This is a genomic window from Rhizobium sp. 10N427 (genome assembly GCF_056394605.1).
Map to the genome: position 1 here is coordinate 1 of NZ_JBFTID010000018.1, position 98,843 is coordinate 98,843.

Consider the following 98,843-nt stretch of genomic DNA (forward strand, 5'->3'; position numbering starts at 1 on the left):
GTTTCGCGACCGGCGTTTCGCGACCGGCTCGTCGCAGCCGGCAAGCCGAAGATCGTCGCCCTCGTCGCAACCATGCGAAAGCTCCTCACCATCCTCAACGCTATCATCCGGGACGCAAAACCATGGCAAAACGCTTGACGCCGAAGACAGTCGCTCTCCCCGCGGGGGAGAAGGGAATGGAGAGGTTGCGGCTTGCCCCTTCTCCCCTCGGGGAGAAGGTGGCTCGAAGAGCCGGATGAGGGGGGCCGCAGACGCTAAGCGCTATCCCCTCACCTACCTTTTATCGCGGGAAATCCAGTCCCATTTCGCGGAACCGCTCGGGATCGTCGCCCCAGTTCTCGCGGACCTTCACGAACAGGAAAAGATGAACATTCTGCTCGAGGATTTCCGAGAGCTCGCGGCGGGAGGCCGACGAGATCGCCTTGATCGTTTCGCCGCCCTTGCCGAGAGCGATCTTCTTCTGGCTGTCGCGCTCGACATAGATGACCTGCTCGATGCGCACCGAGCCGTCCTTGCGCTCTTCCCACTTCTCTGTCTCGACGTGAGACGAATAGGGAAGCTCTTGGTGCAGGCGCAGGAAGAGCTTCTCGCGGGTGATTTCGGCCGCCAGCTGGCGCATCGGCAGATCGGAGATCTGGTCTTCCGGATAATACCAGGGGCCCTCAGGCAGCGTCTCGGCGAGATAGTTCATCACGTCGTCGCAACCCGAACCGTTCTCGGCCGAGATCATGAAGGTCTGGTCGAACTGGACCGTCTGGTTTGCCGTTGCCGCGAGCGCCAGAAGCAGTTCGCGGTTGACGCGGTCGATCTTGTTCAGAACCAGGATCTTCCGCTGCGGGACTTCTTTCAGCCCTTCCAGAATAGCCTCGGCATCGCCGCGCAATCCGCGCTCGCTGTCGATCAGCAGCATGATGACGTCGGCATCCTTGGCCCCGCCCCAGGCGGAGGTGACCATGGCGCGGTCCAGCCTGCGGCGCGGCTTGAAGATACCGGGCGTGTCCATGAAGACGATCTGGGCGTTGTTGTGGATCGCGATGCCGCGGACAACGGCACGCGTTGTCTGCACCTTATGGCTGACGATCGATACTTTGGCGCCGACGAGGCGGTTCACCAGCGTCGACTTGCCGGCATTCGTCGGCCCGATCAGGGCAACAAAGCCGGAATGGGTCGGGCCATGCGTTTCTGCGGCGCCGTCGGGCGCGATGTCATTTTCTTCGGTCATTGTTCCGTCAATTCCCGGCAGAGGGTTTCTGCCAAATACCTTCACGTTCCAGCATCTTCGTCGCAGCCACCTGTTCGGCTGCGCGCTTGGAACGGTCCACGCCCGTTTCAGGAGCCACACCGGCCACTTCAACGGTCACTGTAAAGCGCGGATCATGATCCGGGCCGCTGCGTTCTTCAACACGATATAGGGGCGTCACGCCAAATTTCGCGTGCGCCCATTCCTGCAATTCGGTTTTCGCGTCGCGCCGGGCACCGTCGGCCCTGACCGCACGCTTCTCCCAATACTTCAGAATGAAGCCGCGGGCGATCTCCAGCCCGCCATCGAGATAGAGCGCGGCGATCAGGCTTTCCACCACGTCGGCGCGCACATTCATCATTCGCTTGCCGGTCAGCTTCTTCACATCCGAACCGGTGCGGATGAAAAGATGCAGATCGAGCTCGTCAGCAACGGAAGCGCAGGTATCGGCGCTGACCAGCTGGTTCAGCCGCACCGAGAGCTCGCCTTCCGCAGCATTGCCGAACGTCTTGAAAAGCAGCTCGGCGATGCAGAGGCCGAGCACTCTGTCGCCGAGGAATTCGAGACGTTCGTAATTGCCGCCCTTTTGCGTCCGGGCGCTGGCATGTGTCAAGGCACGGTCCAGGCGCCCCTTCTCGGCGAACTCATGACCGATCAAGCTTTCAAGCTTGGAACGGTCGGCCGCCGAGAGCGTCTGAGCCTTCGTCATTCAACAACCTTGAAGAGGCGGTCCCAACGCATGTTGGACGGCCATTTCCAGATTTCGCGGAACGAGGTGTCGTTGCCGAGCGAGAAGAAGATGACGCTGGCGCGGCCGACGAGATTTTCGGCCGGAACGAAACCGACGTCGAAACGGCTGTCGAGCGAGTTGTCACGGTTGTCGCCCATCATGAAGTAGTGGCCTTCGGGGACGACGAATTCCTGGGTGTTGTCACCGCGCGAAACCGGCGACTGGTCGAGCGTGTCATAGGTCTTGCCGTCATCAAGCGTTTCGCGGAACACCGGAACGTCCTGGCCCGGATCCTGCGCGTAGTCGGAATTGAAGGTGCCGTCGGCAACCTTCGGAACCGGCTTGCCATTGATGAAGAGCACGCCGTTGGTCACCTGGATCTTGTCACCAGGCAGGCCGACGAGACGCTTGATGTAATCGACTTCCGGATTCGGCGGGAAGCGGAAGACGACGATATCACCGCGCTTCGGCTCGCTTTCGAAGATGCGGCCGGAAAACAGGTTCGGCGAGAAGGGCAGCGAGTATTTCGAATAGCCGTAAGCGAACTTGTTGACGAAGATGTAGTCACCGACCAGGAGCGTCGGCATCATGGAGCCCGACGGGATGGTGAAAGGCTGGAAGAAGACGGTGCGGATCACCATCGCCAGCAGCAATGCCTGGATGATGACCTTGATGTTTTCCCACAGAGCGTTCGGCTTGGTATCGGCTTTTTCGGACACGCAGTCTTATTCCTCAAAGGCGCCGAAGCGGCGCAATTCTATAGTTGCTTCTCTCTAGCGGCTTCGGCCGGTGGCGGCAATGGCGCGAACATTAAAAGCGACGACAGGCCGCGGCTCAGATGCCTTCCGGCAATGCCTCGATGATCACGAATGCCTGAGCAAGCGGATAATCATCGGTTATTGTCAAATGAATGACCGGGCGGTGCGCTGCCGGCATCATTGCCTGCAGGATTTCGGCAGCACCGCCCGTAAGCCTCATCGTCGGCTTGCCGCTCGGCAGATTGACGACGCCCATATCCTTCCAGAAGACACCCTGGGCGATGCCCGTTCCAAGAGCCTTCGAGCAGGCTTCCTTGGCGGCAAAGCGTTTGGCGTAGGATTCGGCCCGGTTTGCCCGGCGGTCTGAACGGGCCCGCTCGACATCGGTAAAGCAGCGATTTGTGAAACGCTCGCCGAAACGCTCGATCGATTTCTCGACGCGCCTGATATCGATGAGATCGCTGCCAATGCCGATGATCATGAAAGGTCCTTCTGCGGGCGAGACGTCATACCGTCGGCACGTCATGCTCGGCGATGGCGAGACGAAGCTTGGCGCGATCCATCAACCGCGTGCGGCGGCGCGACTGAAAGCCACTGACGGTGTAGTATGTCAGCATATAAAGCACAACGGATGTGACGGCGGCGGGCGGGATGGCGCCGATCAGCATCGGCTCCAGCACCGGGCGCCAAAGCTCGGTGAAATGCAGCTGGTGGAACATCTCGTGGAGATCGATCTGCTGGCCGGCCAGCGTATCCTTGCGCGCCAGCAGCAGATGCCCGATTTCCCAAGTGATGCCCCAGATGAAGGGATAGGTCAGCGGATTGCCGAAGGCGGCGCATCCGAGTGCGGCAGCCACCATGCTTCCCGACAGGAAGTAGGTGATGACGAAGGCCATGATGAAATGCACGCCGATAAACGGCGTCCAGGACACGAAGACACCGGCAGCCACGCCTGCCGCGACGGCATGCGGCGAGGCCGTCAATCTGAGGACGCGCATCTTCAAGTAACGCATTGGGCGCAGAAAGCCTTTGCGGGGCCAAAAGGCCTCGCGCATTCTTTCTCGGAATCCTGCGGGTTTTCTACGGCGGAACAACATGGCGGCTATTTAGTGCAGGGCACCTCACCATGACAAGAGCGGCGAATAATCACGGTTACCGCCAGCCGCGCCGTCCAGTTTCTTCGCACAGGGCGCACATCACACAGGGCGCCCCATCACAGTTTCGGAAGTATTATTCGCAGATTAACGGGCGCGGAACAGACCGCGGTCAACCTGACGCTGACGATACTCAAGATCAATACGGTCATGCGAACCGTTCAGGTAGGCCATTTCACGTTCCTGGGCGCTCGGAGCGCGAAGGGCGCGGGCGATTTTCTTGATAGGACCAAACATAGCGTTGTCTCTTTCTTTCGTTCATTCTCTGATGACACGGAAGATAGGTGCTGCAGCGCACAATTACCAACGCTCTAATACGAGTGCAGCCATGCGCCCTGCGCATACATGGCCTTATCGTCGTGCAATTTTGGTCACAAAACGATCATAAAATGTGCAGACGCCTCAGTCGTAGAGGCGCCGCACGGTGGCGATGCAGTCCAGTTCCTTGAGCTGCGCGAGCATCTGGTTCAGCTGGCGGAGGTCCCAGACTTCAATATCCAGCGTCATTTCGGTGAAATCGGCGGCAACACGCACCGTGTTCAGGATACGGATATTGACGTCGAGACCGCCAACCGTCTGCGCCACTTTTGCAAGGGTGCCCGGCTCGTTCAGCGCATTGACCAGAATGCGGGCCATGAAGCGCGACTTGTTGGCCTCGTCGAGATCCCAGCGAACATCGATCCAGCGATCCGGCTGGTCGTCAAAATGCTGCAGGGCGGAGGACTGGATCGGATAGATGGTGATCCCCTTCCCTTTCTCCATGATGCCGACGATGCGATCACCGGGCACGGCACCTGTCGGCGCGAACTGCACGGCGATGTTGCTGGAGATGCCGCGGATCGGAACCGCGTCGACACCGGGCTCGCCTGCGAGAAGGCCCGCTTCGGCGCCTTCCTTGTTCTTGCCCGGAACCTTGAAGATCATGCCCGAGGCGCTGCGGACGTTAAACCAGCCCTCGTCGCCGCTCGGCTTGACGGTGACGCGCTCGTCCTGATGATCGGGATAGACGGCGCGCAGCACGTCGAGCGACGACATCTCGCCGCGGCCGACGGCGGCGATCGCATCCTCGACATCCTTCTGGCCGAGGCGGTGCAGTGCAGGCTTCATCGCATCGCGCGAGAAGATCTTGCCGGCGCGGTCGAAGGTGCGCTCGAGAATACGGTGGCCGAGGCCGGCATATTGCTTGCGGATCGCCATGCGGGTGGCACGGCGGATGGCAGCACGCGCCTTGCCGGTGACGACGATCTCTTCCCACGCGGCCGGCGGCACCTGGACACCGGAGCGGATGATCTCGACTTCGTCACCATTCGCCAGCCTCGTCACCAGCGGCATGATGCGGCCGTTGATCTTGGCGCCGACGGTGGTGTCGCCGATATTGGTATGGACGGCATAGGCAAAGTCGATCGGGGTGGCGCCGCGCGGCAGGGCGATCAGCTTGCCCTTGGGCGTGAAACAGAAGACCTGGTCCTGGAACAGTTCGAGCTTGGTGTGCTCAAGGAATTCTTCCGGGCTGTCGCCTTCGGCCAGCGCCTCGATGGTGTGGCGCAGCCAGGAATAGGCATTGGACTCACGCGACAGGATATCGCCGTCAGGCGTCGTCGCGCCGTCCTTGTAGAGGGTGTGGGCGGCGATACCGTATTCGGCGATCTCGTGCATGCGCTTGGTGCGGATCTGCAGCTCGATACGCTGCGAGGACGGGCCGACGATGGTGGTGTGCAGCGAACGGTAGTCGTTCTGCTTCGGCGTCGAGATATAATCCTTGAAGCGGCCGGGCACGACGCGCCAGCGGGTGTGGACGATGCCGAGCGCCCGGTAGCAGGCGGGGATTTCATCGACGAGGATTCGGAAACCGTAGACATCCGACAGCTGCTCGAAGGACAGCGATTTCGACTGCATCTTGCGGAAGACCGAATAGGGCTTCTTCTGGCGGCCCTTGACGTAAACGCTCGCCATGCCGTTCGCTACGAGCAGATCGCGCAGTTCCGTCTCGATCTTCTTGACGAGGCCTTCATTGCGCTGGGAGAGCTCCTCCAGGCGCTTGGTGACGGTCTCATAGGCTTCCGGGTTGATGTGACGGAAGGAGAGCTCCTCGAGCTCGTCGCGCATATCCTGCATACCCATGCGGCCGGCGAGCGGCGCATAGATATCCATGGTCTCTTCGGAAATACGCGCACGCTTGTCGGCGGCCATATGGTCGAGCGTGCGCATATTGTGCAGACGGTCGGCCAGCTTGACGAGCAGCACACGCACGTCGTCGGAAATGGCAAGCAGCAGCTTGCGTAGATTCTCGGCCTGCTTCGCCTTCTTGGTGACGAGGTCGAGCTTCTTGATCTTGGTGAGACCCTCGACGAGGCGGCCGATGTCTTCGCCGAACAGCTCGTCGATCTCGGCGCGCGTCGCGGTCGTGTCCTCGATCGTGTCATGCAGCAGGGCGACCGCAATCGTCGACTCGTCGAGATGCATGTCGGTCAGAATGGCGGCGACTTCGAGCGGATGGGAGATGTAGGGATCGCCGCTGGCGCGCTTCTGCTGGCCATGCTTCTGCATGGCGTAGACATAGGCTTTGTTCAGCAGAGCTTCATTGGCGTCGGGCTTGTATTTCTGCACCCGCTCCACGAGCTCGTACTGACGCATCATCCCGAAAATACTCCGACAAAAATAAAAGCGCGCCAATCAACGATTGGCGCACGGATCATCAATATTATGCCGTAGCAATAAAGGCGCAAGATTGACGATTGGTAATCGTCAAATCATTTGGCGCACCGGACAGRCAGCGACTTAGTAGTCGTCGCTCTTTTCCGGCGGCACGAGGCCTTCGATACCGGCCAGAAGCTCTTCTTCCGACATCTGGTCGAACGTGATGGTTTCCGGCTGATCGTCCTGATCTTCGCCATCGGCAGCCGATACGCCGCCGGCAGCAATCAGGCTGGCCGGATCGGGCTCGGGCTCGTCGACTTCGACATGCTTCTGCAGCGAATGGATCAGGTCTTCCTTCAGGTCATCGGGAGACAGGGTCTCGTCTGCGATTTCGCGCAGAGCTACAACCGGGTTCTTGTCGTTGTCGCGATCGATGGTGATCGAGGCACCCTGGGAAATCAGCCGGGCGCGGTGGCTGGCAAGCAGAACCAGCTCGAAGCGGTTCTCTACTTTGTCGATGCAATCTTCAACTGTGACACGGGCCATTGCCTGTCCTTTGCGGTCGTGATCTCGGGATTGGTACGCCCGATACAATTAAAACCCGGCGAATTCAAGTTTTTCGTGCGTAGGCCTGCGGTTTACGGCCTATCCTGTTAAAATCGCACGGAGAATATGACATTTCCACCAATAGTTGCTTGGAATATGCCGAATCGTGCCCTAAATCTCCTGTATATGAATAATTCATAAATTACGGATTATTCCTCTCGCCAGTTAAGCCATTGTTTTTATGTGTTTTTGACGAGAGACTATTTGGATTACTCTAATTGGATTGGCAGGCGATGTTCGACCCACGGGAAAAAATTGCGCTCTTTATCGATGGCGCCAACCTTTATGCGGCATCCAAGAGCCTCGGCTTCGATATTGACTACCGCAAGCTGCTGAAAGCATTCCAGAAACGCGGCTACCTGCTGCGTGCCTACTATTATACGGCGTTGATCGAAGACCAGGAATATTCCTCGATCCGCCCGCTGATCGACTGGCTCGATTACAACGGCTACAAGGTTGTAACCAAGCCTGCGAAGGAATTCACCGACTCCATGGGCCGCCGCAAGATCAAGGGCAACATGGATATCGAACTCGCGATAGACGCGATGGAACAGTCCGAGACCGTCGATCACCTCGTGATCTTCTCCGGCGACGGCGATTTCACGACGCTGGTCGAAGCGCTGCAGCGCCGCGGCCGCAAGGTTTCGATCATCTCGACGATGGCAACCCAGCCGCCGATGATCGCCGACGATCTGCGCCGCCAGGCCGATCACTTCATCGATCTCCTGTCGCTCAAGGCGGAAATCGGCCGCGATCCTTCCGAGCGGCCGCAGAGGCAGGTCGAGGCTCCCGCAGCTGCCGAGAGCGACGAATAAGACCGGCTGGCCGGTTCACCCGCGTGATCCGACTGCATCCTTCTTCCATGATGAGTTTGTTCCATCGGACCGTGATCTTCGATTACGGTCCGATTGTCTTTTAGCGCGCAGGCAATGCCCGAAGGCGCTGAGGATTAGCGATTGTCCTTGAGCAACCGGCTCTTCTGCCGGTTCCAATCGCGTTCCTTCTCCGTCTCGCGCTTATCGTGCAGCTTCTTGCCCTTGGCGAGGGCGAGCTCCATCTTGGCGCGCCCCTGTTCGTTGAAGTAGATCTTCAATGGCACGAGCGTCATGCCTTCGCGGTTGATGCCGGAGCGCAAGCGATTGATTTCACGCGCAGACAGCAGCAGCTTGCGGCGGCGGCGCGGCTCGTGATTGAAGCGGTTGGCCTGCAGATATTCCGGCAAATACGAATTGATCAGCCAGATTTCGCCGCCTTCATCCGATGCGTAGGATTCAGCGATATTGGCCTTGCCGTCGCGCAGCGCCTTGACCTCGGTGCCCATCAGCATGAGCCCGGCCTCATAGGTATCGATGATCTCGTAGTTGAAGCGTGCCTTGCGGTTTTCGGCAACGACCTTCTTGACGATGCGCTGGCTGCCTTTGGGGGCCATGACGAAATTCCAACTGCTTGGGGCGCACGACGGCGCGCCCTCATTTCCTGCCACTTATGTAGGGGAACCACCCGTGCTTGTGAAGACGGGCGAGCCCGCCCTCACCTTTGGTTCAGTTCAACAGGCCGGCGTGACGGAGCGCTGCGTCCATGGCGGCTTCCGTGCCGGCTTCCAGCGAGGCGACCAGCGGCGAGCGAACGTTGCGGCTCATGCGGCCAAGCTTGGCCAGACCGTATTTCGCGCCACAGACGCCCGGCTCCATGAACACTGCCTTGTGCAGCGGCATCAGCCGGTCCTGATATTCCAACGCCTTGACGTAATCGCCAGCCAGCGTTGCCGCCTGGAACTCCGCACAGAGGCGCGGCGCCACATTGGCAACGACCGAAATACAGCCGACGCCACCGTGGGCGTTGAAGCCCAGCGCCGTTGCGTCTTCGCCCGAAAGCTGGCGGAAATCCTTGCCGCAGGTGATGCGCTGGTCGGAGACGCGCTCGATCTTGCCCGTCGCATCCTTGACGCCGACGATGTTGGAATGCGCCTTGGCGAGCGCACCCATCGTCTCCGGCGACATGTCGATCACCGAACGGCCGGGGATGTTGTAGATATAGATCGGCAGCTTGACCGCTTCGGCGATCGCCGAAAAATGCGCGATCAGGCCCTTCTGGGTCGGCTTGTTGTAATAGGGTGTAACGACGAGAACGGCATCCGCGCCTGCCTTTTCGGCATGCTGGGCAAGCTCGATCGCTTCGCGCGTGTTGTTCGATCCGGCACCGGCCATCACAGGGACGCGCTTGGCGGCCGCCTCGATGCAGAGTTCCACCACCCGTTTGTGCTCGGCATGCGACAGCGTCGGCGATTCGCCGGTCGTACCGACAGGAACGAGGCCGCTGCTTCCTTCCTTGATCTGCCAATCGACATGGGCGGCGAAAGCCGCTTCATCGACATTGCCAGAATCCGTGAAGGGGGTGACGAGGGCGGGAATGGATCCCTTGAACATGCAGAACTCCCTAAGGCCGAAATCCACGCTTCGGCCGCATTCTTTGGATAAGAGTTGCGCACCATAGAGCGGTGAAAACGCCGCGACAAGCATGCTGAGATCGGTTTAGGGCAAATTCCGATATCAAATGTGAACGAAGTTTACCGGTTCCGGTAAGCTTTCATTAAGATGCCGTTTGCGAGACTTGGGGCCACGTTTTCGTTGCGAGTATCCCGGATGAGAAGAGCTGTCCTGACCCTGACCGCCCTCGGCCTGTCGGCCGCCGCGTGGAGCAGCGTCGCGTCGCCATTGCCGCAGACAGATGTTCCGGTCCCCGACGTCAAGCCGATCGGCTATGTGCCGCAGACATCCATGCCGGAATCGATCATGACCGGCGCCATTCCGCGTACGGTCGCGCCGGTGAACGGCGATCTGAAGAGCGGGCTCGACGCGCTATCGGCCAAGGATCCGCAGCAGGCGATCTCCATTCGCGACGGCATGGCGAAGGGAACGCTCGACCGCCATATCCTGACCTGGGCGATCGCCATGTCCGGACAGAAGGGTATCCCATCCTACGAGATCGCCGGCGCCTCGCAGGAGCTGAAAGGCTGGCCCGGTCTCTCGCGGCTGCGCGCCAATTCCGAACGCGCGCTTTACGACGAAAACCCTGACCCGGCCGCTGTGTTTGCCGCTTTCGGCGATACCGCGCCGGAGACCAACGAAGGCGCCATCATCCTATCGCGCGCATTGGTTTCGGCCGGAAAGCAGGCGCAGGCAGCCAAATATATCCGCAAAGTCTGGCGCGGCCAGGGCCTGGACAAGGCAACTGAAGACAAGATCCTGGCCGAGTTTTCGGGCCTGATCACGCCTGCCGACCACAAGGCACGCATGGACTATCTCATGTATCGCGGCCGCACGGCGCAGGCCAAGCGCTTCGGCGACATGGGACAGGCGCAGTCGCTCTACAAGGCCTGGGCCGCCGTCGCCGCCAAGGCGCCGAACGCCGCGGCGCTGCTCAACGGCGTCGACAAGACATGGGGCACAGACCCCGGATATCTCTTTGCCCGCATCGAATATCTGCGCAAACAGGAGAAATATGCCGAGGCCGCCAAGCTTCTGGCGCAGATGCCATCGAAGCGCGACGAGCTGGTGAATGCCGGCGAGTGGTGGAACGAGCAGCGGATCATCAGCCGCGGGCTGGTCGATCAGGGCCAGTTTGCCGCCGCCTATCGCATCGTCTCCAACAGTGTGGCGACCAGCCCGACCGATATTGTCGAGGCGGAATTCCATGCCGGATGGTATGCGCTGCGCGGCCTTCAGGACCCCAATGCGGCCGAACAGCATTTCCGCAAGATCCTGCAGATCTCCAGCGGGCCGCTCTCCGTGTCACGCGCCTGGTATTGGCTCGGACGCTCGGCGGAAGCCGGTGGTCCCGGTCAATCGAAGGAGTTCTACACCAAGGCCGCGAGCCTTCCGAGCACCTTCTACGGGCAGCTCGCCAGCGAACGGCTGGGCCGCAAGACGCTGAATGTTTCCTATCCGTCGCCGACAAGCCAGGACCGGCAGAACCTGCAATCGCGCGAAGCGGTGCAGGCGATAGCGCGCCTTGAAGCAGCCGGACATGGCTGGCGGGCGGCGGCGCTCTATCTGGCGCTTGCCGACCAGATCCAGAGCCCTGGCGAGCTGGCGATTCTCACCGCGCAAGCCGAACGCTCCGGCGACCACCATCTGTCACTGCAGATCGGCAAGATCGCCTATTCGCGCGGCATCGATGTCGCGGCGCTTGCCTTCCCCGTCGGCGTAATTCCCGCAAGCGCCAACATCTCCGGCTCCGGCAAGGCACTCGCCTATGCCATCGCCCGGCAGGAAAGCGCATTCAACCCGGCCGCGGTCTCCGCCGCCAATGCCCGCGGTCTGCTTCAGCTTCTGCCCGGGACCGCCAAGGCCGTCGCCAAGCGGCACAACATCGCCTATTCCGCCGACAAGCTGACCGGCGACGCAGGCTATAACGCGACACTCGGCGCTCATTATCTCGGTGAACAGATCGACGCCTTCGGCGGCTCCTATATCCTGACCTTCATCGCCTATAATGCCGGCCCGAAACGCGTGCCCGAATGGATCGCCCGCTACGGCGACCCGCGCGGCAAGAATATCGACGAGATCGTCGACTGGATCGAGCGCATCCCCTTCCCCGAAACCCGCAACTACGTGCAGCGGGTTTTGGAGAACTATGAAGTCTACAAAGCCCGGCTCGGACAGACGCCCGATATCGTGCGCGACATGATCGGCGGTCGCTCCTCCTGAGAGCGCTTGCGCAATGATGCGCCGGCGCTAACCTCCCTCTCGACAGGGAGATGGCGATGTCGACGAATTTCGGAACTGGCTTTGTGGCACCGACGATCACCACGGCAGACGGCCTGCGCCTGCATGCGCGGGACTATGGCAGCGCGCATATAGGCACCTTTCCCGTCATCTGCCTGCCCGGCCTGACGCGCAATTCGCGCGACTTTCACCAGCTGGCACTTGTGCTCTCGACCAACCCACAATCACCCCGCCGCGTCATCGCCCTCGACTATCGCGGCCGCGGGCTCTCCGACTGGGATCACAACAAGGCCAATTACAACATCGCCGTCGAGGCACAGGATGTGCTTGCCCTCTGCGAGACACTCGACATCCACCGCGCCATCTTCATCGGCACCTCCCGCGGCGGTCTGATCCTGCATCTGATTGCCGCAATGAGGCCGGAACTGCTGGCAGGCGTGGTGCTGAACGATGTCGGACCGGTGCTTGAGCAGGCAGGCTTGCGGCATATCCAGGACTATCTCGGCAAGGCACGGCAGCCAGATAGCTGGGACGACGCGGCGAGAATGCTGCGGGAGCTGCATGGCAGCCACTTTGCGGCACTCTCGGTACCAGACTGGCAGGAGATGGCGCAGGCAATCTATCGCCAGACTGAAGATGGAATCGTGAGCGACTTCGATCCCGCTATCGCGGAAGCGATGACGGCCGCCGATCTCAGTAATCCATTGCCGGATCTTTGGACGCAGTTTGCGGCGATGACGGCTGCGCCGCTCTTGATCGTGCGCGGCGAGAATTCAAAGCTTTTGTCCGAGGAGACAGTTTTGGAGATGCTGAGGCGCCATCCTGACAGTGTGCGCTTGACCGCCCGGCAGCAGGGGCACGCGCCGCTGCTGCATATCGATTCTATGCCATCGCAGTTGGAGCGGTTTATCGAGGTTTGCACTTAGGCGACCATAGTCCACAGGCTAAGCGCTTAGATCTTGAACGCCACAAAAGCAAAAAGCCCGGCTCGATAGCCGGGCTTTCCTGATTAGACCGAAGTCAGATCAGATTAGAATGCGCGCTGCAGGCGGAAGAAGCCGTTTACGCCGTCCGTGCTGTTGCCAGCGCCGTCGTCAGCATTGCCGTAGTTGATTGCCAGCTTCGTGGAGAGGTTCTCTACGATCTGGTAGTCGAACGTTACGCCAGCGAGCCAGGTGTGGCCGTCGTCGTAGTTGCCGTCTGCGTCCAGTTCGGTGTTGCCGATGTACTGAACGCCAGGGGTGATCGTGAACTTGTCAGTAGCCTTGACAGCGTACTGAGCAGCAACCGACCATTCACCAGCCGTGAAGTAAGCGCTCTGGCCGCTGGAGTAGATACCAGCGATACCGAAGGTACCCGGACCGATGTCAGCACCGAGCTTTACGCGAACAGCGCCTTCTTCAGCGTCGATGTCGTAGCCGCCGATGACCTGGTACGTGAAGGCACCAGCCGTGCCACCAACGCCAACGTCGATACCGACGTCGTTACCATTGGTTTCCCAATCGAAGCCCTGGCCGCCGAGTTCTTCAACAGCGATACCAGCGTAGAAGTCGCCAGACTCATACTGGTAACGGATGGTGTTGAAGTTCGTCGTGCCGGAGTTCAGCGTGTCGAACTCGCCCGAGAAGTCATCATCCCACCAGTTAACGAACTTACCGACGCGGAGGCCAGCGATGTCGATGTAAGCGGTGTCGAGAACGGTCGAGTCCTGCGAGGACTGGTTCAGAGCGTCGCCAGCCGGGCGGTAGTTAGCCTGGTAGACTATAACGCCGGTGAGCGGGCCGTATTCAGTGTCGCTCTTGGCAGTGAACTGAACCTGACCGCGGGTGCGGACGTTCCAGTCTTCAGTCGCGCCGAGCGGCGTACCGCCAGTTTCGTACGCATCGCCGAAGCCGAAGTTTACGTCAAAACGAACGTAGCCTTCGATCTTGAGGCAGGTTTCGGTGCCCGGGATGTAGAAGTAGCCAGTGCCGTATGCGTCGCAAACGCGAACGTATTCTACTGCTTCCGGTTCAGCTGCAACGATAGCGTCGGCAGCCTGTGCACCGGATACTACTGCGAGAGCAGCAGCGGAGCCGAGAAGAAGGCTCTTGATTGTCATTGGTGACCTCCAATTCAAAGTTTCGATCGGGTCTGGGATTTTTCGCCGTTAGAGCAGCGTTCCCTGCCCCATCCCCATGTTTCAAGAAGTCGGACGATCAACCGCCCTCGCTTCCGAGGTTGAAAATACAAGACGCCGTCCGTCACGCAATCACCAACTGCCTCCTTTGTGCTGTTTGCATCTGCCTTCACAGACCCCTGTTGCTCAAAGGACACAAAATCGACATACGCCCCGCCGGCTTCTTTATACTTCGTTAAGAAACGCCCGGTTTTGCAGGGGTTTAGCGGCATCACACATGTGGATGAACCGGCGTTATGTGCCGCAATGATACCGATTTTCCGCCGGATTCGGGGCTTTCGGCACATCTTGCTTGTCGTGCCGGAGGATTTGGTTTGCGCCGATGACCAGAGATGGAGGCTCGTGAATCACATCCAGCCTGCGGTGATTCCCATTTTTGATTCTGCGGGGAACTGAATTCGATTCCATTTGAACGGCAAAACGCCCGATGCGGATTCGCAGCCGGGCGTCACAAACGAAATGCTGAATGATCTTTTTTGGGAAGGATGGCGGAGAAGATGGGATTCGAACCCACGATACCCTCTCGGGTATACTCCCTTAGCAGGGGAGCGCCTTCGACCACTCGGCCACCTCTCCGGTTGGGAGCCTGATAGAGTCATTCGACTGGTGAATCAAGCGCTATTTCGGCTTTTCACAGTCGAGACCACAGGGCACCCGGTCTTTATGCCAGGAGCTGCTTCAGATCGGCAGCACCGTCGGCCAGAATGGCCTTGTCCGGATTGATTCCGCTCTCCAGCATCTTCTTGCCTGTCACATAGGCCTTGGCGTCGTTGATGGCGTCGACGGCGATGAACTGGCCCTTGCGGAAGTACCAGATGGAATGCGCGCCTTCGCGAGCGCCCGGGCGCAGCAGCGTTTCGTCGTAGCCGAGGTTGAAACCGGCGATCTGCAGCTTCACGTCATACTGATCCGACCAGAACCACGGCTTCGGATCATAGGCTGCGTTACCGCCGGCAATCACCGCAGCGGCGGCATCGGCCTGGTCGACGGCGTTCTGTACCGATTCGAGTCTGATCTTGCCGCCCTGCCACGGGAGCACGGCGCAATCGCCCGCTGCATATATGGAGGGGTCGGAGGTGCGGGCAAACTCGTCGACGATGATTCCATTGGCGACATCGAGGCCTGCTTCCTTAGCAAGCTGGTCATTCGGGACGACGCCGATGCCAACGATGGCGAAATCGATGTCGATCACCGACCCATCGGACAGCTCGGCGCCGACAACACGGCCGTCCCGGCCGATCAGATGCTTCAATCCGGTCTTTTCGCGGATCACCACATCGTGGGTTTCGTGGATGACACGAATGATGTCGGCGGTCTCCTTGGCAGCGACGCGCTGCAGGATTCGGTCGGCCATCTCGATGACGGTGACTTCAAGGCCGAGATGACGGGCGACAGCCGCCGCTTCGAGGCCGATATATCCGCCGCCTATAATAAGGACACGGCGGCCGGGGCGCATTTCGCCGGCAAGCAGGTCGGCATCGCGCTTGTCGCGGGCGACATAGACGCCTTCGAGATCGCCGCCGATGGCTGCCGGCAGCTTGCGCGGCGTCGAGCCGGTCGTCAGCGCCAGCGTTCCATATTCTATAGAGGAGCCGTCCTGCAGCAGCACCTGCTTGGTGTCGCGCTTGATCTGCTCGACCCAGGTGGAGAGGCGAATCTCGACATTATTGTCCGGGTACCACTGCTCCGGGCGAAACAGCAGGCGATCGAAGCTCATCTCGCCGAGCAGGTATTTCTTGGACAGCGGCGGACGCTGATAGGGCAGCACATCCTCGGCGCCGAGTATGGTGATCGGGCGCGTGTCCTTGAGGGCGCGGAGTTTCGCAGCCATGGCGAAGCCTGCCTGCCCTGCGCCTATGATTACCAGTCTGTCCGTCACTGTCCCGCTCCCTGCATTCGTTGTTGGGGCGAGAGGTAGTCCCCGCCCCTTGCGCCGTCAACCGGAAGCGAATCTCTTCAGTCGATCTCGATCCAGCGGCGCTCGTGAAACGACTGTGCCATGGCGTGAACAGACTTCTCTATCCTAAGACCGTCTTCGAATGTCACCAAGGACGACGGCTCGCCCGAAATGGCGCGGATCAGTTCGCGGCATTCGATGATCTTCAGATCGTTGAAGCCGAGGCCGTGGCCCGGTGCGGGAATGAAGCGGTCATAGGGCTGATGCGCCGGAGCCGCGAGAATCTTGCGGTAGCCCTGTTCCGTGCCGCGTCCCGTCGCCTGATAGAGGTCGAACTCGTTCATCCGCTCCTGATCGTAAGCGATCGAGCCCTTCGAGCCATAGATCTGCAGCGCGATACGGCCCTTGCGGCCCCAGGCGGCGCGGTTGGCCATCAGCACGGCGGAAATGCCACCACCGAGACGCATCAGCACATTGGCCGCATCGTGATTCTCGACAGCGCGGCGGCCGCCTTCCTTGACCGGACGATCGGCATAGGGCTTCACCATATCGGTAATGACGGCCTCGACATGGCCGAAGAGATACCAGAGCAGCGACAGCGGGTGGACGGCGAAATCGTCGAGCGCACCGTAGCCGGCCGAGAGCTCGCTCTTCCAGTAGAAGAAGACATCAGGATCGGCCATGAAGTCCTCGTCCATCTCGACGCGGATATGGTTGACGGTGCCGATAGCACCTTCCTCGATCAGCGTCTTGATATGCCGCATGATCGGGTTCTGGATATAATTGTAGCCGAGCACGGCGACCTTGCCCGATGCCTTGGCGACGTCGAGCATGCGGCTGGCATCCTTATAGGCAGGTGCCATCGGCTTTTCGCACCAGACATGCTTGCCCGCTTCAAGCGCTGCAATCGCCATTTCGGCGTGAAACTGATTGGGCGTCGTCACCGAGACGACGTCGACCTCAGGATCCGATATCAGCGTCCGCCAATCGGCGGTCGCCTTCTCGAAGCCGAATTCGGAGGCGCGCGAGCTGGCGAGATCGGGGTTGGCTTCGGCGAGATGCACGAGGCGCGGCCGCTCCACATCGCCGAAGACGGTCTTGACCGCATTCCAGGCCAGCGCGTGGCACTTGCCCATATAGCCGGTACCGATCAAACCTATGCCAAGTGGCCTCATTTTGCGTATCCTCCTCCGAAAGCGAGGCGATTTTTGGAATATTTAGATCATTTTGACAAGATGCTAATGTTGCGACATTTGCGGCATCATTGTTCATTTCATGTCTAAAATACTGAAAATTCAGCGAATTAAAAACAATTAGAAACGCCGGGAGAAATCATCTATGGTGCGAAATATGGAATATATGTTTCATTTCTTGGATTGCCTGCATGGATAACGACGCCAAAGCGCAGACGCGCGTACCCCGCGATTTCGAGAGTCTGCGCAGCACGATCATCGAGCGGAAGGTGAGCATGCCGAAGCGCCTGGCGCAGGTCGCCGCCTTCGCGCTCAGCAATCCAGATGAAATCGCCTTCGGCACGACGGCCAGCATCGCCGCGGCCTCCGAGGTTCAGCCATCGACGCTGGTGCGGCTTGCGCATCATCTCGGATACGAGGGCTTTTCGGATCTGCAGAGCATTTTCCGCGAGCGGCTGCGCGACCGGACGCTGAGCTATGAAGAGCGTCTGGTAACATTGGAGCAATCCGGCGGTGACGATGAGGACGCCAATCTGCTGTCGGGCTTCATCGGTGCGGCCAGCCAGTCGATCAACCGCATGGCTTCGACGGTGCAGAGCGAGACCTTCACCAAGGCGGTGGATATCCTGGCAAGCGCCGAGACGATCTACCTGATCGCCAAGCGCCGCTCCTATCCGCTCACGGCGCATATGACCTATGCCTTCTCGAAGCTCGGCATCCGCCACCAGATCGTTGCGTCGCCGAATGGCGTCGATCCTGAGATGGTGCAGTTTGCAACGCCGAGAGATGCAGCGATCGCGGCGAGCTTCTCGCCCTATGCGGCCGACAGCCTGTCACAGGCCGAAGCGCTTGCCGATCGTGGCGTGCCTGTCGTTGCCATCACCGATTCGGCCTTTTCACCACTGGCATCACGCGCAACCTGCTGGTTCGAGGTGGCGGAGGCGGATTTTGCCGGATTCCGGTCGCTGTCGGCGTCGATGGCGCTGACCATGGCATTGCCGGTGGCGATCGCCGAGCGCAGGCGCAAGACACAGAGCCAAAAGCCGTCGAAAAGCAAAATGGAATAAATATTCCGAATTGACAACAAGACGGAACCGTTGTTTCATTATTGCCAATTCGCGGACATTTCAGACCGCATAAAAATGAGCGGGAGGACAATATGGTAGAATCGAATCCGGGTGCGCAGCCCGAGGCATCTCTCGATGTGATCACCATCGGCCGTTCCTCCGTTGACCTTTATGGCCAGCAGATCGGCACGCGGCTTGAAGATATCGGCTCCTTTGCGAAATCCGTTGGCGGCTGCCCGGCGAATATCGCCATCGGCACGGCGCGGCTCGGGCTGAAGTCGGCGCTGATAACCCGCGTCGGCAACGAGCAGATGGGCCGCTTCATCATCGAGCAGTCGGCGCGTGAAGGCGTCGAGACCAAAGGCATCAAGACCGACAAGGAGCGGCTGACGGCGCTCGTTTTGCTCGCCGTCGAGGCCGAAGGCGTTTCGCCGATGATCTTCTACCGCTCCGACTGCGCCGACATGGCGCTGGAGGAAAGCGATGTCGATGAGGACTTCATCAAGTCGTCGCGCGCGGTTCTGGTTTCCGGCACGCATTTTTCCCGCCCGAACACCGAGGCAGCACAGCGCAAGGCGATCCGGATTGCCAAGGCGAGCGGCCGCAAGGTGATCTTCGACATCGACTACCGCCCGAATCTCTGGGGCCTCGCCGGCCATGCCGAGGGATTCGAGCGCTATGTGAAGTCAGACCGTGTCTCCTCGAAGATGAAGGAGACGCTGCCGGATTGCGATCTGATCATCGGTACCGAAGAGGAAATCCTGATCGCTTCGGGCGCTGATGACGTGCTCGGCGCGCTCAAGGAAATCCGCCGGATGTCGCCCGCCACCATCGTGCTCAAGCGCGGCGCCATGGGCTGCATCGTCTATGACGGCCCGATCAGCAACAATTTGGAAGACGGTATTGTCGGCGAAGGTTTCCCGATCGAGGTGTTCAACGTGCTTGGCGCCGGCGACGCCTTCATGTCCGGCTTCCTGCGCGGCTGGCTGAAAAATGAGCCGCTGAAGACCTGCGCCACCTGGGCCAATGCTTGCGGCGCCTTTGCGGTGTCCCGCCTGCTCTGCTCGCCGGAATATCCGACCTGGGCCGAGCTCGATTTCTTCCTGAAGAAGGGCAGCGAACACCGGGCGCTGCGCAAGGACGAGGCGATCAACCACATTCACTGGGCCTCCACCCGCAAGGGCGACATTCCGCTGCTGATGGCGCTGGCGATCGATCATCGCTCGCAGCTCACCAGCGTCTGCGACGAGCTCGGCGTCGATTACAAGAAGATCGTCGCCTTCAAGCGGCTGGCTGTCGAGGCCGCCGCCCGGGTTGCCAACAATCGCAGCGGCTATGGCATGCTGATCGACGAGCGCTTCGGCCGCGATGCCTTCTTTGACGCCGCGACCAAGAATTTCTCCTGGATCGGCCGTCCGGTCGAGCTGCCGGGTTCGAAACCGCTGCGCTTCGAATTCAGCCAGGACATCGGCTCGGAGCTCGTCGAATGGCCGCTGAACCATTGCATCAAGTGCCTGTGCTTCTATCACCCCGATGATCCGGCAGAGCTGAAGCTCGAGCAGCAGGAAAAGCTGCGGACGCTGTTCGAAGCCGCCCGCAAGGTGGGCCGCGAACTGCTGGTCGAGATCATCGCCAGCAAGAACGCACCGCTGACCGACGATACCGTTTCGACGGCGATGGAAGAGCTCTATGCGCTCGGCATCAAGCCGGACTGGTGGAAGCTGGAGCCGCAGGCATCGAGCGCCGCCTGGAAGAAGATCGATGCCGTCATTGCCAAAAATGATCCATGGTGCCGCGGTATCGTGCTGCTCGGGCTGGAGGCGCCGGCCGACGAATTGCTCAAGGGCTTCGAGGCGACACTCGCCGCCCCGTCGGTCAAGGGCTTTGCCGTCGGACGCACGATCTTTGCCGATGCGGCACGCGGCTGGCTGTCGGGCAAGATGAATGACGAGGATGCGATTTCCGACATGGCGGGCCGTTTCCGCCAGCTGACCGAGGCCTGGCTGAAGACGCGAGGGCTGAACTGAGAATTTGAGGATTAGACCCCTCCTGGCCCTCTCGATTCGATGAGGGCCAGGAGGGGAAAAGTTAGAGCAAGGTTCGGGAGGACCCGATGGGTAAGACAATCCGTTTGACGATGGCGCAGGCTGTTGCGCATTTCCTGAAGAAGCAGATGACCGTCGTCGACGGCAAGAAGGTGCCGATCTTCGGCGGTGTCTGGGCGATCTTCGGCCATGGCAACGTCGCCGGCATGGGCGAAGCGCTCTATCAGGTGCGCAGCGAACTGCCGACCTACCGCGCCCATAACGAGCAGGGCATGGCGCATGCGGCGATCGCCTATGCCAAGGCGAGCTTCCGCCAGCGCTTCATGGCCTGCACGACCTCGATCGGCCCCGGCGCACTCAATATGGTGACGGCCGCCGGTGTCGCGCATGTCAACCGTATCCCGGTTCTCTTCCTGCCCGGCGACGTCTTCGCCAATCGCGCGCCGGATCCGGTGCTGCAGCAGATCGAAGACTGGGGCGACGGCACGGTCTCGGCCAACGACGCCTTCCGCCCGGTTTCGCGCTATTTCGACCGCATCACCCGCCCCGAGCAGATCATCTCGGCGCTGAAGCGCGCCATGCAGGTGCTGACTGATCCGCTGGATTGCGGCCCGGTGACGCTGTCGCTCTGCCAGGATGTGCAGGCCGAAGCCTTCGACTATCCGGAAAGCCTGTTCGAAGAAAAGGTGTGGGCCGTCAGGCGTCCGCAACCTGATGCCGACGAGCTTGCCTCGGCCATCGCGCTGATCAAGGCATCGCAGAAGCCGGTGATCATCGCCGGCGGCGGAGTGCTTTATTCGCAGGCGACCAAAGAACTTGCCGCCTTTGCAGATGCGCACGGTGTTCCCGTCGTGCTGACACAGGCCGGCAAGTCGGCGATCGACGAGCGGCATCCGCTGGCACTCGGTTCGGTCGGCGTCACCGGAACCTCGGCCGCCAATGCGATTGCCGAGGATACCGATCTCATCATCGCCGTCGGCACCCGATGCCAGGACTTCACCACCGGCTCCTGGGCGCTCTTCAAGAATGACGGGCTGAAGATGCTCGGCCTCAATATCGCGGCCTACGACGCCTACAAGCATGATGGCCAGCCGCTGGTCGCCGATGCGCGTGAGGGCCTGAAGGCGCTGTCAAAGGGTCTTTCCGGCTGGAAGGCGCCGGCAGCACTTGCCGAGAAGGCGACGAAGGAAAAGAACGTCTGGATGGAGGCCGCCAGCAAGGCGATGGCGTCCACCAATGTGGCGCTCCCCTCCGACGCCCAGGTGATCGGCGCCGTGACGCGCTCGTTCGAGCTCGAAAAGGCGATCGGCCTTTGCGCCGCGGGCGGTCTTCCTGGCGAAATGCACAAGCTCTGGCCGGCAACGGCACCGGGCAGCTATCACATGGAATATGGCTTCTCCTGCATGGGCTACGAGATCGCCGGTGGCCTCGGCGCCAAGATGGCGCATCCCGAGAAGGACGTCGTCGTGATGATCGGCGACGGTTCCTACATGATGCTGAACTCGGAGCTGGCGACATCGGTGATGATGGGCGTCAAGCTCAACATCGTGCTGCTGGATAATCGCGGCTACGGCTGCATCAACCGGCTGCAGATGGCAACCGGCGGCGCCAACTTCAACAATCTGCTGAAGGACTCCTATCACGAGGTCATGCCGGAGATCGATTTCCGCGCGCATGCCGAAGCGATGGGGGCGATTGCCGTCAAGGTCGCGTCGATCGCCGAGCTGGAGAAGGCGATCGCCGATTCGAAGAAGAACGACCGCACCTCGGTCTTCGTCATCGATACCGATCCGCTGATCACCACGGAAGCCGGTGGCCATTGGTGGGATGTCGCCGTGCCTGAAGTCAGCCCGCGCGATCAGGTCAACAAGGCGCATGCGGCCTATGTGAAGGCACGTCAGGCGCAGCGGGCTGGTTGAAGATTTCGAGAACTTAGAGCGCGTAGCCCCCTCATCCGCCCTTCGGGCACCTTCTCCCCGAGGGGAGAAGGGAACAGAGGCAGCGCTGCAAATCCCCTTCTCCCCTCGGGGAGAAGGTGGCGGCAGCCGGATGAGGGGGCCACGGCCACCAATCTACGAGGAGAATACCAATGAAGGCCAAACTTGGCATGTCGCCCATCGCCTGGTGGAACGACGATCTTCCTGAACTCAGCGACGACGTATCGCTCGAAGAATGCCTGCGCCAGTCGCGCGGCGCGGGCTTTACCGGCATGGAACAGGGCCGCCGTTTCCCGAACAATCCTGATGAAATGCTGCCGATCCTGCGCGCCGCCGACGTGACGCTGTGCGGCGGCTGGTTCTCGGGCACCCTCGTCAACGAGGAGCTTGCCGCCAACAAGGACCGCATCGCGCCGATGATCGAGCTGTTCAAGGCGGTCAACGCGCCCTGTATCGTCTATGGCGAAGTCGGCCGTTCCATCCAGGGCGACCGCTCCAAGCCGCTTGCCACCAAGCCGCGCCTTTCCGATGACGAAATGAAGGCCTATGCGGGTCGCGTCACCGAATTCGGCGAATGGTGCGCCGATCAGGGCATGCCCCTCTCCTACCACCACCATATGGCGGCCGTGGTCGAGACCGAACCGGAACTCGACGCCTTCATGAAGCATTCGGGCGCCGGCATTCCGCTGCTGCTCGACGCCGGTCACCTCGCCTTTGCCGGCGGCGACGTGCTGCGCGCCATCGACAACCACCACGCCCGCATCAACCACGTCCACGTCAAGGATATCCGCAAGCCTGTCGTCGATGGCCTCGACCGCAGCAAGCAGTCCTTCCTCGACGCCGTGGCGCTCGGCGCCTTTACTGTTCCCGGTGACGGCTCGCTCGATTTCGCCGCGATCGTCCAGCGCTTTGCCGATTACGGCTATGAGGGCTGGTTCGTCGTCGAAGCCGAACAGGACCCGCGCAAGGCACCGCCGAAGAAGATGGCCGAGGTCGGCTATGCCGAACTGATGCGGGTGATGACGGCTGCGGGTTATACCGTGGAGACGGAAGGGTTCCCGAAGGGGGCTTGAACGTGAGAACCGTGGGGCGTGATACCCCCCTCTGCCCTGCCGGGCATCTCCCCCACAAGGGGGGAGATCGACTCGCAGGCAGGTTCTCGCCAGACAATGAGAGTAGAGCGAGCGGCCGCCCCTAGATGATCTCCCCCCTTGTGGGGGAGATGTCCGGCAGGACAGAGGGGGGTGGCCGCAGCCACGGACACATCGAGGAGGAAACACCATGCCGAATCTCAAGGTAAAACCCGCAGGCACCAGCGGCCGCGTCACCCATGTGACGCCGGAGAGCGCCGGCTGGACCCATGTCGGCTTCGACATGTACCGGCTGAAACCGGGCGAGACCGCATCGGGCGAAACGGGTGAGCGCGAGATCTGCCTCGTCTGGGTCAGCGGCAAGGGCAAGGCCTCGGCCGGCACCCGCGATTTCGGCACGCTCGGCGAGCGCATGAGCCCGTTCGACGGCGCACCGCATGCGCTCTATATCCCGATGGAATCGGCGTGGTCGGTGACCGCCGAGACCGATCTGGAACTTGCCGTCTGCTCCGCACCGGGCGGCGGCACCTACGAGGCGAAGGCGATCCCGCCGGGCACGCATCCACCGCTGACACGCGGCAAGGGCACCAATGTCCGCCACGTCAACAACATCATGCCCGAGGACGATGCCTCGGCGCATTCTCTGCTTGTCGTCGAGGTGATCACGCCGGGCGGCCACACCTCCTCCTACCCGCCGCACAAGCACGACCAGGACAATCTGCCGAACGAGAGTTTCCTGGAAGAGACCTATTATCATCGCCTCAACCCGCCGCAGGGCTTCGGCTTCCAGCGCGTCTATACCGACGACCGCTCGCTCGACGAGGCGATGGTGCTCGAAGACGGCGACGTGACGCTGGTGCCGAAGGGCTATCACCCCTGTGCCGCGACGCATGGCTACGATCTCTACTATCTCAATGTCATGGCCGGGCCGAAGCGGGTATGGAAGTTCTACAACGCGCCAGAGCATGAGTGGCTGCTGAAATAAGCTGCCGTTCGATCGCTAAATAATCTGACAGCGGGCGAGCCGTGCAAGTGGTTCACTGCCTCCATCGAAACAACACCGATGGAGCAACATCATGCACGGCTCGACCACCCTCATCTCCGGCCGCAACGGCCACCTGCTGCGGACAGCTCGTTCCCGGCTGGGCACCGCCCTCCTCTCCTTCTATCGCTGGACTGCGCGCAAGCTTCGCGAGCGGCGTAACCTGAATGCCGTGATGGAGCTTTCGGATGCGCAGCTGAAGGATATCGGGCTGTCGCGCTACCAGACCGAAAGCGACGTGCACGTTTATTCCCGCGATTGAACTATGCTAGGGTGCGCCCGCAATCCCCGGACGATATGATGCCGCAATTTTCGACAGCGCTGCTTTTGAAGACGGATACCGTCACCATCCGTGACGTGGTCTGCGATGGCGAATGCCGTCACAGGAGCGACGAGGAATGCGCCCACAAGACCAGCCTCGTCTATCCCTATCGTGGCGTCTTCATGCGCCATGTCGGGCGCAGCGACACGGTGGCAGAAGCCAACCAGATGCTGTTCTTCAATGCCGGGCAAGGTTACCAGATCAGCCATCCTGTCGATGGAGGCGATGCCTGCATCGACCTTTCCGTCGATGACGCGCTGCTGGCCGAACTGGCGCCCCGAGACCAGGTCCAGCCCGGCGATCTGTTCGGCTTTCGCCGGCAGCGCCGGCGGATCGACCCGCGGGCGCAGGCGCTCGTCGCCCTTCTGCGCCATGGCCTGCGTCAGGGCGCTGCCGAGACGCTGGAAGCGGAGACGCTTGCGCTTACCCTCGTTCGCCGTTCGCTTGGCGAACGCACGTCACATGGAGCAGGCGCCAGTATCGGCCGTCAGAAGCTTGTCGATCGGGCAAAGCTGGTGCTCTCCTCCGACCTCGCCCGGCGCTGGACGCTTGCGGAGATCGGCGCCGAAGTCGGCGTCTCGCCCGTCTATCTCACCCAGGTCTTCCAGCAGGTCGAGGCGACGCCGCTCTATCGCTATCAGCTGCGGCTGCGCCTTGCCCGGGCGCTCGATCTTCTCGGCAAGTACGACGATCTGACTGCGCTCGGCCTCGAGCTCGGCTTTTCGAGCCACAGCCACTTCACTGCCTCGTTCCGCCAGACCTATGGCCAGAGCCCGGCAGAATTCCAGCGCGCGGCGCGCATCCGGCTGCGATAAGTCGCTAAAGAATTCGACAGCGAGGCCGGTGTCTCCAGTGGTCTTATGATCCTGTCCCGAACGGGATACCCAACGGAGGATCAGAAGATGAAGAAAACCACATGCGCCGCCTGCGACTGCGAACTCGGCCATGACGCGATCAGCGTCAAGCTCGGCGGCACGACCGTCGAAGTCTGCTGCCAGGAATGTGCCGAGGCGCTGAAAGAAGCCGATACGGCAGCAACGGACAATAAGGACTAGAGGGTCACAACGACGCCCCAACCACTCCCTCATTCCTGTGCTCGTCACAGGAATCCAGCCGCCGCGCGTCTGCGCGGCGAAGAGAGTCTTGTCTGCCCGAGGACTTGGGCAGGCTGGATCCCTGTGACGAGCACAGGGATGAGGGAGACTATGGTTGGCATCGCGAATTACCGTTCCCGCTCGCCAGCCCGGTCCTCACGCCGGCAACAAACCCACACCGCCACCCCAACCGCCGCGCATTCCTCGCCAGCACCGCGAACGCCAGCAAGAACATGCAGGCCTCAGCGAAGACCGGCACCATCCATATCCCCATCTCGCCAAAGGCATGCGGCATCAGGAAGGTCAGCGGCAGGGTGAAGAGATAGGCGCGCGACAGGCCGAAGATCGCCGCCCGCCTGGCATCGCCGATCGCCTGGAAATAGCCTGATAGCACGATCATCTGGCCGAACAGGAAATAGGCTCCGACAGTCCAGGGCAGGATGCGCGAGACCTCGGCGATCACAACAGGGTCGGCGACGAAGATGTGGCCGAGGCGGGTTGCCGAGAGCTCGACGATGATCTCCACGCCGGTGCAATAGACGAGTGCGGCGACCATCGCGATCTTCAGGCTCTGGCCGACGCGATCACGCAGGCCGGCGCCGTAATTGTTGCCTGTGATCGTCTGCGAGGCGATGTTGAGGCCGAGCAGCGGCAGGTAGGCGACGGTCATGACGCGGGTGATGATGCCATAGGCACCGACGGTGGCGACATAATCGCCCTCGCCCCAGATCGACAGGTTGAAGATGACGGCCGCCGAGCACAGCGAGATGCCGATGAAGCCGAGGCTCATCGGTGCGCCCAGTGCCAGGATCGGCTTCCAGTCAGAGAGGGGAAAGCGGCTTGCCGGGCGCAGCGCCGCCGGATTGCGCCAGCGGTAGACGAGCACGGCGATGAGGCAGATCGCCTGGGCGAGAACCGAACCCAGCGCCGAACCGGCCACACCCCAATGCAGCACCGCCATGAAGAACCAGTTGGCGGCGATGTTCAGCGCCGAGGCGGCCAGCATGACCAGCGTCATAAAGCCGATCCGGCCTTCGCTGCGCAGCGCGTCGATATTGAGCGACAGGAAGAAGGCGATCGGTGCGGCGCCGACCATGATGCCCATAAAGGTACGGGCGTTGGCCGCGACCGCCATATCGCCCGCCGCGGCATTGCCGACGATGCGCCAGCCGATCGTCCAGTAGATCAGGTTGACGACGAGCACGACGGCGATCGCCAGCGCGTGGGCGGCCGCAAAGGTGTGGCGGGCGGCATCGCGATTGCCGCCGCCGAGCTCGCGGGCAAGGATGCTCGCCATGCCGTTCGAGACCAGAGACTGCAGCGCCACGACCATCATCAGGCCGGGAAAGATCAGCGTCACCGCCGAGAGCGCCCCGGCGCCGACATAGGCACCAAGGAAATAGGCGTCCACCACGGCGAAGAGACCGTTGATGGTGGTGATCAGGATGATCGGCGCGGCCGTTCGGGCGAAAACCCTGGGCAGGGGCGCGGTGAGAAAAGGATTGGTTGCGGATGCGGTGTTCATCACTCAGATCCCCAATCAGATGTCGAGAACGAGCTGCGGCAGACCATTCGAGGTCTTGCGCGGCGAGATGCCGTTGCCGTCCACCTGCGCATTGACGCGCTGGCGGAACGCCGAGAAGCCCTCGAAGGTCACGACATCGACGGGTTCGTCGAAATGGAGGGTGATCTTGTGCAGCCCGCCGTTCGTCTGCGCCAGCGCCAGGACCTTGCCGGTAAAGGGCTGGTTCAGGTAGCGGCCGCGCACCTGCGCGCCGACCGTGAGCAGCGAGATCGGTTCGGCATTCGGGCGGGTGGCGAGCGCTGACAGCGTGTTCCAGTCACGCGCGCCATATTGCTGGGCAATGAGTTCGAGCGCGGCACTATGGGAAATCGCGCTGCCGCGGGTTTCCATGGCCTGGCGCAGGCGCTTGGCCTGAGCCTTCAGCTCGTCGATGGATGGATAGGTCGTCGTCACAGGTTCAGCCTTTCGGAAGGCATGCCATTATCGACTGTGAATGGGAGCTCGCATTGCCGTCAGTCAGCATGCACCAAATGGCCGTGACTCATGTTTGCGAGGCTTCACCATGGACTTTCATCCGCGAGCGGCCGGTGCCTCGAACCGCAGCCTGTATGCGGCAGAGCGGCGAAACTGTCAAGAATGCCCCATAATGACCTGCCCGGCGGCGCCCGAAACGCCGGAAATACAGCGCTTTCCGCCGCCAGTCCCGCATAAGGCTCAAAATTTACCAATGCCTTTCACAACTTATCAGCATTCCCATATTACATTTCAACCAGACAACAAGCGGAGGCTGACATGGCCTTTCAGATGCACCTCAATGACGGCGATCAGGAGCAATCCTATCGTGACTTCCACCTGGATCGGCCCGGCAAGATCATCTTCGTCGGCCATCATCTCAGCACCGGCACACAGGTCCGTTGCCTGATCCGCACGATCAATCTTGGCGGCGCAGTGCTGGAAGTGAGCCCTTCGGTGGAGATGCCAAGCAACTTCTTCCTTGAGATCCTGGGCATCCACGACGAGATCGGCTCGACGGTCGTCAAGCGGGAAGGCGAGCTCGTGACGATCAGTTTCAACATGCTGATCAATGCCGAGTTCCTGCATCACGTGCTGCGGCTGAGTTTCGAAACCGGCCTCTGATCTTCCCACATGAAAACGGGCGGCCAAGGCCGCCCGCGATATCCTGCTTTTCGTTTCAGACGTTACGCCGCGAGGTGGCGCTCGATCTGATCGACCGGCAGATTGGTATAATCCTTCGCTACTTCGGCGGAGATCGCCGCCTGCGCATCGGCGCTGAGTACCGGGCGGAGCGTGCCGAGCGCCTTCGGCGGCGCGACGAGGACGATGCGGCGGGCATCCTTCTGATGCACGAGCTCATCCAGCTTGGCGGCCACCTGCTTCAGGAATTCCGCTTCGGCGCGGCCCTGCCAGTCGGTCTGTTCGATGGCGCTGGCGCTCTGGCCATCCGGCGCCGAGGTCCGGCCAGGCTTGTCGGTGCCGAGTTCACGCGTCGGCTCGTTCGGCTGCGTCAGGGTCTCCTGAACCTTCAGGTTCATGATCTGGGCGTCGCCGGCATTCTGCATGAACAGCGCTTTCGCACCGTCGCAGACCACCACCCAGGACTCCCAAGGCACTCTGATATCAGCCATTTTTCATATCCTCTTGATTGTTTACAGAAGCGCGGAGCACTTCATCGACCAAGGCAAAACGCCTGGGAATTGAAAGAGTTCGCGGCCCGGGCCGAGAAAACGATTCAGTCAGGCAATCCAATTTCTCAATTCAGCGTAGAGATGATCAAACGGGAGAGACGCCGATGAAAACAGCGCTGATTGCCTATGCCGGGTCTTTCGCCACGCTGCTGGTACTGGATGCGATCTGGCTCGGCCTCGTTGCCCGCACCTTCTACCGCGATCAGCTGGGCGACCTGATGCTGCCACAGCCGGCACTCGGCATCGCGGCATTGTTCTATGTGTTCTTTGCGGTCGCCGTCGTGGTGCTCGCGGTGCTTCCGGCGGTCAGCGCGGCCTCGCTGACCACAGCGCTTGCCTATGGTGCCATCCTGGGACTGGCGGCCTACGGCACCTATGACATTACCAATCTGTCGACGCTGAAGAACTGGCCTGTGACAATGACCCTGGTGGACATGGCCTGGGGCACATTCGTCACCGCGGCAACGGCTGCGGGCGGCTATGCGGCGGCGCGGGCTTTTGGCGCATAGGCTTCCCGCTGCGGCACAGGACTGTGTCACGTAAGCACAAAATTCACATTCACTAAAATTGTCTAAATCTCTTTGACGAATGCGCAAAACATTCATGTGAGGCTCTGCCAGAACGCGCCAGGATGACCTTGGCTCAGACGGAGGACTGCACGATGTCCATGGACCGGGCAACGCATCTCGCGACGGTGAAATCTGAGGTCTACGACCAGCGCTGGGAGCAATTCCAGGTCAGCCGGCCGGCGCGCATCATCGCGGTGCGCCCGTGTCTCACCGGTATGTCGCTTCGTAGTGCGGAGATCCTCGATATCTCGCGCGGCGGTGCCACCTTCCTCGTCGCGTCGACGGCCGGCCTTCCGAAACATTATTATCTGAACATTCTGGGGCTCGCCTACCGCATCGGCTGCGCAGAGGTGTACCGCAACAAGGAACGCATCGGCGTTCGCTTCATCAATGTGCTCGATCCGGAAGTACTGCGCCGCGTGGTGCGCGCCGACTTCATGGCCGGCAATGTCGAGGCGATCCAGGCTCGCCGCGCGGGCCGCATCACGGCGATGCAATAGGCCGGTTTCTGGAATAATCTTGCTTGCCTTGAAAAGAGCGGCGCCTATTGTTGGCGCCGCTTTCATTTTATCCGGGATTCAGCATTTCCATGTCCGCCTTTTCGCGCTTCACGCCGCTGGTCAGCTCCCTGCCCTCCACCGTTCCTTTCGTCGGCCCCGAAGCCATCGAGCGCCAGCGCGGCCTGAAGGTCGAGGCCCGTATCGGCGCCAATGAAAACGGCTTCGGCCCGGCGCCTTCCGTGCTCGCCGCAATGCGCGAGGCAGGCGGTGATATCTGGAAATACAACGATCCAGAGAATTTCGAGCTGCGCGAGGCGCTGGCCGCCCATCTCGGCGTCACATCAGCCAATATCGCCATCGGCGGCGGCATCGACGAGCTGCTCGGGCAGATCGTCCGGCTGGTGATCGAACCCGGCATGCCCGTCGTCACCTTGCTCGGCGGCTATCCGACCTTCAACTTCCATGTTGCCGGTTTTGGCGGGCGCCTCGTTACCGTTCCCTATGTCAACGACCGGGAAGATCTCGACGGCCTGCTCGACGCGGTGAAGCGCGAGAATGCGCCACTCGTCTATTTCGCCAATCCTGATAATCCGATGGGAAGCTGGTGGGACGCCGACAAGATCGTCGCCTTTGCCAGAGCGCTGCCCGAAACCTGCCTCATGGTTCTCGACGAGGCCTATAGCGAGACGGGACCGGCGAGTGCCCTGCCCTCGATCGAATCCCTGATCGACCTGCCGAACATCGTTCGCACCCGCACCTTCTCCAAGGCCTATGGTCTGGCCGGCGCCCGCGTCGGCTATGTGATCTCGACGCCGGGCACCGCCCAGGCTTTCGACAAGATCCGCAATCACTTCGGCATGAACCGGCTGGCGACCGCCGCAGCCCTCGCCGCCCTGAAGGACCAGGCCTATCTGGCCGAAGTGGTCGGCAAGATCCACGCAGCACGCGAACGCATCTCCGACATTGCGCGGGCAAACCAGCTTTCGCCGCTGCCTTCGGCCACCAATTTCGTGACTGTCGATGCCGGGCGTGACGGCACCTATGCGCGCGCCATCGTCGATGGACTGATGCAGCATGGCGTGTTCATCCGCATGCCGGGTGTCGCGCCGCTCAACCGCTGCATCCGCGTCAGTGTCGGACCGGAAGCCGATATGGCATTGCTTGAAAAATCCCTGCCGCAGGTTCTGCGCACGCTCTAAACGGAAAAAACCGCGCCGGCCTTGTGTCTGCCGGTCGCGGTTGCGTTCTCCTGGCGCAGGCCCGGTCAAGGTGCCCACCATTCCCCTCGTTTCGAGGTTGTTATTCTTGTCTGATTTTTCGTTGCAGCTTAGTGGATGGTCATCCACTCGCGAGCGGCGCGGAGCGCCTCGACCAGCTGCATCTTGCTCATCGAAGCAGCGACATCGGCGCGCAGGTCGACGGCCCGGTCGCTGCCCTTGATGGCGGCGATGTTCAGCCACTTGTGCGCGGCGACCAGATCGATTTCGCAGCCGCGGCCGGTTGCATACATCAGACCCATTTCGCAGAAGACATCGGCGTTTCTGTCGCCACCCATGGTGGCCATTTCAGCATTGTGCATTTCAAAGCGTGCCATCGGTTTTATCCCTGTTTAGCCTGTTGTCGACTTGCCCTGTTTTACCTTCCGGGCCGTGCCGTCTATCGCAGCTTTCGGTCCCTTCGGTGCGGCGGGTTTGCCCCGCTCGTTTGATGGCTCCACTATGCCGCGGGGCTTTCAAAAAACGCCTAAAATGCATGATTAATTTGAGACAAACAAAGTCCAAACGCTTGGTAAACTTGGGTTTTTGTTAAACATCGCGATGCCTGCAAATTAAGGAGTTTCGAGACAATTTTACGAAAGATTCAGATTTGAAAATCAACGCTTCGTTCACCACGAAACGAGCTGCCCAAACGGCAAATCGGAAAATCTGCAGCTCCAGCCCCCTTGAAAACCCGGCATTTCCCGGCTTTCCGATATTTACCTTTACGTTCGCGTCAGTTATTTTTCGCGCCGGTCTGGACATCAGGGAGGAAAAGATGATCCGCGCATTTATTATCGCAAGCGCGCTGGCGCTTTCGGCAGGGCTTGCCCATGCGGACGAGCCGATCGTCGGTAACTGGAAGACCGCTTCCGGCGATACCGCACAAATCGCCGCTTGCGGCGGCAGCTATTGCATAACGCTGAAGAGCGGCAAATTCTCGGGCAAGAAGATCGGCACGCTGGCGGGCACCGGCAGCACCTATGACGGCGAGATCACCGACCCCAAGGACGACAAGACCTATAGCGGCTCCGGCAGCGTGTCCGGCGATACGCTGCGGATGAAGGGCTGCGTGATGAAGGTGCTCTGCAAATCGCAGACCTGGACGCGGCTTTAGGGGACGTTGCTCAAAGACTTCCATCGCGCCTCGAGCCCCCTCACCCTACCCTCTCCCCCAGGGGWGAGGGGAAGTAGACGCTGCGGCTAGCACCCCTTCTCCCCAGCGGGGAGAAGGTGGCCCAAAGGGCCGGATGAGGGGGCCGCGAGCGCAACATCTCGCTCTTCCTGTACCTCATAGAATTGAGGCCACTTTGGCCACCCTTGTGCGCGGACAGAAGCTCGCCCCAAAACCCACCCATTTTCCTGAACGCTAAATGAACCGGCATCTCAGCACCCGTTCAGCCGCACCGTGTCAAAAGGAGGGCAACGATCAAGGGCGCATACGGGTTAGGGAACATGGACGTGCTCATTCTGGCAAGACGCTTCACCATCATCACACTCTCGGCAGCCGTCTTCGCGGTGGCGTTTTCGGCAGCGGTGGTTCGCGGTGGCGGCGGTGGCGCCCAATCGCATTTCGGGGCGAACTATACCTGCGCCGAAATCAGCAGCCCGTTCTGTTCCGGCGCTCCCAAATAATCTCATTTTCGCCTTCCGGGCGTCGCTTGCTTGTTAAAACCGGCGCTCTATAATGCGCCATGAGCACACGAATCTCTCCGCTAGCACCCCTCGACATCTCGTCTCCGCCCGCCTTTGAACCGCAAAGCTTCGACGATCCGGCCAAGGCCGTGGATGCGCTGACCGAGCTTTACGAGCGCAACACCGCCTTCCTGATCGACAGTTTTGCGACCCTTGCCAAGGGCGCGCCGATCACCGCGCGGCACCGGGCCTTCTATCCGCAGGTCAGCATCGAGACGACGAGCTTCGGCCATGTCGACAGCCGCCTCTCCTACGGCCACGTGACATCGCCTGGCGTCTACACGACGACGGTGACGCGGCCGAAGCTTTTCCGCCACTATCTCAAGGAACAGCTGGCGCTTCTGATGAAGAGCCACAATGTTCCGGTCATCGTCTCCGAATCCTCAACGCCGATCCCACTGCATTTCGCCTTTGGCGAAGGCGCCCATGTCGAGGCCTCCGCATCGGCCTTCATGGATATTCCGATGCGTGATCTCTTCGACACGCCGGATCTGAACACCACAGACGACGAGATCGCCAATGGCGAATATATCCCGCCGCCCGGCGAACCTTCCCCACTCGCCCCATTCACGGCGCAGCGTATCGATTACTCTCTGGCCCGTCTTTCCCACTACACGGCAACAGGCGCGCAGCACTTCCAGAATTTCGTTCTGTTCACGAACTACCAGTTCTACATCGACGAATTCTGCAACTGGGCGCGTGGCGTGATGGCCAATGGCGGCGGCGAAGAGGGCTACACCGCCTTCGTCGAGCCCGGCAACATCATCACCCATGCGGGTGCCAGCACGCCGGAAGGCGATGCGACGCCCGGCCGCCTGCCGCAGATGCCTGCCTATCACCTCAAGAAGAAGGGGCATGGCGGCATCACGATGATCAACATCGGCGTCGGCCCTTCCAACGCCAAGACGATCACCGACCACGTGGCCGTGCTTCGCCCGCATGCCTGGCTGATGCTCGGCCATTGCGCTGGTCTGCGCAACAGCCAGCGTCTCGGCGACTATGTACTGGCGCACGCCTATATGCGTGAGGATCACGTTCTCGACGACGACCTGCCGGTCTGGGTGCCGATCCCGGCGCTCGCCGAAGTGCAGGTAGCGCTGGAAGCGGCCGTTGCCGAAATCACCGGTTACGAGGGCTTCGAGCTGAAGCGTATCATGCGCACCGGCACCGTCGGCACGATCGACAACCGCAACTGGGAACTGCGCGATCAGGCAGGCCCGGTGAAGCGGCTGTCGCAAGCCCGCGCCATCGCGCTCGACATGGAATCGGCGACGATCGCCGCCAACGGCTTCCGCTTCCGCGTTCCCTACGGCACGCTGCTCTGCGTCTCCGACAAGCCGCTGCATGGCGAACTGAAGCTGCCGGGCATGGCGACGGCCTTCTACCGCACACAGGTCAACCAGCATCTGCAGATCGGCATCCGGGCCATCCAGAAGCTGGCGGCCATGCCGCCCGAAACGCTGCATTCGCGCAAGCTGCGCAGCTTCTTCGAGACGGCTTTCCAGTAAGCTCAATCGTCAATGCTCCGGTCCGCAGTCATCTGCGGGCCGGTTTTCTCGCGCGGGACCATGTCCATCGCGCCGATGATGGCGATGAACAGCAGCACCGCGATCACAAACCGCGGCAGAAGCTGCGGGTCTTCTCGCTCATAGAACTCGTCTGCCGTCATCTTCGGCTGACGTCTCGCCACCCAGCTGGCGATCGCGACCTCAAGAATTCCCATCGTCTCTGCTCCCTGATGTTATCGATGGAGCTTGTCGGCTGGCCGCTGCAGGTTTCGACATTGCGTCTCGAAGAAAGATTTTTTCTCCCGCTGTCGATTTGCGCTTAGTCTCGTCGTCCAGGAGCTGATGAGGCAGCCAGGAGGAAAGCCGCGATGCGATATCTGTGCCAGGTGTGGTTCGAGCCGTCGGTGCTCGAGCGGATGACGAATGAAGAAAAGCAGACGCTCGACCGAGATTCGGCGGCCTATGACCGCCACCTTGAAGCCAGCGGCCACATGATCCATGCCGAAGCCCTGCAGCAACCGGGCGCTGCGGTCACCGTCAAGGTCCGCAACAGCGAGATGTCGGTCACCGATGGCCCTTATGCCGAGACGAAGGAACAGCTCGGCGGCTTCATCCTCATAGAGGCAAAGGATCTGAACGACGCCATCCGGGTTGCCGCCGGCATTCCGCTTGCCAGATATGGCAGTATCGAAGTCCGCCCGATTCATGATTTCAAGAGCGGCCCTCGGGAGGCGACACCATGAAATTTCTCTGCCAGATCTGGTTCGATACCGAGAAGAGCAAGCTGGTGCCCCAGGAAGAATGGGATGTGCTGACGCAGAAGTGCATCCTCAGCGACAACCGATGGCGTGACAGCGGCCATCTGATCACGGCGCTGGCGCTGCACGATCCGGAAACCGCGGTTACGGTGCGGGTCCGCGATGGCGCTTTGTCTGCGACCGACGGGCCGTTTGCAGAAATCAAGGAGCATCTCGGCGGCTTCGTGCTGATCGAGGCGAAGGATATAAGGCAGGCCACCGAGATCGCCTCGGCCTTCCCGATCGCCGACTATGCCTCGATCGAGGTCCGGCCCGCCTATTCCATCCAGGACAGGGAGTGATCCGATGCGCTACGTCTGCCTGATCTACAATTCGGCCGATAGCGACGGGACGCTGACACAGGCCGAGACGGACGAATTGATCAAGGCGCATGTCAGTTTCGACGAGGAGCTTCGCAGCAAGGGCGTGATGATCCATGCCGACGCGCTGGAGATGCCTGACAAGGCGACGGTGCTGCGCGTGCGCGACGGCACGCTTCATGCGACCGACGGACCATATGTCGAGACCAAGGAGCATCTGGCCGGCCTCTACATTATCGAGGCATCCGACGACCACGCTGCCCGGCGGATTGCCGCGCGCATTCCTTCGGCCCGCTTCGGCGCAGTCGAACTGCGGCCGGTGCGGACGCTTGTGATACCGGAGTAGCGCTTGGAGAAGGTCATCGAGGAGATTTACCGGACACAGTCGCGCCGTGTTCTGGCAACGCTGATCCGCCTGCTTGGCGATTTCGACCGGGCGGAGGAAGCGCTGCACGACGCCTTTGCGGAGGCGGCCCGCAGCTGGCCGCGTGACGGCGTTCCCGGCAATCCCTCCGCCTGGCTGATCTCGACAGGTCGATTCCGGGCGATCGATCACATCCGCCGCCGCGCCCGTTTCGATGCGTCGGCGAAGGACATCGAAGACAGCCTCTACGGCGCGGCGGAAACCATGGAGGCTGGCGAGATGGACGCGATCGGCGACGACATGCTGAGGCTGATCTTCACCTGCTGTCATCCCGCCATCCCCGCCGACGCGCAGATGGCCATGGCGCTGCGGGAAATCTGCGGATTGACGACGGAGGCGATCGCCCATGCCTTCCTGGTTCCTGCGCCGACGGTGGCACAGCGCATCGTCAGGGCGAAGAACAGAATTCGCGCAGCGAAGATCCCCTATGAGGTGCCGGAGCGCGCTGCGCTGCCCGAACGGCTGGATCGCGTCCTGCATGTCATCTATCTGGTTTTCAACGAGGGCTATTCGGCCTCATCCGGTAGTGAGATCGTCCGCGCCGATCTGACCGGCGAGGCGATCAGGCTCGCCCGGCTGATGACGACGCTTCTGCCGCACCCCGATGTCGAGGGACTGCTGGCGCTGATGCTGCTGCAGAATTCCCGCCGGACAGCGCGGCGCGGCGCGGATGGCGGCCTTGTCCTGCTTGCGGATCAGGACCGGGGCCTCTGGGACCGGAAAGAGATCGCCGAAGGCCTCGCTCTGCTCGGCCGCGCCATGGCGCATCGGGAGATCGGGCTTTACACCGTGCAGGCGGCGATCGCCGCGGAACATGCCAAGGCCGGAACGCCCGAGGCAACCAACTGGCGGCGCATTGCCGCCTATTACGACCTCTTGATCGCGGCACAGCCCTCACCCGTTGCCAAGCTCAACCGTGCTGTGGCGATCGCCATGACCGAAGGCTATGCGCGCGGGATCGAAATCATCGACGGCATCCTGCAGGCGGGCGAACTCGAAACCTATCACCTGGCACATTCCGCCCGCGCCGATTTCCTGCGCCAACTCGGCCGCAGGGAAGAGGCAATCGGCGCCTACCGGCGCGCACTGTCGCTCTGCCAACAGGAGCCGGAAAAGCTGTTCCTCAGACAGCGGATATCAGAGCTTGCGGCGGCGGCCGAAGGGCAGTGAAATGGCTGTGCCTGTGAGAGCCGAGACGATGATCAGCAGATGCGCATTGACGCTCGCCTGCGCCAAAGCGGCAAGCGCTGCCTTTTCCCCGGAGGCACCGAAGGCTACAGCGCCGGCGGTGATGCCGGCTGGATAGGTGCCGACCCCGCCTGGTGCATGAACCGGAAGTACAGAGGACAACTCACCCCCCAGCGCGCCGCCGAAGCTTGCCGCTAGCGGCAGAACGCCCATGAGGCTGAGAGCCCAGGCGAGAACCAGCACCTTCACCAGCCAGTTCACGGCTGTCATCGCCCAGGCACGGGCAAAGGCGATGCCATTGACCGGAAGACCGTTTTCTATCTCGGCCAGAAAGCCCTGCGCCTTCTTCGGCGCCAGCTTGAAGCCCAGACGCAGCAGCGGCTTGCGAACGGCAAATGCGGCGACCGGCAGCAGCAGGAAGACAGCCCAAATGATCCACGCGATCAAGGCGTTGCCGGCCCCGCTTGCAAAACCGATTCCGGCTGCCGCAAGCAATGCATGAAGATCGAGAAGCCGCATGACGAGAAGCGCCGACGTGCCGCGGGCGAGCGGAATGCCGAATTCCGTGCGCATCAGCAGAGGGAAGCTGGTCTCGCCACTCCGGAACGGCAGCATGATATTCAAGAGATTGTGGATCTGCGTGACGCGGAACAGCGTGCGGAACTGGCCCGCGGTTTCGCGCGGGAAATAATCGAGAATGCGCCAGGTGCGCAGGAAGTAGGTGCTGGTCAGCAGAACCAGCGCGATCAGGATCGGCAGCACGCCGACGGCAGCCCATTGTGCCATGATCGAGGACCAGCCCCAGAACCATTCGATGAAAAGCGCATATGCTGCGACAATCACGACGGTCAGCAACGTCATGCGATTGCGTGCGAACCAGGATTGTCGGCTAGCGCCAGCCGGAGAGTTCATGTAGTAGGCATCCTGACTTTCGCGGCCGAAACAGCCGCCTGCTTGGCCATGACGGGCCTTTTAGGAGCAATAAGAGTTGCAGACAATGTCAGAGTCGCTCGTGAGCGCAAATGATGCCGGTGCACCGCTTGAGCTTTCGCTCGTGGTACCGGTTTTCAACGAAGAAGAAAGCGTCGGCCCGCTCGTCGAGCGCATCGTCGAAGCCATGGCCGGTTATGCGAGCCCGTGGGAACTGATCCTCGTTGACGACGGCAGCACGGATGCGACGCTGGTCAATGCGCGCCACTACGTCGGCCGCAACGGACTTGCTCTGCGCATCGTCGCACTGCAGCGCAATTTCGGCCAGACGGCTGCCATGCAGGCCGGCATCGACGCCGCGCAGGGCCGCCTGATCGCCACGATGGACGGCGACCTGCAGAACGATCCGAAGGATATCCCTTCGATGGTCTCCGAGCTCGAACGCCGCGAACTCGACCTTTTGGTCGGCTGGCGCAAGAACCGCCAGGATGGCCTTTTGCTGCGCAAGATCCCCTCCTGGTGTGCCAATTACCTCATCGGCCGCATCACCGGCGTCAAGCTTCACGATTACGGCTGCAGCCTGAAGATCTATCGCGCCTCGATCATCAAGCAGGTCAAGCTAATGGGCGAGATGCACCGTTTCATTCCGGCCTGGGTTGCCGGCGTCGTACCGAGCTCGCGCATCGGCGAAATGCCGGTCACCCATCACGCGCGTCAGCATGGCGTATCGAAATACGGCATTTCCCGCACGTTCCGGGTGATCCTCGACCTGCTCTCGGTGATGTTCTTCATGCGCTACAAGGCGCGGCCCGGCCACTTCTTCGGTTCGCTCGGCCTCGGCTTCGGCGCGATCGCAGCCCTGATCCTGTTTTATCTGTTCGTCGACAAATTCATCATGGGCCACGACATCGGCACCCGTCCGATGCTGATGGTCGGCGTCGTCTTCCTGCTGTCCTCGGTGCAGCTGATCACCACCGGCATCCTCGCCGAAATGATCGCCCGCACCTATTACCGCGACGACGCCTCGCCGAACTATATCGTCCGGCAGATCTTCGATGGAAACGAAGCTTGATCCATCAATGACCGCTTCAGGTCAGGCGAGGACAACAACGGTTCCCGCCTGGCTGTTTGCCCTGCTCGCTGCCTACTTCGCTGTTCACGTCGTCGTTCGCCTGATGTTGCCAGCTACGCTCGGCATCGACGAGGCCCAGCAGGTCTTCCGCCTGCAGTGGCTTGCAGCCGGCTATGGCGAACAGCCACCCTTCTACAATTGGCTCCAATACGCGGTTTTCTCCGTCGCCGGTGTCTCCGTGGCAACGCTGGCGATCGTCAAGAATGCAATGCTGTTCGGTGCCTATGTGTTCTTCGCGCTGACGGCGCGGATGTTGCTGCATGACCGGATGCTTGTCGTGGCCGCGACTCTGGGTCTGCTGACGATCCCGCAGGTCGCCTTCGAGATGCAACGCGATCTTACACACTCGGTCGCCCTGTTCTTCGCAAGCAGCATGTTCATCTACGGGTATGTCCTGACGCTGAAGCGCCCGAGCCTTGCCTCCTATGCGCTGACCGGCCTCGCAATCGGCATCGGAATGCTGTCCAAGTACAATTTCCCGCTCCTGCCGGCTGCCGCTTTTCTGGCAGCGCTGACCGGCGGCGGCATGCGGAAACGCATCTTCGACCGGCGGTTGCTGGTGACTGCTGCAATCGCGATCGCTCTGCCGTTGCCGCATGCGCTATGGCTGAAGGATCACCTGACGGCGGCATCCGAGGGAACTCTGGGCAAGCTGACGGAGAATGATGCCGCAAACTATCCGTTGCAGCTGCTGGCCGGGATGGGCTCCTTCGCGGAAGCTATTGCCGGATTTGTATTGGCCACCGCGCTGATCTTCGCAGTCACGTTCCGCAAAGCCCTGTTCAGCAGCCTTACTGCCTCGTCACGCGACATCGCGCTCGTCGAACGCATTCTCTTGTTTTCGGCAGTCGCCATTCTCGCTCTGATCGTCTTCGGCCACGCCACCAACATCAAGGGTCGCTGGCTCATTCCGATTCTCTTCGTTGCTCCGCTCTATCTGTGCATGAAGATCGAGGCGGCCGGCGTTGATTCATGGCCGGGTGTGCCGCGGCTTATGGCCATCATCGTCTTCGTGATGGCCGCTCTGCCGATCGCCATGGCCGGGCGGATCGTGACTGCGGGTCTCACTCACAATTACGAACGCGGCAACGTCCCCTATCGCGGCCTTGCCGAGATCCTCAAGGCTCAGGGATCGCCAGGACTGATCGTCGTCACCAAGGACTGGACAGGCGGCAATCTCCGGCTTCAGTTTCCGGATGTCCCCGTGATCTCGCCGCTCTACCCGCCAGGCGGCACGAAGATTGACGCCGCGGAAAACCAGCCAATGCTTCTCGTATGGAATATCGAAAGCAAGGATCAGCCGGTGATCCCGCTGAGCCTCAGGGAATGGCTCACATCGCAGAAGATCACGCCTGCCCCCCAGGCTGTCTCTGTCGACGTGCCATATCACTATGGGGCCGATGGCGACACCTATCGCTTCGGTTATGCCTGGGTGGACGGCTCGCGGAGCCGCTAGCTCCGCAACTCCTTCCACGCCGCATCAAGCGCGATCTTTGTGATCCTCGCCATCTCGTCCACCTCGGCGTGGCTGATCACCAGTGGCGGAGAGGCGAGCATGCGGTCGCCGGTGGCGCGGAGGATCAGGCCGTTAGCGAGCGCGTGGTTGCGCACGAGCGAGCCTATGGCGTCGGGCTTTTCGAAGCGGGTGCGGGTCTTCTTGTCGGCGGTCAGCTGCAGCGCGGCCATGAGGCCGACGCTTGCGGCTTCGCCGACAAGGTCGTGGTCGGCGAGTGCGTTCCAGGCCCTGGCGAAATAGGGGCCGATGTCGTCGCGGACGCGCTCGACCAGCTTTTCCTCTTCGATGATCCGCAGGTTTTCGAGCGCGGCAGCGGCGCAGACCGGATGGCCGGAATAGGTGAAGCCGTGGTTGAAATCGCCGACGTCGTTGATCAGCACGTCTGCGACGCGATCCGAAACCAGCACACCGCCGATCGGCAGATAGCCTGACGACAGGCCCTTGGCGATCGGGCAGAGATCGGGCTCGACGCCATAATATTGATGACCGAACCACTCGCCGAGGCGGCCGAAGCCGCAGATCACTTCATCGGTGACCAGCAGGATGTTGCGCGCCTTGCAGATGCGGGCGATCTCCGGCCAGTAGGTTTCCGGTGGCACGATGACGCCGGCAGCACCCTGGATCGGTTCGGCGACGAAGGCTGCGACATTCTCCTCGCCGAGTTCGTCGATCTTCGCTTCCAGCTCGCGCGCCACCTTGAGGCCGAATTCGGCCGGCGTAAGATCACCACCCTCGCCGTACCAGTAGGGCTGGCCGATATGGACGATGCCTGGGATCGGCAGGTCGCCCTGCTCGTGCATGTATTTCATGCCGCCGAGGCTGGCGCCGGCAACGGTCGAGCCGTGGTAGCCGTTCTTGCGGGCGATGACGATCTTCTTGGATGGCTGGCCGATGGCGCTCCAGTAGACGCGGGCCATGCGGAACCAGGTGTCGTTGGCCTCGGAGCCGGAGCCGGTGAAGAAGACATGGTTGAAGCGCGGCCCGGCATGGGCGGTGACCTTCTCGGCGAGCAGCGTCGTCGGTGTGCTCGTGGTGCCGAAGAAGGTGTTGTAATAGGGCAGCTCGTTCATCTGCCTAGCGGCGGCGTCGGTGATTTCCTTGCGGCCATAGCCGACATTGACGCACCAGAGACCGGCAAATCCGTCCAGATATTTCTTGCCGCTGCTATCCCAGATATGGACGCCTTCGCCGCGCTCGATGATGCGCGTGCCCTGAGCATTCAGCTTTTTCATATCCGAGAAGGGATGCAGATGATGGGCGGCGTCGAGGGCGGCGAGATTTGAGCGCTGGTAAGTATCGGACATGATTTGCGAAACACCTGCAGAGATTGAAAGGATCTTCCCAATGGGTTACGACCTTGGCCTGCTCAGAGGGGATTTTCAAGATCATGACGGCTGACAAGATGCACGGCAAAGCTGCGGCTGACGAGCCCTGGGTCGAAATCATGCTTGTCGGCATGAACGGCGACCTGCGCGGCAAGCGAATTCCGCTCGAGGCGCAGAAGAAAATCTGGACCGGCGACGTGCGCCTCCCCTCCTCGACGCAATCGCTTGATATCTGGGGCGACGACAACGACGACATTACCGGCCTGTCGCTGTCGATCGGCGATCCCGACGGAAACTGCATTCCCGACAAGCGCAGCCTGGCCCCGATGCCCTGGGCGCCGGAGGGTTCGATGCAGGTTCTGGCGACGATGCATGAATTCGACGGTACGCCGAGCTTCATGGATCCGCGCGCAATCCTGTCTTCGGTCCTGAAGCGTTACGACGAACGCGGCCTGACGCCCGTCGTGGCGACAGAGCTGGAATTCTACGTCGTCGAACAGGACTGGCTGGAGACCGGCTATCCCTCGCCGCCGAAGAAGCTCACCTATCGCGGCGAACCGAACGGGTTCCAGCTCTACGACATGAGTGCCACCGATGCGCTCGACGATTACCTCAAGACCGTGCGTAGCTATGCGAGCGCGCAGAATCTGCCTGCCGACGCGACGACGGCGGAATTTGGCCCCGGGCAATTCGAGATCAACCTGCTGCACCGGCCGGATGCGCTGGCAGCGGCCGACGACTGCATCTACCTGAAGCGCATTGCCGAACAGGCGGCGAGACGCCATGGGTTGAAATCGACCTGCATGGCCAAGCCCTATTCCGATCATGCCGGCTCAGGCCTGCACGTGCATGCCAGCATCATCGACAGGGACGGCCGCAACATCCTGGATGCCAAGAGCGGCGATCCGAAGCGTCTGAAGTCCGTCACGGCAGGCATGCTGAAGACGATGCGCGAGGCGCAGCTGGTCTTTGCGCCCTTTGCCAATTCCTACCGGCGTTTCCAGCCTGGCTCATTCGCGCCTGTCGATCTCACCTGGGGATACGGCCATCGCGGCACGGCGATCCGCATTCCGGATATGAACGGTCCGGCGGCGCGTGTCGAACACCGGGTCGCGGGGGCAGACGCCAATCCCTACCTGCTGCTCGCAGCCATTCTCGGCGGCATGCTGCTCGGCCTCGACGAGGAACTCGATCCCGGCGTAGAAACCACGCCGTCGCACGTGCCGGAGAATACCGAGCGCCTGACGCACGACTTCCTGACCGCGGTCGAAGCCTTCCGGGCGTCGCCCTTCATCAAGGACGTGTTTGGAGAGGGCTATCAGAAGCTCTATGGCGATACGAAATACAAGGAAGCGTTGATCTCGCTACGCACGGTATCGGATTTCGATTACCGGACCTACCTGCCGCGCATCTAAGCGGCAGGCTCGCGGCGTTCGGTCTCGTGCTTCTGCGCGGCCAGCCCCTGGCGGACGAGAACCTTTAGTTCGCCCGGATGCAGCCTCAGCCGGATATCGCGCGCCAGCGGCAGCAGTTCGCCGTCCATGACACAATTGGCCTTCGCCCGCATCTTCGGGAAATGCAGATTCACTTCGGCCGGGTGCATGACCATGATGTCGGCATTGTCGCGAACCTTGCCGCGCAGCATGTCGAAGGCGAGCTTGGCGACGCCAAGCGGCTTCAGCGGCTTGGCGGTATAGAAGCCCAGTTCGCCGCTGCGCAGATCGTCGGCATAAAGCAGCGCGTTCTCGCCGAAGGGATTGTTGGAGACCGACACCGCCGAGACACGGCGCCGTTCCCGGACGCCCAGCGCTTCGAACTCGACCTCGAATTCCGGCGGGTTCATCACTACGCCGAGGGCAGCACGGGTGCTGGCGCGCATCTTTCCAAGCCGGGAGCGGAAACTGTAGGAATTGCGGTAGCGCACCATACGGGCATGCAGCCCGGCTGAAAACTGGTGGATGAAGGGCCGGTCGTTGGCGCTGGCGATATCGACATTGTCGACCTCGCCATAGGCCAGCACGTCCAGCGCCTGCCAGATATCGAGCGGCACTTTCAGCGATCGGGCGAAAAGGTTCATGGTGCCGGCGGGGACGACACCTAGAGCGACGCCGTTCTTCCAGGCGATGGAGGCCGCCGCCGAGATCGTGCCGTCGCCGCCGCCGGCGACGATGCCATCGATATCATCGCGGCGTGCTGCCCGCTCCATGGCGGGAACGATTTCCTTGCCGGGAAAGACGATCGCCTCGAAATCGTGGCCGGCTTCACGGAACGTCGCCTCGGCCCTTTTCTCGTAGGCTTCCATATCTGTCGTCCGGAACGTCCCGCCATCCTTATTGAAAAACCCGACAAGCTTCATGCAGCGTTCCGTTCCCCGTGACACATCCCACCGATGTCACAGCTACAGATGGTCGCTAGCTCAATGATTTCAAGCGGCAAGGCTGCCGGGCTCACCACAGCCACACAGGAGATGAATGCTAATATAGCAATGGACGTATGCACATAGCAGGACGCTGCACTGCAAAAAACGCACTCGACGCTCTAGAGCCAATCAGGGATAGAATGCAGAATGGAGGCACGTACCTCCCTTCCCGCCATAGACAGGCCGACTTCCGCGCTGAACGCCCGGAATGAGAAGCCTTTGAGACATGCCCAGGAGCTCCCTTGAGCCAGATTGCCGTAAACGATTCTATTGATGCACCCGTTGCAGAAGCGCCGTCGCCGATGGCGGTCGCGCTGGTGCAGCTGGCGCTGGCATGCGGCGGCTTCGGCATCGGCACCGGCGAATTCGCGATCATGGGCCTGCTGCCGAATGTGGCGAGCACCTTCTCCGTTACCACGCCGCAGGCGGGTTACGTGATCAGCGCCTACGCACTCGGCGTCGTCATCGGTGCGCCGGTGATTGCGGTGCTTGCTGCCAAGATGGCGCGGCGCTCGCTGCTGCTTCTGCTGATGGGCATCTTTGCGATCGGCAATATTCTGAGCGCCATGGCTCCGACCTTCGAGAGCTTCACGCTGATGCGCTTCATCACCGGCCTGCCGCATGGCGCCTATTTCGGTGTCGCGGCGATCGTCGCCGCCTCGATGGTGCCGGTGCACAAGCGGGCCCGCGCCGTTGGCCGCGTCATGCTCGGCCTGACGATCGCTACGCTGCTCGGCACGCCGCTCGCCACCTTCTTCGGCCAGTCGCTGGACTGGCGCGTTGCCTTCACCACGGTCGGCGTCATCGGCGTCGTGACGGTAGCGTTGATCTGGTACCATGTGCCGCGTGACCAGGTGGCCGAAGGCGCCAGCTTCATGCGCGAACTCGGCGCCTTCAAGCGGCCACAGGTACTCCTGACGCTCGCTATCGCCGCTGTCGGCTACGGCGGCATGTTCGCGATGTTCAGCTATATCGCCGATACGACGATGAAGGTTGCGATGCTGCCCGCCAGCATGGTCGCCGTGATGATGGTGCTGTTCGGCATCGGCATGAATGTCGGCAATGTGCTGGGTTCCTGGCTCGCCGACAAATCGCTGATGGGCACGATCGGCGGCTCGCTGATCTTCAACATCGTGGTGCTCAGCTGTTTCTCGCTGACGGCTGCCAATCCGGTCATGCTCGCCGCCTGCGTGTTCCTGACAGGATGCGGCTTCGCGGCAGGCCCTGCCCTGCAGACGCGCCTGATGGACGTGGCAGCTGATGCGCAGACGCTGGCCGCAGCCTCCAACCATTCGGCATTCAACATCGCCAACGCGCTCGGCGCCTGGCTTGGCGGCCTCGTCATCGCCTGCGGCTACGGTTTTGCGGCGACAGGCTATGTCGGTGCCTTCCTGTCGTTCCTGGGGATCTTCGTCTTCGCCGCGTCGCTACGCCTGGAGCGCCGCAGCCGCAGCGCCTGAGGCTTAGCGCAATTCCATGCCATCGGGGCGGCAAAAAACATGTTCGTCGCCCCAGGCAGCCAAGGCCTTGATAACCGGCTTCAGCGTTTCGCCGAGCGGCGTCATCGCATATTCGACCCGCGGCGGCACCACCGGATAGACCTTTCGCGAGATCAGCCCGCAATCTTCGAGTTCCCTCAACTGCTTCGTCAGCATGCGCTGGGTGACGGCGGGCAGCTTGCGGCGCAGTTCGTTGAAGCGCAGCGTTCCATCCATGAGATGGAACAGGATCACGCCCTTCCACTTGCCATCGAGAAAGCTCAGCGTCGCCTCCACCGGACAGCCGGGGAAATTCTTCGTCAGCTTGGCACGGGGCAGCGACATTTGACGGTATCCTTTTGGGTACTACGTACAGAATTTGTGCATTCTTGCGCATCTTGAACATAAGACGCATTTAGCCTCTGTGCAACGAATACAGGAGTTTCCCATGCGCGCCGTCGCCTACAAGACGCCCCAGCCCATTGCCGCCGAAACCTCGCTCGTCGATGTCGAGCTGCCGGTGCCCGAAGCGAAGGGTCATGATCTGCTGGTCGAGATCAAGGCGATCTCCGTCAATCCCGTCGACGTCAAGATCCGCGCCAACGTCGCTCCGCCCCCGGGCGAACTCAAGGTCATCGGCTGGGATGCGGCCGGCGTGGTCAAGGCCGTCGGCCCCGATGTGACGCTATTCCAGCTGGGCGACGAGGTCTTCTATGCCGGCTCGATCACCCGCCCCGGCTCCAATGCCGAATTCCACCTCGTCGATGAGCGCATCGTCGGCCGCAAGCCGAAGACACTGGACTTTGCCGCCGCCGCCGCCCTGCCGCTGACCTCGATCACCGCCTATGAAGCGCTGTTTGACCGGTTGAAGGTGCAGGATCCGGTCCCGGGCGCGGCCCGCTCGCTGCTCGTCATCGGCGGCGCCGGTGGGGTCGGCTCGATCACCATCCAGATCCTGCGGGCACTGACCGATCTGACGGTTATCGCCACGGCTTCGCGGCTGGAGACGCAGGCCTGGGTCAAGGAACTCGGCGCCCATCACGTCATCGATCATTCCAAGCCGATCGCCGCGCAGGTCGCTGCGCTTGGTCTTGGCGCGCCGGGCTTCGTCTTCTCGACGACGAATACCGACCAGCATCTCGCCGACATCGCCGAGACAATCGCGCCGCAGGGCCGTTTTGCGCTTATCGACGATCCGAAAGTGCTCGACATCATGCCTTTCAAGCGCAAGGCGAATTCGGTACACTGGGAACTGATGTTCACCCGGCCGATCTTCGGCACGCCCGATATGATCGAGCAGCATCATCTCCTGAACAAGATTGCCGAACTCGTCGATGCCGGGAAAATCCGCACGACGCTGACCGAGACGGTGGGCACGATCAATGCGTCAAACCTGAAAAAGACGCATGCGATGATCGAGACGGCCAATACGAAAGGCAAGGTGGTCCTGGCCGGGTTCTGAGCCGGAACCGCGCCTCTCAATACCTCGTAAATCATGCCTTGAGGAATGCCGCGCTAAATGGTGCGGCATTCTGCCATTAACCGCATATCCCAGTTGACTTTTTTAGCGTTCGGGACCACCTACATCGCACGCGTACAGCAGCAATTGCCGGGCGCGGATATCAACGGAGCCATCATCACGATGCCAAGCGACAGTAGCAGTCGATTGCCTTTGCCGTACGCGGCCGTTTCGCGCTGACCTGGTAGCTCCGGGCTCGCCCGATCGGACGCTACGGCGGATCGACGGAAAGGCGAGCTAATGAACATCAATCGCTTCCCCCTGCGGGCCGGCAATGCCGCGCGCGCTTTCATGACCAACAACAAAGTTGCGACCATCGCCGAGCGCGTCGAGTCGTTGAATTCACTCGCCCCTGCCGAGGCAGCCCGCATCTTGTCGAAGATGCCGCAGGAATATGCCGTCAACATCCTCGACCGGCCGGAACTGCGCCACGCCGCCGCGATCCTTGGCGTCATGGATCGCGCCGATGCCGCACGCCTGCTGCACGGCATGTCGAACGACCGTGTCGCCGACGTCCTGCTTGAGCTCGACATCGATACCCGCACCCGGCTCTTCAACAGCCTCGAAGAGCCTGTTCGTGTCGCCATCCAGCATTTGATGGGTTATCCGCCCCGCACGGCGGGCAGCATCATGACGACCGAGTTCGTCAGCGTCCCCAGCAACTGGACCGTGGATCAGACGCTTGCGCATGTGCGCCATGTCGAGCGGTCGCGCGAGACTGTCTATGCAATCTATGTGCTGGACGAGAATTCCGGCGCGCTGATGCATGTCGTGACGCTCCGCCGCCTCATCACCGGCGAGCCTGATGCGTCGATCCTGACGGTCGCCCAAAAAGGCACGCCGGTTGCCGCCGATCCGCTGATGAAGCAGGAAGACGTCGCCCGGCTGATCCGCAAGCACGACCTGCTGGCGCTGCCCGTCGTCGACGATCACGGCCTGATCCTCGGTATCGTCACCGTCGATGACGTGATCGATACGATGATCGCCGACACCACCGATGGAGCCCAGCGTTTCGGCGGTATGGAGGCCCTCGGCAAGCCCTATATGAAGATCAGCTTCGGCGGCATGATCCGCAAGCGCGCTGGCTGGCTCTGTGCCCTCTTCCTCGGCGAAATGCTGACGGCAAGCGCCATGCAGCATTTCGAAGGCGAGCTTGAGAAGGCCGTGGTGCTGACGCTGTTCATTCCGCTGATCATGAGCTCGGGCGGCAACTCGGGCTCGCAGGCGACATCGCTGATCATCCGGGCGCTGGCCGTTGGCGAGTTGAAGCTTTCCGACTGGTGGCGGGTGCTGCTGCGCGAACTGCCGACCGGCATCGTGCTTGGCGCCATCCTCGGCCTCGTCGGCATGACCCGCGTGTTCTTTTGGCAGACAGCCGGGCTCTACGACTATGGTCCACACTGGATCCTCGTCGGGTTCACGGTCTTCTCGGCGCTGATCGGCATCGTCACCTTCGGCTCGATCTCGGGCTCGATGCTGCCGTTCATCCTGCAGCGCATGAAGCTCGATCCGGCCACGGCATCGGCCCCGTTCGTGGCAACGCTGGTCGATGTGACAGGCCTGGTGATCTACTTCTCGGTCGCCCTGCTGATCCTCACCGGGGCGCTTCTCTAGAGGCGATCGGCAGGCACAGCGGCGTGCCGTCAACCGGATGCGGCACGACCGCCGCATCCACTCCAAACACGGTCTTTATCAGCTCCGGCGTCAGCAAGGCGCCGGGGCTTCCGGCCGCGTGGATGCCGCCATCGGCAACGGCGATGATATGATCGGCATATTGCGCCGCGTGGTTCAGGTCATGGACGACCATGACGACGGTGCGGCCGCGATTGCGGTTCAGATCCCTGAGCAGTTCCAGCACTTCCAGCTGATGGGCGATGTCGAGATAGGTGGTCGGCTCATCGAGCAGCAGGATCGGTGTTTCCTGCGCCAGCGCCATGGCGATCCAGGCGCGCTGACGCTGGCCGCCGGAGAGACGGTCAAGCGGGCGCGAGGCGAGATCGACTAGACCGGTGGCGGCAAGCGCGTGATCGACGATCTCCTCGTCATGCGCGCTGGGGCGCGACAGCAGGCCTTTGTGCGGGTGGCGGCCGAAACGGCAGAGCTGGCGCACCGTCAGACCGTCGGGCGAAACCGGGCTCTGCGGCAGGAGCGCCAGCGCCTGGGCAATCGCCCTGCCCGGCATCGCCGCAATCTCCCTGCCATCGAGATAGACGATGCCCGCCTCCGGCGCGATAATCCGGCCGAGCGCTTTCAGGAGCGTGGATTTGCCGCTGCCGTTGGCGCCGATCAGCGCGGTGATCTTTCCATCCGGTATGGTGACATCGACATTCTCCAGCACTCGCAGCGCGGCATAGCCAAGCGTAAGCTTCTCTCCGGCAAGACGCGATTGGGCAGCACTACTCATGACGGCCGGTCTCCTTGATGAGTAGGAAAATCAGATAGGGTCCGCCGATCACCGCCGCGACGATGCCGGCCGGGATCTCGTTCGGCAGCGCCACGAGACGGCCGGCCAGATCGGCAGCAGATAGAGCCAGCGCGCCCATCAGTGCGCTCAATGGCACCAGATGCCGGGCGCGCGGACCGACAAGCAGCCGGGCGGCATGCGGCGCCAGTAGACCGAGAAATCCCATGCTGCCGACACTGGCGACGGCACCGGCGCAGAGCAGCACGGAAACGGCGATCAGGCCGCCCCGCAGCCGGGCCGGCGGCATGCCGAGGCTGACAAGCGTCTCATCGCCGAAGCCGCCGGCATCGAGACGTGCAGCAGCGAAGAGGACGAGCGGCAGGCAGGCGAGCAGCCAGAGGCCGAGCACCAGCACGTCGGTCATCGAACTGCCGTAGACGCTGCCGGCAAGCCAGACCATCGACTGATCGGCACGGGTCGGAAAGATCACCATCACATACTGGATCAGCGCCTGCGCCAGCATGCCGAGCGCCACGCCCACCAGCGCCAGCGCCGCGATACCGCCGCCGAAAGTGCGGCCGATCAGCAGCAGCAGTGCCGCACCGAGGATCGCGCCCGAAACGACGCCCGCGGGGATCGCCCAGATTGCCCAGGCGGGCGGCGCCATCATTCCTGCCAGGAAAGCGCCGAGACCGGCGCATTTGGTGATGCCGACGACATCGGGAGAGGCCAGCGGATTGCGTAGCGCGCCCTGCAGGAAAACACCGGCCAGACCGAAGGACGCCCCGGCGAGGATGGAGACGGCGACGCGCGGGGCGCGGTATTGCATAACGATGAAGGCATTCTTGCCGCCACCGATGCCATCGAGCACCTGGCCGATACTCAGGGTCACGGCGCCCACAGTCATGCCGAGAATGGCGAGGACAGCAATGAGGACGGCGATCACAATGCAGACCGTCAGCGCCCGCGTCTCTTTTCCAGCGAGTGTGCTCATCTGACCCTCTGGCGCCAGAGGATAAGCAGGAAGGCAGGCGCGCCGATCAGCGCCGTGACGATGCCGACGGGCATTTCCTGGGGATAGGCGGCAACGCGGCCGAGGAGATCGGCCGCATTCAGCAGCAACGGCCCGGCGATGGCGCTCAGCGCAATCAGTGTCAGCTGATCCCCGCCAACCAGCCGCCTGATGATATGCGGCACGAGCAGGCCGATGAAACCGATCGGCCCGCTGACGGCGACAGCGGAACCGGCCAGCACGACGATGAGAAAGGCCGCGAGTCCGCCGACGCGGCGCGCATTCTGCCCGAGCGACAGGCCGGTGGTCTCGTCCAGCGCCAGCACGCCGAAATGGCGGCCGGCCAGAAGTGCGGTTCCGCCGCCGATAAGCGTGAACGGCAAGATGATGAGAACCTTGTCCCATTGCGCCCCGTTGATCGATCCGGCCAGCCAATAGACAATATCCTGCGCCGCGTTGTTGGCGATCAGGATCGCCTGGACGAGCGCCGAGAGCACCAGCTGGATGGAGATACCTGCCAGCGCCAGCTTCATGTCGTTCATGGCACCGGAGACGGAGAGCGCCCACATGGCGAGGCCGACTGCTGCAGCACCCACGAATGCCGGCCATACCGTTCCGGCGCCACGCAATTCCGGCAGGGCGATCAGGCAGAGAACGATGACGAGCGAAGCCCCGGCATTGATGCCGAAGGTTTGCGGCGAGGCGAGCGGGTTGCGCGTCAGCGTCTGGATCAGCACACCTGCCACCGCCAGATTGGCGCCGATCATGACCGCCAGCAGCGCCCGCGGCAGGCGCACGTCCCAGACGAGCGCGCTATCGGGGGAGCCATCGGGCGACACGAGCAGCGACAGCGCATGCCGAACCGGCAGCTCCGAAACGCCAAAGGAGACGGCAGCGACGATGATCGCGGCGAGCGCCATCAGCAGCAGGCAGCCGAGGGCGACCGGCTGCAACCGCCCCTGCCCCGCCATCGCTACTGCCTTGCCTTCCACCAGCGGTTACCCGGCCTTGTAGACTTTGGCGAGGATTTCGCCAGCGATCATCTCGGCGGTCTTCAGGCCGCGGAAGCGCGAGAACTGGTTGCGGTCGACCTCGAAGATGTTGCCGCTTTTGACAGCCGAGATGTTGGTGAAGGCACTGTTGCTCTTCCACTGATCGAAGACCGTGCCGCCGGCATCAGTCGCAACCAGGAAGACGTCGGGATTGACGGCGATCAGACGCTCAAGGCTGGCGCCGCTCTCGACCGCATCCGTCGAGTCGATTGCCGGCGTCAGGCCCATGGCCTTGAATACCGAGCCTGTGAAGGATGCGGACGTATGGAGGCTCATGGAATCGGCATTGGCGACGGCGAGCAGGAAGCGGCGCTTCTCGCCAGCCGGGATCTTGGCAACGAGGGCTGCGATCACCGCATCATGATCGGCAACCGCCTTTTCACCCTTGTCCTTTTCGCCGAGCGCATCGGCGATGGTCACCACGCCTTCCTTGATCGTCTGGTAACTGCCCTCCCAGCTGTTCAGCACGATCGTCGGCGCAATGGCGCTCAGCTGCGCGTAGATTGCCGAATGACGGAGCTGGTCGGCGATGATCAGGTCTGGCGCGAGCGCGCTGACGAGCTCAAGGTTCGGCTCAAGACGCGTACCGACGGAGCTGTACTCGACCTTCTTGCCGAGCAGCTGCTCGATGCGCTTCGGCTGGTTGTCGTCGGTAATGCCGACAGGCACGACGCCCAGCGCATCCAGCGACTGGACGAAGGAGAATTCGAGCGCCACGATGCGCTGCGGCTTGCCGGTGATTTCGGTCGAACCCAGGAGATGCGTGATGGTGCGTGCGGCGTCATCGGCCAGCGCCGGAGCGGCGACAGTGGCTGCGGCTGCAGCGCCAAGGAGAAGGCCGAACTGGCGGCGTGAAATCGAATTCTGAAACAGGCTCATGTCAAACTCCCAGCTGAAAACAGCAGCGGGGCGTTGATCCCCGCTCTCAAATTTCCGCTACAGAATTGACGCCGACACTTCAAGTAAAGTTTACAAAAATAATCACCTTATTTTGCGTCCGGCAATTTCAGGGCTCCATGGGTCTTCATGCTGCGGATCGCGAAGTTCGAGCGGATGTCGCTGACATTCGGCAATGTCAGCAGCGTCTCGGTTAGCAGACGCTCGTAGGCGGCCAGATCTTCGACCACGACCTCGGCCAGGAAATCTGCCGTGCCCGATATCAGGAAGCAGGAGACGATTTCGGGAATGGCAAGGAGCGCCGCCTGCTGCGCCTCGGAATTCTCGCGGGTGTGGTGCGCCACCTTGAACTCGACGAAGACGGTGAGGCCGAGGCCGACTTCCTTGCGGTCGATATCGGCACGGTAACCGCGGATGACCCCTGCTTTTTCGAGGTTGCGGATGCGGCGAAGGCAGGGAGACGGCGAGAGGTTGACCTTCTCGGCAATCTCCACGTTGGTGGCCCGCGCATCCTCCTGAAGGCACTTCAGAATAGCGATATCGAATTTATCAAGATTTGGCATATCCGCTCATTTCCAGCGACCATGTTGGCATATCATTGCTGATACCATGATCTGGAAGCCATAGATAGCAAGGACATGCCCCGGCCTTCCGGCCTATCCTTTTCTCAACCGGAAATGATCCGGACGTGCGGAGGATAGCGCGATGACCAGCTTCACCATCACCAATGAAAAGTCTCCTTCCCTCATTCCCGGCTATATCGGCGGAACCGTCACGGTGCTCATCTGGGCGTCGTGGTTCCTGGCGACCCGCCATAGCGCCGCAACGCCGCTTGGCTCGCTCGATATCGGGCTGATCCGCTACGGCATTCCGGCGCTGGCGCTGGCGCCGGTGTGGCTGAGGACCGGGCTGTTGCCGAAGGGCGTGCCGCTGCATCTGCTGGCGCTGATGGTTGCCGGCGCCGGTGCCGCGTTTTTTCTGCTGACGACGCTAGCGATCCATTCGACGCCCGCCGCCTCATCCGGCATCCTGCTCGGCGGCTCGATGCCGCTGGCGACAGCCCTAATCGGCATCGTCATCTTCGGCGAACGGCCCGACCTGACCCGCAAGCTCGGCCTTGCCGCCATCGTCGGCGGTGTGCTGATCCTGCTGTTGCGCAGCCTGTCGGATGCCTCGCTGCCGTGGACGAGCTTCGTCCTGCTCCCGGCCGGCGCAGTGTTATGGGCGAGCTATACGCATGCCTTCCGCCGCAGCGGCCTGACCGCTCTGCAGGCAAGCGCCCTGATCGCCATCTGGTCGTTCCTCATCATCGGCGTGCTTGCGCTGATCTTCGGCACCTCGCTGTCAAAGGCGAGCACCGCCGATATCGGCCTGCAGGTGCTGAGCCAGGGCGTGCTTTCAGGCCTCGTCGCGATGCTTGCCTATGGCACGGCGGTCAAGACGCTCGGTGGCACGCAGGCTGCGGCTTTCACGGCGCTGACGCCCGTGCTGGCGACGATAGGCGGAAGCGTGTTTCTCGGAGAGCCGGTCGGCATTGCCGAAATTGCCGCCGCCGTCATGACGGGCATCGGCGTGGCGCTCTCGACCGGGATTGCCGCCAGACGGCATTGACCGAATCGAACAATGAAAGCCCGGCATTGCCGGGCTTTCCCGTTCAGGCCTGGATGACGATGACCTTGGCGCCGGGCAGCACGCGATCATAGAGATCGATGACATCGTGGTTCAGCATGCGGATGCAGCCGCTCGACATGGCGAGACCGATCGATTGCGGCTGGTTGGTGCCGTGAATGCGGAAATGGGTGTCGTTGCCACCGCGGTAGAGATACATGGCCCGCGCCCCGAGCGGATTGTTGGGGCCGCCCGGCATGCCGCCGGCGAGCTTGCGATAGCGCGCCTCGCGGCGCTGCATGTTTTCGGTCGGTGTCCAGGTCGGCCATTCGGCCTTGCGCCCGACATAGGCGTTGCCCGCCAGCGCCAGCCCTTCCCGGCCCACACCGACGCCATAGCGCATCGCCTGCCCATCACCCAGAATATAATAGAGACGGCGGGCCGGCGTATCGACGACGACCGTGCCCGCAGCCTGATCCGAGACATAAGCGACCTGCTGACGGCGCAGGTCGGGATCGAGCTTTTCGAGCGGCATTGCGGGAAGCGGAAATTTCTCTGCCGGAAGCGCTGCGTAATTGGCGCGATGATCAGGACCGCTGGAAGCGCATCCCGCCAGAAGAGCGGAGAGGCCCATTACGAAGCCACGGCGGGAGATCTGCATTCAGACGGTCCTTAACATCAGGTTGATGCCCTGAAGTTAAGGAAAACATGGTTAATACGCAGTTAAACAGATGCCGCGCGGCGCAACAAGTAAGGCCGAAAAGTGGCGATACCGGCAGTTTTCACGGGCATGTGATCAAGTCCCATGCGCCACCCTGAGGTGCAGCCTCACATATTCGGATAGACCGGCCCCTCACCGCCCTGCGGGGGAACCCAGTTGATGTTCTGGTTGGGATCCTTGATGTCGCAGGTCTTGCAGTGGACGCAGTTCTGGGCGTTGATGACATAGGTCTCCTGGCCGTCCTTCTCCACCCATTCGTAGACGCCGGCCGGACAGTAGCGGGTCGAGGGACCGGCATAGATGTCGTGCTCCGACGACTTCTGCAGCGCCATGTCCTTGACCTTCAGATGAACCGGCTGATCCTCCTCGTGATTGGTGTTCGACAGGAACACCGAGGAGAGGCGGTCGAAGGTGAGAATCCCGTCCGGCTTCGGATAGTCGATCTTCTTGTGCTGTGCTGCCGGCTCCAGCGACTGCGCGTCGGTCTTGCCGTGCTTGAGCGTGCCGAAGAAGGAGAAGCCGAACAGCGTGTTGGTCCACATGTCGAGACCCCCAAGGCCGATGCCGACAAGCGTTCCGAACTTCGACCAGAGCGGCTTGACGTTGCGGACCTTCTTCAGGTCCTTGCCGATATCGGTCTTGCGCCATTCATTCTCGATCTCGATGATCTCGTCATTGGCGCGTCCCGCCTCGATCGCCGCGGCGATCTTCTCGGCCGCCAGCATGCCAGACAGCACCGCATTGTGGCTGCCCTTGATGCGGGGCACGTTGACGAAACCGGCCGAGCAGCCGATCAGCGCCCCACCAGGGAAGGTCAGCTTCGGCACCGACTGGTAACCGCCCTCGGTGATGGCGCGGGCGCCGTAGGAGAGCCGCTTACCGCCCTCGAAGGTGGTGCGGATCGCTGGATGCGTCTTGAAGCGCTGGAATTCCTCGAAGGGATAGAGATAGGGGTTCTTGTAGTTCAGGTGCACGACGAAGCCGACGGCGACCATATTGTCTTCAAGATGGTAGAGGAACGAGCCGCCACCGGCAGCCATGCCGAGCGGCCAGCCGAAGGAGTGCTGCACCAGACCCTGCCTGTGGTTCTCCGGCTTGACCTGCCAAAGCTCCTTGATGCCGATGCCGAATTTCTGCGGTTCGCGGTCCTTCGACAGGTCGAACCTGGCGATCAGCTGCTTGGCGAGCGAGCCGCGCACGCCCTCGCCGATCAGCACATATTTGCCGAGCAGTTCCATGCCGCGGGTAAAGTTCGGGCCGGGCTCGCCGTTGCGCTCGACGCCCATGTCACCGGTGGCGACACCGATGACGGCGCCCTCGTCATTATAGAGCACTTCGGTTGCGGCAAAGCCCGGATAGATCTCGACGCCGAGCGCCTCCGCGTGGCCCGCCAGCCAGCGACAGACGTTACCGAGCGAGACGATATAATTGCCATGATTGTTCATCAGCGGCGGCATCAGCACGTTCGGCAGGCGGATCGAGCCGGCCGGGCCAAGCACCAGGAAGTGATCGGCATTGACCTCCGTCTTGAAGGGATGGTCGCTCTCGCTGCGCCAGTCCGGCAGCAGCCGGTCAATACCGATGGGGTCGACGACGGCGCCGGACAGGATATGGGCACCGACTTCAGCCCCCTTCTCCAGCACCACGACCGACAGTTCCGGATTGACCTGCTTCAGCCGGATCGCCGCAGACAGGCCCGCCGGTCCGCCACCGACAATCACCACGTCGAATTCCATGCTTTCGCGTTCCGGAAGCTCTGTCGTCTCGGTCATCTTCGTTCGGTCTCCGCTCGGCCGCCGCCGCGGCTCATTCCCCAATCTGGGCTAATCTCTTGTCAAAACCGGAAAGCATTGTCGAGCCGGTAAGCGACAGCCAATCTCCCAATTCGCACAATGATTTCCTTCATGCGCATAAACCTATTTAACGTTTACGTTCACGTCAATTATACGGCGTGATTTTCTCGTTGATCCGCTTTTCTTTCCGCCTGCCCGCGCCTTATACAAAGGCACACCATTGGAGGATATCATGGATCTCGGCATCAAGGGCAAACGCGCACTCGTTCTGGCATCGTCACGCGGATTGGGCCACGGCATCGCGGTGGCCTTGGCGCGCGAAGGCGCGAATGTCCTGCTCTGCGGACGCAGCGGCGAGCAGCTCGACGCCAATTGCAAGGCGATCAATGCCGAGGGCAAGGGCAAGGCCGACTGGATCTGGGCCGACCTCGGCGACGAGAATTTCGTGCAGACGGTGACGTCAGCCGTCAACGACAAGTTTGGCGGCCTCGATATCCTGGTCAACAACACCGGCGGACCGACACCCGGCACCACCGAGGACATGACGGCCGAAAAGCTGGAAACCTATTTCTTCTCGATGGTTCTGCGGGTCATCACGCTGACCAACGCGCTCCTTCCCGGCATGAAGCAGCAGGGCTGGGGCCGCATCCTGACGGTTGCCTCCTCTGGCGTGATCGAACCGATTGCCAACCTGGCACTGTCGAATACGCTGCGCCCTGCCCTTGCCGGCTGGAGCAAGACGCTCGCCTCCGAAATCGCAAGCCACGGCGTCACCACCAATCTGCTGCTTCCCGGCAGCATCCTGACCGGCCGCCTCGACGAACTGGATGGTGCGGCAGCAAGACGCACCGGCCGCGCGATGGACGAAATCCGCTCGGAAAAGGAAGCGCGCATTCCCGTCGGGCGCTATGGAAAGGTCGATGAGTTCGCGGCCACCGCAGCATTTTTGTGCAGCGAACCAGCAAGTTACATCACAGGGTCGCTGATCCGTTGCGATGGTGGAGCGGCACGGTCGGTATAGTCGACCGATGTAGCGATCCAGTATATATTAGAGCCGGACTAATATTACCGAATGTTCATTACGAAAATTTAAGCTGTTATAAACGCTTAGTGATCGTAAGCGGCGAATAGTGTCTTTTTTGCGCCGCAAAATAGGCGGCTCATTTAGAGCATAAATTTCGCCCCATTCTGTTCAAAACCGGTCTCGCTCATGAAGAAATTCTGGATCACAGTCAGCATCGTCGCAATCGCCGCCGCCGGTATCTGGCAGTTCGGCAATCGCATCCCCTATGCCCAGCAGGTTCCCTATCTTTCGAAACTGATCAAGCAACCTGCCGCCCATGGCTCGGGCAAGGGAGATGGCAGCGCCAAAGGCGGCGATCAGCAGGCAGCGGCCGGCGATGCGGCAGCATCCGGCAGTCAAGCCGGCGGCAATGGCGGACATCGCCGCGGCGGTGCAGGCGGTCCGGCTGTGATCAAGACTGTTGCCGCAGCGCAGGCGGCCCTGCCGATCGACGTTGCCGCTTCCGGCTGGGCGGTCGCCGACGACAACACGACGATCGCCGCGCAGGAGCAGGGCCAGATCGTCGGCGTCAGCGTCCAGGACGGCGCAACGGTCAAGGCCGGCGATCTGATCGCCAAGCTCGACGACCGGTCGGCCAAGGCCGCGGTCGACAAGGATCGGGCGATGATTGTCCGCGATCAGGCAACACTCAGCGGCGCAGAGATCGCCTTGACCCGCGCACAGGACCTCGCCGACCAGAAGGCAGGCACCCAGCAAAGCTCCGATCAGGCCAAGGCGACCCGCGATAGCGCCGCCGCAACCGTCGAGGCTGACAAAGCCACCCTCGCCGCCGACCAGATCACGCTCGACCACACCGAGATCCGGGCGCCGTTCGACGGACGCCTGGGGGACGTGACGATCAGCAACGGCGCCTTCGTCAATGCAGGCTCGGCCATCGTCACCATCGCCAAATACGACCCGATCTATGTTCAGTTCAATCTCCAGGAACGCTATCTCAAGGAGCTGAAGACGGCGCTGGCTGCCGGTCCGGTCGATGTCAGCACTGCTCCGGATTCCACCAAAGGTGAAGTCCGCAAGGGCGCGGTCAGCTTCTACGACAATATCGTAGACAAAGCCTCCGGCACGATCGCCGTCAAGGCGCGTTTTGAAAACGCCTCGGGGGCGCTCTGGCCCGGCCAGTCGATCAACGTCGTCGTGCATTTCGACAACAAGGACCAGCAGATCGTCGTGCCGACGGTGGCGGTCAACCCGGGACCGACCGGTTTCTTCGCCTTCGTCGCCAAGGACGGCAAGGTTCAGCTGACACCGGTAACGGTCGCCCGCTCCAATGGCGGCTTTTCGGCCATATCGTCGGGGCTTTCGGCAGGCGACCACGTGGTCGTCGAAGGCCAGGGCAACCTGAACGACAAGCAGGCCGTCAACGAACAGTTCGACGACAAGGCACTCAATGTGGCCTCGGCCGCCGACAGCTTGCCGCAGCAAACAGGCAACGCCACCGCGGGGACTGAGGAATGATTCCGAACTTCTGCATCCAGCGTCCCGTCGCCACGACGCTTCTGGCGATCGGCGCTATCCTGGCCGGCCTTGCGGGATACCAGCTGATCCCGGTCGCCGCCCTGCCACAAGTCGACTTCCCGACGATCAACGTTTCTGCCCAGCTGACCGGCGCCTCGCCGCAAACGATGGCGACATCGGTTGCGACACCGCTGATCAAGCAGTTCGAGACCATTCCCGGCATCAGCGAAATCAGCGCATCGAGCTCGCTCGGCAATACCAGCATCGTGCTGCAGTTCGATCTGAACCGTGACATCGATGCGGCTGCAGCCGACGTCCAGGCGGCGATCTCCCACGCCACCCGGCAGCTGCCTGACAACCTGACGACGCCGCCGAGCTATCGCAAGACCAACCCGGCCGACGCGCCCGTCATGCTGATGGCGGTGCAGAGCGATACGATGCCGCGTAGCAAGCTCGACGAGATTGCCGAAGACATCATTTCGCCGTCGCTCTCGACGCTGCCGGGCGTTGCCCAGGTATCGGTATTCGGCGCACAGACCTATGCCGTTCGCGTCGAGGTCGATCCCAGCAAGCTTCAGGCCCGTGGAATCGGCATCGACACGGTGAATAAGGCCATTGCCGCAGCCAACAATCAGAGCCCGGTCGGCACGCTGCAGAACAGCTCCCAGACGATGACGATCAATGCGAATACGCAGCGCGTCAACGCCGACCAATTCCGCACGCTGGTCATCGCCTCGCCGAATGGCGCAGCGATTCACCTCAGCGACGTGGCAAATGTCGAGGACAGCGTCGAGAACCAGAATACCGGCAGCTGGTATGACGGCAACCGCGGCATCATCCTGGCCATCCAGCGCCAGCCGGACGCCAATACCGTCGATGTCGTTGATGCGATCAATGCAAAGTTGCCGCAGTTGCATGCGGAAATTCCGCCATCGGTGAAGACCGTGGTGATGAACGACGCAGCAAAGCCGATCCGCGCAGCCATCACCGACGTCAAGTTTACGCTGTTGCTGACGATCGGCCTCGTCGTGCTCGTCATCTATCTGTTCACCGGTCATTTGACGGCGACGATCATTCCGGGCCTTGCCGTTCCACTGTCGCTGATCTCGACCTTCGGCATGATGTATGTGCTGGGCTACAGTATCGACAACATTTCGCTGCTCGGGCTGACGCTCGCGGTGGGTCTCGTGGTCGATGACGCGATCGTCATGCTTGAAAACATCCTGCGCCATGTCGAGGAGGGAATGCCCGTCCGCGAAGCGGCGATCAAGGGTTCCGGCGAAGTCAGCTACACGATCATCTCGATGTCGGTTTCGCTGATCGCCGTCTTCATTCCTATCCTGTTGATGGGTGGCGTCGTCGGACGCGTCTTCAACGAGTTCGGCATGGTCGTTGCCATCGCCATCGTCGCCTCGGCGATCGTCTCGCTGACGGTAACGCCGATGCTCGGCTCGAGGCTTTCCGAAGGCCACAGCCGCCCGCCGCTTCTGGTACGGCTCTTCGATGCGGGCTTCGAACGGACCCTTCACGGTTACGACCGCGCAGTCGCCTGGTGCCTTCGGCATACCATGACCGTCATCGGCGTGTTCTTCGCCTCGGTGGCGCTGACCATCTACCTGTTCATGACACTGCCCTCGAGCTTCTTCCCGCAGGAAGATATCGGCCGCCTGCAGATCTCCACGCAGGCCCGCCAGGACATCTCCTACTCGGCCATGGAAGCCCTGCAGAAGCAGGCAGCCGCGGCTGTCAAGGCAAACAGCGCCGTCAATCACGTGATGTCCACGGTCGGCGGCAATGCGCAGAAGCCTCTGAACAACGGCACGATCTATGTCGAGCTTAAGGACAAGGACCAGCGCGTGCCGCTTGAGCAGACCCTGCGCGAACTGCGCTCGTCGCTCAACAAGATCCCCGGCCTGCAGGCCTTCGTAACCCCGAACCAGAGCCTGCGCTTCGGTGGCAGACAGACGGCCAGCCAGTATCAGCTGATCGTACAGGCACTCAACGCCGACACGACCAATCTCTGGGCCGGCAAGATGGTGACCGCGCTCCGCCAGGATTCGCGGTTCACCGACGTGACAACCGACGCACAGAACAATGCGCTGCAGGCCAACATCGTCATCGACAGCGAGAAGGCCGCAGCCTTCGGCATCGATAACGATCTGCTGCGCACCACGCTGCAGGAAGCCTTCAGCAGCTACACGGCGGCCGAGATACAGTCGACCGGCGATAGCTACGACGTCATCGTCGAATACGATACCGGCAAGCCCTGGGATGATCAGAAGCTGTCGGAGATCAACGTCGCATCGGCCAACGGCACGCTGGTTCCGCTATCGAATTTCGCGCATGTCCAGCGGACCACCGGCCCCGTTACCATCAACCAGACCGGCCAGCTCGTTTCGACGACAGTCTCCTTCAATCTGCCGGCCGGCGAATCCCTCAGCGATGCGACGGCGGCGATCGACCAGATCAAGCATGATATGAACATGCCTGCCGACGTGTTCACCAGCTACGGCGGCACCGCGCAGATCTTCGAACAGTCGCAGGGCAACACGCCTTATCTGATCCTGGCGGCGATCCTGACGATCTATGTGGTGCTTGGCGTTCTCTACGAGAGCTTCATCCATCCGCTGACCATTCTGTCGGGCCTCCCGGCAGCGGCACTCGGCGCGCTTCTGGCCCTGAAAGTCATGGGGCTCGACCTGTCGATCATCGCGCTCATCGGCCTGCTGATGCTGATCGGTATCGTCAAGAAGAACGCGATCATGATGATCGACGTGGCGCTGGAAAATCTCCGATCGACCAAGATGTCACCGGCGGAAGCGATCCACGAGGCTTGCGTGCGGCGTTTCCGGCCGATCATGATGACGACCTTCTGCGCCATGCTCGGTGCCCTGCCGATCGCGCTCGGCTCGGGCGCCAGCTCGGAGCTGCGCCAGCCGCTCGGCATCGCCGTCGTCGGTGGTCTGATCGTCTCGCAGGCGCTGACGCTGTTCATCACCCCGGTCATCTTCGTCCAGATGGGCCGCTTCGAAACCTGGCTCAAGCAGCGCTTCAGCCGCAAGCCGGCACATGAGGCGCCCGCCAACGAGGATGGCGAACCGGAGACCCGGGCGGTTGCCGCCGAATAAGACGACAAGAAAGGGCGCCTCTCCGGGCGCCCTTTTCGCTTAACGGCCTTCGACCAGCTTCGGCAGATCGGCGATCAGCGCATCGCGCGTTTCGAAGCTGATCGGATTGCCACGATAGCGATGGTTGCCGATAGAGAGCCTTGCGAAGACCAGACGCCGGTCGCCCCTCACCGCCCAGCCGACGAACCAGCCGAGCGGCCGCTCCAAATTGGTCTCGCCCTTGCTGCTGCGTAGCCAGCCGGAACCGGTCTTGCCCTGGATCGTCCAGCCATCGGCGGCTTGAAAGCGGGGAACGATCGCTTCCGTTTTCTGGCGCGCCTCCTCCGAGATCGGCAGCTCGCCGCGCCGGAAACGCAGCAGGAAGCGTGCCTGCTCTTCCGCCGAAATCTTCAGCGACGACATCAGCCACGCCTGCGTCAGCCCGCCGGACACATTCTCGTTGCCGTAGCCGAAGCCCGCGACATAGCGGGCAAAGGCGCGGTCTCCGAGCTTCGTCGTCAGCTCCTGCGAGAACCAGACGACGGAATCCCGTAGCCAGATTGCCGGATCGGTGTCCTTTCGCTCGATCTTGCGCTGCCGCTGCAGTTCCGGCCCGTAGCGCCAAAGGGGATTGTGCTCATCGACCAGAATACCAGCATCGTAACCCATCATGGCCAAGGGCAGTTTGAACGTCGATTGCGGATAGAATCCCTGATCGCAATTGCCCTGGCGGAAAATGGTCTCGCCGGTCTTTTCATCGATAATAACGGTGCAGCGGATCGGATCACCAGCCAGGGCCGCATCCACATTGCCGAGAAGCGCCGAAATGCCGAATAAGAAGGCGAAGATAAGAGATTTTGAAACTGCCACTGCCGTGCTCCATGTGGTTCGACACGGCTTTCTAGGCCGGCTTGCGAGGCCCGATCAAACGATGATATCTGCGGTCAGGCATGAATTGAATTAGGCCATCTCATGGTTCGACCCTACCTTCCCCTCAACGCCCTGCGCGCTTTCGAGGCAGCTTCCCGACATCTGAGTTTTACCCGCGCTGCCATCGAACTCTGCGTCACGCAGGCCGCCGTCAGCCATCAGGTGAAGCTTCTGGAGCAGCGCCTCGGTGTCACCCTCTTCCGCCGCCTGCCGCGAGGGTTGATGATCACCGAGGAGGGACTGGCGCTGCTACCGGTGCTGCGCGAATCCTTCGATCGGATGGCCGACATGCTGGAGCGTTTCGAGGGCGGGCAGCTGCGCGAGGTGCTGAAGCTCGGCGCGGTCGGCACGCTGGCGGTCGGCTGGCTGCTGCCGCGGTTGGCCGACTTCCGGGCGAAGTTTCCCTATATCGATCTCCGGCTTTCGACCAACAACAACCGGGTGGATATCGCCGCCGAAGGCCTCGACTACGCGATCCGCTTCGGAAACGGCGCCTGGCACGATATCGAAGCCGAAGCGCTGTTCGAGGCACCGCTCTCCGTGCTCTGCATTCCACCGATCGCCCGCACACTGAAAACCCCTGACGACGTTGCCCGGCAGACGCTGCTGCGCTCCTACCGCACCGACGAATGGCCAAGCTGGTTCGAGGCCGCAGGCGTCGAGCCGCCACCGATCCTCGGACTGGTCTTCGATTCGTCGGTACTGATGGTCGAGGCAGCGATGCAGGGCGCGGGTGTGGCGCTCGCCCCGCCGTTGATGTTCTCGCGGCAACTGGCGGCCGGCGAAATCGAGCAGCCTTTCCCTGTTTATATCTCCAAGGGCAGCTACTGGCTGACCCGCCTGAAATCGCGGCCGGTGACGCCGGCGATGGAGACCTTTCGCAGATGGATGCAACAGATGTCGGAGGAGACGCAGACAGCCGCTTCGGCCTGATTCTGCGGGTTGCTTTCGCCGCCGTCCTATGCGATCACCCGCGCTCTCAAGAATTCGCAGGGCGCGCAGATGCGCCGCCCTTTTCGCATCCGGGCTGGTTCCCGGTCCAAGACATTTTGACGGATATTGAAGGAGCACGGCCATGGCACGGGCGCTCGGGCTTGATTTCGGCACGACCAATACGGTTCTGGCAATGGCGGATGGCGCCAATGCGACGCATTCGATGAGTTTCACCAGCGCGGCAGGCACGGCCGACAGCATGCGAACCGCCCTCTCCTTCATGAAGGACGCGCAGCTCGGCGCTTCGGCGCTCAAGGTCGAAGCGGGCGCGGCAGCGATCCGCCAGTTCATCGACAATCCCGGCGACTGCCGCTTCCTGCAGTCGATCAAGACCTTTGCCGCCAGCGCCCTCTTCCAGGGCACGCTGATCTACGGCAAGCGCCAGAGCTTCGAAGACCTGATGGAAGTCTTCATCCGGCGGCTTCGCGGCTATGCCGGCGACAACTGGCCGTCCGACGTCAGCCGCATCGTCGCCGGCCGCCCGGTGCATTTTGCCGGCGCCTCCGCCGATCCCGCATTGGCGACGGACCGCTACAACGAGGCGCTGTCGCGCTTCGGCTTTCCTGAAATCCACTATGTCTACGAACCGGTCGCAGCCGCCTTCTACTTTGCGCAGAACCTGACGTCCGACGCCACCGTGCTGGTCGCCGACTTCGGCGGCGGTACGACGGACTATTCGCTGATCCGCTTTGAAACCATTGCCGGCAAGCTCACCGCCACGCCGATCGGCCATTCCGGCGTCGGCATCGCCGGCGATCACTTCGACTACCGCATGATCGACAATGTCGTCGCGCCACAGATCGGCAAGGGGAGTCATTTCAAGAGCTTCGACAAGATCCTTGAGGTGCCGTCGAACTACTATTCCAGCTTCGGCCGCTGGAACCAGCTGTCGATCTTCAAGACCTCGCGCGAGTTCGAAGACCTGAGAAAGCTGGTGCGTACCGCGCTCGAGCCCGAGAAGCTGGAAATCTTCGTCGATCTCGTCGATCACGACGAGGGCTACCCGCTCTACCAGGCGGTGTCGGCGACGAAGATGGCACTCTCCGCCGAAGAAGAAGCGGCCTTCGACTTCGCGCCGCTTGGCCGCGGCGGACAGCGCACCGTCAAGCGCAAGGATTTCGAAACCTGGATCGCCGACGATCTCAGCCGCATCGAAGGCGCGCTTGATGACGTGCTGGAGAAGACGCAGACCAAGGCGGAAACTATCGACAAGGTCTTCCTCACCGGCGGCACATCCTTCGTACCAGCCGTGCGGCGGATTTTCACCGAGCGCTTCGACAGGGACAAGATCGAGAGCGGCGGCGAGCTGCTGTCAATCGCTCACGGTCTCGCGCTGATCGGCGAACGTGACGACATTTCGCAATGGACTGTGCAATAGGCCGCCCGGCCGTTGGCAGCACTTTCATTGGTGCTGCCGCTCCGCTAAGGTCGCCAGATGATCTCCGCAAACGACCTCTCCCCGGCCGAGCTCGCAGCGCTTCTGCATTTCCATGCGGATGCGGGCGTCGAGTGGCTGCTGGAAGAGGAGGCCGTCGATCGCTTCGCCGAATTCGAAGCGATGAAGGCGGCGAGACGCGCCACCGCCCCGCAGCAATCCGCTCCGTCAAGCCAGCCGCAGCCTCAGGAACGGGCGGCACCGCAGCGCCAGGCGCCGGCCGCGGCAGCATCTTCAGCGTCGAGGCCTCAGCCTGCCATTCCGGACGGTGAAGCCGTGCAGCAGGCGCGCTTTGCCGCCGAAAGCGCCCGCTCGCTCGCCGAACTGAAAACCGCGCTCGAAGCCTTCAACGGCTGCAATCTGAAACACAGCGCCCGCTCGACCATCTTTGCGACCGGCGATGCGGCGCGCGGCATCATGGTGATCGGATCGGCGCCAAGCGCCGAGGATGATCGCGAAGGACAGCCCTTTGCAGGCCGCCCCGGTGCGCTGCTCGACAAGATGCTCGCAGCGATCGGCCTGGACCGTTCCAGCATCCTGCTGACCCAGGTCATCCCCTGGCGGCCGCCCGGCAACCGTGTGCCGTCGGCGGCGGAGATGGATATCTGCCGACCCTTCATCGAGCGGCAGATCGCTCTGGCGGAGCCGAAAGCCATCCTGCTCCTCGGAAATTTCGCGGCTCGCGTCTTTTTCGGCGAGACGGACACCATTCATGGCCTGCGCGGCCAGTGGAAGGAAATCGGTGCAGGCACCCTGACAGTTCCGGCGCTGGCCACATTGCATCCGCAGGACTTGCTGACCGCACCGGTCAATAAGCGCTTGGCCTGGAACGATCTTTTAGCGTTTCAGCAGAAACTGCGCGACCTCGATCTGATTACAAAATAGCCAATCTTAAAGATTTTATGAATGAACCCATGCGCCAGGCGCATGCCTGCGTCTCATTTAGGTGCATTGCAGAATCAATGCTGCGCTGCAATATATACTCGTGTCTTGGGAGGAATCTGACAGGAACCAAGGCAATGAACACACGTTTTCGTCCAATACACTGCGGGTTTGAAACCCTGCGCCTCGCCGGCGGCCCGATCCGCACCACGCAAGGCTATAGCCGTCTCGGCTTCGCAACCAACGAACAGATGATCGCCCGCGGCACCGGCATCACCGGACGCACGACGCGTCCAGCTGCGATCTTCGCCGACTTCCAGGAATACTGAGTTACCGCGCCGCCCAACAGGGCGCGCGGATGGAGTTTAGCATGTCTGCCGTCATCATCTCGCTGCTTCGCAATATCGAAACCATCGAGCACATTCGTGCCGCGGTCTGTGCTGCGAAGGAATATGAGCGCGAGCTTAGCGGCGGCGAGCCCGCGACGCCGGTCAAGGACATTGCCGCGATCGCGCTCTAGGCGCAGACGGCAAACCTGACGGGATCCTGCTCGATCTGCGTCTTCGCAAATTCGAAAGCCTGATCGACATAGGCGAACTTGATCGCCTGCCAGCCGCAATAATTCTGCAGAAACGCCTTGGAAAGCCAAAGCTGTGTCTTCTTCGGCTCGTCGTACCAGCCGAGGCATCCCTGCTGGACGGCCTTGGCAAACAGCCGCTGCAGATGCGTCCGCGACATCATGAAATCGCCTGCCAGATTGCGCGTCTCGATGCGTCCGACGCTGTAGCGCTCGCCGTCGCAACTCTGCAGATCGATCCTCGATATCAGATGATCGACCACCATGCCGCCAGCCTCGGTCCAGAGGAACAACCCCACCTGCTCCGGCGGCTCGCGCCAGCCGTCGTTGTGCAGGCAATTCTCCGCGATCAGCGGATGGGCAAGGCGCATCAGCTCCGGATTGGCTTGGAAACAGGCCGCACGGTTGCCCTCATCGATTAGATCGAGTGCAGTCAGGTTCGACAGAAACCATCCATACATCGCCTGATGACTGACCTCGGCAGGCTCGAAATGGCGCGGCCGCCGGCGTTCCTCGCCCGGCGTATGGGCAATGAAGCGATAGGTCAGCAGTTCATCGATGAAATTCAGCACCGTGTTGCGGCTCGCCACCTTGTAGTCGGTGATACGCGCGGTCAGTGCCACGGCGGTAAAGCCTGTCGATGCATCCTCGGGATCGTGCTGGAGGCTTAGCGCATAGGCGGTCTGGGTCAGCAGCCAGCGCTGGTGCGAAGCGAGAAGCCTGGCAAGACGCGGGGCGGCATCGAACATGCCACGCATATCGCCCGCGAGTAGCCGGATTGAAGCCAGGAAGTTCGGGTGGTGCGCCAGTTCGTCAGCCGAAAATGCCATAAGCGCCCCCGCTCGCAAGCCAGCTTCCGGAGCTACCAGCCTTCGGGACAATTCAGTCCTTTTTGGTGGCCATTCGCATATGCAAGGCTTTGAATAAATGAAACTTCGTCAGCTTCATCAATCATATTCAAGGCGGCTTTGGTATCCTAAAATTTCGCCAGTATATTCCCGCTGGAGAGGTGCAATAGGATCGGAATCAACTCCGTCCAGCAAGCGGTCAGCCGCCTGCGCGCCGGGCATTTCGGCGCTCCAGACCGAGCCGGTGTTCGCGGTGAATGATGTAGACACCGGCCGCGATGACGATAGCGGTGCCGACCATCATGTGGCCGCCCGGCACGTCTCCAAAGACGACATAGCCGATGACGCCACCGAGCAAAATCGACGTATACTCGAACGGCGCGATGGTCGAGACGTCGGCATGCCGGTAGCTCTCCGTCAGCAGGATCTGCGCCACTCCGCCGCAAAAGCCGGCACCGACGAGAAACAGCGTCGTCTCGAGATCCAGCGAGTACCAGCCAAACGGCAGCGTCAGCAAGGAGCAAAGTGAGGCGATCATCGAGAAGTAGAGAACGATCGTCGCCGTGCGCTCCTCCTCCACCAGCTTGCGAACCTGGATCATCGCCATACCGGCGAGTACCGCCGAGAGCAGCACGCAGATGGCGCCGACCGCCTGTTCCGTCTCCATCCCGCCGGCGCGAAACAGCGTCAGCTTTGGCCAGGAAACGATCGCCACCCCGACAATGCCGAAGAACACCGCGCTCCAGCGGTAAAGCCGCACACGTTCCTTCAGGAACACCGCAGCGAAGATGACGGCAATCAGCGGCGTGGCGTAGCCCAGCGCAATCGCTTCAGGCAGCGGCAGGTGCATCAGCCCGTAGAAGCCGAAGCCCATCGAGATGATGCCGATCGTGCCGCGTTTCACATGACCGACGGGATTGGCCGTGTAGAAAGCAGCCTTCAGCTGACCGCGATAGGCGAGATAGGCCATGATCGGAAACAGCGCGAAGAACGAGCGGTAGAAGGTCACCTGCCCCGGCGCGATACCGGTTCCCGCCAGCTTGATGAAGGTCTGCATGCCGAGAAAGACGACAACCGACGAGACCTTCATCAGGATCCCCCTCATCGGGTTTCTCAAAACCGATTCCATGTCTTCCCAAGCTCGCTGGCGGCTGATGTTCCAAGGCAGGAGGATACCGCCGACTCGGCGGCACAGTGGCGTGTGACGGCATGGTAACGAAAGAACGGCGGTGATGGGGAAAATTTCCAGCGAAAAGCGAAATTCGAGGAAGTGTCAGGAAAAGTCCAGCACCGGCGCCGAAAAGAAAGCTCAGTGGCCTTTGCTTTAAGTTTAGTTCAGACTTTAATGTAATCATCGCCCCCAAAATTTACGGCGGGGATTCCGTTCCTGTCACGGTCATATCGTTAAAGGTCTTCAGGGAACACTTATGCGTACAGACACAGGCCAGGTCATTAACCTGGCAGACTACCGGCCCACCGATTTCGTGCTTGAGCGCGTGGACCTGACCTTCGAACTCGACCCGACGGAGACCAAGGTCGAGTCGCGGCTGATCTTCCACCGGCGCGAAGGCGCCGATCCGAAGGCACCGCTGATCCTTGACGGCGACGAACTTTCCCTGTCCGGCCTGCTGTTCGACCAGATCGAGATGCCCGCGGCGCAATATTCTGCGACGCCGGATGGTCTCACGGTTCGCGATCTCCCGGCCACCGAACCTTTCGAACTGACGATCACCACGATCATCAATCCTTCCGAAAATACCCAGCTGATGGGCCTCTACCGCACCGGCGGCATCTACTGCACGCAGTGCGAGGCCGAAGGCTTCCGCCGCATCACCTATTTTCCGGATCGTCCCGACGTTCTGGCGCCCTACACGGTCAACATCATTGCCGAGAAGGCCGCCAACCCGTTGCTGCTGTCAAATGGCAATTTCCTGGGCGGCGCCGGTTATGGCGAAGGCAAGCATTTTGCCGCCTGGTTCGATCCGCATCCGAAGCCGAGCTATCTCTTCGCGCTGGTTGCCGGCGATCTCGGCATCATCGAAGACACGTTTACGACGAAAACCGGCCGCGACGTCGCGCTGAAGATCTATGTCGAGCATGGCAAGGAGCCGCGCGCGGCTTACGCCATGGACGCTCTGAAGCGCTCGATGAAATGGGACGAAGAGGTCTTCGGCCGCGAATACGATCTCGATATCTTCATGATCGTCGCCGTCTCCGACTTCAACATGGGTGCCATGGAGAACAAGGGCCTCAACGTCTTCAACGACAAATACGTCCTTGCCGACCCCGAGACCGCGACCGATGCCGACTACGCCAATATCGAGGCGATCATCGCGCATGAGTATTTTCACAACTGGACCGGCAACCGCATCACCTGCCGCGACTGGTTCCAGCTGTGCCTGAAGGAAGGCCTGACGGTTTATCGCGACCACGAGTTCTCCTCGGATCAGCGTTCCCGTCCGGTCAAGCGCATCGCCGAAGTGCGCCACCTGAAGTCCGAGCAGTTCCCGGAAGACGGCGGTCCGCTGGCGCACCCCGTTCGCCCGACGAAGTACCGCGAAATCAACAACTTCTACACGACGACCGTCTATGAGAAGGGCAGCGAAGTCACGCGCATGATCGCGACGCTGCTCGGCAAGAAGCTCTTCAAGAAGGGCATGGACACCTATTTCAAGCGTCATGACGGCGAAGCGGTGACGATCGAGGATTTCGTCAAGTGCTTCGAGGACGCCAGCGGGCGCGATCTCACGCAGTTCTCGCTCTGGTACCATCAGGCCGGCACGCCGCTGGTCACGGCCTCGGGCACCTATGACGCCAAGGCCAAGACCTTCACGCTGCAGCTCGAACAAGTCGTTCCTGCAACGCCTGGCCAGGCCGACAAGAAGCCGATGCATATCCCGCTCAGCCTGGCGCTGTTTGCCGAAAGCGGCAAGGCGATCAAGCCGAAGTCGGTCGAAGGCGCCGAATATGCCAACGAGGTGCTGCACCTGACCGGCAAGACGCAGACCGCCGTCTTCCACGGCATCGCCTCGCGCCCGGTCGTGTCGATCAACCGCAGCTTCTCGGCGCCGATCAACCTGCATTTCGATCAGGCCCCGGCCGATCTCGCACTGCTCGCCCGCCACGAGACCGATCATTTCGCCCGCTGGCAGGCTCTGACCGATCTGGCCTTGCCAAACCTCCTCAAGGCCGCCCGCGACGCCCGTGATGGCAAGGCGGTCGCCTGCGAACAGACCTTTGTCGATGCCCTGCTCGCAGCCGCCTCCGACGACGCGCTGGAGCCCGCCTTCCGTGCCCAGGCGCTGGCGCTTCCGAGCGAAGCCGATATCGCCCGCGAGCTCGGCGGCAATAACGATCCCGACGCGATCCATGCCGGCCGTCAGGCGGTGATGAAGCAGATGGCCGAACAGGGTGCCGCAATCTTCGCAAATCTCTTCGAGACGATGACGACATCGGGCGCCTTCAGCCCGGATGCAGCGAGTGCCGGACGGCGCGCGCTGCGCAATGCCGCCCTCACCTATCTCTCCTACGCAGAGAACACGCCGGTTCGTGCCAAGGCCGCCTTCGACGCCGCCAACAACATGACCGAGCAGCTGCACGCCCTGACGCTCCTGGCGCACCGTTTCCCTGACAGCGCCGAGGCGATCAGCGCCCTGTCGGCCTTCCGCGACCGCTTCGAGGAGAATGCCCTCGTCGTCGACAAGTGGTTCTCGGTCCAGGCGACGATCCCGGGTGCGGCGACGCTCGATCGCGTCAAGAAACTGATGGACAGCCCGCTCTTCAAGCGCACCAATCCGAACCGGGTCCGGTCGCTGATCGGCACCTTCGCCTTCACCAATCCGACCGGCTTCGGCCGGGCCGATGGCGAGGGCTATCGCTTCCTCGCTGGCGAGATCCTCGATATCGACCAGCGCAATCCGCAGCTGGCTGCCCGCATCCTCACATCGATGCGCTCCTGGCGCTCACTGGAGCCGGCGCGGGCCGATTTCGCCCGTTCGGCTCTGATGGAGATCGAACGCGCGCCTGGCCTTTCGAGCGACGTGCGCGATATCGTCGAGCGGACGCTCAAGGGGTGATTTGCGAAGGCAAGGTCCGGCCGCTTGCGCCCGGACCTTGCCAGACTCACCAAGAAATCAGCACTTATAAATAGTTAACAGATTTTTACCTTTGCCTCTGGACACGGCGAATCAGGAATGATTCATTGAGTCAGGTTCGAGCGAGCGGCGCATCGAATCACACGAGGGATCAAGGTTATCACGATGATGAACGTGCGGCGGGCAACTGCGGCCCAAGGACGGCTGCGTGTCGATTTGGGTTCGCTCCGGGCATGGCCGCAGGCCACCCGAAGCCCTCGTCCGGTCGCACGCCAGGCCGGCGCACCGCGTCTTCCACAGGTCGAAACCATCTTGAAGCGTGCCATTCCGGCGCTGATCGTCGCCTTTCTGTCCGTTGTCGCCGCCTCGCACATCTTCGGGATGATGTCGGAATATTCGCGGATGGGCGCCGCCGCCCGTCATGCGACATCGCTTTCGGCCGCCGCGGCCGCAGCCGTCTTTTCCGACGCCAACGACCTGTTCGATGCTGGTAACGGCGCCGAAGCGCAGGCGCGGCTTTTGAAGTTTCTTCCCCAGGACCGGCTCGACAGCGGCTCCTTCATCCTTTTGGTCCAGTCGAGTGGCAAGGTCTTTGCAGCCTCCGCAGCCGGCGTTTCGTATGTCGGCTCCGATGTCGGCGACTTCTTCCCCGAAGTCTCGGCAATCCGCCGCTTCGGCGACCGCGCCGGTGTCATCGAAACGACGATCAGCGGCGACCCCCATTATGCGGAGATCAGCCTCGTCGGCTCGTCCGGCGGCTATATCATCGCTGCCACATCGCTCGACCAGATCGGCAAGCTCTGGCGCGAGGAGCTGACGCTCAATGTCACGCTGTTTGCCGGCATCTCTTCGATCCTGCTCGTCATCCTCTATGCCTATTACATGCAGGTGAAGCGCGCCCGCGATGCCGACGATATATTCGTCGAATCCAACCAGCGCGTCGAAACCGCACTGTCCCGCGGCCGTTGCGGCCTCTGGGATTTCGATTTCGAGAACCGCGAATTCTTCTGGTCGCGCTCGATGTACGACATGCTCGGCCTGCCCGGCTCCGACAAGACGATGTCCTTCAACGAGGCGGCCCGCCTGATGCACCCTGAGGACGGCGGCCTGCACGAGATCGCCCGTTCGATTGCCAAGGGCACGTCCGGCCAGGTCGATCAGATCTTCCGCATGCGCCACGCCGCCGGTCACTATGTCTGGATGCGCGCCCGCGCCCAGATGATCCGCAGCAATTCCGGCCGCATGCACATGATCGGCATCGCCATGGACGTCACCGAGCAACACCGCCTCGCCCAGCGCTATGCCGAAGCCGACCAGCGCCTCGCAGATGCGATCGAGTGCACCTCGGAAGCCTTCGTGCTCTGGGACAAGAACGACCGTCTGGTGATGTGCAACGCCCATTTCCAGCAAGCCTACGGTCTTCCTGACAGCGTGCTCGTTCCCGGCACCGAGCGCAGCGTCGTCAACGCCGCCGCCGCCCGTCCGGTGATCGAGCGCCGCATGGTCGATCCGCATGGCGCCGGCCACTCGCGCACCGCCGAAGTCCAACTTGCCGACGAGCGTTGGCTGCAGATCAACGAGCGCCGCACCCGCGACGGCGGCATGGTCTCCGTCGGCACCGACATCACGCTTCTGAAGCGCAACCAGGAACGCCTGCGCGACTCTGAGCGCCGCCACGTCGCAACGATCGGCGACCTCAAGTCCTACCGTGCCACGCTCGAAGACCAGAAGGCCGCGCTCTCTGTCGCCAACGCCAACTATCTCGCCGAAAAGGAACGCGCCGAGGCCGCCAACAAGGCCAAGTCGGAATTCCTCGCCAACATGTCGCATGAGCTGCGCACGCCGCTGAACGCCATCCTCGGCTTCTCCGAAATCCTGCAGGATCAGATGTTCGGCCCGCTCGGCTCGCTGAAATACGACGAATATGCCCGCGATATCCACGACAGCGGCAAACACCTGCTGAATGTCATCAACGACATCTTGGACATGTCGAAGATCGAGGCCGGCCACATGAAGCTGCATCGCGAGACGATCGATCTTGCGCCGCTGATCGAGGAAAGCCTGCGCTTCACGGCCATCCCGGCCGCCGAAAAGAACATCGTCATCGAGCAGCGTCTCTGCGATGGCATGACGCTGACGGCCGACCGCCGCGCCATGAAGCAGATCATGCTCAACCTGCTCTCCAACGCCGTGAAGTTCACCAACGACGGCGGCCGTATCGCACTGCGCACCCGCCGCGATGCCAAGGGCGTGGTGATCACCATCGCCGATACCGGCATCGGCATTCCGCGGAAGGCCCTGTCGAAGATCGGCCAGCCGTTCGAGCAGGTGCAGAGCCAGTATGCGAAGAGCAAGGGCGGTTCGGGCCTTGGCCTGGCGATCTCTCGCTCGCTGGCGGCACTGCATGGCGGCAACATGCGCATCCGTTCGCGCGAAGGCCGCGGCACCGCCATCACCTTCCGTATTCCCGATGTGATCCGCTAGGTCTTCAACACCGCCTGAAAGATCTTGCGCACCGCCTTCGACAGCCGCTTCACTTCGCTTTCCAGCGTCTTGATATCCGGGCAGTCGCCGGCGCGGCAGACGAGCTCGACCAGCCCCGATGGTGCTTCCTTCGGATCGAACAGCCCGTCGATGCAGAGGCGGATCAGCTGCGAGAGTTCCGTGTAGAGGTTGAAAGCCTCAAGGCATGTATCGAGATCGGCAGGCGCCATCAGCCTGCCGCCAAGCGCCTTCAGCGCCTCGCCCGTGTTCAGCCCGTTGACCGTCACGGCATCGCCCTTGGCGGGCGCAATCAGCGCCAGATATTGCGCGATGAACTCGATATCGATGACGCCCCCCGGGATGAGCTTCAGGTCCCAGCCGTTCTCCGGCGCCTTCTCCTTGTCGATAAGCTCGCGCATCTCGCCGACATCGCGCGCCACCTTGGCCGTATCGCGCTTCTGCGACAGCACATCGGAAATGATCCGCTCGGCAGCTTCCGTTAAGCTCGCATCGCCGCAGATCAGCCGCGCCCGGCTGAGCGCCATGTGCTCCCAGGTCCAGGCTTCCTCGCGCTGGTATTTCTCGAAGGAATTGATCCGTGTCGCCACCGGCCCCTTGTTGCCGGATGGGCGAAGCCGCATGTCGACTTCGTAGAGAATGCCCTCCGCCGTCGGCGCCGAAAAGGCGGCGATCAGCCGCTGGGTGATGCGGGTGAAATAGCGCACCGCATCGAGCGGCTTCTCGCCGTCGGATTCGCCAGCCGTATCGTCGTAGTCGTAGAGCAGGATCAGGTCGATGTCAGAGCCCGCCGTCAGCTCGAAGCTGCCGAGCTTACCCATCCCGGCAACGGCCACCTTGCCGCCCGGGAAGCGCCCATGCGCCGCCTCGACCTCTTTGACAACGCCGTCGAGCGCTGCCTCGATGATCAGGTCGGCGAGATGGGTAAAGGCCCGCGCCGCCATCGCGCCATTGATGGCGCCCGTCAGCAGCCGGATACCGATCAGGAAGCGTTGCTCGGCGGCAAAGATGCGCAGCCGGTCGAGCAATTCTTCATAATAGCGAGCCTGCACCAGAGACGCCTTCAGGCGCTCGCCGAGATAATCCCGCGTCGGCAGTTCCGCCATCAGGCCGGGATCGAGCATGCCGTCGAAGACGTGCGGCTTGGCGGCGATCACTTCGGCAAGCTTCGGCGCCGACGACATAATGTTGACGATCAGCGAAAGCAGCGCCGGATTGCTGCCGAGCAGCGAGAAAAGCTGGATGCCCGAAGGGAGGCCCGAAATGAAGCTGTCGAAGCGCAGCAGCGCCTCGTCCRCCCTCTTGCTCTCGCCGAAAACCCGCAGGAGCTGCGGCGTCAATTCCGTCAGCCGCTCGCGCGCCTCGACCGATTGCGTCGCCCTGTAGCGGCCATAGTGCCAGGTGCGGATGATGCGTGAAATATCCGACGGGCGCTGGAAGCCCATCTTCTTCAGCGTCTCCAGCGTATCCGGATCGTCGTTCTGGCCGGTGAAGACAAGGTTGCCGGTGTCGGTCGAGAGCTTGTTTTCCTGTTCGAACAGCCGCGCATAGCGCCGCTCGACGGTCCTAAGCTTATCGACCAGCTTTTCCGAAAAACTCGACGTGTCGCTGAAGCCCATCATGAAGGCGATGCGTTTCAGGTCGGCTTCGGTCTCCGGCAGCAGATGCGTCTGCTCGTCTCGCACCATCTGGATGCGGTGCTCGACATCACGCAGGAACCAGTAAGCATCCGTGAGCTCGTCGCGCGTCTCCGCATCGATCCACTTGGCCTTGGTCAGTTCGGCCAGCGTCTCCTCGGTGCCGCGGCTGCGCAGCACCGGCATGCGCCCGCCGGCGATCAGCTGCTGCGTCTGCGCGAAGAACTCGATCTCGCGGATCCCGCCACGCCCCAGCTTCACATTATGCCCTTTGACGGCAATCGCCCCGTGGCCCTTGTGCGCGTGGATCTGCCGCTTGATCGAATGAATGTCGGCAATCGCCGCATAGTCGAGATATTTGCGGAAGACGAATGGCACCAGGCCGCGCAGAAAATCCTCGCCAGCCGCAAGGTCTCCGGCGACGGGCTTGGCCTTGATGAAAGCCGCCCGCTCCCAGTTCTGCCCCCTGCCCTCGTAATAGATCATCGCCGCATCGAAGGAGATCGCCAGCGGTGTGGATCCCGGATCCGGCCGGAGACGGAGATCGGTGCGGAATACATAGCCATCGGCGGTGCGCTCCTGCAGGATGCGCACCAGCCGCCGCATCAGCCGCGGAAAGATCTCGATCGCATCATCAGGATCGGGCACGATGCCCGCCTGCTCATCGAAGAACACGACAAGGTCGATATCGGAGGAATAGTTGAGTTCGGAGGCGCCGAGCTTGCCCATGCCGAGCACGATCAGGCCCGAGCCTTCGCTCGGCTTGCCGGTATCCTTGATCACAAGCTTGCCGCTCTCATGCGCCGACATCAGCAGATGATCGATCGCCGCGGCAACCGATGCTTCGGCGAGAGCGCTCAGCCAACCCGTCGTCTGGCGGCCGTCGAATATCCGGGCGAGATCGGCCAGCGCCACTAGGAAGGCCACCTTGCGCTTGATCCGCCGCAGCCGGGTCATCACCACGGATTCCGCCGGAAACACATCCTCCTCCGCCTGCCAGCTATCACGCGCCTCTTTGATCAGCGCCTCGATCTGCGGCTCCAGCGGCGCGGAGATCGCCGCAGCCAGGATGTCGTTGTCGATATTCGCGGCGTCCCGGAGGTAGGGCGACAGCGTGAAGGCGGCGGCGATGAAATCGCAGAGCGGACCACCGGCCTTCAGCATCGCGGCGACAGCCGGCTGCTCGCGGCCGATCTCGGCTAGATCGGTCATCGCCAGCTTCAGTTCGGACTGGTTGAGCGGCTTCAACGCCGCGCCTGCAGCGTCCTTCAGCAGATGTGTCGATTTCTTCAGCATCCCACCTCCCGGCAGCGTCACGCCGGAATCGCGTTTTGCCGTATGCCCTTAACCTAGGGCCACATGCGTCAGGAGCCAATACGTTTAACGGCGCATGGTCTGAGGAGCGTTGGCTCAGGCAGGTTTCGCCGGGAAGCTCATCGTCACGGTCAGGCCGCGACCCTCTTCCTTGCCGGGATTGGTGTCGGAGAGCTCCAGCGTCCCGCCATGCAGCTCCATCACCGCCTCGACAAGCGAAAGCCCGAGCCCTGTCCCGGGCTTCGACCGGCTTTCGTCGAGCCGTACGAAACGCTTGATGACAGCTTCGCGCTTGTCGGCGGGGACGCCAACACCGTGGTCGGCGACCGAAAGGCAGATCGCATCGGCCCGGCGCGCCAGCTTGATAACAATCTGGCCATGGCCGTCGCAATCGACGGAATATTTGATCGCGTTGTCGATGAGATTGAACAGCGCCTGGCCGATCAGCTCGCGATTGCCCTGCACGGAAATGCCGGGCTCGACCTCGGAGGTCAGCGTCAACCCCGCCTCATCGGCAACAGGCTCGTAGAGTTCGGCACAATCAGCGACGATCGCCGAAATCTCGATCGTCGACATTTCCGCAGCCGCCGAGCCCGCCTCGACACGGGAAATCATCAGCAGCGCGTTGAAGGTGCGGATCAGCTGGTCGGATTCAGAGATGATGCCCTCAAGCGCACCGCGGCGCTGTTCGGCGTCATCGGTATCCAGCGCGTCGGCCGCCTTGTTGCGCAGCCGCGTCAGCGGCGTCTTCAGGTCGTGGGCGATGTTGTCGGAGACCTGCCGCAGCCCCTCGTTCAGCTTCTCGATACGCTCCAGCATGGTGTTCAGCGACACCGAGAGACGGTCGAATTCGTCGCCGGAGCCACCGACCGGCAGACGTTGAGAGAGATCGCCCGCCATGATCTTCTTGCTGGCGCCCGACATGCGATCGATGCGCTTCAGGGCATTGCGGCCGATGCCGAACCAGATGATCAGCGCGCCCAGGCCCATGATCGCCAGCGCCACCATCAGCGCCTGGCGCACCAGCACCCGGAATCGCTCCGGTTCGCCAAGGTCGCGGCCAACGAGAATACGCAGCCCATTGTCGAGCACGAAAATATTGGCGATCGCCATATGCCGGCGGTCGAGGCCGCTTTCGGCGTAACGCTGGTAGAAGAACGGCACCGAGGTCCAGCCCGTCTCCTCGAAGACGCCAGGCTGCACCGAGGCGACGTTGCCTGCGAGGATGTCGCCCGAGGGGCCGGCGATGATGTAGAGATTGGCACCCGGCTGGCGCGACCGGCGCTCCATCGAGCGCAGCAGCGCATTGATCCCGCCAGTGTCATAGGCGCGCTTGACCTGATCAACCTCCTGCTGCACCGCCTCGCGGATCTGGCCGGTCAGCAGACGCTGCGACATCGCTGTCACATAGATGACGAGCGTCGCGGCGCAGATGGCGAAGAGCAGGATGTAAAGGGCCGAAAGGCGGACTGCGGTAGAGCGGAAGAGAAACCAGAAACGGTTCATCCTTCGTCCTTGATCATGTAACCCGCCCCGCGGATCGTCTTCAGCAGCGGCTGGCTGAAATCCTTCTCGATCTTCGAGCGCAGTCGCGAGACATGCACGTCGATGACATTGGTCTGCGGATCGAAATGGTAATCCCAGACGTTTTCGAGAAGCATGGTGCGGGTCACGACCTGACCGGCATTCTTCATCAGATACTCGAGCAGCCGGAATTCGCGCGGCTGCAGCGGGATTTCCTTGCCGCCGCGGCGCACTTCATGGGACAGGCGGTCGAGCTCGAGATCGCCAACGCGGTAGACCACATCCTGCTCCGGAGTGCCCTTGCGGCGGCCGAGAACCTCGACGCGGGCGAGCAGCTCGCTGAAGGCATAGGGCTTCGGCAGATAGTCGTCGCCGCCGGCGCGCAGACCGGTGACGCGATCGTCGACCTGGCCGAGTGCGGAGAGAATGAGAACGGGGGTGTGGATCGCCTTGCGGCGAAGCTCGCTGATGACGGAAAGCCCGTCGCGGCGCGGCAGCATGCGGTCGATGACGATGACGTCGTAGGTGTTTTCCGAGCCCATGAACAGGCCGCTCTCGCCGTCGCTCGCATGATCGACGACGATCCCCGCCTCACGAAAGGCTTTCGTCAGGTAAACCGCAGCTTCGAGGTCATCCTCGATAATCAGAATCTTCATGCGGCTGACATTACCTGCCGGTTTCGTTTCGGCAAGACTCAATACGTCTTCCTGTTGCGCTTGGGTCATCGCGGCCACCTAGGGATGGAGTGGAAGGGAGCCGCGCGGGCTGGTGCGCGGCTCCCGTCTCGGGCGCATCATGGGGATGCGCCGGTCAAGGCTGTGGGGGATCAGCCTTGGCTATTGATCGGAAGGGCGACGAAGCGGCTGCCGTCCTTCGACTGGATCTGGAAGAGCGCCCGGGTGCGGCCGTCCTTCTTCGCCTGGTTCAGAACCTTGACGACGTCGTCGGCAGACGTGATGTCCTGGTTGTTCACCGAGGTAATCTTCTCGCCCGCCTTGATGCCCTTGTCGGCAGCGTCGGAGTTCGGGTCGATATTGGTGATCTGCAGGCCCTTGCCGTCATCGGCAGGGCCAACCGTCAGGCCGAGATCGGCAAGCGCCTTCTCGGAAGCCGGTGCCTGCGGTTCCTGCGGCTGGTCGCTGTCGTCGGTCGAGGCGTCCTTCTGATCGGCCGGCAGCGTGCCGAGCTCGACGGTCAGAGACTGTGCCTTGCCATCGCGCCAGATCGATACTTCGACCTTCTTGCCCGGCTGCATTGCGCCGATGCGGCGGCTGAGATCGCGGGCATCCTTGACCGTTTCGCCATTGACGGCGGTGACGACATCGCCAGCCTTCATGCCGGCCTTCTGGCCAGGCGTTCCATCCTGAGCTGAAACGACGAGCGCGCCATTGGCTTCGGAAAGGCCGAGCGAGTCGGCGATGTCCTTGGTCACCGGCTGGATCTGCACGCCGAGATAGCCGCGCGAAACCGTACCGTCCTTCATCAGGTCGGCAACGACGTCCTTGGCGGTCGAGGCCGGAATGGCGAAGGCGATGCCGACGCTGCCGCCCGACGGCGAGAAGATGGCGGTGTTGATGCCGACGACCTGACCGTTGAGGTTGAAGGTCGGGCCACCCGAGTTGCCGCGGTTCACTGCAGCGTCCACCTGGAGATAGTCGTCATAAGGGCCGGAACCGATGTCGCGGCCGCGGGCCGAAACGATACCGGCAGTCACCGTGCCGCCGAGGCCGAACGGATTGCCGACAGCAACCACCCAGTCGCCGACGCGGACATTATTGTCATCGGCCCAGTTCACATAGGTGAACTTCTTGCCCTTGCCGTCGACCTTCAGCACGGCGAGGTCGGTGCGCGGATCCTTGCCGATCAGCTTGGCATCAAGCTCGGTGCCGTCGTTCATGACAGCGACAAAAGCCGAGCCGTCGGAAACGACGTGGTTGTTGGTAACGATATAGCCGTCTTCGGAGATGAAGAAGCCGGAGCCCTGGGCAACCGGACGCAGACGGCCGGGACCACCAGGGCCGCCCGGGCCCGGACCACGCTCACCGAAGTGGCGCGGCGGACGCTGCTGGCCATCCTGGCCCTCGCCGCCATTCGGACCCTGTTCGCCGAACTGCTTGAAGAAGCGCTTCAGCGGATGATCGTCAGGCAGGTCGTCGAAACCGCGCCCATTGAAGTCAAAGGAAAAACCATTGCCGTCGTCGGAAGCCGGCTTGATGCGGGATTCGACGCGGACGGAAACGACGGCCGGCGAAACGGCGTCGACGACATTGGCAAAGCTCGGCACGGCCGGCGCCTGAACATTGACGGCTTCGGCATAGGAACGGGTGATCTCAAGCGGCACGCCAGTGGCAAGCACGGCGGCGGCGAGACCTGCGACGGTCGAGGCCTTCAGCGCAGTGGCAAGGGAGGGAGTCTTGAACATTATAGGCACCTTCTCTTCATCATTTAGTCGGTCCGGCCCCCGGTCGGGATCGGCTGATGGATGAAGATATAGGATGCGGGACCTTACTGCGAACTGTCCGGCCAATGAAAAATTTGTAATGTCGGGATTGTGACCGTCCGCGACTTTTTGTCCAAGGCCCGCCGGATATCGCCTCGCAGCTGCCCCTAAGCTACTTGCTCAGCAACTCGTCAAGCTTCGCCTGCTCGTCATCCGTCAGCCGGCTCCCCGTCGGCTTGCCCACCCTGCGGCGCGCAAAGACCAGCATCGAGATGCCGCCCGCCAGGATCAGCACCACAGGCGCACCCCACAGCAACACTGTGCGGATACTGAACCGTGGCTTCAGCAGCACGAATTCGCCGTAGCGCGAGACGATGTAGTTCAACACCTGCTCGTCACTGTCGCCATCCTTGATGCGCTCGCGCACCAGAAGCCGGAGATCCTTGGCCAGCTCGGCATTGGAATCGTCGATCGACTGGTTCTGGCAAACCATGCACCGCAATTCCGCCGACAGCGTCCGCGCGCGCGTCTCCATCGCGGGATCGGCGAGCACCTCGTCGGGGTTCACGGCGAAGGCGGGGAGCGGCGCCAAGGCGAGAAAGGCGATAGCCAGCAAGCGTGCGGCGAACATCGACAACAGAGAGGAGCGCCCAACCTCTCCTCCCCTCATTCCTGTGCTTGTCACAGGAATCCAGCCAACGCGCGTCTGCGCGGTGAATGACTCCTGTCGGCAAAGGGCCTCTCCCGCGCCCAAGGACTTGGGCGCACTGGATTCCTGTGACAAGCACAGGAATGAGGGAGAAAGTAGGCCCTTCATTCCGCAGGCTCCATCGCCGCTACCGCCTTGGCCTTGCGCCGGGGAGCACCAACCCGCAGCCGCCGGTCGCTGAGCGATACGAACCCGCCGAGCGACATCACAAGCGCCCCGCCCCAGATGCAGAGAATGAACGGCTTCCACCAGATGCGCACGACAATCCCACCATCATTGGTGGGATCGCCCAGCGAGACATAGAGTTGGCTGAGCCCGAAGGTCACGATCCCGGCCTCCGTCGTCGGCATCTGCTGGGCGACATAGACGCGCTTGGCCGACCAGACATCGGCAACTTCAACGCCACCTCGGCGGATGCTGAAATGCCCGCGGTCTTCCTTGTAGTTCGGCCCGTTTGCCGGCTGCATGCCATCGAAATGCAGCGTATAGCCGCCGGCATCGGTGGTCTCGCCGGGTTTCAACTCCAGCACATGCTCGGTCGCAAAGGTCGAGACGGCGACGATGCCAAGCACGGTGATCCCAAGACCCGCGTGCGCCAGCGCCGTACCGAAGGCCGAGCGTGGTAGTCCGGAGAGCCTGCGCCAGGCAACATTGGCTGCCACCTTGCCGATACCGGCACGATACCAGAGATCGGCGATCGCCCCGAATATCAGGAAGAGACCTGCCGCCAGGCCGAGAACAGAGAGAACCGGTCCGCCATGCTCGATATAGAAAAAGATCACCGCTGCAGCGAAGGCGAGGCCCGCCACGACATAGAGCCGCTGTAGCACGCCGAGCAGATCACCACGCTTCCAGGCCAGCAGCGGCCCGAAGGGCACCACCAGCAAGAGCGGGATCATCAGCAGCCCGAAGGTCATGTTGAAGAACGGCGGCCCAACGGAGATCTTGTCGCCGGTCAGCGTTTCCAGAAGCAGCGGATAGAGCGTGCCCGTCAGCACCGTGCCACAGGCAACCGTCAGGATCAGGTTGTTCAGGACCAGCGCGCCCTCGCGCGACACAGGCGCGAAGAGACCACCGGCCGACAGAAGCGGCGCGCGGAAAGCAAAGAGCGACAGCGCCCCGCCGATGAAGATCATCAGGATGCAGAGAATGAAGACACCGCGGCTCGGGTCGCTGGCAAAGGCATGCACCGAGGTCAGCACGCCGGAGCGAACGAGGAAGGTCCCCATCAACGACAGCGAGAAGGTCAGGATGGCCAAGAGCACCGTCCAGATCTTCAGCGCCTCGCGCTTTTCCATGACCAGCGCCGAGTGCAGCAATGCTGTCCCTGCCAGCCAGGGCATGAAGGAGGCGTTCTCGACCGGATCCCAGAACCACCAGCCACCCCAGCCGAGCTCGTAATAGGCCCAGTAGGAGCCCATAGCGATGCCGAGCGTCAGGAAGGTCCAGGCGGCCAGCGTCCAGGGGCGAACCCAGCGCGCCCAGGCGGCATCGATCCGCCCTTCCATCAGCGCCGCGACAGCAAAGGAGAAGCAGACCGAAAAACCGACATAGCCGAGATAAAGCAGCGGCGGATGGATGGCGAGCCCGATATCCTGCAGCACAGGATTGAGATCACGGCCCTCCGCCGGTGCCGGATCGAGCCGGGTAAAGGGATTGGAGGTCAGCAGAATGAAAAGGATGAAGGCAACCGAGATCCAGGCCTGCACCGACAAGACATTGGCGCGCAGCGTATCCGGCAGATTGCGGCCGAACAGCGCCACCATGGCGCTGAACAGCGCGAGGATCAGCAGCCAGAGCATCATCGATCCCTCGTGATTGCCCCAGACGCCCGAATATTTGTAGATCAGCGGCACCAGCGAATGCGAGTTCTCCCAGACGTTCTTCACCGAGAAGTCGGAGACCACATGCGCATAGGTCAGCACGCCGAAGGACAGGGTGACGAGCGCGAAAAGCACGATCGAGCCGAGCGGCGCGACATCCATCATCGCCTGGTCGCGGCGGCGCGCGCCGATAACCGGCACGATCGAGAGAATGACCGCCGTCGCCAGCGCCAGCACCAATGCGTAATGGCCGATCTCGATGATCATTGCACGCCCTCGCCCTCTTTCCAGAGCCCTTGCGATTTCAGGCGGTCGGCAACGTCCTTCGGCATGTATTTCTCGTCATGCTTGGCCAGCACCGTATCGGCGATGAACTCGTGGCTGGCAGCCTCGAACTTGCCTTCGGTGACAACGCCCTGCCCCTCGCGGAACAGGTCGGGAAGGATGCCTGTATATTTGACCTTCACCGGCTGGCCGCCGCCGTCGGTCACTGCAAATTCGACCGTCGAGCCGACACCGCGGATGACACTGCCCTCGCCCACCAGACCACCGAGACGGATGCGCGTTTCCGGCGGCACCGGCGTCTTGGCAAGATCGGCCGGCATGTAGAAATAAGCAACGGACTGGCTGAAGGCGAACATCACCAGCAGCACCGCGGCGATGATGAAACTCATGCCGCCGCCGATCACTGCCAGGCGCTTCTGCTTGCGCGTCATTCCGTCATCCCCTCTGCCGCAACACCCAGCTCGCGCCCCAGTGCGAGCAACTGCTTGCCTTGATCGCCATCGGCCGGAAACGCCGCCAGCCCGCGCTTCAGCGCATCGGCAGCACGATCCTTGTCGTTCAATACGGCATAAGAGCGGACAAGCCGCACCCAGCCCTCGAAATTGTTGGGATCGGCTTTCAGCTTGGCGTCGAGGCTTTCGACCATGCCGCGGATCATCTGCTGCTGGTCGCCGGCGTTCATCGTTTGCGCCGCCGCCACGTCTTCCGCGGTCGGTCCGCCCGGCGCCTTGTTAGCGGCAGCGACATCAGGCGTGCCGCCATTCTTGGCGATGTGATCGTTGACCATTGGAAGCCACGGCGCATCGGCCGGCGATTCCTTGGCGATCGCCTCGAAGGCCGCCCTCGCCTCGCCGGTCTGGCCGGCCTGCTCCATGCTCAGCGCCACGTAGAACTTTGCCCGCGGATTGTCGGGCTCGAGCGCCAGCGACTGCTCAAGCGCCTGCCGCGCATCCGCGGTGATAGCCCCGTTCGAACCGGCCATCAGCGTTTCCGCCAGGCCATCCAGACGGATGGCGCTGGGCCCGAGCAGTCGGATGGCGTTGCGATAAGCCTTCTCGGCATCGTCGATACGCATGGCGTTGAAATAGATCGGCGCCAGCACATCCCAGCCCTTGCCGTCATCAGGGTTCTGCGCCAGATGCCGCTCGGCCTTGGAGACGAGGATCGCCATGTCGTTGCCGGGATTTTCGAGCCGGGCCTGAAGCGGTTGCGATGGCAGGTCAGGCCGGCCCATCGCAACGTAAAGACAGAGCCCCGTCAGCGGCAGAAGAAGAAGGATGAACGCCTCGCTGAAACGATGGTGGCGCGCCGCCTTCGGCGCTGCGGCCGGCCCTGCCGCCGAAACGGCGATCAGCCGCCGGCCGATCTCGGCCCGCGCGTAGTCCGCTTCGTCGGCCGTGATCAGTCCGCCGGAGAGGTCGCGGTCGAGCTCGCGCAGCTGGTCGCGATAGACCGCAACCTCGCCCTCGCGCCCGTCGTCAAGCGCCTTCGCTCCGCGCAGGAGCGGATAAAGCAGCAGCGCGGCCACAGCCGCCGTCATTGCGGCAACAAGAATCCAGAAAAGCATAACGGCCCAATACTTGAAGCGCGCCGCCATTCCAACTGGCAAAGCCGGAATGACGAAGATTTGAGGCGTTTCGCCGCAAGATTGGTGCGGTCAGGACCAATCGGCACTCAGTTCAGGCTGCGGGGAACGTACGTGAGCACCGGAAGCGTGGAGAAGCGCCATTTGAGCCCAGCATGGGCTGAATGCCGGTTGGTCTAGCCGAGCGGCGACCAGCTTCCGTCGCTGTTGCGGCAGGCCGATCCGCGCACTGCGGTATCCTTGCCATCGACTGTCAGCGTGTGAGTGTATTGGCGGCAATTCTGCGAGCCGACCTGATAGGGCGCTGCGGCAACGACCTTGCCGCTGACATTGCGGCCGCTCCAGACGACCGGCTGACCGACCGCGGCACCCTCGAGCGCCCGGTATTCGGCTTCGAGCGCCCGCTGCTTGTCGCTGTCGCTGAGTTCTATGCCGCTGCGTCCGGCAATGCCGCCCTGCAGCGCGGAGATGAAGCTCGCCGAGGCAGAGGGCTTGCGGGAGAACATGCCGCCTGAAGTGCTGCTCTTCGTTGTCGTGCAGCCGCTCACCGCAACGGCAACCAAAAGCGAGGAGACGATCATGGCATTCGCGCGTAACATCATTCTGTCGAACCAGCAGAAAAGAACAAATCAACGCCGCCAGATGCACATGTGCTCGTGTCGGCTTTAAGGCAAAGCATGCTATGCACTTGCCTATGTCTTTGTGACATCAAGCAATTGCTCACGCAACATCCTTTGTAAGACCCGGCAAAATTAGCCGTGCCCGCAGACCGCCCGCCTCACCGCGGGAGAGTTCCAGCCGGCCCTGATACTCGTTGGCGATCTCGGTGACGATCGAAAGGCCAAGCCCGGTTCCCGGCTTGCTTTCGTCCAGCCGCTTGCCGCGCTTCAGCGCTTCCTTCATCTGATCGGGCTCCAGACCCGGCCCGTCGTCCTCGACGACCAGTTCCACCCAATGCTTGCGGCCGCTGCTTTCGGCGCCTTTGACGTCGTCGGCAGCTTCCACCGCCGTGAGCTTGATCTTGTGAACGGCGAAACGCGCTGCATTCTCCAGCAGATTGCCAACCGTCTCTTCCAGATCCTGTTGCTCCATCGCCACCGCCAGATGCGGCGGAGCGACCGAAAGCTCGAATTCCTTGTCGACGTTGAGGCGGCGCATGACGCGCACCAGCCGCTCGAGCGCAGGCTCCGCATCGGTGCGCGCCAGCACGCTTTCGCGCTGCGCGGCAATGCGGGCACGGTTGAGATAGGATTGCACCTGCCCCTGCATCGCCTCGGCCTGGCTCTTCACCAGTTCGCCATGCGAGCGCTCCAGCACCCGCGCCTCGTTGAGCAGCACGGCAATCGGCGTCTTCAGCGAATGCGCCAGATTGCCGACCTGCATGCGGGCGCGCTCAACGATGCGGCGGTTGCTGTCGATCAGCGCATTGACCTCATTGGCAAGCGGCAGGATCTCGCGCGGGAAATCGCCCTTCAGCTGTTCGCTCTCGCCGGCGCGGATCCGCTCCAGCGCCGCGCGCGCCTTATCCAGCGGCTTGAGGCCAAAGAGAATGGCAAGCGCGTTGACGATCAGACTGCCGACACCGAAGCCGGCAAGCGCCAGATAAAGGCTGTGGGAAAAGTTGCTGACGTCGCTTTCGACGACTTCGACATTGCCGCTGACGCGAAAGCGCGCCGCGCGGCCATCGGTGTCGAGCACCACTTCCGTTTCGGCCACCTGCACCCGGTTTCCGCTGGCATCGGTCACCTGGTAATAGCGCTCGTAGTTCTTGTCGAAAGGCGCTTCGAGCACCGAAGGAACGGGAATGGTCGCCGAGCCCAGCGAGGGCGAGACCAGCGGTGCCGCCGTATAGGTGCCGAGCGGCTCCACCACCCAGTACCAGCCGGTGCGCGGCTGGGCGAAACGCAGGTCGCCGAGCTGCGGGCTGCCTGCCAGCGCGCCCTGATCGCCGATCGTGACCGAGTTGATGACGTTATAGAGCTGCGCGCGCAGCAGATCCTGAAAGCCGCGCTCGGCGCTGCGGCGGTAGAGCGTCGAGATCAACAGCCCGATCACCACAAGCGCCACGGTCGACCATACGGTCGTCAACAGGAGAACGCGTGCGGTGAGCGACTTTATGCGCATCAGGCCGGCGCTTGAATGCGGTATCCGAGACCGCGCACCGTTTCGATCAGGTCGACGCCCATCTTCTTGCGCAGACGTCCGACGAAGACTTCGATCGTATTGGAATCACGGTCGAAATCCTGGTCGTACATATGCTCCACAAGTTCCGATCGGGAGACGACCTCGCCCATGTGATGCATGAGATAGGAGAGCAGCCGGTATTCGTGCGAGGTCAGCTTCAGCGCCACGCCGTTGACGACGGCTTTCGAGGTCTTGGTATCGAGCCGGACAGGTCCGCAGACGATCTCCGAGGAGGAATGACCGGCGGCGCGGCGGATCAGTGCGCGAATACGCGCCAGCACTTCTTCCACGTGGAAAGGCTTGGTCACGTAGTCGTCGGCGCCGGCATCGATGCCCGCCACCTTGTCGCTCCAGCGGTCGCGCGCCGTCAGGATCAGCACCGGCATGCCGCGCCCAGCACCCCGCCACTTTTCGAGAACACTGACGCCATCCAGTTCCGGCAGGCCGATATCGAGGATGATCGCGTCATAGGGCTCGGTGTCGCCGAGGAAATGTCCCTCTTCGCCGTCGAAAGCCTGATCGACGACATAGCCCGCCTCTTTCAGCGTGTCGCTCAGCTGCCGGTTCAGATTGACGTCGTCTTCGACTACCAGAATGCGCATCGGTCCGCTCTCACCTCGATTGTGTCACTGGAGTTTCATAGGCCGATTCCGCCTACATCGGAACCCTGACGGTTACCTTGCGGGGGCGCTGGCCGTTGCCCTGAACGAGCACGGTGATGATGCAGGTGTCGCCCGAGGGCTGAACCGAAAGCAGCTGGCCACCCGTCTGCTCGACGACCTGCTGCGCGGCAGCGCTGCAATCGCCCGAGACGCGCACCACGAGAGTGCGGGAGTCGTCCGGTGAGGGCGCCGATACAGCCAGCCCTGCGGCCAAGGCTACGACGCTCAGAGGAGAGGCCATGTGCAATGCTTCCAACGTGGTTCCAACTTGGCCCGACTATGTACTCACGTGACCTGAATGGCAAATGAATGCACTGTAATGACGGAGGTTTAGAACAATTCTTGACTGTATTTCTCTAACGATATTCACAGCCGAAAGATGAGGCGGCAGAAGCTCTTGATGCCGCTGCCGGCCTCTTTCTCGAAACACCGTTTCAGCGGATCGCCGCATTCGCCGTCAGTCGTCCGTAGATGGCCAGAAGCCCGCCGATCGCGCCGGAAATATTGACGATAGAATCGACGATCTGGCTCTGGTCGCCCGCCTCGATATCGATTCCCGCCGCATGCAGAACCGACGCGCCGATGGCGATCAGCGCACCCCAGATCGTCTTTGAATGATACCAGTTCTTCAAATCACCCATGACCATTCCTTTCGTTGAAAATCACATCGTCATCGTTGCCACCGCTGCGAGCCCGAGCGGCATGCGCTGGCCCATCTGCCGCACGCGGATCGTCAACTCGGCCTGCGGACTGCCGAAATCGGCAATCTCTCCCGCTAGCGGATAGGTCCAGGCCGCGGCAGAGACCTCGACCAGCCGCTTGACCTCCGCCCCGCTCATCACCTCGACCCGGTAGCGCTCGAAGGGTTCGTCGAGGGGAATATCCGCAGCCATCCAGTTATCGGCGTCGACACGCCCGCGCCGGATCCAGGAGAAGCACGCAGCACCCGCAGCGTCTCTCGCCGCGCGCAGATGAACGGGAGAAATCGGCGTCTCCGCCCTCATCCCGCCCTCGAAGACAAAGGGACCTATCTTTCCTGATACCCCTGACGCCTCGACGATCCAGTTGAGCCGCAGCCCCATCTCGTCGCCGCCGAGCCCGAGCGGCACCACCGCCTCGTCGAGCACGACGATAGAAGCACCCGCCTCCGCTCCGGCGCCCATCGCATCCTCCGACCCCGCCAGCCCTCTCAGCAATCCGCTCAGCCGCCAGCGCCCGGCCGCAATCTCCTCGGCCTGCTGAAAAGCCAGAACCTCCCAGCTGCTATTGCCCGAAAGCACCGCAAGCATATTCGCCCCGTTCAGCACCGCGACCGCCGATGCCGACGAAAGCTCCCCGAACGGCAGCTCCAGCTCCACGTTTGCCGACCAGTCGAAACGCCCCGCCACCCCGGCCGACAGCGGCGCCGTAAGCACCCCGATCCGCGCCGGCCGCTCGATCAGCGCCCGCCCACGATAGCCTTCCCCGGTCACCGAGGATGACAGCCCGGCCGTCTTCCAGGGACGCGCAAAGACCGCGGCCCTTGCAAAACTTGCCGCCTCGCCCGCCGCAAATCGCGGCAGATCCATCAGCTGAACCACCGGATCGAACAGGCTCGATGGCTGGCCGCTGCCGTTCCTGCCGCCGGCCTCTTCAGCTGGTGCCGCGCCCGCCGATGGCGCAAACTCGCGCGCCTCGACCTCTCTCGTGCCTCCGTCTTCGATCGACGCGATCAGGAACCGCCCCGGCGGCCCATCGGTGATCGTCACCACATCACCCGACTGAAACTGCAGCGCGCCAGGCGGCAGCGCAAAGCGCACCGACCGTCTGCCGATCCGGTTGTCGCGCAGCAGTGCTTCGGCGGCATTCAACGCCGTTTCCTCCGCAAGCACCGCGGGAAGATCGCTCTTCAGCACGCGGCTCGTCGCCGATTGCGCCCGGTGCGAACGCACGCCCGCCTGCTCGTAGGCGGCATCGGGATTGTAAAAGGTGATAACGGCCTCGGCGGCGTGATCGCTGTCATGTCCGCGGGTTTCCTGCCACAACGGGCGATCGTCGATATCGGCAAGCACAGCGATTTCAGTGGGAGGCAGGCTCGCCCGCGCTCTCGAGCGAAACCGCAGCAAACCGCCATCCTCGAAGGCGTCGATCTGGAAGGCTTCCAGCAGCGGCTCGATCAGGCTGCGCGCCGAAGTCATGTCGCCCTGCACATAGCCGGTCAGGTCACCGGACACTTCCGAGACATCGAAATCATGGAAGCCATGATCGCGAAACACCGCGGCCATCACATCCGCCAGGCTCCCCGCCCCCAGCCTGCCATTGAGCCAATGACCGCTGCGCCAGTTGGCGCCATCGCTCCAGATATCCGTTTCCAGTGGAAAGGCCGGATAGGGCCGTGCATCCCACGACCACAGGAAAAGATGGGCGGGATCGACCATGCCGGCCGCAGCGCCGGGACGGCTCCACCAGGCGTGATGCGCCTCCAGAAACCGCCGCTGCATGGCATCGGAGCGCGCCCGGCTGGAGAAATAGGGCGCCGCACTCTCGGCCGATTTCGGATCGGCAAAGACATTCGGCTGATTGCCGCCCTTGTCGATCGCCGCGCAGCCGAGCTCGGTGAACCAGATCGGCTTCATCCCCGCCTGCCAGCCGGTCGGCGCCGCTTTTTCAACCCCGCCGACGCGGTCGTAGTGCCGGCTCGCCCACCAGCCCTCGATATCCTTGTACCTGTAGACCCAGGGCTTGCCCGCGAGACCGTCGGCAATCGGCGTTCGCACCCGCGCCTTCCGGTCGGCATCACCGGCATAATACCAGTCGAACCCCTCGCCGCCTGCAATCGCCGCTATCAATCCGGCCTTGTCGTCCGCGGCCAGCATCCCGTCCGGGTTCGCAGCCGCCAGATCGGCGTCGCGCCAATCGGAAAGCGGCATGTAGTTGTCGATGGCGACAGCATCGATCGCACTCGAAGCCCAGAGCGGATCGAGATTGAAATAGACATCGCCGCTGCCGTCATCCGGCCGGTAGCCCGAATATTCGCTCCAATCCGCGGCATAGGTCAGCTTCACCTGCGGCAGCAGGGCTTTCACATCGGCCGCCAGAGCCACCAGCGCATTGACGAACGGAAAGGCTCCGGTCTCGTCGCGCACCTGCGTCAGGCCGCGCATTTCCGAGCCGATGATGAAACCCGAAACGCCACCCGCCGCCTTTGCGAGCTGCGTATAATGCAGGATGAACCGGCGGTAGCTCTCCTCGCCGCCGTTATAGATCACCCGCTGCCCAGAGATGCCGAAATGTCCGGCCTGCGCTGCGCCTCTGAACGCCTCGATCTGCGCCCGCGCTGCCGCCGTCCGGTCCGCCGATCCCGGCTGGCCGATCGCTGGATGGCATGTTACCCGCCCGCGCCAGGGATAGGCCGCCTGGCCGCTGCCGCCATAGGGATCCGGCAACGCATTGCCGCCTTCGATATCCATCATCACAAACGGATAGAGATAGACCTCCAGCCCCCGCGCTTTGAGATCGGCGATCGCCGAGACGACGCTCAGATCATCCGGCGTCCCGCCATAGGCCGGCCCGCCGTCGCGGCGGCTGACCAGATGGGCGTGCGCCCGTGATACGCCCGATACCGACCATGGACTGCTTTCGGCATTGCGCGCCTGCACTTCGACACCGGGCACGATTCGGCAATTGCCGGCCCGCAGGTCCGTTCCGAACCAGGAGACGACAAGTGCCACCCGCTTGAGGTTCGGACAGACCGCCGTCAGCTCGCTGATCGAACCGTCCCAGTCGGTCAGCCCCTGCAGGCTGTTGCGGTTGAGCAGCCGGCCGCTTCCCGCACCGGTCTTTTCCGAGACCGCCACGGTCCGGTAGCCATGCTCCGTCGCCCCAGGAATGATGCAGACCGCCTGGACCTGCTCCTCCAGCTCTCCGACCGCCCGCACCACCTCGAACTGCATCAGCGGGATGCGGTTGCCGTAGCTGTCGAGCGGCAGCCGCTCAAACACGACGTAGGCGAGCCCGCGATAGGCCGGCGCCATGCCCGTTCCCTGCTTGGCCTCGATCAGCGGATCGGGCAGCTGTTCAGTGTCACCGGGATAGAACCGCATCTCGATCGCCGTCAGGTCGAGTTCCTTGCCGTCGGCCCATATGCGCCTGATGCAGGCAACAGGGCCCTCGCAGAGCCCGACCGCGAAATTGGCGAAGTAGCGGAACGTCTCGACCTTCGGCCCCGACGAGGACTTGCCCCCCGTCCGTTCGGTGGTCACCACTTCCTCGAAACGAGTCGCCCAGATCATCGTCCCGCCGATGCGCACCGCGCCATAGACCCGGTTGATCGACGTCCCCTCGTCGGCGCCGGGAATCCGTGCCGTCGAAAGCCGCGCACCACGTACCGTCTGGCCGCCGCCGATTAGCGCCCGGTCGAGCGCATTGCCCGCCAGCGCCCCCGCCGCCCGGCCGATGATCGCGCCCACGGGACCGAAAACGCTGCCCAGCGCGGCACCCGCCGCCTGAAGAAGGAGAGTGGCCATGCAAACCTCGCAGCGAGTCGCCAGCGCCGCTTACACGGCACTTGATTTTTCCCGCAATGATTGTGTTGGATTGCTGCAGTCGTGAGCAGAAGCGGAAGCGCCGAGACCAGCCGTCGTACTGGAGAGGATGGGCCTCTCCAGCCTCGGCAAGGGCCTTGCTCTCGATCAAGGAGGTGATGCGATGTGGTTCTCGCCACTTGGTATCACGCTTAGTCTTCGGAAAACCCGGACGGGCTGGTCAATAGCCATCCGGGTCATATTCCAAAGGTAAGCAACGGGTAGGCGGAGCGCGAACTCCGCTCACCACTCCTGAAACATACAGGTATGCGCTTCAATTTTCAAGTTTCGGCACAACCTCCGGGAACCGGAACACCGCCGTTACCCGCCGCCGCCAACTCGGCACCAAGACCGAACGGATCACGGCCGCCTGCTCATAGGCATGGATGAAACTCTTCTCCCCGGCAAAGATGCCGGCATGTTTGGCCGCTACATCCGGCCGCCAGCGAAACAGCAGCAGATCGCCCGGCATCATCGCCTCCACCGGAACCGGCGCACCGAAATGCCGTAGCGCTGCATCGAGCAGCCGGTCCTCGCCACTCCGCTCGGCCCAGTCGCGCGCATAGGGCGGCGGCATCTCCGGCTCGATGCCGTAGAGCTCCCGCCAGATACCGCGGATCAGCCCCAGGCAGTCGCAGCCGATGCCTTTGGCAGACGCCTGGTGCCTGTAGGGCGTGCCGATCCAGCTCTCGACGGCCGAAAGCGCCCGTTGGTTGATTGCAGTCATTTGAAGAGCGCGCTCCCGTCATGGATCCTGCCGCCATCCGCATAGGTATAGGCAAAGTCGGCGCCCGGCATATGCGGGAAGCCGCGGAAATTCCGCTGGTTGGCGAACTTGGTCCGGCAGGTGCCGAACGCCTTGTCGCAACCCGCCGTCAACAGCACCCGGCACCCCGCGTCCGGCGCCCGCGCCACCGGCAGCCACAGCGTCACCTCGACCTCGGCTCCCGCCGCGCCATGCGCCTCGATATCCAGCCGTTCGCCGGCGTTTTCCCCGTCGAGAAACGCAATCGTCCCATAGCGAAAAAACCCATCCGGAAAGGCGCTCAGCCCCGATACGGCGATCCGTGTCGCATCGATGACCGCAGCCAGCACGCCCTCGCGGCAAAACTGACTTTGCGTCACATCGATCCCGCATCTGACATCGCCGAGCGCCGCATCGCAGCGGCGACCATAGAGCCGTCCCTGCGGCTGGTTCAGCCGGTGCGTGAAACTGCGCAGCTCGGCGCGAAACTGCCCGCCGCTGCGCGTCACTTCGCCGATCTCCTGCACCTTCAGCAGCAGATGCTGATCCGGCATCGCCCAGTTGACCAGAAACACCTCGACGCGCGCGCCATCATAAAGCCCGCGCTGCAGATCCGCCTCGCTGATCGCCGCATTCGAAAAACCGCCGGTCACCTCACTGGTCGCCGCAGGCAGGCCCGTATTCTCCTCGGTACCACTTGCCGAAAAGCCGCTGGCCGCCAGAAACACCGTGCCTGCGAAAGTGAGGTCGTGGTCATGCTCGCTAAAGCCCAGCACCACGCCATCGCTGCGCGTCACGCGCCAGGCATGGCAGACCGTCGTCGCATCGCCATCGAGATGCGCCCTGAGTTCCGAACCGATTGTCCTCATGGCAGGATCTCCGTCAGCGGAATGGCCGGGATTCGCCCGGCGTTGAAGGCAGTCAGGTTCACGTCGATCCGCCCGGTCGCAAAGCGCACCGGCACATCGAACTCAAAGCCCGCGGTCACCCGCGCCCCGGCCGCCGGAATGCTGCCCGGCAGAAAGGTCACGATCCCCGCCGCCACGTCGCAAAGGTAGCTGGTTCCGGCCATCACGACCCCATCGATGGCAATCACCACGCTGCCAGCCACGGGCTTCGCAATCCGCCGCGCATTGCTTGCCGCCGCATCGCCATAGATCTTCACCAGCTGAAACGCCGCCTTCGCCCCGTCGCCGGTGCCCAGCATCTGGTCGAGCGCAGTTACCGGCTGGTCAGGCCTTCCGGATTTCCAGTCAAGCGGATCGCGGAAACGGAAGCCATAGAGCTCGCCGCTCCGCGCCTCGAAAAATTCCAGCACCTCGTAAAGGTCGCCGGCCGAGCGAACGCCCGACCCGGCATCGTAGCTCCGCCGCGCATCGCGCCAGCGGCTGTTGCGGCTTTCGCGGCCGTTCGACAGATTGACGATATCGGTCCGCCGCACCGGCCCGCCGCTCGTCGAAAGCGACAGCCGCAACGGAAATCGCACCTCATGAAACCCGCTCATCTCAGCCTCACAGATTGCGCTGGCCGCGCATCGCCGTGCGCGCCAGCATCGCCAAAATCTGCGCCTCGCTCTTCTGGAAGCTCTGCGCATCGGTGGCCGTCACATTGAAGACGATCTGAGTCCCGCCGCCGCCCGCTGCCGCCACGCCCAGCGCCCCATCCGGCCCGCGCCTCAGCGGCAGGATCGCCTCGCTGCCCGCCTCGCCCATCAGCCCGACATTGCCGCCGAGAGGGAAATAGCTCGGCGCCGAAACCACCCCGCCATCGGCGAAGGGCACGATCTTGCCAAGTCCACCCGCAAGCCCGGATACGGCGCCGCCGATCAGCCCCTCCAGCGGCTTCATTCCCGCCGAAAGCGCGATATCGGCCAGCCGTTTTCCAAGCCCGCGCAGGATATCGTCGAGCCCCTTGCCGCCGCTGACGGCGCTTCGGAGCGCACCGCTGAGCGCCGATCCGAAAGACCGCGACCGGCCCTCCAGATCCTCAAGCGCGCGGCGCAGTTCATCGGCCTGCCCGGCCATCTGGCCAAGCCCGGTATCGTCACCTTCCATCGATGTCTCCTGAAAACTGTGAAGCTCAGCCCCGTTGTGGCATCGCCGAAAGCGCCAGCCGCAGGATCTCGCCCATCTGCACATGGCTGACGCCGCGGCCAGCCCGCAGCGCCGTTGCCGAGCGGTGCACGATGACGAGATCGAGCTCCGGCAGCACGATCAGATACTGCCCGCCCCAACCGCTGGCGTAAAACATCGGCACATGCACCGCTATCGGATCGTCTTCGGCATCCGCCTTCGTCACCCACCAGAGCAATCCATACGCACGCCCGGCGCCAACCTCCGAATGCGGCCGCGTGCTTTCCCGCACCCAGCTCTGCGGCACGAGCTGCTTTGCGCCCCACCGCCCATGCCGGAGATAGAGAAGCCCGACGCGCGCCAGATCCCGCGCCGACATCTGGATCTTGTAGACCGGATGCATGGACTCCGGCCCGTTCTGAAACCACCCGTCACCCGGCGCACAATCCTGCATGCGCAATGGCTTCACCAGGCGGGACGCAAGCGCCTCCAGCACATTCTCGCAGGTCGCCCGCTCGACGATCGTACCGAGAACGTTGAAATCCCAGTTGTTGTAGAACCAGTGCGTTCCAGGCGGATCGCTGCCCCTGTCGGGCCTGCCGTCCGCCGTATCGTAGACCGACGGCAGGTAGACGCCCGAGCGTGCGCGCAGTAGATCCATGACCGTCGCCTTGCGCTCACTCGCCGTCAGCGGCGTCATGTCGTCAATATTGAAATCGGCAAGCGTCTGCTGCGGATCGATCCGTCCTTCGGCAATCAGCATGCCGTAGATCACATTGACGAGGCTCTTGCGCACCGATGCGACGCTCGACTTGAAGGCGATGTCGCCCCAGCGGTAGATCAGACGCCCGTCCCGGACGATCATGAATGCGCTGCTTTCGCCCTTTGCCAGTTCAGCGGAGAGCATGTCCAGCCGCTCGCTCGACCAGCCGAACATCTCCGCCGGCCGCTCGTCCCAATCCGTGAAGGGAAAGGTGATCGTTCCCTTCGCAAAGATACCGTCCGCCTGCCCCATCTCAGCTCCGAATCCGGTGACCTCGGGATCATAGCATGAGGCCGTCATCCCACCCCATCCGGAAACTGCGCCATCATTTCAGCCAGCCCGTCGCGCGAAAACCCCGCGGCCCGCGGCACCATTCCACCGGCCGCGGCGAAAAACTCGACGGGCGTCATCGCCCAGAAAGCATCGGGAGAAAGCCGCAGCAGGCAGAGACCGGTATGCAACACGCGCGCCCAGGGAAATGGCCCGGCGCGTGCTGCGGTCCCGCCCGCTGCGGCTAGAGGGGGCGGAGGGAGGAGCCGCCTGCCTCTGTCTGCGGTTCTGCAAAAGTCGCGATCAGCAATTCGCCGACGACAGCCGCAAAACCGGCAATGCCGCCCTCGACGCTCGCCTCGGCAACGTCCTGATCGGAATAGAGATTGCCGCCGCCGCGAAGCCCGGCGCCAATGATGCGGATCATGTCCTCAGCCTTCAGCCGCCCGGCCGAAAACCGCTCGGCGAGCCCTGTGAGATCGTCGGCCGCGAAAGCCGTCTCCAGCTCGGCCAGTGCCCCGAGCGTCAGGCACAAGATCCGCCGCTCGCCATCGACGACCGCCTCGATCTCGCCGCGCCTGCGGTTCGCCCTCGCCCCCGCCGCCCGCATCAGAGCGCCCCGAAGGTCAGTGCACCGGCCGATTCCAGCGCCAGCTCGAACAGAATCTCGCCGTCATGCTGCCCGGAATACTCGAGCGCCGTCACCTGGAATGCTCCGGTCACGCTGCCGAAATCGGGCACGACGATCTGCCAGTTCAAGATCGACGCATTGAAGAACGCGCCCCGCACCAGCCCGTCTGACGCTGCATCCTTGAAGATACCGGCGCCCGAAACCGAAGCCCGCTGCACGCCCGCCCCGCCCAGCAACTCCCGCCATCGCCCGGCGCTCTCCGCATCGGTCACATCGACCGTCTCGGCATTGAACGCCAGCCGCTTCGACCGCAGCCCCGCCACCGTCTCGTAACCCGTCCCATTGTGGATCTTCAACAGCAGATCCTTGCCCTTCTGCGCCACCATGCCCTTGCCCTCCTGAAACCCGAACCGCCTGCCCAAACCACGCATCCGCGCGTCTGCGCGGCGAGAGAACCACGTCACACAGCAACCGGAGCCCCTCATCCGCCCTTCGGGCACCTTCTCCCCGCGGGGAGAAGGGAAGTACCGCGACGCCGAGCCATGAAAGGAAGTCAAGCTCGCGGTTTCCCCTTCTCCCCTGGGGGAGAGCGACTGTCTTCGGCGTCAAGCGTTTTGCCATGGTTTTGCGTCCCGGATGATAGCGTTGAGGATGGTGAGGAGCTTTCGCATGGTTGCGACGAGGGCGACGATCTTCGGCTTGCCGGCTGCGACGAGC

General features: G+C 62.3%; 93 protein-coding genes, 1 tRNA gene and 2 pseudogenes. 40 read left to right on the forward strand and 56 right to left on the reverse strand.

What is annotated here, in order from left to right; all coding sequences use genetic code 11:
* Nucleotides 1-138, forward strand: a pseudogene (locus AC1DIJ_RS26625) (IS110 family transposase); the annotation flags it as partial.
* A 142-nt stretch (nt 139-280) separates the two neighbouring features.
* Here the strand turns inward: AC1DIJ_RS26625 and era are convergent.
* The 8 genes from era to rpoZ all read right to left on the reverse strand — a co-directional run bounded on the left by era (nt 281) and on the right by rpoZ (nt 7,065).
* The gene (gene era / locus AC1DIJ_RS26630; protein ID WP_112390796.1) at nt 281-1,222 is read right to left on the reverse strand and encodes a GTPase Era; all 942 of its coding nucleotides are present in this window, start codon (nt 1,220-1,222) and stop codon (nt 281-283) included.
* 7 nt (nt 1,223-1,229) lie between these two features.
* Entirely contained in the window at nt 1,230-1,949 is a 720-nt protein-coding gene (rnc, locus tag AC1DIJ_RS26635; RefSeq protein ID WP_112390795.1) for a ribonuclease III, read from the reverse strand.
* Nucleotides 1,946-2,689 (reverse strand): signal peptidase I, encoded by a 744-nt coding sequence (lepB, locus tag AC1DIJ_RS26640; RefSeq protein ID WP_112390794.1) that lies wholly within the window; start codon nt 2,687-2,689, stop codon nt 1,946-1,948. The genes rnc and lepB overlap by 4 nt, the downstream gene beginning before the upstream one ends.
* Nucleotides 2,690-2,804: 115 nt before the next feature.
* Nucleotides 2,805-3,209: a holo-ACP synthase gene (gene acpS, locus AC1DIJ_RS26645; protein WP_112390793.1), complete on the reverse strand. Its 405-nt coding sequence runs from the start codon at nt 3,207-3,209 to the stop codon at nt 2,805-2,807.
* A 25-nt stretch (nt 3,210-3,234) separates the two neighbouring features.
* Nucleotides 3,235-3,825: a DUF2062 domain-containing protein gene (locus AC1DIJ_RS26650; RefSeq protein ID WP_112390792.1), complete on the reverse strand. Its 591-nt coding sequence runs from the start codon at nt 3,823-3,825 to the stop codon at nt 3,235-3,237.
* Between the two features lie 144 nt (nt 3,826-3,969).
* Nucleotides 3,970-4,119: a DUF3563 family protein gene (locus AC1DIJ_RS26655; RefSeq protein WP_112390791.1), complete on the reverse strand. Its 150-nt coding sequence runs from the start codon at nt 4,117-4,119 to the stop codon at nt 3,970-3,972.
* A gap of 165 nt (nt 4,120-4,284) precedes the next feature.
* A complete protein-coding gene (locus tag AC1DIJ_RS26660; RefSeq protein WP_112390790.1) occupies nt 4,285-6,519 on the reverse strand; it encodes a RelA/SpoT family protein in 2,235 nt (744 codons plus the stop codon).
* Nucleotides 6,520-6,660: 141 nt separating this feature from the next.
* Entirely contained in the window at nt 6,661-7,065 is a 405-nt protein-coding gene (gene rpoZ / locus AC1DIJ_RS26665; RefSeq protein WP_112390789.1) for a DNA-directed RNA polymerase subunit omega, read from the reverse strand.
* 293 nt (nt 7,066-7,358) lie between these two features.
* Here rpoZ and AC1DIJ_RS26670 point away from each other — a divergent pair, with 293 nt between their 5' ends.
* On the forward strand, nt 7,359-7,940 hold the full coding sequence (locus tag AC1DIJ_RS26670) for a LabA-like NYN domain-containing protein (protein WP_112390803.1): 582 nt from the start codon (nt 7,359-7,361) through the stop codon (nt 7,938-7,940).
* Nucleotides 7,941-8,074: 134 nt separating this feature from the next.
* Here the strand turns inward: AC1DIJ_RS26670 and smpB are convergent, their stop codons facing one another.
* Complete coding sequence (smpB, locus tag AC1DIJ_RS26675; protein WP_112390788.1) at nt 8,075-8,554, reverse strand: SsrA-binding protein SmpB; 480 nt, start codon at nt 8,552-8,554, stop codon at nt 8,075-8,077.
* A 112-nt stretch (nt 8,555-8,666) separates the two neighbouring features.
* Nucleotides 8,667-9,551 carry a 4-hydroxy-tetrahydrodipicolinate synthase gene (dapA, locus tag AC1DIJ_RS26680; RefSeq protein WP_112390787.1) on the reverse strand — a complete coding sequence of 295 codons (885 nt, stop codon included), beginning with the start codon at nt 9,549-9,551 and terminating at the stop codon, nt 8,667-8,669.
* A 216-nt stretch (nt 9,552-9,767) separates the two neighbouring features.
* Here dapA and AC1DIJ_RS26685 point away from each other — a divergent pair, with 216 nt between their 5' ends.
* On the forward strand, nt 9,768-11,834 hold the full coding sequence (locus AC1DIJ_RS26685) for a lytic transglycosylase domain-containing protein (RefSeq protein WP_112390786.1): 2,067 nt from the start codon (nt 9,768-9,770) through the stop codon (nt 11,832-11,834).
* A 56-nt stretch (nt 11,835-11,890) separates the two neighbouring features.
* A complete protein-coding gene (locus AC1DIJ_RS26690; protein WP_112390785.1) occupies nt 11,891-12,778 on the forward strand; it encodes an alpha/beta fold hydrolase in 888 nt (295 codons plus the stop codon).
* 104 nt (nt 12,779-12,882) lie between these two features.
* Here the strand turns inward: AC1DIJ_RS26690 and AC1DIJ_RS26695 are convergent, their stop codons facing one another.
* From AC1DIJ_RS26695 to AC1DIJ_RS26710, 4 genes are all read right to left on the reverse strand, one after another.
* Nucleotides 12,883-13,953, reverse strand: a complete 1,071-nt coding sequence (locus AC1DIJ_RS26695) for a porin (RefSeq protein WP_112390784.1) — start codon at nt 13,951-13,953, stop codon at nt 12,883-12,885.
* A 564-nt stretch (nt 13,954-14,517) separates the two neighbouring features.
* Nucleotides 14,518-14,607 (reverse strand) — tRNA-Ser (locus tag AC1DIJ_RS26700).
* 85 nt (nt 14,608-14,692) lie between these two features.
* Nucleotides 14,693-15,910: an FAD-dependent oxidoreductase gene (locus tag AC1DIJ_RS26705; protein WP_112390783.1), complete on the reverse strand. Its 1,218-nt coding sequence runs from the start codon at nt 15,908-15,910 to the stop codon at nt 14,693-14,695.
* Between the two features lie 77 nt (nt 15,911-15,987).
* On the reverse strand, nt 15,988-17,103 hold the full coding sequence (locus AC1DIJ_RS26710; RefSeq protein ID WP_112390782.1) for a Gfo/Idh/MocA family protein: 1,116 nt from the start codon (nt 17,101-17,103) through the stop codon (nt 15,988-15,990).
* A 209-nt stretch (nt 17,104-17,312) separates the two neighbouring features.
* Here AC1DIJ_RS26710 and AC1DIJ_RS26715 point away from each other — a divergent pair, with 209 nt between their 5' ends.
* From AC1DIJ_RS26715 to AC1DIJ_RS26750, 8 genes are all read left to right on the forward strand, one after another.
* Nucleotides 17,313-18,188 (forward strand): MurR/RpiR family transcriptional regulator, encoded by an 876-nt coding sequence (locus AC1DIJ_RS26715; protein ID WP_112390781.1) that lies wholly within the window; start codon nt 17,313-17,315, stop codon nt 18,186-18,188.
* Between the two features lie 92 nt (nt 18,189-18,280).
* Nucleotides 18,281-20,215, forward strand: a complete 1,935-nt coding sequence (locus tag AC1DIJ_RS26720) for a bifunctional 5-dehydro-2-deoxygluconokinase/5-dehydro-2-deoxyphosphogluconate aldolase (RefSeq protein WP_112390780.1) — start codon at nt 18,281-18,283, stop codon at nt 20,213-20,215.
* 86 nt (nt 20,216-20,301) lie between these two features.
* Nucleotides 20,302-22,152, forward strand: a complete 1,851-nt coding sequence (gene iolD / locus AC1DIJ_RS26725) for a 3D-(3,5/4)-trihydroxycyclohexane-1,2-dione acylhydrolase (decyclizing) (protein ID WP_112390779.1) — start codon at nt 20,302-20,304, stop codon at nt 22,150-22,152.
* 170 nt (nt 22,153-22,322) lie between these two features.
* Nucleotides 22,323-23,243 (forward strand): myo-inosose-2 dehydratase, encoded by a 921-nt coding sequence (iolE, locus tag AC1DIJ_RS26730; protein ID WP_112390778.1) that lies wholly within the window; start codon nt 22,323-22,325, stop codon nt 23,241-23,243.
* A 208-nt stretch (nt 23,244-23,451) separates the two neighbouring features.
* Nucleotides 23,452-24,246, forward strand: coding sequence for a 5-deoxy-glucuronate isomerase (gene iolB, locus AC1DIJ_RS26735; RefSeq protein WP_112390777.1), 795 nt, complete (start codon nt 23,452-23,454; stop codon nt 24,244-24,246).
* Between the two features lie 91 nt (nt 24,247-24,337).
* Complete coding sequence (locus tag AC1DIJ_RS26740) at nt 24,338-24,565, forward strand: YjiS-like domain-containing protein (protein ID WP_112390776.1); 228 nt, start codon at nt 24,338-24,340, stop codon at nt 24,563-24,565.
* Nucleotides 24,566-24,603: 38 nt separating this feature from the next.
* Entirely contained in the window at nt 24,604-25,440 is an 837-nt protein-coding gene (locus AC1DIJ_RS26745; RefSeq protein ID WP_112390802.1) for a helix-turn-helix domain-containing protein, read from the forward strand.
* Between the two features lie 87 nt (nt 25,441-25,527).
* Nucleotides 25,528-25,680, forward strand: coding sequence for a hypothetical protein (locus tag AC1DIJ_RS26750; protein WP_310297892.1), 153 nt, complete (start codon nt 25,528-25,530; stop codon nt 25,678-25,680).
* Between the two features lie 148 nt (nt 25,681-25,828).
* On the opposite strand, the gene AC1DIJ_RS26755 is transcribed toward AC1DIJ_RS26750, so the two are convergent.
* Nucleotides 25,829-27,244: an MATE family efflux transporter gene (locus AC1DIJ_RS26755; RefSeq protein ID WP_112390775.1), complete on the reverse strand. Its 1,416-nt coding sequence runs from the start codon at nt 27,242-27,244 to the stop codon at nt 25,829-25,831.
* A gap of 15 nt (nt 27,245-27,259) precedes the next feature.
* Nucleotides 27,260-27,697: a glyoxalase superfamily protein gene (locus AC1DIJ_RS26760; protein ID WP_112390774.1), complete on the reverse strand. Its 438-nt coding sequence runs from the start codon at nt 27,695-27,697 to the stop codon at nt 27,260-27,262.
* Between the two features lie 339 nt (nt 27,698-28,036).
* Here AC1DIJ_RS26760 and AC1DIJ_RS26765 point away from each other — a divergent pair, with 339 nt between their 5' ends.
* A complete protein-coding gene (locus tag AC1DIJ_RS26765; protein WP_112390773.1) occupies nt 28,037-28,381 on the forward strand; it encodes a hypothetical protein in 345 nt (114 codons plus the stop codon).
* 62 nt (nt 28,382-28,443) lie between these two features.
* Here the strand turns inward: AC1DIJ_RS26765 and AC1DIJ_RS26770 are convergent, their stop codons facing one another.
* Nucleotides 28,444-28,890, reverse strand: coding sequence for a host attachment family protein (locus AC1DIJ_RS26770; RefSeq protein ID WP_112390772.1), 447 nt, complete (start codon nt 28,888-28,890; stop codon nt 28,444-28,446).
* A gap of 164 nt (nt 28,891-29,054) precedes the next feature.
* Here AC1DIJ_RS26770 and AC1DIJ_RS26775 point away from each other — a divergent pair, with 164 nt between their 5' ends.
* The 3 genes from AC1DIJ_RS26775 to AC1DIJ_RS26785 all read left to right on the forward strand — a co-directional run bounded on the left by AC1DIJ_RS26775 (nt 29,055) and on the right by AC1DIJ_RS26785 (nt 31,218).
* Nucleotides 29,055-29,459: a DUF2177 family protein gene (locus AC1DIJ_RS26775; RefSeq protein WP_112390771.1), complete on the forward strand. Its 405-nt coding sequence runs from the start codon at nt 29,055-29,057 to the stop codon at nt 29,457-29,459.
* 152 nt (nt 29,460-29,611) lie between these two features.
* On the forward strand, nt 29,612-30,019 hold the full coding sequence (locus AC1DIJ_RS26780; protein ID WP_112390770.1) for a PilZ domain-containing protein: 408 nt from the start codon (nt 29,612-29,614) through the stop codon (nt 30,017-30,019).
* 89 nt (nt 30,020-30,108) lie between these two features.
* Nucleotides 30,109-31,218 (forward strand): pyridoxal phosphate-dependent aminotransferase, encoded by a 1,110-nt coding sequence (locus AC1DIJ_RS26785; RefSeq protein WP_112390801.1) that lies wholly within the window; start codon nt 30,109-30,111, stop codon nt 31,216-31,218.
* Nucleotides 31,219-31,346: 128 nt separating this feature from the next.
* On the opposite strand, the gene AC1DIJ_RS26790 is transcribed toward AC1DIJ_RS26785, so the two are convergent.
* Entirely contained in the window at nt 31,347-31,613 is a 267-nt protein-coding gene (locus AC1DIJ_RS26790) for a tetratricopeptide repeat protein (RefSeq protein ID WP_112390769.1), read from the reverse strand.
* 440 nt (nt 31,614-32,053) lie between these two features.
* Between AC1DIJ_RS26790 and AC1DIJ_RS26795 the strand changes: the two genes are divergently transcribed.
* From AC1DIJ_RS26795 to AC1DIJ_RS26805, 3 genes are all read left to right on the forward strand, one after another.
* A complete protein-coding gene (locus AC1DIJ_RS26795) occupies nt 32,054-32,392 on the forward strand; it encodes a DUF2147 domain-containing protein (RefSeq protein ID WP_112390768.1) in 339 nt (112 codons plus the stop codon).
* Nucleotides 32,393-32,730: 338 nt separating this feature from the next.
* Nucleotides 32,731-32,910 carry a hypothetical protein gene (locus AC1DIJ_RS26800; protein ID WP_112390767.1) on the forward strand — a complete coding sequence of 60 codons (180 nt, stop codon included), beginning with the start codon at nt 32,731-32,733 and terminating at the stop codon, nt 32,908-32,910.
* A gap of 59 nt (nt 32,911-32,969) precedes the next feature.
* Nucleotides 32,970-34,478: an AMP nucleosidase gene (locus AC1DIJ_RS26805; protein ID WP_112390766.1), complete on the forward strand. Its 1,509-nt coding sequence runs from the start codon at nt 32,970-32,972 to the stop codon at nt 34,476-34,478.
* A gap of 2 nt (nt 34,479-34,480) precedes the next feature.
* On the opposite strand, the gene AC1DIJ_RS26810 is transcribed toward AC1DIJ_RS26805, so the two are convergent.
* Nucleotides 34,481-34,693, reverse strand: a complete 213-nt coding sequence (locus tag AC1DIJ_RS26810; protein ID WP_112390765.1) for a hypothetical protein — start codon at nt 34,691-34,693, stop codon at nt 34,481-34,483.
* A 153-nt stretch (nt 34,694-34,846) separates the two neighbouring features.
* Here AC1DIJ_RS26810 and AC1DIJ_RS26815 point away from each other — a divergent pair, with 153 nt between their 5' ends.
* The 4 genes from AC1DIJ_RS26815 to AC1DIJ_RS26830 are packed head-to-tail and all read left to right on the forward strand — an operon-like array spanning nt 34,847 to nt 37,189.
* Nucleotides 34,847-35,221, forward strand: a complete 375-nt coding sequence (locus AC1DIJ_RS26815; protein WP_112390764.1) for a YciI family protein — start codon at nt 34,847-34,849, stop codon at nt 35,219-35,221.
* Entirely contained in the window at nt 35,218-35,577 is a 360-nt protein-coding gene (locus AC1DIJ_RS26820) for a YciI family protein (protein ID WP_112390763.1), read from the forward strand. Before AC1DIJ_RS26815 ends, AC1DIJ_RS26820 begins: the two co-directional genes overlap by 4 nt.
* Nucleotides 35,578-35,581: 4 nt before the next feature.
* Nucleotides 35,582-35,941 (forward strand): YciI family protein, encoded by a 360-nt coding sequence (locus AC1DIJ_RS26825; protein WP_112390762.1) that lies wholly within the window; start codon nt 35,582-35,584, stop codon nt 35,939-35,941.
* Nucleotides 35,942-35,944: 3 nt separating this feature from the next.
* A complete protein-coding gene (locus tag AC1DIJ_RS26830) occupies nt 35,945-37,189 on the forward strand; it encodes an RNA polymerase sigma factor (protein ID WP_112390761.1) in 1,245 nt (414 codons plus the stop codon).
* Here the strand turns inward: AC1DIJ_RS26830 and AC1DIJ_RS26835 are convergent.
* The gene (locus tag AC1DIJ_RS26835; protein WP_112390760.1) at nt 37,157-38,119 is read right to left on the reverse strand and encodes a lysylphosphatidylglycerol synthase domain-containing protein; all 963 of its coding nucleotides are present in this window, start codon (nt 38,117-38,119) and stop codon (nt 37,157-37,159) included. The genes AC1DIJ_RS26830 and AC1DIJ_RS26835 overlap by 33 nt on opposite strands.
* Before the next feature lie 85 nt (nt 38,120-38,204).
* On the opposite strand from AC1DIJ_RS26835, the gene AC1DIJ_RS26840 reads away from it, so the two are divergent.
* Together AC1DIJ_RS26840 and AC1DIJ_RS26845 are read left to right on the forward strand one after the other, a co-directional pair.
* A complete protein-coding gene (locus tag AC1DIJ_RS26840; RefSeq protein ID WP_112390759.1) occupies nt 38,205-39,209 on the forward strand; it encodes a glycosyltransferase family 2 protein in 1,005 nt (334 codons plus the stop codon).
* A gap of 7 nt (nt 39,210-39,216) precedes the next feature.
* The gene (locus tag AC1DIJ_RS26845; protein WP_112390800.1) at nt 39,217-40,725 is read left to right on the forward strand and encodes a glycosyltransferase family 39 protein; all 1,509 of its coding nucleotides are present in this window, start codon (nt 39,217-39,219) and stop codon (nt 40,723-40,725) included.
* On the opposite strand, the gene AC1DIJ_RS26850 is transcribed toward AC1DIJ_RS26845, so the two are convergent.
* Nucleotides 40,722-42,089 (reverse strand): aspartate aminotransferase family protein, encoded by a 1,368-nt coding sequence (locus AC1DIJ_RS26850; protein WP_112390758.1) that lies wholly within the window; start codon nt 42,087-42,089, stop codon nt 40,722-40,724. The genes AC1DIJ_RS26845 and AC1DIJ_RS26850 overlap by 4 nt on opposite strands.
* Nucleotides 42,090-42,172: 83 nt before the next feature.
* Between AC1DIJ_RS26850 and AC1DIJ_RS26855 the strand changes: the two genes are divergently transcribed.
* Nucleotides 42,173-43,525, forward strand: a complete 1,353-nt coding sequence (locus AC1DIJ_RS26855; protein WP_112390799.1) for a glutamine synthetase family protein — start codon at nt 42,173-42,175, stop codon at nt 43,523-43,525.
* Here AC1DIJ_RS26855 and AC1DIJ_RS26860 read toward each other — a convergent pair.
* The gene (locus AC1DIJ_RS26860) at nt 43,522-44,466 is read right to left on the reverse strand and encodes a diacylglycerol/lipid kinase family protein (RefSeq protein WP_112390757.1); all 945 of its coding nucleotides are present in this window, start codon (nt 44,464-44,466) and stop codon (nt 43,522-43,524) included. The two genes, AC1DIJ_RS26855 and AC1DIJ_RS26860, sit on opposite strands and share 4 nt — an antisense overlap.
* A gap of 305 nt (nt 44,467-44,771) precedes the next feature.
* Here AC1DIJ_RS26860 and AC1DIJ_RS26865 point away from each other — a divergent pair, with 305 nt between their 5' ends.
* Complete coding sequence (locus AC1DIJ_RS26865; protein WP_112390756.1) at nt 44,772-45,989, forward strand: MFS transporter; 1,218 nt, start codon at nt 44,772-44,774, stop codon at nt 45,987-45,989.
* Between the two features lie 3 nt (nt 45,990-45,992).
* Here AC1DIJ_RS26865 and AC1DIJ_RS26870 read toward each other — a convergent pair whose 3' ends face one another.
* Complete coding sequence (locus AC1DIJ_RS26870; RefSeq protein WP_112390755.1) at nt 45,993-46,352, reverse strand: winged helix-turn-helix transcriptional regulator; 360 nt, start codon at nt 46,350-46,352, stop codon at nt 45,993-45,995.
* A 103-nt stretch (nt 46,353-46,455) separates the two neighbouring features.
* Between AC1DIJ_RS26870 and AC1DIJ_RS26875 the strand changes: the two genes are divergently transcribed.
* Nucleotides 46,456-47,469: a zinc-binding alcohol dehydrogenase family protein gene (locus AC1DIJ_RS26875; protein ID WP_112390754.1), complete on the forward strand. Its 1,014-nt coding sequence runs from the start codon at nt 46,456-46,458 to the stop codon at nt 47,467-47,469.
* A gap of 297 nt (nt 47,470-47,766) precedes the next feature.
* On the forward strand, nt 47,767-49,140 hold the full coding sequence (gene mgtE / locus AC1DIJ_RS26880; RefSeq protein WP_112390752.1) for a magnesium transporter: 1,374 nt from the start codon (nt 47,767-47,769) through the stop codon (nt 49,138-49,140).
* Here the strand turns inward: mgtE and AC1DIJ_RS26885 are convergent.
* The 5 genes from AC1DIJ_RS26885 to AC1DIJ_RS26905 all read right to left on the reverse strand — a co-directional run bounded on the left by AC1DIJ_RS26885 (nt 49,121) and on the right by AC1DIJ_RS26905 (nt 53,454).
* Nucleotides 49,121-49,930, reverse strand: coding sequence for an ABC transporter ATP-binding protein (locus tag AC1DIJ_RS26885; RefSeq protein WP_112390751.1), 810 nt, complete (start codon nt 49,928-49,930; stop codon nt 49,121-49,123). The genes mgtE and AC1DIJ_RS26885 overlap by 20 nt on opposite strands.
* Nucleotides 49,923-50,924, reverse strand: a complete 1,002-nt coding sequence (locus AC1DIJ_RS26890) for an iron ABC transporter permease (protein WP_112390750.1) — start codon at nt 50,922-50,924, stop codon at nt 49,923-49,925. The genes AC1DIJ_RS26885 and AC1DIJ_RS26890 overlap by 8 nt, the downstream gene beginning before the upstream one ends.
* Nucleotides 50,921-51,934: a FecCD family ABC transporter permease gene (locus AC1DIJ_RS26895; RefSeq protein WP_477831675.1), complete on the reverse strand. Its 1,014-nt coding sequence runs from the start codon at nt 51,932-51,934 to the stop codon at nt 50,921-50,923. Before AC1DIJ_RS26895 ends, AC1DIJ_RS26890 begins: the two co-directional genes overlap by 4 nt.
* Before the next feature lie 6 nt (nt 51,935-51,940).
* Nucleotides 51,941-52,873 (reverse strand): ABC transporter substrate-binding protein, encoded by a 933-nt coding sequence (locus AC1DIJ_RS26900; RefSeq protein WP_112390748.1) that lies wholly within the window; start codon nt 52,871-52,873, stop codon nt 51,941-51,943.
* A 107-nt stretch (nt 52,874-52,980) separates the two neighbouring features.
* Nucleotides 52,981-53,454 (reverse strand): Lrp/AsnC family transcriptional regulator, encoded by a 474-nt coding sequence (locus tag AC1DIJ_RS26905; protein WP_112390747.1) that lies wholly within the window; start codon nt 53,452-53,454, stop codon nt 52,981-52,983.
* A 142-nt stretch (nt 53,455-53,596) separates the two neighbouring features.
* Between AC1DIJ_RS26905 and AC1DIJ_RS26910 the strand changes: the two genes are divergently transcribed.
* Nucleotides 53,597-54,502, forward strand: coding sequence for a DMT family transporter (locus tag AC1DIJ_RS26910; RefSeq protein WP_112390746.1), 906 nt, complete (start codon nt 53,597-53,599; stop codon nt 54,500-54,502).
* A 43-nt stretch (nt 54,503-54,545) separates the two neighbouring features.
* Here AC1DIJ_RS26910 and AC1DIJ_RS26915 read toward each other — a convergent pair whose 3' ends face one another.
* Entirely contained in the window at nt 54,546-55,160 is a 615-nt protein-coding gene (locus AC1DIJ_RS26915; protein ID WP_112390745.1) for a L,D-transpeptidase, read from the reverse strand.
* A gap of 167 nt (nt 55,161-55,327) precedes the next feature.
* Nucleotides 55,328-56,992 carry an electron transfer flavoprotein-ubiquinone oxidoreductase gene (locus tag AC1DIJ_RS26920; protein ID WP_112390744.1) on the reverse strand — a complete coding sequence of 555 codons (1,665 nt, stop codon included), beginning with the start codon at nt 56,990-56,992 and terminating at the stop codon, nt 55,328-55,330.
* Between the two features lie 253 nt (nt 56,993-57,245).
* Here AC1DIJ_RS26920 and AC1DIJ_RS26925 point away from each other — a divergent pair, with 253 nt between their 5' ends.
* The 3 genes from AC1DIJ_RS26925 to AC1DIJ_RS26935 all read left to right on the forward strand — a co-directional run bounded on the left by AC1DIJ_RS26925 (nt 57,246) and on the right by AC1DIJ_RS26935 (nt 62,680).
* Nucleotides 57,246-58,034: an SDR family oxidoreductase gene (locus tag AC1DIJ_RS26925; protein WP_112390743.1), complete on the forward strand. Its 789-nt coding sequence runs from the start codon at nt 57,246-57,248 to the stop codon at nt 58,032-58,034.
* Between the two features lie 189 nt (nt 58,035-58,223).
* On the forward strand, nt 58,224-59,552 hold the full coding sequence (locus tag AC1DIJ_RS26930; RefSeq protein ID WP_112390742.1) for an efflux RND transporter periplasmic adaptor subunit: 1,329 nt from the start codon (nt 58,224-58,226) through the stop codon (nt 59,550-59,552).
* Nucleotides 59,549-62,680, forward strand: a complete 3,132-nt coding sequence (locus tag AC1DIJ_RS26935; RefSeq protein ID WP_112390741.1) for an efflux RND transporter permease subunit — start codon at nt 59,549-59,551, stop codon at nt 62,678-62,680. The genes AC1DIJ_RS26930 and AC1DIJ_RS26935 overlap by 4 nt, the downstream gene beginning before the upstream one ends.
* Before the next feature lie 39 nt (nt 62,681-62,719).
* Here AC1DIJ_RS26935 and blaOXA read toward each other — a convergent pair whose 3' ends face one another.
* Nucleotides 62,720-63,508 (reverse strand): class D beta-lactamase, encoded by a 789-nt coding sequence (gene blaOXA, locus AC1DIJ_RS26940; protein WP_477831678.1) that lies wholly within the window; start codon nt 63,506-63,508, stop codon nt 62,720-62,722.
* 123 nt (nt 63,509-63,631) lie between these two features.
* On the opposite strand from blaOXA, the gene AC1DIJ_RS26945 reads away from it, so the two are divergent.
* The 5 genes from AC1DIJ_RS26945 (at nt 63,632) to AC1DIJ_RS26965 (ending at nt 67,419) form a co-directional block, all read left to right on the forward strand.
* Complete coding sequence (locus AC1DIJ_RS26945; RefSeq protein WP_112390739.1) at nt 63,632-64,522, forward strand: LysR family transcriptional regulator; 891 nt, start codon at nt 63,632-63,634, stop codon at nt 64,520-64,522.
* Between the two features lie 142 nt (nt 64,523-64,664).
* On the forward strand, nt 64,665-65,960 hold the full coding sequence (locus tag AC1DIJ_RS26950; RefSeq protein ID WP_112390738.1) for an Hsp70 family protein: 1,296 nt from the start codon (nt 64,665-64,667) through the stop codon (nt 65,958-65,960).
* A 57-nt stretch (nt 65,961-66,017) separates the two neighbouring features.
* Nucleotides 66,018-66,902 carry a uracil-DNA glycosylase gene (locus tag AC1DIJ_RS26955; protein ID WP_112390737.1) on the forward strand — a complete coding sequence of 295 codons (885 nt, stop codon included), beginning with the start codon at nt 66,018-66,020 and terminating at the stop codon, nt 66,900-66,902.
* 134 nt (nt 66,903-67,036) lie between these two features.
* Nucleotides 67,037-67,228 carry a hypothetical protein gene (locus AC1DIJ_RS26960; RefSeq protein ID WP_112390736.1) on the forward strand — a complete coding sequence of 64 codons (192 nt, stop codon included), beginning with the start codon at nt 67,037-67,039 and terminating at the stop codon, nt 67,226-67,228.
* Between the two features lie 41 nt (nt 67,229-67,269).
* Nucleotides 67,270-67,419 carry a hypothetical protein gene (locus AC1DIJ_RS26965; RefSeq protein ID WP_310297801.1) on the forward strand — a complete coding sequence of 50 codons (150 nt, stop codon included), beginning with the start codon at nt 67,270-67,272 and terminating at the stop codon, nt 67,417-67,419.
* Here AC1DIJ_RS26965 and AC1DIJ_RS26970 read toward each other — a convergent pair.
* The gene (locus tag AC1DIJ_RS26970) at nt 67,416-68,306 is read right to left on the reverse strand and encodes a hypothetical protein (RefSeq protein WP_310297798.1); all 891 of its coding nucleotides are present in this window, start codon (nt 68,304-68,306) and stop codon (nt 67,416-67,418) included. The genes AC1DIJ_RS26965 and AC1DIJ_RS26970 overlap by 4 nt on opposite strands.
* A gap of 217 nt (nt 68,307-68,523) precedes the next feature.
* A complete protein-coding gene (locus AC1DIJ_RS26975) occupies nt 68,524-69,453 on the reverse strand; it encodes a DMT family transporter (RefSeq protein ID WP_112390734.1) in 930 nt (309 codons plus the stop codon).
* A gap of 298 nt (nt 69,454-69,751) precedes the next feature.
* Between AC1DIJ_RS26975 and pepN the strand changes: the two genes are divergently transcribed.
* Entirely contained in the window at nt 69,752-72,400 is a 2,649-nt protein-coding gene (gene pepN, locus AC1DIJ_RS26980) for an aminopeptidase N (protein WP_112446103.1), read from the forward strand.
* A 183-nt stretch (nt 72,401-72,583) separates the two neighbouring features.
* On the forward strand, nt 72,584-74,902 hold the full coding sequence (locus tag AC1DIJ_RS26985; RefSeq protein ID WP_112390732.1) for a sensor histidine kinase: 2,319 nt from the start codon (nt 72,584-72,586) through the stop codon (nt 74,900-74,902).
* Here AC1DIJ_RS26985 and AC1DIJ_RS26990 read toward each other — a convergent pair.
* From AC1DIJ_RS26990 to AC1DIJ_RS27100, 23 genes and pseudogenes are all read right to left on the reverse strand, one after another.
* A complete protein-coding gene (locus tag AC1DIJ_RS26990; RefSeq protein WP_477831676.1) occupies nt 74,899-77,853 on the reverse strand; it encodes a bifunctional [glutamine synthetase] adenylyltransferase/[glutamine synthetase]-adenylyl-L-tyrosine phosphorylase in 2,955 nt (984 codons plus the stop codon). The genes AC1DIJ_RS26985 and AC1DIJ_RS26990 overlap by 4 nt on opposite strands.
* 114 nt (nt 77,854-77,967) lie before the next feature.
* Nucleotides 77,968-79,377: a sensor histidine kinase gene (locus AC1DIJ_RS26995; protein ID WP_112390730.1), complete on the reverse strand. Its 1,410-nt coding sequence runs from the start codon at nt 79,375-79,377 to the stop codon at nt 77,968-77,970.
* Nucleotides 79,374-80,120: a response regulator transcription factor gene (locus AC1DIJ_RS27000; RefSeq protein WP_112390729.1), complete on the reverse strand. Its 747-nt coding sequence runs from the start codon at nt 80,118-80,120 to the stop codon at nt 79,374-79,376. Before AC1DIJ_RS27000 ends, AC1DIJ_RS26995 begins: the two co-directional genes overlap by 4 nt.
* A gap of 101 nt (nt 80,121-80,221) precedes the next feature.
* Entirely contained in the window at nt 80,222-81,817 is a 1,596-nt protein-coding gene (locus AC1DIJ_RS27005) for a Do family serine endopeptidase (RefSeq protein ID WP_112390728.1), read from the reverse strand.
* A gap of 190 nt (nt 81,818-82,007) precedes the next feature.
* Nucleotides 82,008-82,466 carry a cytochrome c-type biogenesis protein gene (locus AC1DIJ_RS27010; RefSeq protein ID WP_477831679.1) on the reverse strand — a complete coding sequence of 153 codons (459 nt, stop codon included), beginning with the start codon at nt 82,464-82,466 and terminating at the stop codon, nt 82,008-82,010.
* A gap of 182 nt (nt 82,467-82,648) precedes the next feature.
* On the reverse strand, nt 82,649-84,634 hold the full coding sequence (locus tag AC1DIJ_RS27015) for a heme lyase CcmF/NrfE family subunit (RefSeq protein ID WP_112446102.1): 1,986 nt from the start codon (nt 84,632-84,634) through the stop codon (nt 82,649-82,651).
* Entirely contained in the window at nt 84,631-85,083 is a 453-nt protein-coding gene (gene ccmE / locus AC1DIJ_RS27020) for a cytochrome c maturation protein CcmE (RefSeq protein ID WP_112390726.1), read from the reverse strand. Before ccmE ends, AC1DIJ_RS27015 begins: the two co-directional genes overlap by 4 nt.
* Entirely contained in the window at nt 85,080-86,219 is a 1,140-nt protein-coding gene (gene ccmI / locus AC1DIJ_RS27025; protein WP_112390798.1) for a c-type cytochrome biogenesis protein CcmI, read from the reverse strand. The genes ccmE and ccmI overlap by 4 nt, the downstream gene beginning before the upstream one ends.
* A 194-nt stretch (nt 86,220-86,413) precedes the next feature.
* Nucleotides 86,414-86,839, reverse strand: a complete 426-nt coding sequence (locus AC1DIJ_RS27030) for a hypothetical protein (RefSeq protein WP_112390725.1) — start codon at nt 86,837-86,839, stop codon at nt 86,414-86,416.
* Between the two features lie 118 nt (nt 86,840-86,957).
* Nucleotides 86,958-88,361: a sensor histidine kinase gene (locus tag AC1DIJ_RS27035; protein ID WP_112390724.1), complete on the reverse strand. Its 1,404-nt coding sequence runs from the start codon at nt 88,359-88,361 to the stop codon at nt 86,958-86,960.
* The gene (locus tag AC1DIJ_RS27040; RefSeq protein WP_112390723.1) at nt 88,361-89,023 is read right to left on the reverse strand and encodes a response regulator transcription factor; all 663 of its coding nucleotides are present in this window, start codon (nt 89,021-89,023) and stop codon (nt 88,361-88,363) included. The genes AC1DIJ_RS27035 and AC1DIJ_RS27040 overlap by 1 nt, the downstream gene beginning before the upstream one ends.
* Before the next feature lie 52 nt (nt 89,024-89,075).
* Nucleotides 89,076-89,324: a hypothetical protein gene (locus AC1DIJ_RS27045; RefSeq protein ID WP_112390722.1), complete on the reverse strand. Its 249-nt coding sequence runs from the start codon at nt 89,322-89,324 to the stop codon at nt 89,076-89,078.
* A 193-nt stretch (nt 89,325-89,517) separates the two neighbouring features.
* Nucleotides 89,518-89,724 carry a hypothetical protein gene (locus tag AC1DIJ_RS27050; protein WP_112390721.1) on the reverse strand — a complete coding sequence of 69 codons (207 nt, stop codon included), beginning with the start codon at nt 89,722-89,724 and terminating at the stop codon, nt 89,518-89,520.
* Between the two features lie 21 nt (nt 89,725-89,745).
* Nucleotides 89,746-93,588 (reverse strand): baseplate multidomain protein megatron, encoded by a 3,843-nt coding sequence (locus AC1DIJ_RS27055; RefSeq protein WP_112390720.1) that lies wholly within the window; start codon nt 93,586-93,588, stop codon nt 89,746-89,748.
* Nucleotides 93,589-93,919: 331 nt separating this feature from the next.
* Nucleotides 93,920-94,372 (reverse strand): NlpC/P60 family protein, encoded by a 453-nt coding sequence (locus tag AC1DIJ_RS27060; RefSeq protein ID WP_112390719.1) that lies wholly within the window; start codon nt 94,370-94,372, stop codon nt 93,920-93,922.
* Nucleotides 94,369-95,259, reverse strand: a complete 891-nt coding sequence (locus tag AC1DIJ_RS27065) for a baseplate hub domain-containing protein (protein WP_112390718.1) — start codon at nt 95,257-95,259, stop codon at nt 94,369-94,371. The genes AC1DIJ_RS27060 and AC1DIJ_RS27065 overlap by 4 nt, the downstream gene beginning before the upstream one ends.
* Nucleotides 95,256-95,894: a TIGR02217 family protein gene (locus AC1DIJ_RS27070; RefSeq protein ID WP_112390717.1), complete on the reverse strand. Its 639-nt coding sequence runs from the start codon at nt 95,892-95,894 to the stop codon at nt 95,256-95,258. The genes AC1DIJ_RS27065 and AC1DIJ_RS27070 overlap by 4 nt, the downstream gene beginning before the upstream one ends.
* Nucleotides 95,895-95,901: 7 nt before the next feature.
* Complete coding sequence (locus AC1DIJ_RS27075) at nt 95,902-96,444, reverse strand: phage tail tape measure protein (RefSeq protein ID WP_112390716.1); 543 nt, start codon at nt 96,442-96,444, stop codon at nt 95,902-95,904.
* 25 nt (nt 96,445-96,469) lie between these two features.
* Nucleotides 96,470-97,525, reverse strand: a complete 1,056-nt coding sequence (locus tag AC1DIJ_RS27080) for a serine hydrolase domain-containing protein (RefSeq protein ID WP_477831677.1) — start codon at nt 97,523-97,525, stop codon at nt 96,470-96,472.
* The gene (locus AC1DIJ_RS27085) at nt 97,522-97,806 is read right to left on the reverse strand and encodes a rcc01693 family protein (RefSeq protein ID WP_112390715.1); all 285 of its coding nucleotides are present in this window, start codon (nt 97,804-97,806) and stop codon (nt 97,522-97,524) included. Before AC1DIJ_RS27085 ends, AC1DIJ_RS27080 begins: the two co-directional genes overlap by 4 nt.
* Complete coding sequence (locus tag AC1DIJ_RS27090) at nt 97,740-98,105, reverse strand: gene transfer agent family protein (protein WP_112390714.1); 366 nt, start codon at nt 98,103-98,105, stop codon at nt 97,740-97,742. The genes AC1DIJ_RS27085 and AC1DIJ_RS27090 overlap by 67 nt, the downstream gene beginning before the upstream one ends.
* Nucleotides 98,105-98,512 (reverse strand): phage major tail protein, TP901-1 family, encoded by a 408-nt coding sequence (locus AC1DIJ_RS27095; RefSeq protein WP_112390713.1) that lies wholly within the window; start codon nt 98,510-98,512, stop codon nt 98,105-98,107. The genes AC1DIJ_RS27090 and AC1DIJ_RS27095 overlap by 1 nt, the downstream gene beginning before the upstream one ends.
* 219 nt (nt 98,513-98,731) lie before the next feature.
* Nucleotides 98,732-98,843, reverse strand: a pseudogene (locus tag AC1DIJ_RS27100) (IS110 family transposase); the annotation flags it as partial.

Excerpts from the sequence above, each read along its gene's own strand:
- AC1DIJ_RS26950 (WP_112390738.1), top strand. The coding sequence starts at position 64,665 with ATGGCACGGGCGCTCGGGCTTGATTTCGGCACGACCAATACGGTTCTG.
- ccmI (WP_112390798.1), bottom strand. The coding sequence starts at position 86,219 with ATGCTTTTCTGGATTCTTGTTGCCGCAATGACGGCGGCTGTGGCCGCG.
- AC1DIJ_RS26905 (WP_112390747.1), bottom strand. The coding sequence starts at position 53,454 with ATGCCAAATCTTGATAAATTCGATATCGCTATTCTGAAGTGCCTTCAG.
- AC1DIJ_RS26780 (WP_112390770.1), top strand. The coding sequence starts at position 29,612 with ATGTCCATGGACCGGGCAACGCATCTCGCGACGGTGAAATCTGAGGTC.
- AC1DIJ_RS27005 (WP_112390728.1), bottom strand. The coding sequence starts at position 81,817 with ATGTTCAAGACTCCCTCCCTTGCCACTGCGCTGAAGGCCTCGACCGTC.
- AC1DIJ_RS26900 (WP_112390748.1), bottom strand. The coding sequence starts at position 52,873 with ATGAGCCTGTTTCAGAATTCGATTTCACGCCGCCAGTTCGGCCTTCTC.
- AC1DIJ_RS27055 (WP_112390720.1), bottom strand. The coding sequence starts at position 93,588 with ATGGCCACTCTCCTTCTTCAGGCGGCGGGTGCCGCGCTGGGCAGCGTT.
- AC1DIJ_RS26935 (WP_112390741.1), top strand. The coding sequence starts at position 59,549 with ATGATTCCGAACTTCTGCATCCAGCGTCCCGTCGCCACGACGCTTCTG.
- AC1DIJ_RS27065 (WP_112390718.1), bottom strand. The coding sequence starts at position 95,259 with ATGAGGACAATCGGTTCGGAACTCAGGGCGCATCTCGATGGCGATGCG.
- AC1DIJ_RS26775 (WP_112390771.1), top strand. The coding sequence starts at position 29,055 with ATGAAAACAGCGCTGATTGCCTATGCCGGGTCTTTCGCCACGCTGCTG.
- AC1DIJ_RS26750 (WP_310297892.1), top strand. The coding sequence starts at position 25,528 with ATGAAGAAAACCACATGCGCCGCCTGCGACTGCGAACTCGGCCATGAC.
- AC1DIJ_RS27045 (WP_112390722.1), bottom strand. The coding sequence starts at position 89,324 with ATGGCCTCTCCTCTGAGCGTCGTAGCCTTGGCCGCAGGGCTGGCTGTA.
- AC1DIJ_RS26910 (WP_112390746.1), top strand. The coding sequence starts at position 53,597 with ATGACCAGCTTCACCATCACCAATGAAAAGTCTCCTTCCCTCATTCCC.
- AC1DIJ_RS26920 (WP_112390744.1), bottom strand. The coding sequence starts at position 56,992 with ATGACCGAGACGACAGAGCTTCCGGAACGCGAAAGCATGGAATTCGAC.
- AC1DIJ_RS26655 (WP_112390791.1), bottom strand. The coding sequence starts at position 4,119 with ATGTTTGGTCCTATCAAGAAAATCGCCCGCGCCCTTCGCGCTCCGAGC.
- AC1DIJ_RS27060 (WP_112390719.1), bottom strand. The coding sequence starts at position 94,372 with ATGACTGCAATCAACCAACGGGCGCTTTCGGCCGTCGAGAGCTGGATC.
- dapA (WP_112390787.1), bottom strand. The coding sequence starts at position 9,551 with ATGTTCAAGGGATCCATTCCCGCCCTCGTCACCCCCTTCACGGATTCT.
- AC1DIJ_RS26770 (WP_112390772.1), bottom strand. The coding sequence starts at position 28,890 with ATGGCTGATATCAGAGTGCCTTGGGAGTCCTGGGTGGTGGTCTGCGAC.
- AC1DIJ_RS27000 (WP_112390729.1), bottom strand. The coding sequence starts at position 80,120 with ATGACCCAAGCGCAACAGGAAGACGTATTGAGTCTTGCCGAAACGAAA.
- AC1DIJ_RS26885 (WP_112390751.1), bottom strand. The coding sequence starts at position 49,930 with ATGAGTAGTGCTGCCCAATCGCGTCTTGCCGGAGAGAAGCTTACGCTT.
- AC1DIJ_RS26805 (WP_112390766.1), top strand. The coding sequence starts at position 32,970 with ATGAGCACACGAATCTCTCCGCTAGCACCCCTCGACATCTCGTCTCCG.
- AC1DIJ_RS26690 (WP_112390785.1), top strand. The coding sequence starts at position 11,891 with ATGTCGACGAATTTCGGAACTGGCTTTGTGGCACCGACGATCACCACG.
- AC1DIJ_RS27050 (WP_112390721.1), bottom strand. The coding sequence starts at position 89,724 with ATGGGTGATTTGAAGAACTGGTATCATTCAAAGACGATCTGGGGTGCG.
- AC1DIJ_RS26695 (WP_112390784.1), bottom strand. The coding sequence starts at position 13,953 with ATGACAATCAAGAGCCTTCTTCTCGGCTCCGCTGCTGCTCTCGCAGTA.
- AC1DIJ_RS26745 (WP_112390802.1), top strand. The coding sequence starts at position 24,604 with ATGCCGCAATTTTCGACAGCGCTGCTTTTGAAGACGGATACCGTCACC.
- AC1DIJ_RS26820 (WP_112390763.1), top strand. The coding sequence starts at position 35,218 with ATGAAATTTCTCTGCCAGATCTGGTTCGATACCGAGAAGAGCAAGCTG.
- AC1DIJ_RS26915 (WP_112390745.1), bottom strand. The coding sequence starts at position 55,160 with ATGCAGATCTCCCGCCGTGGCTTCGTAATGGGCCTCTCCGCTCTTCTG.
- AC1DIJ_RS27095 (WP_112390713.1), bottom strand. The coding sequence starts at position 98,512 with ATGGTGGCGCAGAAGGGCAAGGATCTGCTGTTGAAGATCCACAATGGG.
- AC1DIJ_RS26945 (WP_112390739.1), top strand. The coding sequence starts at position 63,632 with ATGGTTCGACCCTACCTTCCCCTCAACGCCCTGCGCGCTTTCGAGGCA.
- AC1DIJ_RS26855 (WP_112390799.1), top strand. The coding sequence starts at position 42,173 with ATGACGGCTGACAAGATGCACGGCAAAGCTGCGGCTGACGAGCCCTGG.
- AC1DIJ_RS26890 (WP_112390750.1), bottom strand. The coding sequence starts at position 50,924 with ATGAGCACACTCGCTGGAAAAGAGACGCGGGCGCTGACGGTCTGCATT.
- ccmE (WP_112390726.1), bottom strand. The coding sequence starts at position 85,083 with ATGACGCGCAAGCAGAAGCGCCTGGCAGTGATCGGCGGCGGCATGAGT.
- AC1DIJ_RS26685 (WP_112390786.1), top strand. The coding sequence starts at position 9,768 with ATGAGAAGAGCTGTCCTGACCCTGACCGCCCTCGGCCTGTCGGCCGCC.
- AC1DIJ_RS26965 (WP_310297801.1), top strand. The coding sequence starts at position 67,270 with ATGTCTGCCGTCATCATCTCGCTGCTTCGCAATATCGAAACCATCGAG.
- iolE (WP_112390778.1), top strand. The coding sequence starts at position 22,323 with ATGAAGGCCAAACTTGGCATGTCGCCCATCGCCTGGTGGAACGACGAT.
- AC1DIJ_RS26650 (WP_112390792.1), bottom strand. The coding sequence starts at position 3,825 with ATGTTGTTCCGCCGTAGAAAACCCGCAGGATTCCGAGAAAGAATGCGC.
- AC1DIJ_RS26875 (WP_112390754.1), top strand. The coding sequence starts at position 46,456 with ATGCGCGCCGTCGCCTACAAGACGCCCCAGCCCATTGCCGCCGAAACC.
- AC1DIJ_RS26870 (WP_112390755.1), bottom strand. The coding sequence starts at position 46,352 with ATGTCGCTGCCCCGTGCCAAGCTGACGAAGAATTTCCCCGGCTGTCCG.
- AC1DIJ_RS26985 (WP_112390732.1), top strand. The coding sequence starts at position 72,584 with ATGATGAACGTGCGGCGGGCAACTGCGGCCCAAGGACGGCTGCGTGTC.
- AC1DIJ_RS26800 (WP_112390767.1), top strand. The coding sequence starts at position 32,731 with ATGGACGTGCTCATTCTGGCAAGACGCTTCACCATCATCACACTCTCG.
- AC1DIJ_RS27010 (WP_477831679.1), bottom strand. The coding sequence starts at position 82,466 with ATGTTCGCCGCACGCTTGCTGGCTATCGCCTTTCTCGCCTTGGCGCCG.
- AC1DIJ_RS27070 (WP_112390717.1), bottom strand. The coding sequence starts at position 95,894 with ATGAGCGGGTTTCATGAGGTGCGATTTCCGTTGCGGCTGTCGCTTTCG.
- AC1DIJ_RS27040 (WP_112390723.1), bottom strand. The coding sequence starts at position 89,023 with ATGCGCATTCTGGTAGTCGAAGACGACGTCAATCTGAACCGGCAGCTG.
- AC1DIJ_RS27075 (WP_112390716.1), bottom strand. The coding sequence starts at position 96,444 with ATGGAAGGTGACGATACCGGGCTTGGCCAGATGGCCGGGCAGGCCGAT.
- AC1DIJ_RS26960 (WP_112390736.1), top strand. The coding sequence starts at position 67,037 with ATGAACACACGTTTTCGTCCAATACACTGCGGGTTTGAAACCCTGCGC.
- iolD (WP_112390779.1), top strand. The coding sequence starts at position 20,302 with ATGGGTAAGACAATCCGTTTGACGATGGCGCAGGCTGTTGCGCATTTC.
- AC1DIJ_RS27035 (WP_112390724.1), bottom strand. The coding sequence starts at position 88,361 with ATGCGCATAAAGTCGCTCACCGCACGCGTTCTCCTGTTGACGACCGTA.
- iolB (WP_112390777.1), top strand. The coding sequence starts at position 23,452 with ATGCCGAATCTCAAGGTAAAACCCGCAGGCACCAGCGGCCGCGTCACC.
- AC1DIJ_RS26740 (WP_112390776.1), top strand. The coding sequence starts at position 24,338 with ATGCACGGCTCGACCACCCTCATCTCCGGCCGCAACGGCCACCTGCTG.
- AC1DIJ_RS26845 (WP_112390800.1), top strand. The coding sequence starts at position 39,217 with ATGACCGCTTCAGGTCAGGCGAGGACAACAACGGTTCCCGCCTGGCTG.
- AC1DIJ_RS27090 (WP_112390714.1), bottom strand. The coding sequence starts at position 98,105 with ATGCGGGCGGCGGGGGCGAGGGCGAACCGCAGGCGCGGCGAGATCGAG.
- rpoZ (WP_112390789.1), bottom strand. The coding sequence starts at position 7,065 with ATGGCCCGTGTCACAGTTGAAGATTGCATCGACAAAGTAGAGAACCGC.
- AC1DIJ_RS26970 (WP_310297798.1), bottom strand. The coding sequence starts at position 68,306 with ATGGCATTTTCGGCTGACGAACTGGCGCACCACCCGAACTTCCTGGCT.
- AC1DIJ_RS26660 (WP_112390790.1), bottom strand. The coding sequence starts at position 6,519 with ATGATGCGTCAGTACGAGCTCGTGGAGCGGGTGCAGAAATACAAGCCC.
- AC1DIJ_RS27015 (WP_112446102.1), bottom strand. The coding sequence starts at position 84,634 with ATGATCATCGAGATCGGCCATTACGCATTGGTGCTGGCGCTGGCGACG.
- AC1DIJ_RS26975 (WP_112390734.1), bottom strand. The coding sequence starts at position 69,453 with ATGGAATCGGTTTTGAGAAACCCGATGAGGGGGATCCTGATGAAGGTC.
- AC1DIJ_RS26755 (WP_112390775.1), bottom strand. The coding sequence starts at position 27,244 with ATGAACACCGCATCCGCAACCAATCCTTTTCTCACCGCGCCCCTGCCC.
- AC1DIJ_RS26995 (WP_112390730.1), bottom strand. The coding sequence starts at position 79,377 with ATGAACCGTTTCTGGTTTCTCTTCCGCTCTACCGCAGTCCGCCTTTCG.
- AC1DIJ_RS26815 (WP_112390764.1), top strand. The coding sequence starts at position 34,847 with ATGCGATATCTGTGCCAGGTGTGGTTCGAGCCGTCGGTGCTCGAGCGG.
- AC1DIJ_RS26765 (WP_112390773.1), top strand. The coding sequence starts at position 28,037 with ATGGCCTTTCAGATGCACCTCAATGACGGCGATCAGGAGCAATCCTAT.
- smpB (WP_112390788.1), bottom strand. The coding sequence starts at position 8,554 with ATGGCCCCCAAAGGCAGCCAGCGCATCGTCAAGAAGGTCGTTGCCGAA.
- AC1DIJ_RS26810 (WP_112390765.1), bottom strand. The coding sequence starts at position 34,693 with ATGGGAATTCTTGAGGTCGCGATCGCCAGCTGGGTGGCGAGACGTCAG.
- AC1DIJ_RS26715 (WP_112390781.1), top strand. The coding sequence starts at position 17,313 with ATGGATAACGACGCCAAAGCGCAGACGCGCGTACCCCGCGATTTCGAG.
- acpS (WP_112390793.1), bottom strand. The coding sequence starts at position 3,209 with ATGATCATCGGCATTGGCAGCGATCTCATCGATATCAGGCGCGTCGAG.
- era (WP_112390796.1), bottom strand. The coding sequence starts at position 1,222 with ATGACCGAAGAAAATGACATCGCGCCCGACGGCGCCGCAGAAACGCAT.
- AC1DIJ_RS26825 (WP_112390762.1), top strand. The coding sequence starts at position 35,582 with ATGCGCTACGTCTGCCTGATCTACAATTCGGCCGATAGCGACGGGACG.
- AC1DIJ_RS26795 (WP_112390768.1), top strand. The coding sequence starts at position 32,054 with ATGATCCGCGCATTTATTATCGCAAGCGCGCTGGCGCTTTCGGCAGGG.
- rnc (WP_112390795.1), bottom strand. The coding sequence starts at position 1,949 with ATGACGAAGGCTCAGACGCTCTCGGCGGCCGACCGTTCCAAGCTTGAA.
- AC1DIJ_RS26720 (WP_112390780.1), top strand. The coding sequence starts at position 18,281 with ATGGTAGAATCGAATCCGGGTGCGCAGCCCGAGGCATCTCTCGATGTG.
- pepN (WP_112446103.1), top strand. The coding sequence starts at position 69,752 with ATGCGTACAGACACAGGCCAGGTCATTAACCTGGCAGACTACCGGCCC.
- AC1DIJ_RS26860 (WP_112390757.1), bottom strand. The coding sequence starts at position 44,466 with ATGAAGCTTGTCGGGTTTTTCAATAAGGATGGCGGGACGTTCCGGACG.
- AC1DIJ_RS27080 (WP_477831677.1), bottom strand. The coding sequence starts at position 97,525 with ATGACGGCCTCATGCTATGATCCCGAGGTCACCGGATTCGGAGCTGAG.
- mgtE (WP_112390752.1), top strand. The coding sequence starts at position 47,767 with ATGAACATCAATCGCTTCCCCCTGCGGGCCGGCAATGCCGCGCGCGCT.
- AC1DIJ_RS26835 (WP_112390760.1), bottom strand. The coding sequence starts at position 38,119 with ATGAACTCTCCGGCTGGCGCTAGCCGACAATCCTGGTTCGCACGCAAT.
- AC1DIJ_RS26930 (WP_112390742.1), top strand. The coding sequence starts at position 58,224 with ATGAAGAAATTCTGGATCACAGTCAGCATCGTCGCAATCGCCGCCGCC.
- AC1DIJ_RS26670 (WP_112390803.1), top strand. The coding sequence starts at position 7,359 with ATGTTCGACCCACGGGAAAAAATTGCGCTCTTTATCGATGGCGCCAAC.
- AC1DIJ_RS26710 (WP_112390782.1), bottom strand. The coding sequence starts at position 17,103 with ATGAGGCCACTTGGCATAGGTTTGATCGGTACCGGCTATATGGGCAAG.
- AC1DIJ_RS26790 (WP_112390769.1), bottom strand. The coding sequence starts at position 31,613 with ATGGCACGCTTTGAAATGCACAATGCTGAAATGGCCACCATGGGTGGC.
- AC1DIJ_RS27030 (WP_112390725.1), bottom strand. The coding sequence starts at position 86,839 with ATGATGTTACGCGCGAATGCCATGATCGTCTCCTCGCTTTTGGTTGCC.
- AC1DIJ_RS26840 (WP_112390759.1), top strand. The coding sequence starts at position 38,205 with ATGTCAGAGTCGCTCGTGAGCGCAAATGATGCCGGTGCACCGCTTGAG.
- AC1DIJ_RS26925 (WP_112390743.1), top strand. The coding sequence starts at position 57,246 with ATGGATCTCGGCATCAAGGGCAAACGCGCACTCGTTCTGGCATCGTCA.
- AC1DIJ_RS26785 (WP_112390801.1), top strand. The coding sequence starts at position 30,109 with ATGTCCGCCTTTTCGCGCTTCACGCCGCTGGTCAGCTCCCTGCCCTCC.
- AC1DIJ_RS26850 (WP_112390758.1), bottom strand. The coding sequence starts at position 42,089 with ATGTCCGATACTTACCAGCGCTCAAATCTCGCCGCCCTCGACGCCGCC.
- AC1DIJ_RS26955 (WP_112390737.1), top strand. The coding sequence starts at position 66,018 with ATGATCTCCGCAAACGACCTCTCCCCGGCCGAGCTCGCAGCGCTTCTG.